Source organism: Silvanigrella aquatica, assembly GCF_001907975.1.
Lineage (GTDB): Bacteria > Bdellovibrionota_B > Oligoflexia > Silvanigrellales > Silvanigrellaceae > Silvanigrella > Silvanigrella aquatica.
Map to the genome: position 1 here is coordinate 1,757,338 of NZ_CP017834.1, position 115,343 is coordinate 1,872,680.

At 34.5% G+C, this 115,343-nt stretch carries 80 protein-coding genes (1 of these 80 running past the window's edge); 35 read left to right on the forward strand and 45 right to left on the reverse strand.

Annotated elements, in window-relative coordinates:
* The coding region (locus AXG55_RS14845) for a helix-turn-helix domain-containing protein (protein ID WP_233231061.1) at nucleotides 1–316 on the reverse strand (316 nt) is incomplete at its 3' end.
* 185 nt (nucleotides 317–501) lie between these two features.
* Here AXG55_RS14845 and AXG55_RS07335 point away from each other — a divergent pair.
* Entirely contained in the window at nucleotides 502–1,020 is a 519-nt protein-coding gene (locus AXG55_RS07335; RefSeq protein WP_148697475.1) for a hypothetical protein, read from the forward strand.
* An 807-nt stretch (nucleotides 1,021–1,827) separates the two neighbouring features.
* On the opposite strand, the gene AXG55_RS07340 is transcribed toward AXG55_RS07335, so the two are convergent.
* From AXG55_RS07340 to kdpA, 9 genes are all read right to left on the reverse strand, one after another.
* Nucleotides 1,828–2,811, reverse strand: coding sequence for a ribonucleotide-diphosphate reductase subunit beta (locus AXG55_RS07340; protein ID WP_148697476.1), 984 nt, complete (start codon nucleotides 2,809–2,811; stop codon nucleotides 1,828–1,830).
* 27 nt (nucleotides 2,812–2,838) lie between these two features.
* Nucleotides 2,839–5,223: a ribonucleoside-diphosphate reductase subunit alpha gene (locus tag AXG55_RS07345; protein ID WP_148697477.1), complete on the reverse strand. Its 2,385-nt coding sequence runs from the start codon at nucleotides 5,221–5,223 to the stop codon at nucleotides 2,839–2,841.
* 377 nt (nucleotides 5,224–5,600) lie between these two features.
* Nucleotides 5,601–6,710 carry a hypothetical protein gene (locus tag AXG55_RS07350; RefSeq protein ID WP_148697478.1) on the reverse strand — a complete coding sequence of 370 codons (1,110 nt, stop codon included), beginning with the start codon at nucleotides 6,708–6,710 and terminating at the stop codon, nucleotides 5,601–5,603.
* 69 nt (nucleotides 6,711–6,779) lie between these two features.
* Nucleotides 6,780–7,001, reverse strand: a complete 222-nt coding sequence (locus AXG55_RS07355) for a hypothetical protein (protein ID WP_148697479.1) — start codon at nucleotides 6,999–7,001, stop codon at nucleotides 6,780–6,782.
* A 72-nt stretch (nucleotides 7,002–7,073) separates the two neighbouring features.
* Nucleotides 7,074–8,198: a PAS domain S-box protein gene (locus tag AXG55_RS07360; RefSeq protein ID WP_148697480.1), complete on the reverse strand. Its 1,125-nt coding sequence runs from the start codon at nucleotides 8,196–8,198 to the stop codon at nucleotides 7,074–7,076.
* A gap of 11 nt (nucleotides 8,199–8,209) precedes the next feature.
* Nucleotides 8,210–9,316 carry a kinase gene (locus tag AXG55_RS07365; RefSeq protein ID WP_148697481.1) on the reverse strand — a complete coding sequence of 369 codons (1,107 nt, stop codon included), beginning with the start codon at nucleotides 9,314–9,316 and terminating at the stop codon, nucleotides 8,210–8,212.
* Between the two features lies 1 nt (nucleotide 9,317).
* On the reverse strand, nucleotides 9,318–9,908 hold the full coding sequence (gene kdpC, locus AXG55_RS07370; protein ID WP_148697482.1) for a potassium-transporting ATPase subunit KdpC: 591 nt from the start codon (nucleotides 9,906–9,908) through the stop codon (nucleotides 9,318–9,320).
* Nucleotides 9,909–9,923: 15 nt separating this feature from the next.
* Nucleotides 9,924–11,966 (reverse strand): potassium-transporting ATPase subunit KdpB, encoded by a 2,043-nt coding sequence (gene kdpB, locus AXG55_RS07375; protein WP_148697483.1) that lies wholly within the window; start codon nucleotides 11,964–11,966, stop codon nucleotides 9,924–9,926.
* Nucleotides 11,956–13,677 (reverse strand): potassium-transporting ATPase subunit KdpA, encoded by a 1,722-nt coding sequence (gene kdpA / locus AXG55_RS07380; RefSeq protein WP_148697484.1) that lies wholly within the window; start codon nucleotides 13,675–13,677, stop codon nucleotides 11,956–11,958. Before kdpA ends, kdpB begins: the two co-directional genes overlap by 11 nt.
* 240 nt (nucleotides 13,678–13,917) lie before the next feature.
* Between kdpA and AXG55_RS07385 the strand changes: the two genes are divergently transcribed.
* Complete coding sequence (locus AXG55_RS07385) at nucleotides 13,918–14,721, forward strand: helix-turn-helix transcriptional regulator (RefSeq protein WP_148697485.1); 804 nt, start codon at nucleotides 13,918–13,920, stop codon at nucleotides 14,719–14,721.
* Here AXG55_RS07385 and AXG55_RS07390 read toward each other — a convergent pair.
* The 3 genes from AXG55_RS07390 to AXG55_RS07400 all read right to left on the reverse strand — a co-directional run bounded on the left by AXG55_RS07390 (nucleotide 14,704) and on the right by AXG55_RS07400 (nucleotide 18,721).
* Entirely contained in the window at nucleotides 14,704–15,162 is a 459-nt protein-coding gene (locus AXG55_RS07390) for a ferritin family protein (protein WP_233231063.1), read from the reverse strand. The two genes, AXG55_RS07385 and AXG55_RS07390, sit on opposite strands and share 18 nt — an antisense overlap.
* Before the next feature lie 119 nt (nucleotides 15,163–15,281).
* Complete coding sequence (fusA, locus tag AXG55_RS07395) at nucleotides 15,282–17,384, reverse strand: elongation factor G (protein ID WP_148697487.1); 2,103 nt, start codon at nucleotides 17,382–17,384, stop codon at nucleotides 15,282–15,284.
* Between the two features lie 131 nt (nucleotides 17,385–17,515).
* Nucleotides 17,516–18,721 (reverse strand): D-alanine--D-alanine ligase family protein, encoded by a 1,206-nt coding sequence (locus AXG55_RS07400; RefSeq protein WP_148697488.1) that lies wholly within the window; start codon nucleotides 18,719–18,721, stop codon nucleotides 17,516–17,518.
* Between the two features lie 222 nt (nucleotides 18,722–18,943).
* On the opposite strand from AXG55_RS07400, the gene recA reads away from it, so the two are divergent.
* From recA to AXG55_RS07415, 3 genes are all read left to right on the forward strand, one after another.
* Nucleotides 18,944–20,089, forward strand: coding sequence for a recombinase RecA (gene recA / locus AXG55_RS07405; protein WP_148697489.1), 1,146 nt, complete (start codon nucleotides 18,944–18,946; stop codon nucleotides 20,087–20,089).
* 99 nt (nucleotides 20,090–20,188) lie between these two features.
* Nucleotides 20,189–20,881 (forward strand): substrate-binding periplasmic protein, encoded by a 693-nt coding sequence (locus AXG55_RS07410; RefSeq protein WP_148697490.1) that lies wholly within the window; start codon nucleotides 20,189–20,191, stop codon nucleotides 20,879–20,881.
* A 552-nt stretch (nucleotides 20,882–21,433) separates the two neighbouring features.
* Nucleotides 21,434–22,735 (forward strand): POTRA domain-containing protein, encoded by a 1,302-nt coding sequence (locus tag AXG55_RS07415; RefSeq protein ID WP_233231065.1) that lies wholly within the window; start codon nucleotides 21,434–21,436, stop codon nucleotides 22,733–22,735.
* A 4-nt stretch (nucleotides 22,736–22,739) separates the two neighbouring features.
* Here AXG55_RS07415 and AXG55_RS07420 read toward each other — a convergent pair whose 3' ends face one another.
* From AXG55_RS07420 to AXG55_RS07440, 5 genes are all read right to left on the reverse strand, one after another.
* Complete coding sequence (locus tag AXG55_RS07420) at nucleotides 22,740–24,209, reverse strand: methyl-accepting chemotaxis protein (RefSeq protein ID WP_148697492.1); 1,470 nt, start codon at nucleotides 24,207–24,209, stop codon at nucleotides 22,740–22,742.
* A 202-nt stretch (nucleotides 24,210–24,411) separates the two neighbouring features.
* Nucleotides 24,412–25,164 (reverse strand): substrate-binding periplasmic protein, encoded by a 753-nt coding sequence (locus AXG55_RS07425; protein ID WP_148697493.1) that lies wholly within the window; start codon nucleotides 25,162–25,164, stop codon nucleotides 24,412–24,414.
* A 106-nt stretch (nucleotides 25,165–25,270) separates the two neighbouring features.
* Entirely contained in the window at nucleotides 25,271–26,035 is a 765-nt protein-coding gene (locus AXG55_RS07430; RefSeq protein WP_148697494.1) for a substrate-binding periplasmic protein, read from the reverse strand.
* Between the two features lie 157 nt (nucleotides 26,036–26,192).
* Complete coding sequence (locus AXG55_RS07435; protein WP_233231066.1) at nucleotides 26,193–27,410, reverse strand: DUF790 family protein; 1,218 nt, start codon at nucleotides 27,408–27,410, stop codon at nucleotides 26,193–26,195.
* Nucleotides 27,385–28,767 carry a DEAD/DEAH box helicase gene (locus tag AXG55_RS07440; RefSeq protein WP_148697496.1) on the reverse strand — a complete coding sequence of 461 codons (1,383 nt, stop codon included), beginning with the start codon at nucleotides 28,765–28,767 and terminating at the stop codon, nucleotides 27,385–27,387. Before AXG55_RS07440 ends, AXG55_RS07435 begins: the two co-directional genes overlap by 26 nt.
* A 67-nt stretch (nucleotides 28,768–28,834) precedes the next feature.
* On the opposite strand from AXG55_RS07440, the gene AXG55_RS07445 reads away from it, so the two are divergent.
* The 4 genes from AXG55_RS07445 (at nucleotide 28,835) to AXG55_RS07460 (ending at nucleotide 31,898) form a co-directional block, all read left to right on the forward strand.
* Complete coding sequence (locus AXG55_RS07445; protein WP_148697497.1) at nucleotides 28,835–29,575, forward strand: amino acid ABC transporter ATP-binding protein; 741 nt, start codon at nucleotides 28,835–28,837, stop codon at nucleotides 29,573–29,575.
* A 19-nt stretch (nucleotides 29,576–29,594) separates the two neighbouring features.
* Complete coding sequence (locus tag AXG55_RS07450) at nucleotides 29,595–30,413, forward strand: ABC transporter substrate-binding protein (protein WP_233231067.1); 819 nt, start codon at nucleotides 29,595–29,597, stop codon at nucleotides 30,411–30,413.
* Nucleotides 30,414–30,481: 68 nt separating this feature from the next.
* A complete protein-coding gene (locus AXG55_RS07455) occupies nucleotides 30,482–31,195 on the forward strand; it encodes an amino acid ABC transporter permease (RefSeq protein WP_148697498.1) in 714 nt (237 codons plus the stop codon).
* Between the two features lies 1 nt (nucleotide 31,196).
* Nucleotides 31,197–31,898, forward strand: coding sequence for an amino acid ABC transporter permease (locus AXG55_RS07460; RefSeq protein ID WP_233231068.1), 702 nt, complete (start codon nucleotides 31,197–31,199; stop codon nucleotides 31,896–31,898).
* A 67-nt stretch (nucleotides 31,899–31,965) separates the two neighbouring features.
* Here AXG55_RS07460 and AXG55_RS07465 read toward each other — a convergent pair whose 3' ends face one another.
* From AXG55_RS07465 to AXG55_RS07490, 6 genes are all read right to left on the reverse strand, one after another.
* The gene (locus AXG55_RS07465) at nucleotides 31,966–32,892 is read right to left on the reverse strand and encodes a 2,3,4,5-tetrahydropyridine-2,6-dicarboxylate N-succinyltransferase (RefSeq protein ID WP_148697499.1); all 927 of its coding nucleotides are present in this window, start codon (nucleotides 32,890–32,892) and stop codon (nucleotides 31,966–31,968) included.
* The gene (locus AXG55_RS07470; RefSeq protein WP_148697500.1) at nucleotides 32,889–34,091 is read right to left on the reverse strand and encodes an aminotransferase class I/II-fold pyridoxal phosphate-dependent enzyme; all 1,203 of its coding nucleotides are present in this window, start codon (nucleotides 34,089–34,091) and stop codon (nucleotides 32,889–32,891) included. Before AXG55_RS07470 ends, AXG55_RS07465 begins: the two co-directional genes overlap by 4 nt.
* Nucleotides 34,092–34,171: 80 nt before the next feature.
* Nucleotides 34,172–34,663, reverse strand: a complete 492-nt coding sequence (locus AXG55_RS07475; protein ID WP_148697501.1) for a hypothetical protein — start codon at nucleotides 34,661–34,663, stop codon at nucleotides 34,172–34,174.
* Nucleotides 34,660–34,962 (reverse strand): hypothetical protein, encoded by a 303-nt coding sequence (locus AXG55_RS07480; RefSeq protein ID WP_148697502.1) that lies wholly within the window; start codon nucleotides 34,960–34,962, stop codon nucleotides 34,660–34,662. The genes AXG55_RS07475 and AXG55_RS07480 overlap by 4 nt, the downstream gene beginning before the upstream one ends.
* 39 nt (nucleotides 34,963–35,001) lie before the next feature.
* Complete coding sequence (locus AXG55_RS07485) at nucleotides 35,002–37,677, reverse strand: tetratricopeptide repeat protein (RefSeq protein ID WP_148697503.1); 2,676 nt, start codon at nucleotides 37,675–37,677, stop codon at nucleotides 35,002–35,004.
* A 173-nt stretch (nucleotides 37,678–37,850) separates the two neighbouring features.
* The gene (locus AXG55_RS07490) at nucleotides 37,851–38,105 is read right to left on the reverse strand and encodes a flagellar FlbD family protein (protein WP_148697504.1); all 255 of its coding nucleotides are present in this window, start codon (nucleotides 38,103–38,105) and stop codon (nucleotides 37,851–37,853) included.
* A gap of 144 nt (nucleotides 38,106–38,249) precedes the next feature.
* Between AXG55_RS07490 and AXG55_RS07495 the strand changes: the two genes are divergently transcribed.
* The 3 genes from AXG55_RS07495 (at nucleotide 38,250) to AXG55_RS14850 (ending at nucleotide 41,404) form a co-directional block, all read left to right on the forward strand.
* Nucleotides 38,250–39,542: an MFS transporter gene (locus AXG55_RS07495; RefSeq protein ID WP_148697505.1), complete on the forward strand. Its 1,293-nt coding sequence runs from the start codon at nucleotides 38,250–38,252 to the stop codon at nucleotides 39,540–39,542.
* A 48-nt stretch (nucleotides 39,543–39,590) separates the two neighbouring features.
* A complete protein-coding gene (locus AXG55_RS07500) occupies nucleotides 39,591–40,217 on the forward strand; it encodes a YceD family protein (protein ID WP_148697506.1) in 627 nt (208 codons plus the stop codon).
* A 170-nt stretch (nucleotides 40,218–40,387) separates the two neighbouring features.
* Entirely contained in the window at nucleotides 40,388–41,404 is a 1,017-nt protein-coding gene (locus AXG55_RS14850; protein ID WP_233231069.1) for a hypothetical protein, read from the forward strand.
* Between the two features lie 6 nt (nucleotides 41,405–41,410).
* Here the strand turns inward: AXG55_RS14850 and AXG55_RS07510 are convergent, their stop codons facing one another.
* Both AXG55_RS07510 and AXG55_RS07515 read right to left on the reverse strand, forming a co-directional pair.
* Nucleotides 41,411–42,052 carry a hypothetical protein gene (locus AXG55_RS07510; RefSeq protein WP_148697507.1) on the reverse strand — a complete coding sequence of 214 codons (642 nt, stop codon included), beginning with the start codon at nucleotides 42,050–42,052 and terminating at the stop codon, nucleotides 41,411–41,413.
* On the reverse strand, nucleotides 42,049–42,255 hold the full coding sequence (locus tag AXG55_RS07515) for a hypothetical protein (RefSeq protein WP_233231070.1): 207 nt from the start codon (nucleotides 42,253–42,255) through the stop codon (nucleotides 42,049–42,051). Before AXG55_RS07515 ends, AXG55_RS07510 begins: the two co-directional genes overlap by 4 nt.
* Nucleotides 42,256–42,633: 378 nt before the next feature.
* Here AXG55_RS07515 and AXG55_RS07520 point away from each other — a divergent pair, with 378 nt between their 5' ends.
* The 4 genes from AXG55_RS07520 to AXG55_RS07535 all read left to right on the forward strand — a co-directional run bounded on the left by AXG55_RS07520 (nucleotide 42,634) and on the right by AXG55_RS07535 (nucleotide 50,935).
* Nucleotides 42,634–43,509: a DNA-processing protein DprA gene (locus tag AXG55_RS07520; protein ID WP_148697509.1), complete on the forward strand. Its 876-nt coding sequence runs from the start codon at nucleotides 42,634–42,636 to the stop codon at nucleotides 43,507–43,509.
* Between the two features lie 166 nt (nucleotides 43,510–43,675).
* Nucleotides 43,676–46,486, forward strand: coding sequence for a PD-(D/E)XK nuclease family protein (locus AXG55_RS07525; protein WP_233231071.1), 2,811 nt, complete (start codon nucleotides 43,676–43,678; stop codon nucleotides 46,484–46,486).
* A gap of 38 nt (nucleotides 46,487–46,524) precedes the next feature.
* The gene (locus AXG55_RS07530) at nucleotides 46,525–49,872 is read left to right on the forward strand and encodes a UvrD-helicase domain-containing protein (protein WP_233231072.1); all 3,348 of its coding nucleotides are present in this window, start codon (nucleotides 46,525–46,527) and stop codon (nucleotides 49,870–49,872) included.
* A 91-nt stretch (nucleotides 49,873–49,963) separates the two neighbouring features.
* The gene (locus AXG55_RS07535) at nucleotides 49,964–50,935 is read left to right on the forward strand and encodes a hypothetical protein (protein WP_148697512.1); all 972 of its coding nucleotides are present in this window, start codon (nucleotides 49,964–49,966) and stop codon (nucleotides 50,933–50,935) included.
* Nucleotides 50,936–51,248: 313 nt separating this feature from the next.
* Here the strand turns inward: AXG55_RS07535 and AXG55_RS07540 are convergent, their stop codons facing one another.
* Nucleotides 51,249–51,575 (reverse strand): FmdB family zinc ribbon protein, encoded by a 327-nt coding sequence (locus tag AXG55_RS07540; protein WP_148697513.1) that lies wholly within the window; start codon nucleotides 51,573–51,575, stop codon nucleotides 51,249–51,251.
* Nucleotides 51,576–51,718: 143 nt separating this feature from the next.
* Here AXG55_RS07540 and AXG55_RS07545 point away from each other — a divergent pair, with 143 nt between their 5' ends.
* The gene (locus tag AXG55_RS07545; protein ID WP_233231073.1) at nucleotides 51,719–52,708 is read left to right on the forward strand and encodes a M14 family metallopeptidase; all 990 of its coding nucleotides are present in this window, start codon (nucleotides 51,719–51,721) and stop codon (nucleotides 52,706–52,708) included.
* Nucleotides 52,709–52,714: 6 nt separating this feature from the next.
* Here the strand turns inward: AXG55_RS07545 and AXG55_RS07550 are convergent, their stop codons facing one another.
* Together AXG55_RS07550 and AXG55_RS07555 are read right to left on the reverse strand one after the other, a co-directional pair.
* A complete protein-coding gene (locus AXG55_RS07550; RefSeq protein WP_148697515.1) occupies nucleotides 52,715–54,742 on the reverse strand; it encodes an acetoacetate--CoA ligase in 2,028 nt (675 codons plus the stop codon).
* A 3-nt stretch (nucleotides 54,743–54,745) separates the two neighbouring features.
* A complete protein-coding gene (locus AXG55_RS07555) occupies nucleotides 54,746–55,195 on the reverse strand; it encodes an acyl-CoA thioesterase (protein WP_148697516.1) in 450 nt (149 codons plus the stop codon).
* Nucleotides 55,196–55,286: 91 nt separating this feature from the next.
* Between AXG55_RS07555 and AXG55_RS07560 the strand changes: the two genes are divergently transcribed.
* Together AXG55_RS07560 and AXG55_RS07565 are read left to right on the forward strand one after the other, a co-directional pair.
* Complete coding sequence (locus AXG55_RS07560) at nucleotides 55,287–56,270, forward strand: FliG C-terminal domain-containing protein (protein WP_148697517.1); 984 nt, start codon at nucleotides 55,287–55,289, stop codon at nucleotides 56,268–56,270.
* Nucleotides 56,271–56,327: 57 nt separating this feature from the next.
* On the forward strand, nucleotides 56,328–57,299 hold the full coding sequence (locus AXG55_RS07565) for a CobW family GTP-binding protein (protein ID WP_233231074.1): 972 nt from the start codon (nucleotides 56,328–56,330) through the stop codon (nucleotides 57,297–57,299).
* A gap of 43 nt (nucleotides 57,300–57,342) precedes the next feature.
* Here the strand turns inward: AXG55_RS07565 and AXG55_RS07570 are convergent, their stop codons facing one another.
* Nucleotides 57,343–57,975 carry an EcsC family protein gene (locus tag AXG55_RS07570; protein ID WP_148697519.1) on the reverse strand — a complete coding sequence of 211 codons (633 nt, stop codon included), beginning with the start codon at nucleotides 57,973–57,975 and terminating at the stop codon, nucleotides 57,343–57,345.
* Between the two features lie 189 nt (nucleotides 57,976–58,164).
* Here AXG55_RS07570 and AXG55_RS07575 point away from each other — a divergent pair, with 189 nt between their 5' ends.
* A complete protein-coding gene (locus AXG55_RS07575; protein WP_233231075.1) occupies nucleotides 58,165–60,003 on the forward strand; it encodes a hypothetical protein in 1,839 nt (612 codons plus the stop codon).
* On the opposite strand, the gene AXG55_RS07580 is transcribed toward AXG55_RS07575, so the two are convergent.
* Complete coding sequence (locus tag AXG55_RS07580) at nucleotides 59,992–61,095, reverse strand: DsbA family protein (protein ID WP_148697521.1); 1,104 nt, start codon at nucleotides 61,093–61,095, stop codon at nucleotides 59,992–59,994. The two genes, AXG55_RS07575 and AXG55_RS07580, sit on opposite strands and share 12 nt — an antisense overlap.
* A gap of 321 nt (nucleotides 61,096–61,416) precedes the next feature.
* On the opposite strand from AXG55_RS07580, the gene AXG55_RS07585 reads away from it, so the two are divergent.
* Nucleotides 61,417–64,200 (forward strand): hypothetical protein, encoded by a 2,784-nt coding sequence (locus tag AXG55_RS07585; RefSeq protein ID WP_148697522.1) that lies wholly within the window; start codon nucleotides 61,417–61,419, stop codon nucleotides 64,198–64,200.
* Between the two features lie 7 nt (nucleotides 64,201–64,207).
* On the opposite strand, the gene AXG55_RS07590 is transcribed toward AXG55_RS07585, so the two are convergent.
* The 4 genes from AXG55_RS07590 to AXG55_RS07605 form a co-directional block, all read right to left on the reverse strand.
* Complete coding sequence (locus AXG55_RS07590) at nucleotides 64,208–65,305, reverse strand: DsbA family protein (RefSeq protein WP_148697523.1); 1,098 nt, start codon at nucleotides 65,303–65,305, stop codon at nucleotides 64,208–64,210.
* Between the two features lie 66 nt (nucleotides 65,306–65,371).
* Entirely contained in the window at nucleotides 65,372–78,217 is a 12,846-nt protein-coding gene (locus AXG55_RS07595; RefSeq protein WP_148697524.1) for a beta strand repeat-containing protein, read from the reverse strand.
* Nucleotides 78,218–78,367: 150 nt separating this feature from the next.
* Nucleotides 78,368–88,750: a fibronectin type III domain-containing protein gene (locus AXG55_RS07600; protein WP_233231076.1), complete on the reverse strand. Its 10,383-nt coding sequence runs from the start codon at nucleotides 88,748–88,750 to the stop codon at nucleotides 78,368–78,370.
* 300 nt (nucleotides 88,751–89,050) lie between these two features.
* On the reverse strand, nucleotides 89,051–89,785 hold the full coding sequence (locus AXG55_RS07605) for an MIP/aquaporin family protein (protein WP_233231077.1): 735 nt from the start codon (nucleotides 89,783–89,785) through the stop codon (nucleotides 89,051–89,053).
* Between the two features lie 301 nt (nucleotides 89,786–90,086).
* On the opposite strand from AXG55_RS07605, the gene ruvA reads away from it, so the two are divergent.
* Both ruvA and ruvB read left to right on the forward strand, forming a co-directional pair.
* Nucleotides 90,087–90,788, forward strand: coding sequence for a Holliday junction branch migration protein RuvA (gene ruvA, locus AXG55_RS07610; RefSeq protein WP_148697527.1), 702 nt, complete (start codon nucleotides 90,087–90,089; stop codon nucleotides 90,786–90,788).
* A gap of 11 nt (nucleotides 90,789–90,799) precedes the next feature.
* A complete protein-coding gene (gene ruvB, locus AXG55_RS07615) occupies nucleotides 90,800–91,813 on the forward strand; it encodes a Holliday junction branch migration DNA helicase RuvB (RefSeq protein WP_148697528.1) in 1,014 nt (337 codons plus the stop codon).
* 16 nt (nucleotides 91,814–91,829) lie between these two features.
* Here ruvB and AXG55_RS07620 read toward each other — a convergent pair whose 3' ends face one another.
* On the reverse strand, nucleotides 91,830–92,576 hold the full coding sequence (locus AXG55_RS07620) for a substrate-binding periplasmic protein (protein ID WP_148697529.1): 747 nt from the start codon (nucleotides 92,574–92,576) through the stop codon (nucleotides 91,830–91,832).
* Nucleotides 92,577–92,667: 91 nt separating this feature from the next.
* On the reverse strand, nucleotides 92,668–93,255 hold the full coding sequence (locus tag AXG55_RS07625; protein ID WP_148697530.1) for a hypothetical protein: 588 nt from the start codon (nucleotides 93,253–93,255) through the stop codon (nucleotides 92,668–92,670).
* Nucleotides 93,256–93,348: 93 nt separating this feature from the next.
* On the opposite strand from AXG55_RS07625, the gene lepA reads away from it, so the two are divergent.
* The 5 genes from lepA to AXG55_RS07650 all read left to right on the forward strand — a co-directional run bounded on the left by lepA (nucleotide 93,349) and on the right by AXG55_RS07650 (nucleotide 100,092).
* Nucleotides 93,349–95,169, forward strand: a complete 1,821-nt coding sequence (lepA, locus tag AXG55_RS07630) for a translation elongation factor 4 (protein ID WP_148697531.1) — start codon at nucleotides 93,349–93,351, stop codon at nucleotides 95,167–95,169.
* A complete protein-coding gene (locus AXG55_RS07635) occupies nucleotides 95,169–96,362 on the forward strand; it encodes an MFS transporter (RefSeq protein WP_272866923.1) in 1,194 nt (397 codons plus the stop codon). The genes lepA and AXG55_RS07635 overlap by 1 nt, the downstream gene beginning before the upstream one ends.
* A gap of 132 nt (nucleotides 96,363–96,494) precedes the next feature.
* On the forward strand, nucleotides 96,495–97,520 hold the full coding sequence (gene glsA / locus AXG55_RS07640; RefSeq protein WP_148697533.1) for a glutaminase A: 1,026 nt from the start codon (nucleotides 96,495–96,497) through the stop codon (nucleotides 97,518–97,520).
* A 51-nt stretch (nucleotides 97,521–97,571) separates the two neighbouring features.
* Nucleotides 97,572–99,056 carry a methyl-accepting chemotaxis protein gene (locus tag AXG55_RS07645; protein ID WP_148697534.1) on the forward strand — a complete coding sequence of 495 codons (1,485 nt, stop codon included), beginning with the start codon at nucleotides 97,572–97,574 and terminating at the stop codon, nucleotides 99,054–99,056.
* A gap of 55 nt (nucleotides 99,057–99,111) precedes the next feature.
* Entirely contained in the window at nucleotides 99,112–100,092 is a 981-nt protein-coding gene (locus tag AXG55_RS07650; protein WP_148697535.1) for a DUF7986 domain-containing protein, read from the forward strand.
* A 15-nt stretch (nucleotides 100,093–100,107) separates the two neighbouring features.
* Here the strand turns inward: AXG55_RS07650 and AXG55_RS07655 are convergent, their stop codons facing one another.
* Together AXG55_RS07655 and AXG55_RS07660 are read right to left on the reverse strand one after the other, a co-directional pair.
* Complete coding sequence (locus AXG55_RS07655; RefSeq protein WP_148697536.1) at nucleotides 100,108–101,292, reverse strand: metallophosphoesterase; 1,185 nt, start codon at nucleotides 101,290–101,292, stop codon at nucleotides 100,108–100,110.
* Between the two features lie 49 nt (nucleotides 101,293–101,341).
* On the reverse strand, nucleotides 101,342–102,340 hold the full coding sequence (locus tag AXG55_RS07660) for a type 2 periplasmic-binding domain-containing protein (protein WP_148697537.1): 999 nt from the start codon (nucleotides 102,338–102,340) through the stop codon (nucleotides 101,342–101,344).
* A 106-nt stretch (nucleotides 102,341–102,446) separates the two neighbouring features.
* On the opposite strand from AXG55_RS07660, the gene AXG55_RS07665 reads away from it, so the two are divergent.
* The 3 genes from AXG55_RS07665 to sppA all read left to right on the forward strand — a co-directional run bounded on the left by AXG55_RS07665 (nucleotide 102,447) and on the right by sppA (nucleotide 106,832).
* Entirely contained in the window at nucleotides 102,447–103,751 is a 1,305-nt protein-coding gene (locus AXG55_RS07665; RefSeq protein WP_148697538.1) for a 30S ribosomal protein S1, read from the forward strand.
* A 162-nt stretch (nucleotides 103,752–103,913) separates the two neighbouring features.
* The gene (locus tag AXG55_RS07670; protein WP_148697539.1) at nucleotides 103,914–105,674 is read left to right on the forward strand and encodes a 30S ribosomal protein S1; all 1,761 of its coding nucleotides are present in this window, start codon (nucleotides 103,914–103,916) and stop codon (nucleotides 105,672–105,674) included.
* A gap of 126 nt (nucleotides 105,675–105,800) precedes the next feature.
* Nucleotides 105,801–106,832, forward strand: a complete 1,032-nt coding sequence (gene sppA / locus AXG55_RS07675) for a signal peptide peptidase SppA (RefSeq protein WP_148697540.1) — start codon at nucleotides 105,801–105,803, stop codon at nucleotides 106,830–106,832.
* On the opposite strand, the gene AXG55_RS07680 is transcribed toward sppA, so the two are convergent.
* Nucleotides 106,833–107,132, reverse strand: a complete 300-nt coding sequence (locus AXG55_RS07680; protein ID WP_148697541.1) for a YggT family protein — start codon at nucleotides 107,130–107,132, stop codon at nucleotides 106,833–106,835. It lies immediately after the preceding gene.
* Nucleotides 107,133–107,317: 185 nt separating this feature from the next.
* On the opposite strand from AXG55_RS07680, the gene AXG55_RS07685 reads away from it, so the two are divergent.
* The 3 genes from AXG55_RS07685 (at nucleotide 107,318) to AXG55_RS07695 (ending at nucleotide 110,368) form a co-directional block, all read left to right on the forward strand.
* On the forward strand, nucleotides 107,318–108,328 hold the full coding sequence (locus tag AXG55_RS07685) for a Crp/Fnr family transcriptional regulator (protein WP_148697542.1): 1,011 nt from the start codon (nucleotides 107,318–107,320) through the stop codon (nucleotides 108,326–108,328).
* Nucleotides 108,329–108,401: 73 nt separating this feature from the next.
* Nucleotides 108,402–109,409, forward strand: a complete 1,008-nt coding sequence (locus AXG55_RS07690; RefSeq protein ID WP_148697543.1) for a chemotaxis protein — start codon at nucleotides 108,402–108,404, stop codon at nucleotides 109,407–109,409.
* Complete coding sequence (locus AXG55_RS07695) at nucleotides 109,406–110,368, forward strand: Crp/Fnr family transcriptional regulator (RefSeq protein WP_233231079.1); 963 nt, start codon at nucleotides 109,406–109,408, stop codon at nucleotides 110,366–110,368. Before AXG55_RS07690 ends, AXG55_RS07695 begins: the two co-directional genes overlap by 4 nt.
* A gap of 3 nt (nucleotides 110,369–110,371) precedes the next feature.
* On the opposite strand, the gene pstB is transcribed toward AXG55_RS07695, so the two are convergent.
* The 4 genes from pstB to pstS are packed head-to-tail and all read right to left on the reverse strand — an operon-like array spanning nucleotide 110,372 to nucleotide 114,171.
* On the reverse strand, nucleotides 110,372–111,232 hold the full coding sequence (pstB, locus tag AXG55_RS07700) for a phosphate ABC transporter ATP-binding protein PstB (protein ID WP_148697545.1): 861 nt from the start codon (nucleotides 111,230–111,232) through the stop codon (nucleotides 110,372–110,374).
* Nucleotides 111,229–112,077 (reverse strand): phosphate ABC transporter permease PstA, encoded by an 849-nt coding sequence (gene pstA, locus AXG55_RS07705; RefSeq protein ID WP_148697546.1) that lies wholly within the window; start codon nucleotides 112,075–112,077, stop codon nucleotides 111,229–111,231. The genes pstB and pstA overlap by 4 nt, the downstream gene beginning before the upstream one ends.
* Nucleotides 112,077–112,997: a phosphate ABC transporter permease subunit PstC gene (gene pstC, locus AXG55_RS07710; protein WP_233231080.1), complete on the reverse strand. Its 921-nt coding sequence runs from the start codon at nucleotides 112,995–112,997 to the stop codon at nucleotides 112,077–112,079. The genes pstA and pstC overlap by 1 nt, the downstream gene beginning before the upstream one ends.
* Nucleotides 112,998–113,052: 55 nt before the next feature.
* Nucleotides 113,053–114,171: a phosphate ABC transporter substrate-binding protein PstS gene (gene pstS, locus AXG55_RS07715; protein ID WP_148697547.1), complete on the reverse strand. Its 1,119-nt coding sequence runs from the start codon at nucleotides 114,169–114,171 to the stop codon at nucleotides 113,053–113,055.
* A gap of 267 nt (nucleotides 114,172–114,438) precedes the next feature.
* On the opposite strand from pstS, the gene AXG55_RS07720 reads away from it, so the two are divergent.
* Nucleotides 114,439–115,131, forward strand: a complete 693-nt coding sequence (locus tag AXG55_RS07720) for a Dph6-related ATP pyrophosphatase (RefSeq protein WP_233231081.1) — start codon at nucleotides 114,439–114,441, stop codon at nucleotides 115,129–115,131.
* A 40-nt stretch (nucleotides 115,132–115,171) separates the two neighbouring features.
* Here the strand turns inward: AXG55_RS07720 and AXG55_RS07725 are convergent, their stop codons facing one another.
* Nucleotides 115,172–115,343: the end of an ABC transporter substrate-binding protein gene (locus AXG55_RS07725; protein WP_148697549.1), read on the reverse strand. The gene runs 821 nt beyond the window's last position; the window shows 172 of its 993 coding nt (coding positions 822–993); its start codon lies beyond the right edge, outside the window — the gene reads right to left on this strand; its stop codon occupies nucleotides 115,172–115,174.

The window sequence follows — 115,343 nt, forward strand, 5'->3', positions numbered from 1 at the left end:
CTTCTTTTGAAGTTTGCGGAGGATTTTTGCGAAATTCTTCTTCAATCATTTCTCGAAAATTGTAAAGTTCACTTTTTCTTTTTACAATTTTTTTTTCAAGTAAACCTTCAATTCCGTTCTTCCTAAATTCATGAAAATAAGAACAAATTGTATTTTCACAAGAACCTAATATTTTTAAAATTTCTTTAATTGGTATGCTATGTGTATGCAAAATGAGCGCTTCTGCTTTTTTCTGAACTAATGGTCTGGGATCTTTAAATCGAACTTTTTTAAGTAAATCAACAAAGCCTTCAGCAAAGTAAACAGAAATAGTCATGACGCCCTCCATCAATCGGAAGGTCTATATACGGCTTCTTTTGTTTTTTGTCATAAAATTAATAAATTCTCACTTCTACTGCTGCGGAAGTATAGATAAAGATTTAATTAATTGATTTAATTAAAATATCATGATATAAAAAAACCTATTTTGAATTATTCAAAATAGGTTTTAAAGGTAATAAAATGTATTTTAACCCAAATAAATTGATTGATATATTATCAAAAAATAAATTATCAGAAAAAAGAATGGTAATTTATCTTTTTATTTTTATCAGTTTTGGCTTTCCATATTATTTTTTGATTCAATCTATTGAGGAAATTACAGCAAATATAGTTAAGATATGGCTTTTAGGAGAGCCTTTAAATAATAATATAATAGCATTTTTAAAATACGGGTTAGATATTATCGCATTTTTTATAATTTATAAGTATAATGGAACTAAAGATATTCTCATTCGTTATGTAACACTTTATACCACTCTAATGTTTATATCTTTTTTAGGCGCATTTGTTTTTATGATATTACCAATAGTTTTTTTAACTTTTGACGCTTATATTCTTAAAATGTACATTGCAGATTCTCCAACACTAATTCCTTTTATTAAATTTTGTTTCGAACCTTTTTTAATTGATAACATAATATTAAACTTTACTCTTATATATTACTTTAGAAAATTAAAGAAACTATCTTGCAGTTCTTGAATTTCTTTCAGCTGCACTACCAGAAGATCTCATAGGTCTATCAACAATTTTTCCGTGAGCACCAGTAGAACCACCATTTCTATTAAGATCTCTATCTTGTCCTTGTCGATTATTTGCTATAAGTTTTTCCCTTTGTTCTTCCTTACTTCTTGCATCTTGTTGTTGTCCAAACTCCCACCAGTCTTTAATTTATTGTATTTTTAGGGCTATAATTGATGCAGATTTTTTTACAATATCTAAAAATTTTTTGATTAAAGAAATAGTTCCTTTAGTTGCAATATATTTAGGAAGTGACATAAAATGGGTATTTTTATATAACATAATATGTCAACTAGCGCATACCGACAGTTTTCGCTTCTACTCCCCCAAGACCCCAATCGATTTTTTTACATTTTCAATTCCATAGTTACTTAATAATAATTTATTACCTAATGGAAAAAAATGTTGGAGAAAAAGCACCTTTTAATTTTTGCAGTAAACCTGCTACTTGAATTAAAACTGTGGCATAATTCACAAAAGTAACAGCAATTTCATTTTCTTTTAGTGTTCATTTTATATCTAAATTTATTGAATTTTCTAATTTTTCTGGCCAATTTTCAAATGAAAATGCAAACATTAACTTTACAACATCCAAAAATCCGTGCTCCGAGGATTCAACAGGATTATAAAATTTTGAGCCGTTGCAATGATCCGTTAAAGGATATTTTGAGGAGGAGGAGGAACACCCCATTATTTTTGTTAGCATTAGGAAACAAATGAGTTTAAGGTAACTTAAAACGCGAATTTATTTCACACAATCTCCTCAAATTACCATTCTAATCCAAATCCTGTTTGGTACTCTGTCACACGAGTTTCAAAGAAATTCTTTTCTTTAGGGAGATCCATAATCTCATTCATCCAAGGGAAAGGTGTTTCTTCTTCACCATAAATAGGATCGAGACCAATGCTTTCAATACGTCTATCTGCAATATAACGAATATAACGTGCAAATTGCGAACGGGACAATCCTAAAATATCGCGCGGTAAGGAATCAGCTACAAAAGCATCTTCAAGTTCAACCACATGCTCAATATTTTTAGAAACCTCGGCTTTTAATTCCGGTGTCCAAATATCTCTATTTTCTTCAATATATTGATTGATTAATTTGGTGCCAAAGCGACAATGTAAACTCTCATCGCGCACAATATATTCCAGTTGTTCCGATGTTCCCACAAGAAGATTGCGGCGTTTAAAGTTTAGTAACAAAACAAAGGCACTATAAAACTGCATTCCCTCCATGCCCACATAATAAGCACAAAGATTTTTCAAAAATAAAGCACGACCTTCTTTTGTCTTTGTTGTAAAACCTTCATTTAAAATACCTTCAAAAAACTGTGCTTGAAAGTCGTGTTTATCTTTAATTGTTCCTACTTTTTTAAACTCACCAAACACTTCTTGCTGATCCATAGAAAGCGATTCCACAATGTGGGAATAACTCCATGAGTGAATGCTTTCTTGAAATGCTTGAGCCGTTAAATACTGGCGGCACTCTGGATTTGTGATGTGCTTATAAATAGCCATAATGATATTATCGCCAACTAACACATCGGTATTCGCAAAAAAACTTAAGATTTTTTTAATAAGGTGACGCTCATCTTGCGTAAGGTAACCTTGATTTTTCCACTGTGCAATATCAGAAGCCATTGAAATTTCTTGAGGAAGCCAGTGATTTTTACATAAATTTTTAAATTCATCCCATGCCCAAGGATATTGAAAAGGCATAAGCTGCGGTCTAATTTCATTAATTAACATTTAAATTCTCCTTGTGAATTATAAATCTTATTGACAAGATTCACATTCAGGATTGTCTATAGAACATGCTTTTACTTCAGGTGGTAAAATTGTTTCTTTTCTTTTTACCGAAGATAAACTTGATTTTTCAACCCCTGTTGCGGCTCTTGTACGCAGATAATAAGTTGTTTTAAGACCACTATGCCAAGCATAACGGTACATTTCATCAATTTTCTTTCCACTGGGCGCAGACATATATAAATTTAAACTTTGTGCTTGATCAATATAAATTTGACGTAATGAAGCACAACGAATCAATTGTTCTGGTTCCATATCAAATGCTGTTTTATATAATTCTTTAATATGTTCTGGTACATCAAGGTCATCTAAAGCACCATCATAGCGCTTTAATTCACGAGATAAATCAGCACTCCAAAGACCCAATGCTTTTAAATCATCAATTAAATATTCATTGATAATAGTATAGTCACCACCCATGTTACTTTTTACATAGAGATTTTTATATGTAGGCTCAATAGATTGTGTACAATTTGAAATATTTGAAATTGTCGCTGTTGGTGCCACTGCTAAGCAAAGACTATTTCTCATTCCTTTGCCTACAAGATGCCGAACTTCATCCCAGTCTAATTTATGTTTGAAACCATCAGCAAACAATAAATCTTCACAAGGTTTTTGTTCGTTTGATAAAGTAACATACGTTGTCGGAGCTTCTGGAATACGCACATGACTTCCTAATTCGGTTATGGTGTCCTTTGGTACCTTACCTTTAGACCAAACCGAACCTTGGTAAGAAGAATAGGATCCTCTTTCGGCCGCTAATAATGCGGAAGTTTTAATGGCATGAAAGCTAATATATTCCGCAATTTTTTCTGATAACCACATAGCTTCAGGTTTAGAATAAGGAATTTTCTTCATGTATAAAACATCTTGAAAGCCCATAAATCCGAGTCCTACGGGACGGTGTCTATGATTTGCTGTCTCAGCAGATTTAATGGGATAAAAGTTTTCAGTGATAACGTTATCAAGCATACGCATTCCCACACTGACTGCGTGCGCTAATGTTTTTGCAGGATTTTCAGATTGAAATACGGCTTTTAAATTAATCGATCCCAAATTACAAACGGCAGTTTCTTCAGAATTTGTATTTAAAGTGATTTCTGTACAAAGATTACTGCTGTGTACAACCCCCGCATGACGTTGCGCACTTCTTAAATTACAAGGATCTTTAAATGTAACCCAAGGATGTCCTGTTTCAAAAATCATCGTTAAAATTTTACGCCATAATTGTACAGCGGAAACTTTTTTATAATTTTGTATTTCACCTTGTGCTGCTTTTTGTTCATAAATCTCATAAAGGCGCTTGAATTCTTCACCGTAAGATTCGTGTAAGTCTTTTGCTTCAGAAGGACAAAACAATGTCCACTCACTGTTACTTTCAACTCTTTCTAAAAACAAATCGGGAATCCAATTTGCTGTATTCATGTCGTGAGTACGACGGCGTTCATCACCGGTATTTTTTCTAAGTTCTAAAAAATCTTCAATGTCTAAGTGCCATGTTTCAAGATAAGCACACACAGCACCTTTTCTTTTTCCACCTTGATTTACAGCAATAGTAGAGGAATCTTGTACCTTAATAAAAGGAATAACGCCTTGCGAACGTCCATTTGTTCCTTTAATCCAGCTGCCGCTGCCACGAATATTTGTCCAGTCGTTACCTAAACCACCTGCATATTTAGAAAGCATTGCGTTATCAGAATACTGACGATAAATATCGAGCAAATCATCTTGTGTTGTCGTTAAAAAGCAAGACGACATTTGCGAATGATTTGTTCCCGAATTAAATAACGTAGGAGTACTTGGTACATAAAGCATTTGCGATACAACTTCATAAAATTCTGCAGCATGTTTTGTTGCTTCCACAGCGTTACCTTCTGCCAGAGCAACACCCATAGCCACGCGCATCCAGAAATGCTGAAAGGATTCGTAGCGCATGCCTTTTTTATGCAAAAGATAGCGATCATAAAGAGTATGTGAGCCCAAATAATCAAATAAATAATTGCGTTCATGTCGAATACAAGAGTTTAAATATTCTAAATCAAGCTCGCGTAAACGAGAAGACAATTGTCCTTGTGATGTGCCAAACGCCACATATTCCGAAAGTGTCGGATAGTGTTTTTCTTGCTCAGGAGCTGAAGACGGCTGCGCGCTCATTCCTATTGTATTTAAAACTTCAAGACGAAGTTGTTCTGACAATAAACTCGCTGCAATGTATGAGTATTCTCTTCCTTGTTCAATCAGAGGACGTACATCAAGAATAATATTTGGTATGGAAGAATTGAAATCTACATTAGAAAAATTCAATTCTGAAAGATTCGCTTTAGGGTGATAAGGTCTGTAAGAGGACATCGCCATGAAATTTCTCCAGATGGTGTACAAGTCGTTCCACGTCTTGACTCAAAGAAAAGAGCAGTTAATACATAGCCATACAAATGAATGGTATACAATGCCGCGGAAATTCATCGACCGCAAATCGTCCAGTTAGAGGAGTTGCGGCACTTCAAAGAGTAGGATGAAAATGCCGGCATTTGTCATATATAGTGGTAGCCCAGATTAAAAGACACTGTCAATAGTGTGGGAATAAAAATTCTGGCAGTAAAGATCTTCAAATTTAATCAGCATTAAAATTAAAAAGCGTATGAAATAAGCAGATAATCTAGCCAAAAAAGATGTGAAAAAGCTGGTATTAAAACGACAACCTTTTGACAGCAATTTATGAGCAAGGGAATAGGTCAATTGCGACTTGAGGTCAAGTCCGAGTTATAAATTTTAAAAGAGGCAAGCCTAACTGACTTTAAGAACATGATAAGGTTATCGCCCGCTTCATCTAAATCTTTTTTTGACGACAGCGAAATACGTGTTTTTTTAACAACAAGAAAACTCTTAGGATCTACCATACAGGATTCTAAGTACTTGCCGGAATGCGACCAAAAAATAAGAATGACAATAGCAGGGCGAAGCGCCTGAATTTGCTCCCGCGGCAATGCCGAAAAATGCGGCATAGAATAAAATGTATTTGGCATTTGCGGAGAAATTTTGATTGAGGTTATTTTTTCAGAAGAAAAAAACTTCGAATAAGAGCCATTCGTACAACTCGCCGATAAAACACTAGGCATTTTAAGAGGCAGCAACACAGAATCAGATTTCAATTCCTGTCCATTCACAAAAATACTGCATAAATTAGAATTTATAATTTTTACAGATTTCTGTTTCATTAAAGAGTCCGAAGTTAATAATTTTAATTGATCAATTAAATGAGAATCAATTTGTGACTCTAAGGAATCTTTTAAACTAAAAGAAGCATATTTTTCATAAATTAAAGCATAATTTTTAGCGTATTGTTTAGATGAGTTTAAATTTGCTGCTGCCGACCAAAAGGCGAGAATAGCATAGGAAAAAGAAACTGATGACGGATTTTGCGAAAGCAACTGAGCCGCCTCTTTCATAGAAGTATTAGCTAAATTACGCGCTTGCTGCATTTGACCTAATTTAATAAAGTTTTTTATTTTAATAGCAAACTGGGAGAACTTAAATTCCATATTCATATTTTCTCTTTTCCCCACGCTATTAAGCATCCATTCCTTATTTAATTCCCTATTATGCACAGTCTCATATAAGCCTTCTGAAGATATACGGCGGGTAAATGCGTTCGAAAAATAAGGGAGCCAAAGAGGGTCATCAGAAGCATAAAACACCAGTGCTTTTTGATTTTGTAGGGATTTTATAGAGGATTTATTAAGCGAAGAAGTGCAGCTATAAAAAGAAAATAACGAAATAAAAATTACTTTTATGAAATGATATAAATGAGATTTATTAGCATTAAAAAACAATTTATGTAGCATTATGACCCTCATTGATCTGCTTAAGAACACAAAAACTATTGTATTATTTAAAAAAGATCAATGAAAAAGTTACTTGCTCCTAAGGCCGCTATCTTTAATAATCTTTTGATATCTTTCTTCTTTTTTCTTTTGAAACTCATCAGCTAAGTTACAAGCTTGTTGATTTCCTTTGGCACACAACTCATCGAGTACTTCTTCGTTTGATTTCTTAGGAGGAGATTTATCATCAAGATTATAAGTACAAGCACCAAAAACCAAGCAACAGGTCATTATTATTGATATTTTTTTCACTTTAAAGATTCCCTTTCAAAATATGAAATTCATATCGTCTCAATGCCAAATGAAAACAAGATAAGCAAAGGACTATTCATATTTAGACTGAGCCTCTTGAAGCTTCAATGATAACTCAGAAAAATGTTCGGGTGAAAGGGTATTTGTAATGTCGTGTAAAATATAAATAGTACCGCATTTATTTTTATTGTTGTCGTAAATGATTTTTTTGCGGACTTGAAAAAGACACCCGACCTGATCGACAACAGCATAAAATTGTGTTTCTTCAAAACTTTCCTTGCGCAATAAATTTCGTAATTGAATATATGATAAAGAAGATAAAGATACATCATTCCATGCTTGAAAATTTAAATGATTCGCTTTTGCACCCATTACTTTAGCAAAAACTTTATTATGATGTTCAATTTTTCCAAGGTGGTCTAAAATAAAAATAGCATCTTCCATAGCATCAAATACCGCGTCAAGTTCATTTCGTTGAGCATTTAAATTCTTCATATTTGCGTTGTGTAAATCGCTTAATCTTTTCCATAAATCATTTAATTCTATCAGCAGGATTTTAATCTCAAGATTTTCAGGTTGTGGAAATTTTAACTTTTGACCAAGACTTGGTTTGTGCTGCAATATTTCTGCAATTTTTTTTATAGGCTGCGCAATCCGAGAGGAAAGTTTTTCAGAAAAATAAACCGATAAAAACAATGCAAAACAAAATAATATACATGATAATATTAATATTTTAGTAGTTAAAGACTCTCTATCAGCAATGATTTTTGCATTACTTTTTTGATTTTCTTCTACAAGCTTTTTTAATAATTCACGCATTTTAACATATTCAGAATAAATCAAGTTTTTATCGTTAAGTTTATAACTTTCAAACAAAACTTTAATTTTTTTTAGCAAATCAATTTCAATAGGATTTTCATTATATTTTTCAAGATAATCTAATGCAGATTGAAAGTCTTCCATTTCTTTTTTTTTCAATTCAATAAGATGATTTCTGGCTAAAAATAAAGAATCTAAGGAATCAGACATGACTAATATAGAGTTTATAGACTGATAGTTATTCGAAAAAACACTTTTAGGATTTTTGCCGCTTAAATAAATTGAAATAATGAGCAATAGGGAAAGAGCTCCTGATAAAAATACAATTTTTAAAATTTCAGTTAATATTTCCCTGCGCATGGGAGGTAGAGCAGTCATTTTTTACCTTTTTATTCAACACTTATAATATGTACATCAATACCAACCGCATCATGAATAAACTCTAATAAAATAGAACCACGAATTCGTTCACGAATGGGAGTTAATCTTGATTTGCCAAAAACAGCGTGGCAAATTTTATGCTCAAAAGCAAAATTGACCAGAACATCTGAAACATTTTCACCATGAAGAACACGCACCTCAGCTCCCAAGCGGGTTGCTAAATCAAAATTTGTTTGTAATTTTCGTTGTAGTTGTGAATCAATATGAGCAGGATCTTCAGCTTTTTTTTGCACATAAGTAACATAAACTCGACTAGATAATCGTGCTGCCAATTTTGTTCCTTTACGAATTAATGTGGGCGCATTGGTCGGATCGGAACTCAGAGCCACCATTACGGCTTCTTCTGCAAAAGCTTTTGACTCTCCAAAATTATTTTCTTGCATTTTTTGAAATTGATTTCCAGCAGCTTCACGCAAACAGATTTCACGTAAAAAAGAGAGATTATGATATGTAAAAAAATTAATTAGAGCATTATCCACTTTTTCTTTGTCATATATTTTGCCAAGTCTTAAACGCTCACGCAAATCGTCCATAGAAATATCTGCCATGACAATTTGATGGGCAATTTGTAAAATTTTATCGGGAATACGCTCTTGCACTGGAGCTTTTGTTGCTGCCGCTACTCTATCTGCTACGGATTCTAAATGCTGCACATTGAGTGTCGATATCACGTTAATTTCAGCATTTAAAATATCCATAACATCCATGTAACGCTTGGCATGTTTACTCCCACGGACATTAGTATGAGCAAGCTCATCTACTAAAACTATTTGTGGCTTACGTGCAATAATAGCGTCGACATCCATTTCATTAAATTGGGCATCACCTACCGCGCATTTTCTGAGTGGCACCTGTTCCAATCCTACAACAAGAACTTGGGTTTCTGGTCTTCTATGAGGTTCAACATAACCAATAACCACATCAAAACCTCTTTGTTTCAAAGCCTGTGCTTCGGAAAGCATGGAAAAAGTTTTTCCCACACCTGCAGCATATCCCATAATAATTTTTAAAGAACCACGCCTTTTACTTTCAAGAACTTCTTCAAATGTTTTCATGTTACTTCTTTAAATTTTCAGTTTCTTTATCAAGAGCTATATTTAAAAGTAAAACATTGACATTTTCGGAACCAATAAATCCGAAAGCTGGTTTTTGTATGTATTTTTCAACCAGCATCTGCAATTTATTTTCACTTATATTTCTTACCTTCGCAATACGCGGTATTTGGATTCTCGCCGCCTGTAAAAAAATATCTGGATCCAATCCACTGGCAGACATGGTAACAAGATCAACAGGAATATCATCACGTTTGACTGTAGGATTTTCCTTAAGAAATTTTTGAATAGTTTGCTCCATTCGATCAATTAAGGCTTTATTTGTTGCTGCTAAATTTGAAGCGCTTGAGTTTGTGGCATCAAAACCCTTATCACCAGCGGCAGAGGGACGCCCCCAAAAATATTTAGGCTGAGAAAAATTTTGTGCAATAAGCAGAGATCCTACTGGTTTCTCATTTTTATAAACAAGGCCACCAAGACTTTGATTTGGAAAAAAATATTTACCACAAATTGTTACAACTAAAGGATAAATACACCCTAGCAATACAAACATCACAATAGTAAGAACAATTGATCTATAAATTGATTTGCTCATAATAATTTCCAATTTCTAAACTAAATTCAAATTTGTAATAATGACATCAATTAATTTAATACCTAAAAAAGGAAGAATAACTCCACCCAAACCAAAAACAATCAAATTATAACGTAATAAATTAGATGCAGAACGAGGCCTATATTTGACACCCTTTAATGCGAGTGGAATTAGAAATATAATTATAATCGCATTAAAAATTACAGCAGATAAAATAGCGCTATTCGGACTTGCTAAATGCATAATATTAAACACACCTAGACTTGGAATTGATGTTAAAAACAAAGCAGGAATTATGGCAAAATACTTTGCCACATCATTGGCAATACTAAATGTGGTTAAAGCACCGCGTGTGATGAGAAGCTGCTTGCCAATTTCTACAATTTCAATGACTTTTGTAGGGTCAGAATCGAGATCAATCATATTTCCTGCTTCTCGCGCCGCTTGCGTCCCTGTATTCATGGCAAGACCCACATCAGCTTGTGCCAATGCCGGAGCATCGTTTGTTCCGTCGCCCGACATAGCAACCATAAGACCTTCTTGTTTAAATGATTTTATAAGCGCTAATTTATCCTCAGGTTTTGCTTCTGCCAAGTAATCATCTACGCCAGCTTCCGCTGCAATAGCAGCGGCTGTTAACTTATTATCTCCCGTAATCATGATGGTACGAATCCCCATAGCACGAATACGCTCAAAACGTGAACTGATTCCAGGCTTGACAACATCTTTTAAATAAATAACTCCTAAAGCTTGAGATCCCTTTGTAACAACTAAAGGAGTACCACCTAATTTAGAAATTTTTGTTACGTTATAAATCACCTCTGGTGGTACTTTAGAACCTAAGGATTGCACCCAAGAGGTAATTGATTCTAAGGCTCCTTTTCGAAAAGTTTCTGTTGGCGTATCAACACCACTCATTCTTGTTTCGGCAGAAAAAGGAATGGCAATGGAATTTGTAGGAAGTATAAAATGAGCGTGCATTTCATTTGACAGTTTTATAATAGAACGACCTTCTGGAGTTTGATCGAACCACGATGCGGCCAGTGAAGCACGTGCCAATTCATCTACCGTAACACCGGGACATGGAAAAAACTCTGTTGCCATACGATTGCCAACGGTGATAGTTCCTGTTTTATCAAGTAATAAAATATCAACATCTCCTGCAGCTTCAACAGCTCTTCCAGACATAGCAATAACGTTACGTTGTAAAACGCGATCCATCCCTGCAATTCCAATTGCTGAAAGGAGTCCACCAATCGTAGTCGGAATTAAGCAAACTAATAAGGCCACAAGTGCAACAATAGAGAGGGAAACATTTTGAAAAAGAGCGAACGGTTTTAATGTCACAACGGCTAAAAGAAAAATAATTGTCAATCCGCATAATAAAATATTTAAAGCAATTTCGTTTGGTGTTTTTTTTCTTTCGGCTCCTTCCACAAGACCGATCATTTTATCAAGAAATGATTTTCCGGGTTCTGCTGTTACCATAATAATAATTTTATCAGATAATACCGTCGTTCCCCCTGTAACGGCAGAGCGATCACCACCACACTCCCGAATTACCGGCGCCGATTCTCCCGTGATTGCCGATTCATCTACTGTCGCCATTCCTTCCACAACAGTGCCATCAGCAGGAATGACTTCTCCCGCAGTCGCAACAACATAATCACCTTTTACTAATTTTGAAGCAGGTATGGTGCGAATGACTTTTGTCTGCATATTGATAAGACTTGCTTGAGTATCACGACGTGTTTTACGTAAACTTTCTGCTTGTGCTTTCCCTCGTCCTTCCGCAATAGCTTCCGCAAAATTTGCAAATAAAACCGTAAACCATAGCCAAATTGATATTTGTAACGAAAATATAAAATCTTTCTGATTTCCTAAAAAGTAGTCAGAAAATAAGGCTATTGTTGTAATAATACTTCCCAATGCCACAACAAGCATAACAGGATTTTTATAAAGAATTTTAGGATGTAATTTAACAAATGAATTTTTAATTGCTGGAAATAAAAGTTCAGATGATAAAAAGTTTTTGTTATTCAATTTATTATCCTCCATCAGGATATAAAACATGAGACATTAATTGCAAATGCTCTAATACAGGCCCCAAAGAAATTGCAGGTAAATAAACTAAAGATCCTACAATAAGAATAGTACCAAGGAGAAGTATGATAAAAATCCCACCATGAACAGGGAATGAATTGTCTGATAAAGAACGAGATTTCTTTTTAAGCATATACCCTGCAATAGCAATAAGTGGAATTAAATTTAAAAAACGCCCAAAAAACATCGCAAATGAAGTGGCATAATTCCAAAAGGGTGTATTTGCATTCAAAGAACCAAAGGCACTGCCATTATTTTGAGTTGTCGATGTAAAGGCATAAAACATTTCTGAAAAGCCATGAGGCCCCGGATTACCAACAGAAATATTTGCTATTTTTGCAATACTTGCAATGGCAAGTAAACCTAAAATTAAAACAGGTATACCAATAACAGGCAACATTGTGATTTTAATTTCCCGTGATTCAATTTTTTTTCCTAGATATTCTGGCGTTCTTCCTACCATGAGTCCTGCAATAAATACCGCTAAAATAATAAATAAAATCATACCATAAAGCCCCGATCCCACACCTCCAAAAATCACTTCATTTAACAACATGTTTGTTAAAACGATCAAACCACCTAAGGGAGTTAAACTTCCGTGCGCAGCATTAACAGCTCCACAAGATGAATCTGTAGTCACTGTTGCAAATAATGTGGTGCCAAAAATACCGAAGCGATTTTCTTTGCCTTCCATATTGAAGGAAGAAGATAAATGCAATTGACTTATAAAATTTGGATTTCCTATATACTCGTAATATGTTAGAGTATAAACACCAATTACAAACAAAATAAGCATGGCAATCCAAATTGAAATGGCATGCTTCATATGACTCGCCATTTTTCCAAATGCAAAGACCAAAGCACTGGGAATTAAAAAAATACTTAAGGTTTGTATGAAATTAATCAATGCCGTGGGATTTTCATAAGGATGAGCCGCGTTAGCATTAAAAAAACCACCACCATTTGTTCCTAAAAGTTTTATAGCAATCTGTGAAGCCGCGGGACCTTGAGCAATAATCTGATCAATTCCCTCTAATGTTTTTATTTTAATATAAGGTAATAAATTTTGAATCATACCTTGAGAAATAAAAATTAAAGCTAGAAGAAACGATAAAGGTAACAAAACGTAGAGAGTTGCGCGTGTTAAATCTACCCAAAAATTTCCTAAGCCTTTTCCCTCTGAAATTGTGAATCCTCGAATGATAGCTATACATCCAGCTAACCCTGTAGCCGCTGATAAAAAATTATGAGGAGTTAAAGCCACCATTTGGGAAAAATAACTCATAGTGGATTCTCCTCCATAAGCCTGCCAATTGGTATTTGTTAAAAAACTAATTGTTGTATTAAATGCCATGTCTGTTGGAATTGCTGGAAAATTCTGAGGATTGAAAGGAAATATATTTTGGAATTTTAATAAAAAAAATGTTACAATAAATGTGAAAATATTAAATAAAAAAAGATCGATTGAATATTTTTGCCATGTTTGATTTTCATTGGGATTGACTCCCAGTAATTTATAAATAAAATTTTCAAATGGTGAAATAAAAATACTTGTAAATGTTTTTTCACCAGACATCACTTTTCGAATATACATCCCTAGTGGAAATGAAAAAATAAGCAATACTAAAATAAAAAAAATAAGATAAAGTGTATCCTGATTTTTCATATATTATAGATCCTCAGAACAAATGATCATATAAATAAGATATATAAAAACAAACACAGAAAGAACGAGCAAACTATAATTTATCAATTGAGAGCCCATATAAACCTTCCTTCAACGTTTTACTAAGGCATTAATAATAATTTTTCAAAAAAAGAGAAAACTCCTTCCTCCTTATGTGATATTGTTTCTTTGTATATATGCCTGCATTTTAAGGAATGCAACCTTTGGAGATTATTAAAAATGTCTGATAGTATTAATACCTATGAATGCTCTGATAAAAAAATGAATTTTCAAGAATTCATAAATTCTGAAGAAGTGATCGAGAGTTTCACCATTAGTGCCGAAGAAGCAGCTCAAATTCTTGGTGTAAACCGTTCTCGCTTGTCGCAATTGACAAGCAAAGGGGTATTTCCATTTGAACGAAGAAAAATAGAAACGCGCAATCGTCTTTTTTATAAGCTAAGCGATTTATTGAACCATCAAAGATCTCAAATTCAGGGCTCTTACCTAAGTCATCAGGATAAATTTGAAAATTTCAAAATGGATGAAAAATCAAAAAACTTTAATAACCCTGATGAAAATAAAATAATTTATCAAGAATTATCAAATCATATAATTCCAGAACATAAAAAAGTTATGGCCTTTAGAAAAGAAGCTTCAAGACATAAAATATTTAAATCAGCTAAAGAGCTCCAATTAAAAAGTAACCAATCAATTGAGCATAAAAAACAGAGCGAAAACATTTTATTAATTAAAGAAAAGTTAGTTAAACAGCTTGAAGAAATAACACAATTCAAACGTGACTCTATAAAAAAAGAAAATAATTTCTTAATACGTTTTAAAGAAAATGAGTATGGTATTTATAATATTCAAAATAAAATCTTATCTTTACAACTAGAAATAAAGCAAATACGGGAAATATGCCAGCAAATTTATGAAAAAAAGCAAATTGGAATTGAAAAAAGCAATGAGTCTAAAACCACAAAAGTAAATTGGAAATTGAAAAAAGCCAAATTCACTCCTAAATTAACAACGAGTCGCTAAATAAAATTGAGTCCCCATTTGACGAACAAGTTCCAATTGCTGCGCCATGAAAGTGGCATAAGAACCTTGTAATAAGGTCATTTCTTCTAAAAGGTGCCGAATTTCTATATTTTGTGTAGATATGGCCGACAATCGTACCGCTAAATCACAGCATGATTCCGCCATAATCCGATCGCTGACAAAAATCTCTTCCACAGTTTGACCAATATTGAGTTTATTTAAATTTTGTAAATCAAAATTAACTTCAGCGCGGAGCATCATCATCATCAATTTATCTGTGTGATGACAAACTAAATTGTAATGATTTAAAATTAAATTTGTGAGTTTTTCATAACCCCAAAGTTGACAAATATTTTTATGGACACGCAGTTGCTGTAAAATAGTGCCATGCGCTTGCACCAGCGCGAAAAGTCCAGTTGACATTTCACCCAAAATTTTCATGACTACTCCTTTTCCATTTTGTGTTACCTTATTTTTATAAATTAGCATAAAAAAAAGCCGTATGAGTTTTATTATTGACTCATACGGCTTTTAAATTCATTTTTGAAAAATGCAAAAACTTATTTGTTTTCAGCAGCTCTCTTTGCTTTATACTTGGCAACCATGTCTTCTTGAACGTTGCGTGGCACGGAAGCGTATTTTGCAAATTCCATAGAGAATTCGCCTTTACCTTGTGTACCAGAACGAAGATCAGTGGAGAAACCAAACATTTCTGTCAAAGGAACTTCGGCTTCAATTTGGCAGTAGCCACCGTTACCCGCAGTACCCATGATCACACCACGACGCTGGTTAATAAGACCCATCATAGTTCCTTGGAACTCTTCAGGCCCTTCAATACCAACCTTCATGATAGGTTCAAGAATAACTGGTTTTGCATTCATGTAGGATTCACGGAAACCTGTCATCGCACATGTTTTGAACGCCATTTCGTTTGAGTCAACGGGGTGGTGTAAACCGTCATTAACGATAAGTTTCACACCCACAACTTGAGCACCAATTAAAAGGCCTGTCTTCATTTGCTCTACGAAGCCTTTTTCGCATGCAGGGATAAACTGTCTTGGAATGGATCCACCAACGGTGTCGTCAGAAAATTCATAAATTTTATCGCCAGCATCAACTAAAGGTTCCATGTATCCTACGATACGCGCAAACTGACCAGAACCACCGGATTGTTTTTTATGTGTGTAGTTAATTTCAGCACGTTGTGTAAGAGCTTCGCGGAAGTTCACTTGCGGTTTACCAACAATGGTTTCGCAGTTAAATTCGCGTTTCATACGCTCAACATAAATTTCAAGGTGAAGTTCACCCATTCCGGCAATAATAGTTTCACCAGATTCTTCATCACGAGAAACGCGGAAGGTTGGGTCTTCTTTTGTAAATTTATTTAATGCTTTAGAGAAATTTGTTTGTGCCGCTTTGTCTTTAGGAGCAACAGCCAAAGAAATTACGGCATTTGGAACATACATAGAAGCCATAGTTACGTTAATTTTACCGTCTGTGAATGTATCACCAGAAGCACAATCAACACCAAATAAAGCAACGATGTCGCCCGCAGAAGCCTCTTCAATATCTTCCATTTCGTCAGAGTGGAGACGCACGATGCGTGGCACTTTTACACGTTTTTCAGAAGCCATATTTATAAGCATATCGCCTTTTCTTGCAGTCCCTTGATAAATACGCATGAACGTAAGCTGTCCATAACGTGTTTCATCGAGCTTGAACGCAAGCATAACGAGCGGAAGGTTTGGCTCAGACTTAAGTGGAACAGGCTGTTCGTTGTTGTCTTGGTCGAGAGCTTCGTTTGAAACTTCATTTGGAGCTGGTAAATAAGAGCCCACAGCATCAAGAAGAAGTTGCACACCTTTATTTTTAAATGCAGAACCGCAAAATACAGGAGTAAATTGCAAGCTAATAACTGCTTTACGCATAACTTTTGCTGCTTCTTCAGCAGAAACATATTCGTCAGCAAGAAACTTTTCAGCAAGATTATCATCGAAATCAGCAAGTGCACCAATAAGATCGGAGCGACGTGTTTTTGCTTCTTCGATCATATCAACAGGAATTTCTTCTTCACGAACATTTTCACCATTAGCGCCATCAAAGTAGAAAGCTTTCATAGTAAGGAGGTCAACAACACCTTGGAAACGGTCTTCCGCTCCAATTGCCATTTGAGCCATCCATGCGTTGTGATTTAATTTTTCACGAAGTTGTTGACAAACGCGGTAAGGGTTTGCACCCGCACGATCCATTTTGTTCACAAAAGCAATGCGAGGAACGCGGTAGCGACGCATTTGGCGGTCAACTGTAATGGACTGAGACTGAACGCCTGCCACAGAACAGAGAACAAGAATGGCGCCGTCTAATACGCGAAGAGAACGCTCCACTTCCACTGTAAAGTCAACGTGGCCAGGAGTGTCAATAAGGTTTACCCAAAGATCTTTCCACTGGCAGAATGTTGCAGCGGACTGAATTGTAATGCCTTTTTCACGCTCAAGATCCATACTATCCATTGTTGCGCCAACACCAGATTTGCCTTTTACTTCCTCAATTTTGTGGATTTTTCCAGTATAAAAGAGAATGCGTTCGGAAAGAGTAGTCTTTCCGGAGTCGATATGGGCAGAAATACCAATATTTCTTACACGGGAGAGGTCTTTGATTGTCATGATTAATCCAACTCAACATAAAAATGGTTATAACTTCAGTCCAAACCAGCGGACGGGAAACACGCTCTGTGCTATCTGATTTTTCATAGGATTTCAATAGCCATTTTTATGCTTTTGAGAGAACAAGGGGGCTAGATTGAGGCTTTAATCCCATATTGGCATTTATCCATACGTTTTTTACGCAGATAAGCACCTTCTATAGTTTCTTCAATCCATTGCGCTCCCATAACACCTTCCTGCTCCCAAAGCTTAGGAAACATGCTAATTGAGGTAAGACCGGGCAAGGTATTTATTTCATTAAATATAAATTGATTTGAATTCTTACAGTTCCAAAAGTCAATACGACAAAGTCCCGAAATCCCTGTAATTGTAGCCACTTTTCTGGCCATTTCACAAAGTTCCTTCATACGCTCTGGCGAAAGCCTTGCTGGAATGAACTGCTCTGCTTCCGAAGCACTGGCATACTTTTCCTCATAAGAGTAAAAATCCTTCGTCGCAATTTCTCCTGCTACTGTAATGCGCGGGGCGTATGCTGTCCCCAAAAAGGCACATTCCACTTCAGTACCCACCATAGGTTCTTCAACAAGAGCTTTTTGATCAAAGGAAAGGGCTTCTTTTAATAGTTTTTCGAGCTCACCCCGACTTTTGGCACGTCCCGTCCCCACGGCAGAACCTAAAGCGTTAGGCTTAATAAAACAGGGATATCCTATATTTTTTTCGATGCAGTCCAATGTATTTTGCAAATTGGTTTCAAACGCTTCAATATCAACCACTTCATACTTTGCAACACCCACCCCCGCTTCCCTTGCCAAGCGCTTTTGAAGGTCTTTATCGATTCCCACAACGCTCGAGCGAATATCGCATCCGACATAGGCTACTTCTGCCAGTTCAAAAAGTCCCTGCAAACGCCCATCCTCTCCATTTTGCCCATGAAGAACGGGAAAAAAGCAGGACGCATCCAAGTTTAAAATACGGTATTTTTCTTGGTTTGATGATGAGGAATAAGTGAAATGAGGAGAATCATTTTGAATTTCCGAGGCAATATAAGGTAACAAAAGGCTTTTTAAATTACGCTTCCCTGAAAAATTTTTAGGAACTTTTCCTGCTATTATAATAGCAAGATCTTCAACTGTAGATTCAGAAAAATCCTTTGATTTAAAAAATCCTTCTAAGCTAAAATACATTCCACTTCTATTTATTCCAACAGGAATAATTTGATATTTTTCGGGAATGTTTTTTAAAATAAAAAGAGCAGAACGCAGTGAAATTTCATGTTCACTGGATCGCCCTCCAAATAACACAGCCACTTTTTTCTCAATATTTCCAACATTCACCATCACGATTCTCCATTCAAAACAGGAATAGAATCACTCCACTTAGAAAATACACCTGCCCCACTTGAATTGAAACTGAACAAGCGTTATGAAAAGGTGAACAATACAAATGTATGGTATCCTTCCTTCCCGAAGAATCTTACATACGTCACTGGTTGCACGTTATCAAATACGCCTTTATACCTAAGCACGTGCAATTTATCTTTGCAATATAAGGAGAATCCCATGTCTGCGAATGAAACCAATGCCAATAAGTTTAAAGCACTTGAAACCCTCTTCCAATCTGTAGAAAAGCAGTTTGGCAAAGGGACTATTATGCGTCTCTCGGACGAATCTAAAATAGCTCAGGAAATACAGGTTATTCCAACAGGCTCCTTAAGCCTTGATATTGCACTCGGCGTAGGCGGTATTCCCAAAGGACGTATTGTTGAAATTTACGGAACAGAATCCAGCGGAAAGACCACACTCACACTTCATGCCATTGCTGAATGCCAGAAGAAGGGCGGTATTGCCGCCTTCATTGACGCCGAGCATGCTCTTGATGTCAGCTATGCACGCAAAATTGGGGTAAACACCTCAGATCTTTTGGTTTCACAGCCCGACAATGGCGAACAAGCACTTGAAATCGTGGACATGCTTGTCCGCAGTGGCGCTGTCGATCTCATCGTTGTGGACTCTGTTGCCGCACTCACGCCACGCGCTGAAATTGAAGGGGAAATGGGAGATAGCCATATGGGCCTTCAAGCGCGCCTGATGAGTCAAGCTCTTCGCAAACTCACAGGAAGTATTTCAAAAACCAATTGCAGTGTCGTTTTTATCAACCAAGTGCGCATGAAAATTGGAGTGGTATTTGGCAACCCCGAAACCACAACAGGCGGCCAAGCTCTCAAGTTTTATTCTTCCGTACGCCTCGAAGTGCGCCGCGCTGCCGCTATTAAAAACGGCAACGACACCACAGGACACCGTACTAAAGTCAAAGTGGTTAAAAACAAAGTGGCAGCACCTTTTAAAGAAGTTGAATTTGACATTATGTTTGGTCAAGGTATCAGCAAAGAAGGCGACGTTCTCGATATCGCTTCAGCACCTGACACAGAAATCATTCAAAAAAGCGGGACATGGTTTACATACAATGGCGAGCGCCTAGGTCAGGGACGCGAGAATGCAAAAGAATATTTGCGTGAACATCCCGAAACAATGGCAAAAATTGAAGCCGCCATCCGCGCGCGCGCCAATATCCTCAAAACAGGTTCTTCTGCCGAAAATGATGCCAGTGAAGACTCTGTTAAATCTCTTCCGGGTACTTCCCAAGCACTTCCTTCAGCAACCAAGTCGGGTCGTCGCGGAGCAGGAGCTACGGCAACTGCAGAATAAACGGTTATGGTAATCTTAATAATTACCATGTCACATTTATGACTTTCAAAGTGAAAATTATTTAAATAAAATAAATTAAAATAAATTTTGAGGTCATAAATGAGAATTTTAATAGTGATTTTAATATCCTTGATCAATTTTAAGATCCATGCACAAAGCTTTGATGAACTTCAAATATATACAGAAAATAACCCCCCCTATGTCACTCTCGATTCTAATAAAAAATTAGGGGGAGATATTGGAAATCAAGTTCTTAAAATACTTCAAAAACTAAAAATCAATCCAAATAGAGTCAATGTGTTTCCTTGGGCAAGATCCTATGTAGAGGCGGCAAAAGGCAAAAATACGATGATATTCCCACTAGTAAAAACAAAAGAACGTATGAAAATATTTCAATATCCTATTTTAGCATTTAAACAAACTTTTAATTTTTACAAACTCAAAGCAACAAAAATAAGAATAAATAGTGTAGAAGATGCCAAAAAATATTCAACATGTGTTGTAAGACACGACGCCAGACATGATTATTTACTCGGATATCATTTTAAAAACTTAGAAGAAACAACGGAACAAACAACAAATGTACAAAAATTTTTGAAACATAGATGCGATCTTATCATTGAAACAGACGAAGGAATCGCAGCAAAACTAAAAGAGCTAAAAGCCGATCCTAGCATTGTTGAGGTAGCAACAGAAGCAAAACAATTCGATGGAAATCTGTATATTGCATTTCATATCAACGCCGATCCTCACATCGTAGAAGCCTTCAAAAAAGCGGCAAAATCTAATTAATTCATGAGATTACGTGTAGCCCAAATTCACTAAGCACCTACAATAACAGAAGTATTTAAAAAAAATCATAAATAACGTTAAGTTAACAAATCCTTGTTAACTTATTGAATTTTAACTTAACGTATACAATAAAACATAATGTATAAGATACTGTATTATATATACTATTTATATAATAATATTAAATTAACAAATAACTGTTGATTTAATAAAAAATATTAATTAGAATGTAAAAACCTTTCGTGAATACACAATTATTAAGGAGTTTCATATGGTTAAATATTACATATTTCTTTTATTAGGAATCGCTATTCTTGGCTCAACAATTGCCTAACAAAAAGCCCTACAAAGTTTATTAGCTTTGTAGGGCTTTTTTTAAGCATTGAGCACTAAAAAATATGATTTAACCTTGTTACTTTTAGAACTGAAAAAACTAAATTTCCCTCACAACTCGTTTCTCTTGAAAATCTAACCCCAAAAAATTGATTAAATATAAAAAAAGTGATAAAAACATAAAATATTTATCCATTTTCAAGCATAAAGGATTTTATTTTGAAAATTATAAGGAATTTGATATTAATTATAGCGCTTATAACCTCGTTACAAAACGTTTTTGCAGAAAATTTACAAATTGGCAAAATCGAATTTTCAGATGAATTTGATATTTCTAGAGATCTCCTGCTATCCATAGCTGAACTCAAAACAGGTGAAGATTATACAGAACAAAAAATACAAAAAGCTGTTCAACATTTAAAAAACACCACGGTCTTTAATCCTGTTACAGCGGAAACCCAAAAAGATAAAGACACAAATAAAATAGATGTATTGTTTAAAATGGAGAAGAAATGGACTCTTATTCCATATATTATGGTGGGTTCAGGAGGAGGTTCTTCTTATTATGCAATTGGTTTATTTGATAGCAATTTTTTAAATAATCTTTACACAACAAATATTATATATAAAATGGAAAATAATGAACCTAATTTATCACTAACATTTATAAATAAATACACATTAAATTTACCTTTATTAACAGGAATATCAGCTCAAATAGAAAATAAAAAAGAAATATATTACAATCCCAATAATCAAATAAATGGATATTTATCTTATCAACAAAATATTTTTAATATTTATGAAAAATGGCAATTCAATGATTATTTTCAATTAGGTGGAGGAATATTATTCCAAAATTATCATAGTATAAATGCTGATCTAAATTCATCTGAATTAAGTATAAACCAGCAAAATAATATTATTGCTCCAAACAACTTTGAAACATTTGCATTGCAAATCAGATTAAGTTTAGGTGTCATTAATTATGACGATCTTGCAGAAGATGGTATTTTATTATCTTCTGTTTTAAACACTACAGCGAATTTATATCAGGGAAATAATAATGGTGACGATTTCACTGATATCAAAAATATTCTCATTGGATTTTATAAAATTGATTCTCTTAAAAATTCTTATTTTGCTTTCCGTCTTGGCAATTTAATGACAACTTCAAATAATAATTATAGGAAATATTTTATTGGAGGACTCGATATAATTAGAGGATTTAATTATAGTCAATTTTTTGGAAAATATGTTATTTTTAGCAATTCAGAATTTCGATACACAGTATGGGAAAATAATTACATTGGATTGCAATTGGTTCCCTTTTTTGATGCGGGTACTATTACAAATGATATAAACGATATATTAACTCAAAAATTGGTGAGCAGCTATGGCTTTGGTATTCGCTTACCATTAAAAAAAGTGAATAAAATTGCTATAAGATTAGATTATGCTGAAACAATATCGCCATTTCATACAAACGGATTGAGTTTTGGTTTACTTCAATTTTTTTAAAAAATTATTTTTCGACTTTATTACCAATAATAATTAGGTTCATTAATTCCATAACTCGCTTTAAATTATCGCTTTGCTTACTCAATTCATTTGCATATTCAGATAAATCTTTCATTTCAGTAAAAGTATCCAAATTTAACTTACCAGAATCGTTTACAGAAATCATAACATTATTTATAGTTTCATTTTGAGAATTTGAAGAAGTATAAATATCTTTCGTATTTTCTAATATATTTACCACCTCACTCGATATCTCTTTAAAAGAATTAGACACATTTAGAGCATTGCTTTTAATAGCATTGACACTCTCATTCATTTCTATAATCACGCTTTGAGAAACCTTTTGACTTTCGATTATTAATCCCTCAATTTCTTTCGCTGCTTTGCCACTCATCTGAGCTAAGTTGCCCACTTCTTCAGCCACCACAGAAAATCCCTTACCTAAGGCACCGGCACGAGCGGATTCAATTGATGCATTTAATGATAATAATTCTGTTTTCATTACAATTTTATTTATTACCGCTGCTTTTATTGAAATATCATCAATTATTTTTGATATGCTATTTAAATTTTCACTTGACTTTGCAATCATATCTACTGAATTCTTCATAATTGATATAATGTTATTACCTTCATGAGTCTTCTTATTTAATGTCTCAACAATAGTATTACAATCTTCAGCATTTTTCTTAGTTTTTAGGACAGATTCGATCATTTGATTCATCTGCATTTGGATTTTATCCATAGATTCTTTTTGTGAATTAGACAAATCTGAGACTTTCTTAAATGATTTAATTAGTTTTATGTTTGTCGCATAAACATCTTCCGATTCTTTTCCAATATCATAAGCAAGATGCTCAAGTGGTTTTGATATTTTTTTATTTAAAATAATAAATAATAAAATAATTATTGAAAATATACAAAATGATAAACCTAAAAATGCGCTAAAAATTAATTTCAAAATATGATAATTTAAATTTTTTAAATCAGCCTGAATGATAATAACACCATCAACTCTTGAGGATTCCTTATCAGTTATTGCGGATATATATATTCGCGAATTATTCATATTATAAACTTCAAATCCTACTAAACTTTTTAAATCTTGATTTTTAGTAAAATCAATTAGTTTTAAATCGCCCGTTAAATCGGACAAACTCCCATCTTCCTTTTTATTTACTCCAAGAAAATATACTTTTTTTTCTGAAAAAATCATCACTTTAGAAATATCACTATTAATATACAAACCTTTTATAGAATTTAATAGATTCTGCTTTTCTAAATTATATATGTTTGCAGATAAAGCAGGTTTTAATATTGTCACAGAATTAATAATTGCTTTATCAAAATCCTCTTGAAATTTTTGTTTGTTGCTAAATAGCTGATATGCGAAATACAAACTCATTGTAATAAATACAATAGGTATTGTTGCAAGAATAATTTTAGCACTCAATGATTTCAGATTAATATTCAAGATTGCCTCAAAATATAAAATTAATTATGATATTTAAACTTTAAAATTCTAAATTTAAAGTCATAACTACAGAACTTATTATCGGAGGTTTATTTGTTTTATTTATTAAAATAAGTTGTGTTTGAAGTAGAAATGGAAATTGTTTTCTATCTATTTGTTTTTATTGAGAAATTATTCTTATAATATTGGATTACTAGATTTTCTATTTTCCAGAATATTTCTTAATAATTTCTTTATATTGAGCTGTCTTTTTAAATGCATCTATAGCACTCTTTACTTTTGCGACTAAGTCAGCAGGTGTGCTCTTAGCTGTGGCAAGATAATTTTCTTCTCTATCAATTTTTTTACCAATACCAAATTTAGCAATACTCATTTTTTCAGCATTTATCACAGCAATACCACCAATGACGCCCGTATACCAGCCTGCGATTTTTCCAGCTTCCAATTTTCGCGCATTGGTCGCGTCATTAGGAACAGCCTCAATTTCCGCTTTATTTAGTCCATTTTTAGGATCAACAATAGTTCCTTCATAGGAAGAACCTGATAAAACACCAATTTTTTTTCCTTTTGCTTCAGCAAAAGAATTTATTTTCTTACTACCTTCATAGGAAATAAAAGAGGTATCTGCATCATATAACTTTGCAACCCAGGTGTAATTTGCTTCTCTTTCTTTATTACGTGTCAACGGAATAATAAATGTTTTTTTATCTGTATTGTCTTGAGTTTCCTGTTGGGATCTTTTCCAAGGAAGCCAATTCATTTTATAAGTAATATTTTTAGCTTCTAAAGCTTTTGTAATGATTTCTCCTGCAATACCACCTACTTTATTTTCTTCAATTTTATCAGTCTCTGAAGGAAAATTTTCAGTCACAATTGTGATTTCTTCTGCTTTTGCGGCAAAAGAAAAAAGTGAGCATAATATTGAAACTTTAAAAATCCACTTTACATTTTTCATAAATAAAATCCTCCTGTACGTTTTTGAAATTAATGTAAAATAGTATCATTTTTATTAATTAAATATCATTATTTTTTGTCAAAAAATTGACGCTAAATTATTAAGATTAATAATTTTTTCCATAGTATTTTTTAACTAATGCTTTAAATTCAGGTGTTTTTTTAAATTTTTCTACGGCTTTCTGGACTTTATTAGTAATTTCTTTTGAAGTTTTTTTAGAAGTAGCTAAATAATTTGCTTCTTTATCTATAGTTTTACCATGAAAAAAATGCTTTGAATTTAATTTTTCATCATGTATTATAATAGCAGCGCCCATAATACCTGTATACCAAGCATCAATAGCACCAGATTCTAATTTTTTAATAAGTAAAGAATCTTTTGGGTAGGAAATAATATTTTCTCTTTTAAATCCATTCTTAGGATCTAATATTGTTAATTCATATGAAGATGCGAGTAAAACTCCAATTTTTTTCCCTTGGGCATCAGACATATCATTTATGGGCTTATTTTTTTTCAATGTATAAAATGCAGTTTCATTATCATAAATTTTTACAACCCAATTATATTTTGATTCACGAGTTTTATTCCTTGTTAAGGGTAAAATAAAGGCGTTTTTTTCTGAATTTTCAAGTACTGCATCTTGTGCGCGTTTCCAAGGCATCCAATTAATTTTAAATTTCAATTTCGCGGCGGCAAAAGCTTTTGTGACAATTTCACCACCTAAACCACCCATTTGATCATCCGCCCATCTATCCGTCTGACCATGAAATTCTTGGGTGACTAAAGTAAAATCTTGTGCACTCACAGAATGTGAAAAAAATGATATTGATAATATAGAATATATCATTAATAATTTACGCTTAATTAACATAATGAACAATTCTCCTATAGCGCAAGAAAATTCCAATTATCAATCAATTCATTTCCTAAAAGTAGAAACCATTTAAAAAATTCTTGAATTATTAACATTTTATATAATCTATAAATATTTGGTATAACATTAAAGTCAATTTGTTGTCATAAAAATGTCAAAATAAGGACAGCTTTTGCAAAACTTGAGTCACTGTTGGCAATTCTCTAAAAATAAAAACTTTACTATCTATATTTAAATTCGCATCTAATAAATTTTTAATTTCAGGATCTTTTAATAAATTTTTTGCAACCCCAATTATCAGTAAAATTGAATTATTTTTATTCATATTTACTAACCTTATTTTTAAATTATGCTTATGCCATGAATGAAATAATTCTAAATAAACAATTTTCTTATTCTCCAATAAAAACTTATAATCTGGAAAAAAATAATTTACCCCATCAAACAAAATATCATCAAATTCTGAAGATATTTTCCAATCATTACTTTTTTCAATAAAATTGTTTTCAAATAATAAAAAATCTTCGGGGATGTAGGATGAATAAGTTTTATAATATGATATAAGAGCAGCATCTTGATTTAAATTTAAGATCCCTTTTTTTCTAGAGGATTTTCCTAATTCAATTTGAGCAGTAAGTTCCCATTTACTTAACAAGATAAGAGCAGGAAAAAAAGAGGCTAAATTCATGCCGTATTTATGAGTATTTAAAAACATAGACATAGGGCCATCTAAACTAATTTCAATAAAATTATTATTCATCGTTATTTGAGAAGAAAGTTGGTAAAATTTTATTTGTTTTAGAAGATATCTTAAATCTGATTTTAAAACATTCTGATTAGGAATTTTAATTTGTATTGATTCACAGAAAAAAAGAAAACCTTTAATTAAATAGATATTGTACCGATTTAATAACTCAGTTGCTTCAACTATTTTAAATTTTGAAGCCTTATTTAATTCAGGAAGATCTGAATATAGTATGTTTTCTAAATTATCTTTATTAATGTCTAAAATTTTACATATTTTATCTTTATAAATTTCATAAGAATTTTCTTCAATTTCAGATATTTTTTGACTTGATAAAATAAAAACCTTATTCCTCAATTCCGAAATATCTCCTTCAAATGAAGATTCAAAATAAAATCGATCAAATATAATACTGATTAACCCTTTTTTTATAATATCATCAATATGAAATAAATTTGCAGCACTATTCAACTCAATATCAATTTCTGCTTTTGTCAAACCAATTGAATTTGATCCTATTTTAATTAAACTATTTGCAAATTCAAGCAAATTGGGATCATTGGCATTTATAAAATTCGGAATTATTTTTCCTTTAGTAATTTTATAATTCAGAAGTTCCTTTTTCATAGGCGCTGTGCATTCTCCTTCTTTGATTGACAAAATATTCACCAGTTCCTGCAGAAATTAACTCATATAAAACTGCTTTTTTACCTTCTTTAGCCCTTAAAATACGTCCTAAACGTTGTACATGTTCCCTGACTGTGCCACTTCCCGAAACAACGATTGCAACATTAGCATCAGGTACATCCACACCTTCATTTAAAACCTTTGAAGTAACTAATATTTTATAACTTCCTTCACGAAATGAATTTAAAAATAACTCACGTTCCTTCGTTTTTGTATGATGAGAAATTACCGGAAGTAAAAATTTCCTTCCAATATGATACGCGCTTTCATTGTCCTGTGTAAAAATAATAATACGATCATTTTTATGTTTACAAATAAGATCCCAGACATATAAAAACTTGTTTTCTGAAGATTGAGATAATTTTTTTTGTTTTAAATAAGATAAAAAAGCTTCCCTGCCATTCGTTTTTTTACTTGCAAGCCATAAAAATCTATGCCAAGCTCCTTTTTGATTAAAATTAATGTTATTTTCCTTTAAAAAGCTCAAATATATTTTTCTAGATTCTTCATACTGAGTTTTTTCTATTTGACTCATTTCAACTTCAATCGTGACGACATCATATGGCGATAACGTAAACCCTTCTAACTCTTTAATGCCCACTTCATAACAAAGAGAACCGCATAATTCGTAAAGTCTTTTTTCTTTTCCATCGGATCGTTCAGGAGTAGCTGTAAGCCCTAAGCGAAAAGGAGCTAAAGAACTTATTGCGGTGTATTGCATTTGATCGCTTGGCAAATGATGACATTCATCAAAAATAATAAAACCAAATTTGTTACCTTGATTCGATACATGAATTAAAGCAGAATCATATGTGGCAACTGTAATTGATTCTTCTATAAAAATTCCGCCACCAATTTGTCCAATTGGTCTTTGAAAAAATTTTTCTAAAATCTGTCGCCATTGATTCATTAAATCTAAAGTGGGAACATGAATTAATGTGGGTCGTTGAATTTGAGAGATAGCAAGAACCGCAAGAATGGTTTTCCCGGCACCGGTTGGCAGCACAATAACTCCTCGAGAACCCTTTGCAATCCATGAAGATATAGCTTCATTTTGATAAATTCTAGGAGTAATAGGAACTGAAATTGGAAATTCACTTGGTAAAAAACTTTTGGCCTTGTCAATATAAGGAATTTTCTTCTCTCGCAAGGATAAAACAAATTCTCTGTAAAAAATAGCAGGCGCTCGATACGATTGAATACGTTCGTCCCACTTGAAAAAAGCAAAATATTTGTTAAATTCACAATTGTAATGTTGCGCAACAAGAGTACCTTTGTCAAAAAAAATTTCAAGCATAACATCTCCTTAAAACAAGATGTGATAGCATGGATATTGTTAATAAAACTTTAGAAAAGGCGAATCTATGATCGAGTTCAAAGACATTCATAAGTGGTATAATAAAAAACTCCATGTTTTAAATGACATCAACTTATTTGTTAAAAAAGGAGAAGTCGTTGTCGTTTGCGGTCCTTCAGGTTCAGGAAAATCCACTTTAATAAGAACTGTAAATGGGCTCGAATCTATAAGCTCCGGCACACTCACAGTTGATGGCTATAATGTTTCAGACTCAAAAACAAACATCAACCAATTACGTAGTGAAGTTGGCTTTGTTTTTCAACAATTTAATCTGTATCCACATCTTTCTGTTTTAAATAATATTACTCTTGCCCCAATAAAAGTTAAAAAAATGAAAAAAAAGGAGGCCGAAGATATTGCTATCGAACTCCTGACTAAGGTGGGTCTAGAAAATAAAAAAGACGCCTTTCCTGCTCAACTTTCTGGTGGCCAACAACAGCGCGTAGCCATTGCGCGCGGCCTCGCCATGCAGCCCAAAATAATGCTTTTTGATGAACCCACATCGGCGCTCGATCCCGAAATGATTGGCGAAGTTTTAAAAGTGATGAAAGATCTCGCTAAAGGCGACATCACGATGATGGTCGTAACACATGAAATGGGTTTTGCCCGTGAAGTTGCCGATCGCGTCGTCTTCATCGATTTTGGGAAAATAGTTGAAGAAGCGCCACCAAATGAATTTTTTAATAACCCCCAATCACAGCGTGCTCAACAATTTTTGAAACAAGTGTTAACCCCCATGCAATCATAATTTTACAAGGAGTCATTTTATGAAGTTAATGAGTAGACGTCTTATTTTAGCTACAATTTCTGCACTTCCTTTTTTATCTCTTCTTTCTGCAGCTCACGCAGATGTGGAAGAAATTAAGAAGAAAAATACTTTAGTTGTTGGTGTTAAAGATTCCCTATATCCTTTCGGATATGTAAATGAAAAATCACGCACACTCGAAGGCTATGATATAGACTTTGCAAAAGAAGTCGCAAATAAACTCGGCGTAAAAATAGAATTAAAACCTGTTACTTCAGCAAATCGAATTCCTTTATTAACAGAAGAAAACGTAGATCTACTAGCTTGCACTATGACAATAACAGAAGAAAGAGCGAAACAAATTAATTTTAGTTACCCCTATTTTGTTTCAAAACAAAAATTTATAACAAAAAAAGGAACAGTAAAATCATTAGCTGACTTAGAAGGTAAAAAGATTGGAACTACTAAAGGTTCCACTTCTGAACTCAATGTAGCTAAAGCAATACCAAGTGCAAAAGTACTATCTTTTGATGATTATCCTCAAGCCTTTCTTGCACTCCAACAAGGAAAAGTTTTTGCCATTACGACCGATGAATCCATCCTAGCCGGCATTTTATCAAAAGCAACAAAGAAACAAGATTTTGAAATTCCTGCCTTTGACATATCTAAAGAACCTTATGGCATTGGTGTCAATAAAAAGAATCCGGAATTACTTAAAATTGTCAATAGCACTCTCATTGAAATGGAAAATAATAAAAAAGCAGAACAAATTTTTTCAAAATGGTTTGGACCTAAATCTTCCGTCCCTTTGAAGAAAGATTTTAAAATTTCAGCAAATTAGATACAATAAAGTAACGATTTTTCTTAACAAATAGATTGTATGAGCTCTTTCAAGCAGGATTCTGTTCAATGAATTTATCTCACTTTGATTTTTCGATTATCCTGCATGGAAAATTTGCAGAGATGCTTTGGAGTGGTTTTATTACAACAATTCAACTCTCAAGTATTTCGTGCATCCTTGCATTTTTTTTAGGTTTAAATATCGCGGTAATGCGCATGATGCCGTTTGCACCTGTGCGTTTTTTTGCACAGTGTTATCTGGAATTTCTAAGAAACACTCCTCTTATCGTTCAACTCTTTTTTTGGTATTTTGGCTCATATCAAGTTTTGCCCTCATTTGTTAATAACTGGCTAAATGAAATGAGTTTTGAATTTGCCGCGGCTGTTATTGCGCTTACTTTTTATACATCAGCATTTATTGCAGAAGATATTCGATCAGGAATTCTTGCTATACCTAAAGAGCAAATGGAAGCTTCACGTAGCAGTGGATTTACATATATACGATCTATGCATTATATTATCTTACCGCAAGCTGTCCGCTTGACTATTCCTCCGCTTATAAATCAATTTTTAAATTTAGCAAAAAACTCTTCAATGGCAATGGTCATCGGTGTGGGTGAATTAACTTACCAAGCACGCCAAATTGAAAGCCAATCTTTTAAAAGTTTTGAAGCCTTTTTTGCAGCTACTTTTATTTATATTTGTATTTCATTTGCAATTACAGGAATGGTAAACATATATGATAAAAAAGTCCTGAATCCTATGGGCAAAGGAAGTCATTAAAATGGACAGTATTATCGATTTTTCAGTCATAACAAATAATTTTCTTCAATTTATGATTGGCCGTTACCCCAATGGCCCGCTGGGCGGATTGGCCTTAACTTTAATTCTCGCATTTATATCTGTGCTACTATCCATTGTAGGTGGTCTCATATTAGGTCTTATGTGTATTTCAAGAAATAAATTTATAAGCATTCCAGTTAGTATGTTTGTAAATTTAATACGTGCCATGCCTCTTTTAATGGTCATTTTCTGGATGTTTTTTATATTGCCCGCAATGACAGGTGGAAAATTCCCCGAAAACGGCACTGTTATTTGTGCTTTAACAATATTTACTTCTTGTTACATTTCTCAAATTGTAAAGGCAGGTATTGCGAGTATTCCCCGAGGGCAATCGGAAGCTTGTATGTCAAGTGGATTAACATATTGGCAAAGCATGCGTTACGTTATTCTCCCACAAGGTCTTAGAAATATGATTCCTTCCTTTGTAAATCAATTTGTATCCTTAATTAAGGATACATCTCTTGGATATATTGTTGGGGTATCAGAAATAACACAAGTAGCACAGCAAATTAACAATCGCACCCAAAATTATGCTGCAGAAATATTTATATTTCTCGCCATAATATATTTCATAATTTGCTTCGCTTTTACGAGTTTAAGCAGATGGCTTGAGCAAAAATTATCTTGGCGAAAATCAATTTAAAAAATAGATTTCAATAAATATGTAAAAAATACAAGTCTTTTTATTTTAAAAAACTTGTATTTTTATATTAAACAGCAATTCCTGTTTCCCTAAGGACATCGTTTAAACTGACTTTAGAATCAGTTTTTTCACTGCGATAAGCAATAATATAAGCACATTGTAAAGGCACTTCTCCGCCTGGAAATGTTTTCATACGTGTTCCCGCAACGACGACGGCATTTGCCGGAACGAAGCCACGATATTCTTTACGCTCTGTGTTCGTAACATCATAAATAGGTGTAGAAGAGGTTAAAGAAACATTAGCACCCAAAACAGCTCCCTCACCAACTATAGTTCCTTCGACGACAATGACACGGCTGCCTAAGAAGGCGTTGTCACCAATGAGCACAGGACGCGCATTTTCGGGCTCTAAAACCCCTCCAATACCAACACCACCAGCAACATGAACGTTTTTACCAATTTGCGCACAACTGCCCGCTGTGGCCCAAGTGTCGATCATAGTTCCCGAACCTATCCACGCACCAATATTTACAAAGCTAGGCATTAAAATAACACCCTTTGAAATAAAAGCGCCTTCACGAACTATGGAACCATAAACGGAACGAACGGAGGCTTTGGCAAGATCATTTCTCACATCAAATTTATCGTGGTAAGTTAACAAACCACCATGGGAACGGCCTTGCATTGTATTATTAATTTCACTTTTTAATTCCCAAGAAAATGTTTCCGCTGTGCGCATTTTCATTGCTAATAATATGGATTGTTTTACCCAGGGATGTACTATCCAGTGCTGCAAATGATTCATTTCCACTTCACCGCAGTTGGCCTCCATCCCATGAGGTGATGCTACCCGTAAAGTCCCTGATTCAAGGTAACGCAAGCATTGAACAATAGCATTTTGTGTTTCTTTATTTTTAAGCTGTTCAGAATCAGAATAAGCATTGTGAACATGTGTTTGTAGATGAGTTAATTCTTGAACAGATAGCGATTTCATAATTTAAATTCTCCGGAATCAATTTTATTTTGCCATTTATTAAAACATTCTTTAATTTTTTCAATAGTAGGAACCAAAGCCAATCTAAAATTTCGCGAACAGGACTCTCCAAAAACAGAACCTGGAGTCGCCATAATTCCTGTTGCGAGTAATAAAGCATTGGTAAATTCTTTATCTGAGTCATAGTTTTCAGGGATATCTCCCCAGACATAAAAAGTAGCATTGCTGGGTAAAACGTGTATATTATTTTTTGCAAAAAATTTATCTACAACTTTTCTTTTATTTGCGAATATAAGACTTCTTTCTCGCACATGTTCATTATCTTCCCATGCCACCATAGCTGCTTTTTGAACAAAATCAGCTGTCCCTAAGCCTACATTTAATCGGTATTTTGCAAATAAAGAAATAATTTCATTATCTCCTGCAACGAAACCAGAACGATATCCTGTCATACCACTCCGTTTACTTAGTGAAAAAAAGCAAACAACATTTTTATAATTATTTTTTTGTGATATTTCTAAAAATGACACAGGAACAATTTTATTTTCATAATACATATCTAAGTAACATTCGTCTGAAAGAAGAACAATATTATATTTTAAAGCCCACTCGTATATTTTTTCCATTTCAGTTTGAGAAATGACAGCACCTGTTGGATTATGCGGATAACATAACCAAATTGCAGACACTTTTTTTGCAATTTCATGAGGAATTTCTGAGGGATCAAAAATATATTTTTTTTCTTTCCGCAAAGGATTCGCGTAAGGAATACCGCCCGATAAGATTGTTCCTGCATTATAAACGGGATAACCTGGTTCTGGAAATATAACAATTCTCTTTGCCGATGCCGCATTTAAAAGAACCTGATGAATATGAAAAATAGCCTCTTTACTTCCATTTGATGAAATAATTTGCGACTCGGGATTTAACTCAACGGAGAGTCTTCGTTTTGCCCAGTTTGCACATACTTTACGAAATTGCGACATACCCACATTTGTTGGGTATTGACTAACATTATCGATATTATTTTTTAATGCTTCAATTATAAAGGAAGGAGTTGGTTCTTTGGGATCACCAAGAGTGAAATCATAAACTTCAATATTTTGTGATTCCAATTTATTTTTAATTTCTTCATTTTTTGTTAATCCAAAAGGATTTAAGGAAAGCAACCAGGAATTATATTCATTTAAATTTGCCATAAATACCTCGCAATCAAAATCACATTGACTATGAGATATATATTGCAACCAAAATAACGGCAAGCAAATATATTAAAATATTATTTTTTCTTATTATGTAAATTGCTTAAAAAAAAGAGATAACTATCGGGATTGTGATCAAACTCCATTTTACTTTTGCAATTAGGGCACAAACGATCGGGACCATCGAGATATTTGCTGAGACCTGCTTCAATATCATAGCCAACAACAAGAGTGACAACTTGAGAAGTATTGCAATTCTCACAAACGTAACGCGCATCAAATGATTCTACATGGCTTTTTTTTGTTAAAAACTCAGGCACCATAGAAAGTTGTTCGACAACGGAAAAGGAACAATTAATATAATGAAGCTCTACATCACGAAGTTTTTCTAAAGCAATAACCCAACGTCTAACACCACTGCTATTTATACGATTGACATTTTTTAAATCTAAAAATAATTTTTCTAGATTTTTATTAAATAAGGGACTAAAATCTGCATGTTCATCAACCATACCACTTATAGCAACATAATCTTCTTTTTTCCAATCAAACAATAGAGCATCTGTCATGCAGGTTCACCTGTAATACAATTTGAATTCATTCTCTCAATAATATTGCAGCAAAACTTTGATAAATCAATTGGCTTTTCACAACAAGAAATTAACGTACCAAGTCTGTGCGCCAAAATGGCTGCGATTTCATCAGGAGGCAATGAATCATCTAAGACCCCCTTTTTGATAAGATCATCAATTTCCATAGAAAGTCGCCATAATCTTATAGTTTGAGCATCGGGCTGTTTCTTTTTTGCATGAAGTTTTTTTTGATCGCGTTCTTGTTTTTTTTGGGATAGATGCACAATATTGCCCATGAACACCTCTCTTTTTGGTAAAATATATTTACATTCATCTTACCATAAGAGTTTATCGGCTTCTTCTGGCAGATTCTTTTTGATCCACATCCCCGCCGCTTCTTTGACAAGAGGTTCCTTCCCTTCTTTCAATAGCTTACGATAGATGTCCTGAACTTCTTTATCTTGATAACCCCTTTCTTTTTCAATTCTTTGCACATAGTGGAGCCAGTCCTCAGAGCCCACTGCAAAACCCCTATTCTCCAAATAAGGTAACAATATATTTTGATCTAAGTACGGTGTAGGTCGCGTTAAAGCAACATTAAACAACGCCTTAGCAAAGGAAGATTCACAAGGTGATGCTTTTTGTTCCTTTAAATTTGTATTTAATAACAACCATATAGATTTATCTTTAGTTTGTGCAATAGATTCCCAACGGTTATTTGAAAATTGGTGTGAAGCACGCAACATCCAAAAACAAAAGGTATTAGAAGAATAAATGAGTTTGGGATCTTTAAAAAAATCTTGAGAAACAGCATTATTAAACAAATTTTCTGATGATTTTGACATGAGCAAATCAAACTTCATAAGCTCACGTAAGGTCAGCATTTCCCAAAAATCATCGGCTTTTGTGACTTCAAAACTAGATTTTTCAATTTTTTTAATTTTTGAAACCCAAGATTTACTTGATTTTTTTAAGGTAAGATAAGTAGTTAAGGCTACTTCCACGGAAGGTCTAATGGATAAATTATAGAAATAACTTTGCAGAGGTTCACCATCTTGCCCAATTTCGGATTTTCTCAATTCATTCCATAAACTTATATTACCGATAAAGGCGCTGCAACGTAACAATTTTAAGCGATCTTCTGAGTCCCATTTTAGCCCATTCACATATTTGTGATTACTTTTTGCTAATTTATTTAAAGACTTTCGGTTTTTCGAATAAAAATCAATGAGTTTATTGCAAGAGTTTTTTGAGGTTAAGAAAGTTCCTTCTGCAAGCTCAAGCTCTTTAAGTCGATCTGTAAAAAGAACAAGAAACTCACTGTCAGGAAATTCTTTTGCATAGGATTGAATCGCTTTTTTTTGCATTTCAGATTTTTGAATAACATTTAATTTGCTATCTTTAAAGCTATCATCTTGCATATTTGTAAGATCGGCTCTAAGCATACAAGTTTTTGCTTGTTTCTTTAAAACATCCCGGGCATTTTTAATTTTTTCCATAACTTTTTCATATTCAACTCTTTTGGTATTTTTAGTTAACTTTTTTTCGTAAAGACAAAATAAACGGACTTGAGCGTCATTTGAGACCTCATGAGTATAAAATTTACGTAAAATTTGCTCATAAATAACCTTCGCTCTTTCATTTTCTCCTTTTCGTTCCGCAATTTCGGCTAAACGCAAATTTGCCCAAGGTGCATATTTGGGATCACCAATGAGCTTAATAAATCGTTCGTAACCATTTTTGGCAACATCATAATTTCCTGACCAATACGCACTTTCTGCTCCATAAAGTAAAGAACTTGGTACTTTACTTGCAAAACTTTTGGAATAAAGTTCCGCCCAGGAATAAGACCTTCTTGCCCAACGTAACAAATCCAAATCAAAATAAGCATTTGCTGAAATATCAAAGAGAAGAGCTGAAATTTCAGGATGTGCCTTTCTAAATATTCCAGCAGAAACATATTCTAAGGCTTTTCCGGGATCACGAGCAATAATCATCGCATTGGCACGAAATAAATCGGCAGCAGCAACGAGATCGGTATTATTTTTGGGAGCAATATAAATTTCACTTTCTGTATTTATATGTTTATTTACAACGAGTGGAGACTCTTCAGGCATTTGAGGGTAATTAAAATATTGGAAATAATTTTCAATTTTATAGGCCGAAGTAAAGGCACGATCCCAAATCATGATTCCTTGATTCATTGTCATAGCGTTTGCATACACAATAGGCATGACGGTCTGAATCCACTTTAATGTATCTATGGGATCCTTTAATAAGGTAACTGAGGTCTTTTTATTTGAAATTTTATTTGAAAGCTTAAAGTAAACAGGGGAATTTAATATCTCTTTATAGATTGGCTCAATCACATCTACTTTTTCTTTTGGCATAAAGACAGAATCATCTACTTTAGTTGCTATATAGGAAAACAAAACGCGCGCCATTGAATAATGATCGCCCTCCGTATACGCTTGCGTTGAAGGAGGAACTGTTTTTGCATTCCAAACTAAAAGCTGACTTTCTTCATTTGTCGCCAAATATAAAAAGAAAAATGCGTGTAAAATATTGACCTGTAACCTTACTAAAGAAGAAATGGCCACACCATCTTTAGCTAAATCCATTTGCAAAAAGAAGAAGCAATCATAGGCCATTTGTAAACGATTTTGCTGCCAAAATCCTTGGCAAATATTTAACCTAGAGACATAGGGATCTTCTGAAGTAAAATAGGCAAGTCTTGTTAAATTGTATGAGGGAAAATGAATTTTTAAAGGTTGTCGTTTTAAATCGGGAGGAAATCCTGTCCAAAGGGAATTTTCGGGATTTTTTCTTGAATCAAACCAACCTTTAGGTACTTCTTCCTTTGTGCTACTAAAGAAATCAACAATGAAATAATAGGAGTTGAAAATTTTTTCTCTAATTTTATCTTCAGACATTTTTGATAAATCTTTTTGGGTTAACTTTTCAATCTCTTTTAAATCATTTTTATTTTGTGGAATGATATCTTCATTCATAAATAAGGTAGGCCAATTTTGCGGATAACAATTCGAACTCTTACAAAGTAACAGTATGAAAATGCAATATAAAATTTTATATTTCAAAATTTTCGATGTGTTATGATCCACAGATGACCTCCCAAGGGGTCATATCGGATGATTTATTTACAAACTATTACCAGCAAAATTAGTTATAAATTTTCTGGCAAAGAAGAAAATTTTTCCTGATAATTTGCCATTGGCAACTCATCTCCCGTTTGGCAAATTTTATTTTCATATTGAATCCGATCATCAATTTTCTTTAAAACCTCATCTAATTTTTCCCTAACAATAATTCGAGCTCCACTTAAAATGGTTATGGTGGTATCAGGCATGGCTTCGATCCATTGAATGTTCGATTTATTAATAAAAACCTCATTCCCATCAATCCTGGTTAATTTAATCATTTTGTCCTCTCTCTTGACTCAATGTGAGATTATTGCCAATTTTTAACACCTTTGAAATGGGTGTGACAGTTTCTAGATCAAATTGTAGCAGCCTCTGCAAAATGCAGAAAGAATTTCAAATTTGCTTCAGATGAGGACTCTAAGTTGCAACCTAATAAAATTCAAAAGAATATTTTGATTTCTATATTTTTTACCATTTTCTTAGATTTAATTGGCTACGGCATGTTTATGCCTATTCTCCCCCTTTTAGCGCGTTCTTTTAGAGCATCGGATTCCCAAATTGCCATGCTGGGAACATGGTTTGCTTTCGCAACTCTCGTTTCAGGGGTATTTTTGGGATATTTTTCAGATATTATCGGTAGAAAGAAAGTTCTTATTGCTTCCATAGCCTTATCGTGTATGGCACAAATCCTCACAGGATTCGCAAATTCCTATATATTTCTTGTGGTTACAAAAATTTTAGCAGGATTTGCCGCAGGAAACATTGCAACCGCCCAAGCATGTATCTCAGACATCACTTCTTCCCAGGATCGAGGACGTCATATGGTAACTATTGGGCTGGCATTTGGAGGAGGTTTTACAGTTGGTCCTTTATTAGGAACTGGTATCATTTTATCCATTGATAAATTACAATTATTACAAGGGAATTACATACTAGGCATAGCTTTTTGTGCTGCCATTTTAAATATAGGGAACTTAATTTTTGTTGTTTTTAAACTACCAGAAACTCATATTAAGTTTGCAAATGTAGTTATAAAAGGGATGATTGAAAAGAATAAAGTGGGTGATTTATCAGAATCAAAAAAGGAGCAAACTAAATCTACGTTTTCAAAAGCCTTAAAATTAGCTATTCAAAATAAAAGTTATTGTATACTTTGCACAGTCCTTTTTTTACTCATGATTTCATTTTCAGGCATCGAAACTCTAATGCCTCTGATTTTAAAGGATGCCTACTTTTTTTCTGAAATTAATGTGTATAAAAGCTATATTTTTATTGGAGTTTTATCACTTATAGCTAATTTTTTTATTGTAAGAAATTTGATAAAAAGAGTGGGGGAAGCTCTTTCGCTTAAAATTGGACTCTCACTTTTGGTTATGAGCTTCTTTGCTATCCCCATTTGCGCTCCCCATCCTCATTTTTTCTTTTTGAGCATGTCGGCAATGTGCTTAGGAATTGCCATAGCAAACCCTTCCTTAAATGCCTTAATCAGCTTATCCATTTCATCAAAATGGCAAGGATTTGGCTTTGGAATGGCACAAACCATTGTTTCTTTCGCAAAGATTTTAGGACCCGCTCTCATCGGTTTTGCTTATCAACACGGTTTGGGTCTTGATGCTTTTCTCAAGGAAAAATCCCTTTACTTATCCGGTATAATTCTTTTAATTGGTCTTATCCTAAGCACGGGGTGGATAAAATCTGCTCGAAAGAGTATTTAGCCCCTAGCTTACAAATAACACATTGAAATTTATAGGTAAAAAAACACAATGAAACCTCATCTTGCCATTCCTCTATCCAAAATCGGCTCAAAAATTCATGTTACTTTTGGTAAGACAATGGAAAACACCCCAAATTCATTTCATTTAGATTCCATATTAAGTGAATGGACTTCCTCTTTTTTACAAGAATGCAGTCTCAATTCCCCTGAAGATCTTGAAAAAGTATCAGGATATTTAAATATCATAAAGGAACAAAATATTTTTCGAGCAGAGGGCGTGCTTGAATTTGAACCACAGCTGGAATGCGTTCGTTCGTTAACTCTCTACAGAGAAAAACTAAAAGTAGAGTTAAATGGATTTTTTGTTCCCTATAATTCCCAAAAGTACCTTCAATCAGGACTTTCTAAACTCTCACAACAACAAAATTCGGATGAAATTGAATTAACAGAATCTGATTTGGAATCCTATTCTTTTAAAGGAAATGCCATTCAATTGGATGAATTTCTATTGGATTCCATGTTCTGCGCCTTGCCCGAACTTCCTTTATGTCGAGAAGATTGCAAAGGACTTTGCCCAGAATGCGGAATCGATTTAAATGAAAAAGATTTACAGGGGAACTATCAAATTCTTGAGCATAAAAAATCTTGCTTCCATTACAAACCATTAAAATCATAACTAAAAAAAATTCCATTTGAGAGTTACAAAAAAATCTAATTTAAATTTTTTTAATCTAAAATTTAAATACCTAATTTTACTAAATTATTATTTTTATATTCATAAAATATTAAATAACTTCCGATTAAAAATTATGTTTTCCCCAAATGTAATTGCGCGGGAGTTATTTAATGGTTTTAAAAAACCAAAATACAACAAAAAATATCTTAGTAACCTTAGCCTTAACTATGGTAACTTTATTTGCAAATAACTCTTTCGCAAATGAAAATTACATTGAATATAAAGTTCAAAAAAACGACACTATTACAACCATTCTAAAAACTCATTCTTTAAGACCTATTTATGGAAAAGATGGCTCACTCGAAGAAGTCCTAAAAATCAATCCACATACCAAGGAAACTAATGGAGATTTGATTTATGTAGGAGAAATTCTTCGTCTCCCTAACGATTTTAATAAACCGGGTGATAAGCCTCAACAAGCAAATGTTAAAAGAGAAAAACAAAAAATTGATCTGACTCCCAAAAACAATCCCTCAGTTCAAATGCCTTCACCAAAGCAGACTCAAAAATCACCTATCCAAAAACCTGAACCTAAGAAACAACCTGAACCTGCTTTCAAACCAGAACCTAAGAAACAACCTGAACCTGCTTTCAAACCAGAACCTAAGAAACAACCTGAACCTGCTTTCAAACCAGAACCTAAGAAACAACCTGAACCTGCTTTCAAACCAGAACCTAAGAAAGAAATAGTTAAAACGGATTTGAAGCAAGAACAAAAGGCTGTCATTCCAAAAGTAGAGCCTCAACCTACATATAAAGACAATAAGATTGAAAATGCCAAAAATGAAAATAAGAGTGGCACTGAAGATGTATTCTCACCAAATAAATCTGATGTTACTTTTAAACCTAAGCAAGATTCAAGCAAATCAAAAGTTGATAATGAATTTTTAACTTATTCTAAAACTCAATTACCCAGTCTGCCACTTAAGACAATAAATCCAAATTCAGACAATGATGCGGAAAAATTCCACTATGAAATCATGAGTAAAGAATATGATTTTAATTTAGAAAAAGATAATTATTGTAACCCTGCCCCTAGTTGCAGAATTTGGTTATGGGAACCAGAAAGCAGATGCTGCAAACCAAACAAAAAATACTTCTTAATTTATGAGAAAAACTCACTTTAATCTAAGTTAACGTAACCTCTGAAAAACAAAGTTAATCCAACCTCTGAGTTGTTCCCACATGGTTAATGAGTTTTCTTGAGAAGTGATATGCAAACCTATGTAAATTGCCAATAAAATCAAACACCAAAATAAAATAAAATTAAAATATTTTTTTAAAAGAGTTATAATGAATCTTTTACGTACTTTTTTAAATTCAATTTCTAAACAATTTTGTGCATTAGGCCAAGTTGCCACATATTCTTCAAACATCTTCTTTTCAAGACTTGTAAAATAAAATTGAGAACTTTTAGAATCAAGACCTGATAAATCCGATGCATCACATTGACTTAAAAGCCATTGAGAACGTCGATTTTTTATTTCCAACAACGCAGAAACTATGAATTTTTTACTAAAATAGGGGAATGATAATAAAGAAACAAGCCTATAAGGAGAAATCTTTGAAATTTCATTTAAAGAGTTCTTAAGTACCAAAAGAAAGGCATCGGAAATATCTTCAGAACCTGCTGCGATTCCTGTAAAAAGTGCGACTTTAAACAAAGCATTTGTCCCAATGTCATAGGACTCAATTTCACTTCCGATGGCGTCATTGAGGTTAAAAAACCGCCCATTACGCCCCTTTTTGCTATAGATACTGGAAGTTGTGCTCACAAGAGATCAATCTCACTAAAATTGCTTAAACCACTCACTTCAGGCAAATACTCTATATCGTTCTTCGGGACAAGTACTTGTCTCTCCGCACCACGAACATGAGCCATAAAGCGAGAACACTCTTTGTGTGAATTTTCTTTAAAAGGCGCAAAAGGACAAACGGCACCGCATGCTGATTTTACCCCACAGACATCGCTGAGCACCAATTTCCCTTCCGCATCAACTAATCCCTGCTTGACATGATATGGGCAGCGGCTTTCCTTCATAATCACCTCATGGTTATATTTTCGTAACAAATGTCAATGCGCAATGAATTACGCATGAATTTATTTGACACATTTTTAAGCTTGTATTGCTTTAAACTGAGTAAAGCATATAGAAAAATAGTAGTCAAATTTTTTCCTACCCAATTTAAGACGCTAAACTTAATATTCTATGTCATTTTTTTGATTAAGATAAAAATATGTTCAGAACTTAAAAAAACTTGGACAAAAGTTTTTTCTCTCTAACTTAGATCAATTTTCTTTTAAAACAAGAATATATTCCTCTTTAAATGAGGTCATCGAAAGGAAAAATGAAAAATGAAAAGTAACTACGAAAATATTCAATTAAATAATACAGATTTTTGGAATTTACAAACTAATTTATCAATTTGTGAATTAAGAAAAGTAACAACATTAATTCAAGAAAGAAGAGAAGATTATAAATTTAAAGTCAATGAAATATTAAAAAATTTAACAAAAAACAAAAAAAATGACTTCTACAATTGTAAAAACGAAACAACTCAGCAATTTAAAAATATTCTGACGCGTTGTAAAATAGAATCGATTTTGCAAAAAGAATTAAGACATCCCGCCTTTCTTGCTTTCCAATATCTTGGCAACCCAGATATTCTTAAAAAACCACTTATCGCCATCATTGGCTCGAGAAAACCAACATATTATGGTAGACAACAAGCTTATCGCTTTGCCTCCGCATTAGCTCAAGCAGGTTACACGATATTATCTGGGGGAGCTATTGGTATAGATGCCATTGCCAATGCTGTGGGTCTGAATCATGGCTCCTCCTGTGCAGTTATAGGGAGCGGACTAAAAAAACTCTATCCTGCATCGAATGTAAAACTCTTTCAGGATTTAGCACAATCTCCACAAGGATTACTACTCAGTGAATTTCAGAGCTATGAACCTCCACAAAAATGGAATTTTCCGCGGCGCAATTTATCCATTGCGGCATTGGCAGACTTTGTCCTTGTTATTGAAGCGGGCGCCACAAGTGGGAGTCTTTTAACAGCACAAGCCGCTGCCGATTTAGGAATAGATGTGGGAGCTATTCCTGGAGAAGTTGAAAATACAAATAGCCATGGTACAAATAATCTTATTACAAATGGTGCGTTTTGCATTCAATCGCCACTTGATATTGTAGAAATAATCAAATTAAACAATAAATTTAAAAAATAATTAATTATTCATAAAAAATAAAAAAATAGTATTTTTTTTTAATAAAAGATAGTTAAAAATAAAATATTCCTATATATAAGACAAGTTTAATTGGGATGGAGCAAACTTGATAGCTTCAATACTTAACAGCTTTGTGTGCTTCAATAAAATTTAAATGAGGGAAATTGTGGAACTAGAGTTTTTTGAAAAATCCTTATTTTTATGTGAATACAAGTCCATTAAAGAGTTTGCAAAAATTTTTAACGAATGTTTCAAATCAAATTACACGACACAATGGTCTATTGTTTGTGAAAGAAAAGAAGACCTTATCACAGTTAGAAATCAAGTGCTTTTTGAAATTGAACAATTGCAAGAGAAAAATCCACATAATTCAGAAGGATTATTTGGAATTTCTATGTATACATTAGACAATCTCGCTCGTAATTTTTGCGCTACTATTGCTGCAACAACAAATAAAAACATAATAAATGAAATTCCTAAATTCATAACAAAACCCTATCTTGATGTTATTAATCAAGAACATTTTATTAAAAATGTGTTAAATTTTTACGGGTATTTAGGCAATGATTCTCTGCCTCTTGCAAAACAAATATTATCGCTCCTGGATATTTCTTGGCCTGAAGATGCCAGTTTTGCAAAGCTTCTTATTAGCACTCAAGACTTAGAAAATATTTCTGCCATTCAAGAAATAAATGAAAAAGTTTTAAAACAAATTTTAGCAACATATCAATTCACAAAATTAGAATTTGAAAAATACAGCAGATTACAAAGTTTAGTAAAAGAATATCTACAAGAAAAATTTAGTGATCATATTCAAGAAAATGACACTAACTTAATTTTACCACTTAAATTTTTAAATGGCCATATTTTATGGATTTCTGCTCCTGAATACATAAATTCTCATAGCAAAGAAATCCCAAATGATATTGAAAAATTTTCGGGATCCACAATAAAACCTGGAAATTTTCAAAGTTATTTTGTAGATGAATTTAAAAAATCAATTTTAACAGCAAGAAAAATATTAAATGTAAAATCAACTTCTTTTCTAACCTCAAGAACAGTTATTTTTGATTCACACAATGACGTGCAAATTGATCAATCTCATATTCACTATTACGTATCCGAAAATAGACACTGTTACTCAGAAAATATTGAAAGTGTATTAATAAATCAAGAAAATACAATATGCCTTCTTGCCGACTTTGATCCTGGAAAATTTCGTGAGACACGCCCCGATGCCGCAGGTCGTTATCCTATGAGTTCACAATTTATTGCCGAATGGAATAAAAACAATTTAAAATTTTTAGATGCGGAAGAAATTTATCCTCAAATTGATTCCCATTTTGACAACTTTCTTGAACAATTATCACTTATAGATAATGAATCAAAATTCGATTCTATTGGAAAAAAATATTCTCTCGAAATAAAAAAGAGGGATGAAAACTTTATCAGTCATCTTTTTCTTAAAAATATGGAATCAGAATATGTGCAAATTGGACAACAACATCCTGTGCTAAATTGTCCTAAAGCATTATCCTATTTTGCATCGCCTGATATACCAAAAAAAATAATTGCTATAGGAAGAGCCCATGCTCCTACAGGCTCAAGTTTTCACGTTAAAGTTCTTAATAATGCTATTTCCATATTACGTAAACAAGGTGTTTCTATTGACCTGCCTGCCAGTGAATTGATGTACCGTGGTTTTTGGAAAAATATTTCTAATTTAAAAATTCCATTGGAATTTTGGCTAGAAAATTCAGAAGAATTGCAACAATTTCCAAATTACCTGCTTCCAAAAGAAAATATTTTTAAATTTGGCAAAGCATTGCCGCCTTCAGCACACAGCCATTTGATAAATCGATTTTCTTATAGTTCCAACGATAAAAAAATTCTTATTCCCAATTGGAAAAGCGAATTATTTGATATCAATAAAAATATCTCTATAACAAGTTTTGAGAAATATATTCAATGCCCTTTGCAGTTCTTTTTATCAGAAGTATTAAATATTAAAAAAGAAGAACAAGAAGAATTATCCATTGATAATAAAGAAATTGGCAGCCGTATGCATGTCGTAGCGGAACAATTTATGACAAGACTTGTTACATTATTAGGTAACTATAATTATGAAAAAATAATGCCATCTATTTATAAAAATATCCTCAATTCTCTTAAAATTGAAGAGAATTTTCTAAGTTCAAATAAAGACCAATGGAAAAAAATTATAAATAATTGTATTATTAAAGAAAGTACCGAATTTAAAAAAGAAATTCAAATCACATTTGAAGAAGCTATTGATAATATTTGGGACGTTTTTAAAAATGAAAATAAAATGAATTTCACTCTGATACAGGAGAGAGAAATTTTAAAACGCACGTTTTTCCGCTTCCTCAATATTGAATATTTTTCAATTGAAAACCACCCCAATCGACTCACAGGCATTGAAAGAGAGCGACCCATATCTTTGGAATTAGAGGAAATGACATTCACAGGAAAAATAGATCGTATTGATGCTCATGAAAATGGCTTAAGCATTATTGATTATAAAACATCAAACATTCCTAAAACAGAAAAAAAAATTTCCCTATTTCCTTCTGAGCTCAAAGAAGTTAAAGGAAGCAAACTAAGTGCACAAGGCGGTTTATATTGTCTAGCTTGGGCACAAAAAAAACTGCTTGAAGAAGAGGAAAATCACAGCAGAAGTCAAATCATTTCCTTTTCACTTTATCATTTAAAAAATCTTGATGAGAAGTCAAACCCAATTATATCTTATGAATTTAGTTCCCTGCTTAAAAAAAATAATGAAACATATGAAAAACTAAGAAAAGAATATTCTCAATTTGCTTTGCGATTAAAGCAAGGCGATTTTTATCCTAATCCTATTAAGAAAGACACATGTAATTTTTGTGATTTTAAAGTATTATGTCCGACGCGCGTGGGGCTTAATACTGAAGAAATTGAGTCATTTGATGAGGATTGAATATTTTATCGCCCTTGATTTTAATGAAAGCTAAATTTATGAATCACTATACAATAGAACAACAAAAATGCATTCAATTTTTTCCCCACACTCACGATGTCAAGCAGCATTTGCTCATAGAGGCAGGTGCTGGTGCTGGAAAAACGGCTGTTTTAACCGAAAGAATAAAATGGTTGCTAATAAACAAGCCAAAAAACATCAATCCTTCAAAATTGTTTATTGTTACATTTTCTAATGATGCTACTAAACAAATTCAAGAAAAAATTGAAAAAGAAATTTCTAAAGATTTGAATATTTCAGATGCTCTTTCTTTAATTCACATTTCAACTATTGACAGTTTTTTTGCAGAATTAGTACAATGTATTTATCCTACTTGGTGGGAATCAAAACAAAAAAATACATTTCAAATGCCTCCTCGATTGCAACTGATTGAAGAAGATATTGTTTGTCAGGAGCTTAAAAATTCTATACATCATTTTTTTATTCAACATCATTTTAACGATATAGAATTAGCTTATACCATTGATTTTATTTTATCTGGTGCCATAAAAAAAAGTTTTATTGATAGCCAAGGAACTTTAGAAACAATATTAAAAACACTGTGCAATGAGACCTTTCTAGCTAGTTCACCAGAGCATTTAAGAATTGCGGCTAAAGAAATTCATCCTTCAACACCTTATTTAATTCATGAATTTCATAAATTAGCACGAAATGAGTATGAAAAAAGAATCATAAAAGGTGAGTTTACTTATTCCGATCGCGCCTTATTTTTAAAAGAAAACCTTAAAAATAATATTCCAATTCAGTTGCAAGAACTTATTGTAGATGAATATCAAGATACTAATCATATTCAACATGAAATATTATTTCGAATGGTAACAGAATGTAAGGCTCGTATGATTGTTGTAGGCGATCCCAAACAAAGTATTTATGGATTTCGCAATGCCAGCGTAGATGTCTTCCAGAATCTAAAAATTCAAAATAACTGGGAACATATTGAGCTTAAAAAAAACTTTCGATCACAACCCAACTTATTAAATGAAATGAATTTATTATCGCATTTTGCCTTCAGCTGGGAAAATCCGAATTTTTCGGCGGAGTTTAAAAATTCCTACTTTTATAGTGAAGCTAAAAAGAAATTTACTCCTGAAAATGCTCTTGAAGCAGGAATTAAAATAGACATTACAAAAGAAGAACCCTGTGTACATTTGGTAACAACATCTTTGAATAAAGAGCGTTTTTTTTCAGATATTGATAAAGAATTTATCAGTCAAAATAATATCAAATTGGAACAATACTCCTTAGCCGTTTATGCAAATTATATAAAAGAATATCAAAAAAAATATAATACTCAATGGAACGAAATGGTTATTTTATGTGAAGAAAATAAAGATGCTGAAAAAATATCACAAGCATTAAAAAATATTCACGTCCCCGTTCTCAATGGAAGTCAAAAAAATAAAGATACAGAGTCCTCTCTTGAATACCAAGTTGCCCTTTCTTTATCAAGATGTCTTGCAGGTGAAAACGATTTATTTGACTTATATCAAATTATGCAAAGTCCCCTTTCACATATGACACATCACGATATTGAAAAATATTTTTATTTTAAAAAATGTGATCAATTTTTAGAAAATAAAATTATAAATATTATTGAAGAGCATAAAATAATAGCAAAAGATAATTTTTTTAAAGCTTGGCAATTATTGCGCTGGAAACTTGTAAATCTTCATAATGATTTCATTAAAAAGTCGAATGCAAGTTTATTTTGCGCTAAAATGGATCAATTTTCATTTGCTTTATCAGCAAAACTTGACTCGCCTCACTTTAGAGAAACATTAGAAAATAGTATTGCAGACAAAATAAACGATAAAATAAATTTGAAAAATAAGAATATTCTACCCTATCCACTTCGACAATGGAATGTGAAATCCTCATCTCATATTGATTTTGAAAACAGCAATTCCCTTGAAATAAAAACGGTTCATAAAGCAAAAGGATTGCAATGGAAGCACGTATTTTTTTATCCTAAGTATGGAAAGTTAAAATCCATGGGTAAATTTGTTTCTTCTTTATCAGACTCTTTTTTAGATATTACTTGGCTGCAAGATGATGTTGAAAATATGTCTGTATTAAAAAGAATTCGCAATGAAAAGTTTACAGAAAATGATATGAATATAGAATATAAGCCAAATGGTGAAATTAAAAAATCATATTATTTTCCAAATTTAAGAAAACAAGCTGAACAAGATTTTGAACGCCAGCGGGTTTTTTATACTGCTTTCACAAGGGCACAAGAAAATCTTATTCTTCTCCAACCTAAAAGATTAAAAAAGGATGGCTTTCGTGATGAAATTGGAAAAATAACCGAATGTGAATCCTTAGATTTTCAAAATTATTTAGAAGAAGAAGTATTTATTAAATATTTGGATTTGCATTTTAAGTTAAGAGGTTTTCCAAAAACAAAAGGAAAATCTGCAAAAAATTCTGAAAAAAAATTACCCCCTGAACCCTGGCTACAACAGGATCAGGAACTTTCTCCAAAAAATATTTTAAATGAAAATAAAAAAATCAGCTACCAAGAATATGGCCCTTATTTTATAAAAAAATTCCTTGAAAAAAAGGCAGAAAATTCAAATTCTGAAGATATTAAATACGAATCTGCATTTTCATTTAATTTTTTTAAAGAAAAGTATTTTAAATTAGATAATGACTTTATTCTTGAAAAATCAAATCATGAACAAATAGAAAAAGATGAAAGTATAAGTAAAAATAATAAATTTCAAAACATAAATTATAAAATAGATCACTTTAAAAAAAATAGAGAGCGTATTTCTAAAGGTATTCTTTATCATGCTGCTGCTGAAAATAGAAAAGCGACATTAAACTCATTACAATATTTAATTGAAAAAATTTCAATTGCAGCATTTCATGAATTTGAAGTATGGATTAAAACAAGCAATAAAAATAACTTTTTGAATACATCCAGACACATAGTTGATTTTTTAGGGATTTTAAATCCGAAGGATTTACTTAATCTTCCCTTTAATGAAATTTATAATTTATCTCATAAAGAAATTGAGAATATCAAAAATAAAATCCAGCATATACCTATAAATACAAAAATTTTGTTTATCATTGACTATAAAACAGGCAATCATGCCTTATCGCATATTGATCAAATTAAAAATTATATGAAAATATTTTCCTCCATAAATGGTTTCCCCGAGGTTAAACTCGACGATCATGAAAACTCTCAGTTTATTCCATTGGGGTGTCTTTGCTATAACAATAAATTACAAAGTTCAAATATATTAACATTAGATGGGCAAAATTTGCCTTTCTACAATCTTATGAATGGAGAAAGCATATACCTTTTTATATAAAAATTATTCCTACTAGAAAACCGACATCCTCCTTTGACCAAATTGCAGAAACAGGCGAAAATTTCTTAAAATCATCATATTAAGGATAATGATGTCATCACTTTGTTTTTACATAACAGAATACTTAGGAAAAAATATCAAGCAACCTCAGCTTGATGCCATTACAACAGCATGCCAAGAAGCCTCCTATGACTTAAAAACCAATATTTCAAATCAGGAAATCCTAAATTCTGTAGCAAATGAAAATGATTTTTTTATACTTTCGAGCGGCACCGATTTTCAATTTTTTGTAACTAATGCAAAGGAACATTTAAAACATAATTTTATATTGTTTCCGTCAGATAAAGAATTATCATTATTTGAAAAACATAAAGAAGAGATGAAAGAAATTCGATTTTTAATTGGTTTGTTACATAATCAAAACCTAAAAATAATCATTAAACATATTTTAACATTTTATAAATCATCTAATGAAACCTATATTTTTAATAATTACAACCTTGAAAATGTTCCGAGTTTTATGCATGTACTTTCAAATTCCTCAGAACGCGCAACAATCCAAACCAAGGTAACTGAGTTTTTTTCAGAAGAAATGCAAAAAAACAACTCCCATCTTGTGGCTGGAACCAGTTCCTATCCTAAAATTTTTGGAGATGTTGTCGATGAATTTTTAATGAATGCCATATGGGATGCTTGCCCGACTCGAAATACCATTGATAGAACTCAACCTGTAGCTTTGCCAGAAAATGAAAGAATTGATCTTAATTGCCTATTTGATGGTCTAAATCTTGTCCTCACCGTCTCAGATAAATTTGGCACATTTCAAAGTAAGGGAATCACAAAATACATTCGCCATGCTTTAGGATTTAAAGAAAACGAAGCCGTGAAAGAAGGAACACCTGGCGCAGGTCTTGGTCTCTTTATGATTCTTCAAAAAATAGGCATTCTTATTTTTGAAGTTTACCAAGGAAAAATCACGCGCGCGACCATCATTGCACGAGGGGATCACTCAATTCGAGAAGTTCAAAAGAAACCAAAAACTGTTTTGTTTTTTGAGAAATAAAAATTTCTAATAAAAATAAATTTAAATAATTAAAAAAACGAATACTTAAAAATTTCAACTATAAATTCATTATATTTTAATCATATCGTAACAAACTCAAAAAAAATCAATACAAGAGCATTTTCCATTTATACCTGTCGACAAAAAATATCGCATTCATTTTTTGGCTTTTATAATTCAAACTTCCAATGCAGTTACGAATATAAGACGCAATCAAGTAATGAAAATTATGGGTTTACATTAACAAGAAAATATTAGAATTTTATTTATGCAATGTTGCTTAGAAGCTTAAAAAAAATAATAAATTTTCGATTTAATGTCTGCAACCACTGCGACATATATGACGCATTGCTAATTGAGCAGCTCTTGCCGCAGGAGAATTATTTTTTTTATCCAATGCTTGATAGGAATCAGATGCATTTGCATTGCTATCAAATTTATTCGCGATGCTAAAAGATGTCACAGCACGATGGATGTCATGCCCGCAAGTTGGACATTGCTTTAAGGGCAGCTCTTTAAAAGATTGTAAAACTTCAAAATAACAGCAAGGAGAATCCTGTTCATTCTCAGACCAAATTGTCGGTTCATAAAGATAAATGGGCAAAAGAAACCTCACTAAAAATGAATCTCTAAAAGACATAGCGACTCTATGAAGCTATGTCAACAATGAATTTTTCATAATACATTTGATTTATTTTAAATACAAAATTAAATTGTTAATTTGAAGAGCTGAGAACTTCATTTGCATATACTCAGATCATTTTAACAAAAAGGAATGTTGTTTTGGAAGACTATCTATTTAAATTAAAACCTTATTTAAATGAATTTCAGAAACTTGAAAAAAAATTTGAAAATGGTGTACCTCATAGCATTTCATTAGATTATAAAAAACACCTGGGACATATTGTTTTTTCGGGGCTAATTCATGGAAATGAGGTAGGCTCCCTACCCGCTCTATTAAAAAGCATTGATGATCTTCTGTCAAATAAACTAAAATATGGCGGCAAAGTTACATTTTTTTTGGGCAATATCGATGCTGCTCTCAAGAATGTGCGCTATTTAGAAGCCGATTTAAACCGCAGTTTTGGAAATAAAAACTCCATGCAGAAGTCCATGGAAAGAAAAAGAGCGCTTGAAATTATGCCGCTCCTCAATAGGGCAGATGTTTATTTTGATTTTCATCAAACGATCATGCCTTGTTTAAAGCCTTTTTATATTTTTGAAATGAATGAACAAAGTTACTATTGGGCGCGTGCTGCAGGAGTTGCTCAAACTTTTGTCACAAGAAAAAAAGGATCTTCTTTTTCTGCCGCAGGAATGTGTAGCGATGAATATGTTCGATCTCTTGGTAAAGTCGGTGTTACTATAGAACTCAGCGAAAAAGGTTTCTCACAAGAATCGGAAAATATTTGCTACAATATAATTAAAAGATCTTTATTTTTAATGGATAAAGTTTATGGAAATAAATTTTCAATTAAAAAATTATCCCATAAAAATGGGGATTTCGAATTTTTTTCTGTCATTCATAGAGAACCTTTTAGCAGTCCCGCTACAAAATTAAAAGAAGGTCTTGCCAATTTTAATAAAGTAACTAAAGGAATGGATTTAGGATGGAAAGACTCTCAAAAAACAATGATATCTCCCAAAAATGGTTACATCTTATTTCCAAAATATCCAACACGTAACTCGGAAGGGAATGCGATCCCACCGCTTCCAGGTGAAATATTCGTTTTAGCTGACAAGATAAAGGAACATCCTCTTTTGTGGGAATAGTTAAAATCAATCACAACTGAGTTCGGCTAAATTTTTAAAAAAGGACAACGATTCTGGATTTGCCATTGATTCTTTATTTTTAACATCTTGATTATTCACAATATTTCGCACAGCTAATTCTACAATTTTTCCCGATTTTGTACGCGGAATATCTGGAACAGCAACAATTTTAGCGGGGACATGCCTTGGCGAACAATTTACTTTTAATTTTTGTTTAATATTAGTACTAAGATTATCATTCAAAACAATATCTTTTTTTAATTTTAAAAATAAAATAATACGTGAATCATTACCCCATTTTTGATCGATAGCAATACACTCTTCCACTTCATCAAATTGTTCCACTTGTCTGTAAATTTCGGCAGTTCCAATACGCACCCCTCCTGGATTTAAAGTAGCATCGGAGCGACCATAAATAACAATCCCCCCTTGTTTTTTAATTTCCATCCAGTCTCCATGATGCCAAACATTATCAAATTTTTCGAAATAACTAGCATAAAATTTTTTATTTTGGGGATCATTCCAAAAATATAAGGGCTGACAGGGAAAAGGTAACGTGCAGACGAGTTCCCCTTTTTCATCGATAATGCTTTTTCCTTCTTCATTAAAAACTTCGACTTTCATGCCTAAACCACGGGTTTGAATTTCACCACGATAAACCTTCCCCATGGGATTTCCCAAAACAAAACAGGATATAATATCGGTTCCACCTGATAAGGAAGACAAGCAAACCTCTTTTTTAATATTATGATATACAAAGTCAAAACTTTCTGCGACTAAGGGAGATCCCGTCGATCCTATGATTTCTAAATTTTTAAATGAATATTTTTCTTTAGGAATAAAACTGGATTTTCTTACAGCATCAATAAATTTGGCTGAAGTTCCAAAAAATTTAACATTTTCTTGATCAATGAATTCAAATAAAGCTTCACTACCTGGGTAAAAAGGGGAGCCATCATAAAGTAACACGGTACATTCTGAAGCCAAACTGCTTACTAACCATTGCCACATCATCCATCCACAGGTCGTATAATAAAATACTTTGTCACCAGATTTAAAATTACAGTGCAACTTATGTTCTTTTAAATGTTGAATTAATGTTCCACCTGCCCCATGAACAATACATTTTGGAATCCCTGTGGTACCTGAAGAATACATAATATAAAGAGGATGAGAAAAAGGCAGAGGTTCAAAATAAATTTTTTTTAACTTATATTTTTCTAATATTGATTCATATTGTGAAATATTCAATTCCTTATTTAAGATATCTAAATTAGAGTGATTATTATCTTTGAAATAAGAAATCTGAATTGCGTATTTAACCACAGATAATTTATTTAATATTTCTTGAACCTTTTCCAAATTTGAAATAGTTTTACCGTTATATAAATACTTATCCGAAAAAACAAATAAAGTAGGCTTTACCTGACTAAAACGGTCGAGAACACCTTGTACACCAAAATCGGGGGAGCAAAATGTACAAATTAAGCCTAAACTTGCTGCCGCAAGTAAAATAACAATAGTCTCAGGAATATTGGGAATAAAAAATGCAACCCTATCGCCTTTTTTAAGGTTACATTGTTGCATAAATTGCTGCACTTTTGAAACTTCATTATGAAGACATGCCCAGGATAATTTTCTGTATATTTTATTTTCACCTTTGAATATAATAGCATCGGAGTTATCATTTTTCCGTAAAATATTTTCGGAGAAATTTAATTTTGCTTCGGGAAACCATTGTGCTAATTTAAATTGATTTAAATTCTCTACAATAATATTTCCTTTATTTTTTGATTTTATTTCAGAAAAATCCCAAATAGCAGACCAAAAACAGGCAACACCCTGATTGTCTTCATGGGAATCAATTGACCAATTGTATAATTCAGAAAAATTTTTAATTTGCAAAGAATATTTTTGATTTATAAAATTTATAAAATGATGTAGTTGCGAAGAATTTATATGGTTTAAGGAAGGCTCCCAGAGGCATTCGGACGAATGATCAAAAAAAAACGAGGAGCTTCTTTTATGAAACATAGTTTAACTTTCCTCCAAAACAAATTGATGATGTGCAGGACGTCCAAATTTATCGATTTTTACAAATACAAAATCACAATTTAAGATAGTACGGAGTCTATCTTCCCTGTCAATCTGTTTTGCTCTTGTTACACATTCAACAGTAATAGAAGTCATACCTACGGCTTTTACGCGACACAAAAACTCCAACACATCTCCCAATTTTGCAGGTTCGTTAAATAAAACTTCGGATATTTTCTTTGTAACTACATGATGTGTTTTTAATACTTCCATGACAAATATCCCGGCACATTCGTCAGCCCATTGAACCAGGAGACCTCCAAAAAGATTACTCGCCGCATTTAAATGCGCACTCAAAACAAGATGGGAAGTTACACGTTGATAAACATTATTGTTTATTTCAGTCTCACTTGGATTTACGTGTTTAATTTGATTATGATTATGTGTTGACATTAAATTTCCTCAATACCTTGGTTGAATGAACCTAAAATGCTAAAATAATATTTAGCATATCAAAAATCAAATTATTAAGGAAAAAATAAACATGACACCTGGTCAAAAAGCGGCAGCAATTCTTGCCCTCGCAGGTGAAGAAGCTGCAAGTAAATTAATTCAAAATATTCCAGAATATGAAGTTAAAAAAATATTAAGATCATTTAGTAGATTACCAAGATTGAGCGATCAAGATATTGATAACATAGCACAAGAGTTTCTTGAAATCATCAAAAAATTGAATTCAGAAAATAATAAATTTTCAATTGAAAGTGCAAAAAAAATATTAATAACAGCTAATAAATCCATAAAAGATGAAAAATGGATTGAAACCATATCGGATTCTTTTTTAATCGATGAGATCCGAAATATCACAAATGAAATTGATGATAAAACAATAAGCCAATGGATGAAGAGTGAATTACCACAGACAATGTCACTGTTAATTTCCATATGTCTACCCGAAAAAGCCTCTGCTCTTTTTAAATATCTCCAAGAAAATGTGCGAGGTGAAATTATTCTTCGCATAAGCCAAATGAACCATGTCGACACACCCGAATTAGAAAATATGTATGAAGAGCTTGAAAAGCTTAGAAAAAATAGACATACCATCATCACAAGTCCTGGTGGATTTGAAAAAATATTAAGTATGCTACAAGCTTCCTCTCCTGAACAAAGACAAAAGCACCTTGAAGGGATTGAATTGAGAGATCCCGATCTGGCGCAAAAACTCCTCTATGCCCTGGTTTCTGTACGGCGCCTTTCCGAATTAGACAGCAATCATTTGTCTATTTTATGTGCAAGCTTATCCGATAACATCATTTCCCTGGGATTAAGACAGGAACCCGATGAAATTAAAGAAAAATATTTGTCTGCCTTGTCGAAAAAAAGACGGCATATTATTCAAGATGACATGGGTCATAGCAAACAACCTAAAAAAGATGCCGACATCGCCGCCGCACTCATTGTGAAAAAAGCCTTAGAACTCAAAGATGCCGGAAAAATTTTATTTCCATGGGAAGGGACTTTGGTATAAACATGAAATTTAGATTAGGGCACTAGGCCGCACTTCTTTTCATGGAGAATCCTTAGTATGAGTCATAAAGAATACCCCGTTACGGTTGTTACTGGTTTTTTAGGTTCGGGAAAAACAACCCTTTTAAATCGTATGTTACAAGAAAATCATGGTAAAAAAATTGCTGTGATTTTAAATGAAATTGGCGATGTGAATCTTGATTCTGAATTGGTTGTGCAAAGTATTGGCGAAGAACTTAAAATCATGAATAATGGCTGTGTTTGCTGTACTGTTCGTGGTGATCTCACTAAAATTTGTCTCGATCTGATTAAAAAGAAAATCGATTTTGACCACGTCGTTATTGAAACCACAGGCATGGCAGATCCAAGTCCCGTAGCACAAACCTTTTTTATGGATGAAAATTTAAGAAAATATTTTTTTCTTGATGCCGTTGTTACTGTAGTTGATGCAAAATATATCGATCAAAATTTAGCTGAAATTAAAGAAACACAAGATCAAATTGGTTTTGCCGATGTTATTCTTTTGAACAAAATTGATACTATTTCTGACGAGCGCGTTAAAGAAGTTGAAGCAAAAGTAAAATCCATTAACTCCATTGCTAAAATTTTTAAAACAGTCAATTCAAATGTTCAAATTGGCGAAGTTCTTGGTATTAATGCTTTTGATCTTCAAGCAAGAACTGAAATTGATCCTGAAATTACCAAAGAATATCATGAACACAGTCATGACGACGCGATTCAAAGTATTTATTTAGAAGAAACGAGAGCTCTTGATATGGAGCGTCTCAATCGCTTTATGCAATTGGTCATGAGCGAACTGGGCAATCAGGTGTTACGTTATAAAGGCATTCTCAATGTTAAGGGGGAATCGAAACGTATTGTATTTCAAGGAGTTCATACCACCATGGGAAGCAATGAAGATCGCAATTGGAATGAAAATGAAGAACGCAAAACACGCATTGTCTTTATTGGTCGCCATTTGCCTAAAGATGTCTTAGAAGAAGGTCTTGCTCTTTGCGTTGCAAAATAGTGAAATAAAAAAATATGAGACATAAATAATGTTTATTTATGTCTCATATTTTTTTAAAAAATGCTTTTTTTGCAACTTTTCCTATGACATTTGTAGTAAATCCATCAAAAGTACCTCCAATTACGGCACCCAATAAAGGAACAGCTTTGCCAATATTAATAGCCCCTAGTCCTCCAAATCGAGATAATAAGCGAAGAGCAACGGCATTATTGATTTTTTGAATAGTTTCCTGACTTAATTTTTGAAGAACATTTTGAAACAGCTTTGTTCCGATTTCAATACCCACATTTTTTAAAATTTCACTTCCTGCAGAACCACACATACAGGCAAAAATCATTGTTTTTACGCGATCGTCTTTCACATCATAACCATTCATAATCGCAATGGCTGCGATCATTCTCACCTGAACAAATAAAACACTAGCGACATTGGCAGGTATGGCAATAGGAATTGTCAAAACACCTCCCAGCCCCATGGTAAAACCAAAGGCGGCAGACTTTGCATTTTGCCATTTAATAAGTGAATCTATTTGCTCATCCAATGAACCTTCCTGTTTTGAATACTCTTCAGCTAAAGTGAAAGAACTTTCAATGCCTGGTAAAGAGTGAGAAATTGCTTTTTCATACGCCCAATCAAGAGCTTTCATTATTAAAGTCTCATTTAATTTATTAGACATATTTTAAATAATCCCGTACACATGCAAAATTTTCTCATAGGAAAATATTCCTCAATAACTAGGAAAATATATTTAATTTAGCAAAATTTTGTAAACCATTCAGGTACAAAATTAAGAAAATTCAATATCTTCCGAACACTTGCCTGTATAACATAATTCTTATGAAAGACATAAAAATTGCAAAAAAAAATGCGTTTATATACAACTCAATATTTACTCTACTTGAGCTTAATTTTAGCAAATAATTTAAGCAATGCTAGTGATTCACTACCAAATGAACAAAATTGCATAAAATATACAGTGACACAAGGAGAATCATTAATTCAAATATTAAGAAAACATTCTTTATATCCTATTTTTGGAAAAGAAGGTTCTTTGAATAAGACATATAAATTAAATAACAAAGAAGAAACAAAAAGAAAAGAACTTATTTATAAGGGTGATTTATTGTGCCTACCTAAGGTAAAGCAAAATACAATTCTAAGTTCTAATGAAAAAGAAAAAATGATAACAGAAGATAAAAAGAAAATTGATGAGAAAAGCGCAGAATATAAAAAAATACCGCCTGTAGCAGCACAGCCTAAGAATGATGAGTTAATTTATGAATCTACAAAAAGTAAAACAAATATTGATGATGAATATGCAAAATTAACATGCAATAAATATGTTGTTAAAAATGGTGATACTATTATTGGAATTTTGAGAAGCCAATCTCTTTATCCTGTATTTGGAAAAACAGGAAGTCTTTCCGTAGCACTGGCATTAAACAAGCGCGAACACAAAAATGGATATTTGATTTACAAAAATAATATTATTTGTCTTCCCATTAAAACCGAGCTTCAAAAACTTCAATTAACCGCAAAAAATGATAAAATTAAAGACGGAGAAATTATTGAACAAGATAAAGATTTTACCGATAAAGAAAATATTGAAATAAATATGATATCTAAAGAAAAATCAGATTTAAATAATGAAAATAATTTAAAAAATTTTATAAGTAAAAAACCATATGAAAACAATGAAACCTCAAAAAAAACTCAAAAAATATTGACAAAAAGAAATTATAATAATGATGTAAATAATTTACAAATGCAAAAAAACAATAGTATTGCTAAAAATAAGCTAGGATTTAAAAATAAAATTCAAGCCACAAAATGCAATATTTACAAAGCAGAAGAAGGTGAAAAATTAATTGAAATATTACGCAAAAAATCACTTTTACCTATTTATGGAGAAGAGGGCTCTTTTAAAAAGACTTTAGAAGCAAATCCCAATATTCCTGTAAACAATCCCGAATTTCATGAAGGCCAAACTATTTGCTTGGCCGAAGAAAATATAAATAAGTCAGATGTAAATAAAACAAAGACTCCTTCTCGCAATAATCAAATGTTTTATATAGAAGGGGGAGGTCGTTATCTTAGACTTGATGATACTGACTCAAGCACGGGAACATCGGCATCTTTACTTTCTAGAATGATTGTAAGTATGGATGCGGGACTTATTCAAAAATGGACTCCTGATCTTCAAACTTATATAGGCATTAATTACGCTGTCTCACAAATTATGGAATCGGACACATCCGTTGTTATTGGAGGGAGCATCATCCGGCTGACAAATTTTATTTTTGGGGCAAAATATCAATTTGATCCTAGGATATATGGACAAATGGAGCTTGGCTATGGAGATGAACTTTTATTTAGAGCAGTCACAGTGAACACAATTCAAGTCGAAAAAATGTCCACAGCTAAATTAAAAACTTTAGCTGGATATACGCTTTACACAGATGGAAATTTTGGATTTCATGGAGAACTTGGTTTTTTAATAAACACGCCCTTCAATAACGAAATTTATCGTGCAAATTTAGGTACAGGCTTTGAAGCTGCTTTAGCTGGATCATACCAAGGAGAAGACTGGGATTTTAAAGCCCGTGTTTACTATACAAAACATCAAACAAATATTCCCCCCGTTTTATTTACGTATTATGAAACAGGAATATTAATGAGGCTTTCTGTTGATTTACCGCAGTGACTTTAAAGTAGTATCTATTTCATTTAGTGTAATCGAAAGTGGTCTTTGATTCACATAAAATGACGGTACCTCATGAAAACCCCGCACAGAATTCAATTTATTTCTTAAATTTTGCACATAATTAACAGAATCTGGAGAATGTAAACACTTCACAAATTGTTCCTCATTCATATTTAGCTCTTTAACAATATTTATCAAAATTTTTTCTGATTTTTCATAGGAAAGTTTATTTTTATAATTTTCAATAGAATCAAAGACACGATCATGATAATTCCAAAATTGATTTTCATCAATTTTTTTAGTGCAAAACTCTCCTCTTGAAAAGAGAGATCCATTGAGATCATTTACAAGAGGATAATTTACACTAATTAATTTTATTTGATTTGAATTATTTTTAATATAATTTTTTAATTTCTTTTCAACCTCAATACTTTTTGAGTCATTATAATCGTAAATATTCACAAATGTAATATATGAATTTTTATTTCCTCTTGAAGGATATAATGCAAAGTTAAAATCAGTAGGCGGACCTTTAAATGGGGGAAGTAAAAATTTTATCTTATTAGATAAAATATATTCTTGAAGTTTTTTTTCTGCAATATCAGTTCTTTTTTGATTATTTAACTGAAATCTCAATTGCTCTTTAATCTTATCGAAGCTTTGTCCATAAAAAACGATAGGACCATCTTTTTTGAGGTGAAAATCATAGTATTTTTTTAACTCAATTTCTGAAATAGGCTCTATTTTTATAAGTTCATTTAAAGAAGGAATACCCTTCGAAAAATCAGTAACACCATTTTCATTCGCAAGAGCAATTCGAAGTCCTATTTGAGAAGCAAATTCTTTCTCAGCATGATCAATATTTCCTTCTAGATTATAATAATCTATTAAAGCTTCGTTAGGAAGTGCTTCTCCATACCAAATTTTACCATTAACTTCGATTAATTTTTTCCCTAAAAATTGATCTTTCAAGTTTTTATTACTAAAAATATTATAAATATAAAATATAAATATAGATAGAATAATTCCAATAAAAACTCCTGATATTAAATTTTTAAATTTTTTCATGTATTTTACTTCGAAAATAGTCATTTTTTATTTTCCTTTTTTAATATATTTAATATCATAATCATAATGCAAATTTTTGCAAATCAAGACAAATTATTGGCATTTATATAGCAATTTTTTTTACTATGCAATGAAAATTTTACCTAATTTTATGAAAGGTAAAACAGAATACAAAAAAAAATATAAATTATTATTACAATTTGATTAAAATTAACCCTTAAATGGAAGAATTTTCCCTTGTCATTTAAACTAAATTCTATAAAGAAAGAAAAATAAAAGTAAATTTTTAAAAGCCGATAAATTTAAAAGATATAATTTTGTAAGTTTTGATAGGAAATTTGAATTTTGCTTAAACAGAATTATAAAAATTTATTTAATGATATTGCAAAAATGTTTTTAATAGCATTTATGACCATCATTCATAATTTTTGTTTTTCAAATGATGGAGAATATATAAAATATAAAGTTGAAAAATATGATATTTTAGAAAATATTTTATACTACCATGAACTTGTACCTATCTATGGGAAAAATGGTTCACTTGAAAAATTTTTAAAACTAAATCCAACAAAACATTTAGGAAAAGGAAACCTCATTTACCCTGGAGAAATCATAACATTACCAAAATCACTAAAGAAAAGTAACAATTATGAAAGAAAAAATTATGAATTTAGCTCATCATTTATCAATTATCAAAATAAAGAGTTAAATGAAGACCTAGTTTATATCATTTATAAAGTCCAAAAAAATGATATGATTAGTATGCTTTTACAAGCCTTTAAATCATCTCCTATCTATGGAAAATATGGAAAGTTATCAAAAACATTAGATTTAAATCCAAAAAAACGAAAAACTCATGGAGATCTCATTTATCCAAATGAATTCATAATTTTACCTATTAAAATTAATGTACTCCTCAGTCTCTCTGACAGTCAAAAGAACAACATTAAGATTATTAAAAGGGGTACAAATATAAACGAAATAAATAATATTGATAATCAAATAACATTTGATGAGTTGCAAAAAAAATCTGAACTTGATTTAACAAAAAAGAAAGAAGAAATTGAAATTGAAAGATTTTCTCGAGAAAAAGAAGAAAATGATAAAAAATTAAAACTAAGTATGATTCAAAAATTTTCAGCACATTTAGAAAAAGGAAATGTTGTTTTAAAATGGGATGGATACGAATCAAAAAATAAATTTAGCTATGAAATAAAACGCTCATTAGAAAGCAAAAATAAATATTTTTCAATTGCCAAAAATTTAACAAAGAATAGTTATATTGATCAAAATGTAATGCCAAATACAAAGTATTACTATACTCTTGTAATACATGAATTTCCAAATAAAGTAACTCGTTCTGAGGAAATTTCCATTACTTCAGGATTCAATACCATAAAACTATCTGCAAAATTGGTTAAAAATTATGCATTATTAGAGTGGAGCACTTTTAAAGATCCTAAAAATAAAGGCGGCTTAAAATTTACAGTAATGAGATCAGACTCATGTGGCAAAGATTACACAAAAATTGCTGAAAACATATCAATTACGAAATTTAAAGATCAAGAAATTCAAAAAGGAAGCGTTTATTGCTATCAAATTATAGCATTTAATTCATCTGGAGAATCAGAATTATCAAATGAAGCTTTTATTAATACTCCTTTATTGAATACAAATCTTAAAATTAAATTCGAAGATAATATTTTGACTTTATTCTGGGATAAATCTAAGGGAAATATTCCTATTAAATATGAAATATTTAGATCACTCGCAAATAAAGAAAATTTTGAATCATTAGATAAAAATATCAATGAAAATGAATATATTGATTTTTCAGCACAAAAAGGATTTAAATATTTTTATAAGTTAAGAACACATTACGAATCTTCAGGATTTACCGATTCAAACATCGTCTCAATTATAATGAATCCTGAAAAACCCCATAGTATTTTTGCTAAGTTAACATTTAATAATGAAGTCATTATTGAATGGAAAAAATCAATTAATGAATCTGATACGACATATGAAATCATGACTTCTTTTGAAAATGATAAAAATTTCAAAAAAGCAGGAGAAACTTATAGGAAAAATTCGTTTGTCGATACCAATGCTAAACCAGGAATGAAAATTTATTACTATGTGACAGCAATAAATAATGCAGGAAAAAAATCTGACTCTGAAGTTGTTTCTATAATAACAGCACCTAATGCTCCCAAAAATCTTAGGGGAGTCTTAGATAAAAACCAAATTATTTTAAATTGGGATGATGTTCCTTCAAATACTGATATTAAATATGAAGTCAGACGTTCTCAAATTAGTTGTGGAGAATATGAAACTATAGAATCGGAAATTACTACTAGTGAATATGCCGACCTAAATATAAATCCTGAAGAAAAATATTATTATGTTGTTATTGCTAAAACAAAAGGAGGGAAATCTCATAATTCAAATGAAATTTCGATTCAAAGTCACTTAGGAGAACATTTACCAAGTAGTTTGAGGACAACACTTGGTGTGAGATATTTGACATTAAAAGAAACCAATTTACAACGAAATTCTACTTATGCTCTTAATTCGGTAGCAAGCCCAAGCATATTAGTCGATCATATTCATAATTGGCAAGATAATTTTATTACATTTATCGGTGGTGGTGTATTGTATTTAGATATGATGCAATCGCCAATTTATATCATGCCAAATAGACAATTTTATTTATTTGAAGGCCATTTTGGAGCAGAATATCAGACACCAATGAATATTTATTTACGCGCTGAAATGTCTTTAGATCAAGAAATTGTTTATCAATCTGTAGGATATAATACAATGCAAGATCAATCAGTATATATTTCAGATCTAAAATTTTTAGTTGGTTACACATTTTTTACAGAAAAAAACTTAAAAGCACAGGCGGAAGGTGCATTTATTTTATCCTCCCCCTTAAGTTATCAAATTAATAATTTTGGACTAGGATATGAAGGTGCTATAAAAGTTTCACAACAAAATTCTGCTTTTGATATAGGAGGCAGGCTCTACTATTCAAACAGAAATATCATCGCACCAAATGTAAAATCAAATATTATTGAATATGGTATTATGGGTCAAATTTCAATTGAACTTGGAAATCAATAGAATTTTATCATTTAACTTCATCTTTCAGAGTATTTTCTAATTCTTGTAAAGAAACACGGACTGAGCGTTTATTTATATAAAAGCTGGGAGCTCCTTTAAATTCACCCGATGCATATAATTTATTCTGAACATTTTGAAGCTCAATCCTTATATTATTTGAATTTAAACATGAACTAAATTTATCAATGTCTAAATGTGCTGACTTGGCAACTTGGATCACTTCTGCATTCATCTTAGCCGAGTCATTCAATATACGCTGTTCATCAGCACTTGGAAGTGATTTTTTGAATGATAAATTATTAAAATTCCAAAATTGTTCCTGTCCTTGTTCTTTCGCACAATAGGCACCTTTTGCAAAAAAACCATTTATACTATTCTGGAACTGGGAATATGGGATATTTATAAAATTTATTTTTGATGAAAATTTTTTATATAATTCTTCAATTTTTGGTTCTATTTCTCTACTTTTTGGATCCATATAATCCACAACACTTACAAATGTGATGTTATTATTTTCATTACCTCTTTTTGGAAAAATCGATGTATCAAGACTAATGGGGGCACCAAGGGGAGCACTTAAAAGAACTTTAAATTTACCTGAATTTGTAAGCTCACCAATTTTATTTTTAGACATTTCGTTTATTTTTTCATGAGTCAGTTGGTAGGCTATTTGCGGTTTTAATTTTTCAAAACTTTGCCCTGCAAAGACATTAGCTCCCATTTTATGGATCATGTCATCATAATATTTCCTGATTTCTGAATCATTTACTTTTGAATTGACAAAAAGATCAGATAGTTTAGGAATGTTTTCTTTATTTGCGATTTTTCCCTTTTCAGATGCTAATTCAATTCTTAATCCCAATTGTTCAGCAAAATATTTTTGTGAATTGTATATGCTATTTTCAATATTATAGTATTCCACTAGAAGATCATCTGGTAAATCGGCCGTAGTCCATACTTTGCCATTTACAGAAACTAAATTTTTAATAATTAATTTATTTGGTAAATTATTATCATAGCTATGAATAAATAATGTCAATGAAACACCTAAGGAAACACCAGATGAAATTAATAAAACAGATTTAATAAAATTTTTCCTATTCATAAATCCCCCTTTTTCTAATTATAGAGAGAACTTTTTAATTGAATATAGTCAAATTTATGTCTGAATTTAATAAATAGAAATACCGTAACCACTTCCAAATCCTGAAGCACTTAAACAACCCGATGCATTTGGTATGGTTCCATTTGAAGCAATTGCGCAGGTATAAACAGTTCCTGATGAATTAATAATATACACATTATTATTATTTGGATTGCTTGTAATTGCCCAAATTGTTCCAAATCCTGTCGTTTTGGAGCAAGATGTACTGTTTGGAAAGGTACTAGAACTCAAAGAGCAAGCAAAAACATATCCATTGTTATAATCACCCACATAAGCAAATCCTCTATTGTAAGCTAATCCCCAGGCATTTGTAAAGGTGAATGATTTCGGACAAGAACCTGCATTTGGAACAATCGTACCACCCGTCAAAGGGCATGAATACACACTTCCAGAGGCTGCATATCCATCGAAATAAATATAACCATTGCTCACAAATCCTGCATAGGGTCCTGAAAAACCAGTGGCTAGGGAGCATCCACCTGGCCCAGGCACAACACCATTGCTCAACGGACAAGAATAAATTTTATTATTGCTATATAAAACAACATAAACATAATTGTTCGCTGTAAAAATTGTAGGATAGCTATCACCAAAACCACCTATTGAATTGCATCCCGCAGATGTTGTAGGTATTTTATTGTTTGTAATCGGACACGAATACACAGTCCCACTTGAATTCACAGCATATAAATAAGTACTCGATGAAGTAATGCTGACACCACTGCCAAAACCCGAAGATTGCGTACAACTTCCCGCACTAGGAAAGGAATTATTACTATTTAGAGTACAGGTATAAATTGTGCCTGTGACACTTGCCGTAAATGCTAAAGGAACAGGAGTGGGAAAGTTGCTTGTATATGCGGTTCGTATGGTTTCAAGTTGCGCAAAAGTCAATGCTTGCGAAGTCCATGCCGCTGCAAAAGGTAGATATCCATTTAAAGTTTTATTTGTTTGTGTAGAATTTTGTGGATAATTTCCTAAAATAAAATTTCCGCTACCGAATGCTGTTGTATTCGCCGTAGGAGTTCCAATATTACCATTAATATCATATGTTATATTAGATCCACTTAAAGAACGTCCTACAAAATTATATCCCGTATTGGAGTTTGAAATTGTCGTAAGTCCAATATCATCAAAAATAGTCGTATTCGAACCTATATTGTAACCAATTCCATGAAATGATCGGGAAGAGGTATTTGAACTATAGCCTATTATCCCATTATATGAAGTACTTGAGCTAGGAGTTTGTGCATAAGCAACCATGGTAGAAGGTTGGTTATTGAAAAAAATTGAATTATTTGAAATCGCAATTCCATAATTAGGGGCAGTTGCTAATGCAGAATTCCCTAAAACTCCATTTTTATCCCAAGTGTAAGCCGAATTTGTGATTGAGGCATTATGAGCATTACAATATAAATCATAAATCGTCGTATTATTTGAACTTCCATATCCTGCGTTTTGACTATTTTGAATAGCATAAAAAATATCAGGAAAACTCTGATTATTTGTGATTAAATTATCTAAAAATGATTTGATTTGATTTTGACCCGCTGTTGTTAAAGAGTTTCCTGCTACAGAGCTCACGCGCGTTGCATATGCACTCAAAATATTTGCCGTCACAATTCCATTGGTACTAGAAGAAACACCATTATTGCATGCTGTATTTGATCCCACAGGATTTGTACAAGTCACACAATAGGAAATAACGCGACAAGCATCACTGGACTGTGTGGTATACGCCGAAGTTGTTACATTTGTTAATAAATTATTGGCATACCATTTATTGACACAATTTGACGTATCACTCCATGTGCCATGCGAACCTGTTAAAACTGTCCCTGAATTCGCAATAATTCCTGAGGAAGTTCCATTTGTAAAGGTAACTTGATCGGAAGATGATTTTATGGGCGCGCTAAAAAATAAGCTCGCTTCATTTGAATTCCCCGTTGCTACTGGATAAGCATTTTTCGCCGTTACAACATAATAATACGTTGAACCAACAGAAGGACTTAAATCAGAACAGGTCACTGTTGAAGAAATACCTGTAGAGCAAGTACCTTGAGTTATATTTCCATAATTTGATCCTGTAGTTGTTGAACGCTGTGCAGTATAAGTAATAGGTGCATTTCCAGGACTGGCATTCCAGGTTAAAGTAACAGAACTTGCACCGGATATTGTTGCAACCAACCCTGTAGGAGCTGTGGTTTGTGTTGTCGTATTAGCTATATTTGAATTGGCTGTAGGACTCAAAATGGCGGCGCCATTGGAAGCCTGAACAATATAATAATATAAATTCCCTGCTGTCACGCTGGTATCTGTACATGTAGTTGTAGAAACACTGGTATTACAAGTGCCTGAAGAAATAGCGCTATAAGTGCCATTACTATTAGAAGAACGCAAAACATTATAAGTGATAGATGAATTACCAGGACTTGCTGTCCAGGAAAGATTTACATTCGTACTGCTAGTGGCTGTGGCAACTAATCCTGAAGGAGCTATAGTAGGAACAATAACAGATGCTTGAGTTGAGTTTCCTGAAGCAACCGTACCCGTCTGCGCCGTAACTACATAATAATAAATTACACCTGGAGAAATATTCGTATCTTCACAACTTAACGTTGAAGTTATGGGCGAACTACAAACACCAGTTGCAATAGCCACATAATTTGTACCGCTGGTTGTAGATCTTAACACGTTATAAGTCACAGTGGCAGAACCAGGACTCGCCGTCCAACTTACCGTAACAGCTGATGTGCTATTGGCAGTAGCTGTTACGGTCGTGGGCGCTGTGGTCGTTGTCGTCCCATTAGCTTCTGTTGAATTTGCAGATGTTGTACTGCTGGCCGCTTGAGCTGTCACCACATAGTAATAAGTTGTGCCCGCAGCAACACTTGTATCCGTACAAGTCGTAGTAGAAGTTACCAGAGACGCGCACGTTCCAGATGTAATTGGAGAATAAGGACCTTTTGTCACTAAAGAGCGACTGACAACATAAGTCATTGTTGAGGAGCCAGGGCTCGCCGTCCAAGAGAGATTCATTTGCGAGGTTGTTGTCGCTGTTGCCACTAAGTTTGTCGGAGCTGCCGTCGGCGTTGTTGTTGAAACAGCAGTAGAAGGTGGCGTTGTATTTCCTCCCACAGTCGCAGTAATTACATAATAATAAGTATTTCCAGCCGTTACGCTTTCATCGGTACATGTGATTATGGGAGAAACCACTGCGGCATTACAACTTCCTGTTGCTATAGCAGAAAAAGGTCCTGCTATAGCGTTTGCCCGCTTAACAGTATATGTAATTGCCGCTGTTCCAGGACTTTTTGTCCATGAAATAACAACTTCTGTAGAGGAGCTCGCTGTCGCAGCTAAATTTGTAGGTGTGGTGGTTTTTGTTGTTGCTGAAGTTTCTGTAGATTGATTCAAACTTGCCGCTGCCGGGCTCACCTGAATCACATAATAATATTTAATTCCTGCGGTGACATTTGTATCTTGGCAAGTAGACGTGGGAGAGGTGATCGTACCCGAACACCCTCCCGATGTAATGACGCTGTATCCTGTACCCTGCGTTATAGAACGAAGAACTGTATAAGTAATTGTGGCTGTGCCCGGACTTGACGTCCATGAAACATTAATTTGTGAATTACTTACAACTGATGCCAAGGGGGACGTTGGCGGAGTGGTAAATGTAGTCAAGGCAAATTCTGTTGACTTTACAGAGGAACCCGTTGAATTATTAGCAATAATTATATAATAATATGTTGTACCCGCAGTCACATTGTTATCCGCACAAGTGAGACTTGTAATAGCAGTACATCCCGTCACAGGATCATAAGGACCGCCCAAAGTTAAAGAACTTTTTAAAGAATATGTTGTTCCTAAAGCATTTCCTGTTATTGCTGACCAACTGAGTTGATTTTGTGTTGCACTATTAGAAACCCCCGTTAAATTCGTAGGAGCACTCGGATAAGTCGTAACAGCTAATTCATTTGAATTGCCCGTTGGGGTTGTCGAATTAGAAGCAGTGACAACGTAATAATAAGTATTTCCTGATGAAACACTTGTATCAGAACAAGAAGTAGCTACTAAATTACCACTACATCCGCCCGTCGTAAGTGCAACATAATTTGATCCTTGAGTTGTAGATCGCGAAACAACATAGGTAATGCCAGAATTACCAGGACTTGCGGTCCATGTTAAATTTGCAGCTGAAGTGCTCACAGAGCTTAAAGTTAACCCTGTGGGAGCCGTTGTAGGTAGAGTGACTTGTTTTTCTGAATTAGACGAAATATTTCCCGAAGCGTTCACTGCTTTAACTCTAATATAATATAAATTACCAGGAGATAATCCTGTTAATACAGCAGATGTTGTCGTAATAGAGCCCTGACTACCCGTATAGGTATTTGAAGCCAAGCCATACTGAATCGTATAACTGCTTGCCCCAGAAGATGCTCCCCAAGAAATATTAGCTGAAGTTGTACTTGCTGCCGTTGCAGTAGTAATATCGAATGTTCCTATTGGAGTGGCACTCACTTCTGAACTTTGAACAGTTCCGCCGGTAGATAAATTTGCAATTAAAGCAAAATAATAAAGAGTTCCATTAGTTAATCCCGTTGCAGTACAAGTTAAAATACCAGAAGAAAGTGAACTGCATCCTGTAGCAGCAGTACCCGATGCCGCACTTCCCGAAACTGTAGAATATTTAATGTTATAGTTTGTTGTATTTGTAATGCTACTCCAACTAAAAGACACTTGAGCAGAGGCAATTCCTGTTACATTTAAGGAACTGGAAAAAGGCGTTCCGGATGATTCCGCCGTATTTGCTGTTGCCGTTGAATTTATTCCTGTATTATTTGCAAATACTGTAAAATAATAAGTCGTACCGTTTACTAATCCTGTTACGGTACAAGTTGTCGTAGCAATAGCAATACAACCTGTTACGTTAGAACCTGTACCAGAACCCCCTGATGAAGTGGATTGTTTCACTGTATAATTTGCAGCTCCCGTAGCGGTTCCCCAATTTACAATCAGTTGATTTGCAGAAGAACTGATACTTGTGATTGAAAAAGAGGCAATAGGCGTTACTGAAATTTCAGAGGAAGGGAGTGAATTTCCTCCTGAAGTCTTTGACAAAACTGTATAATAATAAGGTGTACCTGCGGTAACAGACGAATCACTATATGCTGTTGTGCTAATGCCTGAGGAGATTGTGGAATAGGAAGAACCTGAGACAGTGGAACGATTTAAAGTATAAGTTATCAGTGAAGATGTCCCTGAAGTAGCTGTCCAATTTAAATTAACAGTACTTCCATTTGCTGTCGCTGAAAATCCTGAAGGAACTGTAGACAACGTAACAGCAGAAAGTTCACTAGAATTTGTTGAAGCCCCCGCTGAGTTTGCCGCACTCACGACATAATAATAGGCCGTACCTGCTGTTACGTTAGAATCAGTACAAGTCAGGGCGCTAATAGTCACGCAGCTTGTTACATTAGAGTAAGGTCCACCACTCACGCTCGAACGCATTAATGTGTAAGTATTACTTAAACTCCCAGGACTTGCGGACCAAGCTAAAACAAGAGAGGTCGTTCCTACAACATTTACAGTTAAACCTGTTGGAGCTGCTGTTTTAGTAGATGCATTCGCTTCACTGGAAGAACCCGATGGGCCTGCTGTATTATTCGCAATAACAACATAGAAGTACTGCGTACCCGGATTTGCAGTTGAGTCGGAACAACTGCTTCCCGAAACCAAGCCACCACATCCTCCGGTTGTGAGAGCAGCATAACCTGTTCCTGTCGTAACAGAACGCTGAACAGTGTATGTCACAGCGCCAATAGGAGCTGTCCAAGATAAATTAATAGAAGTGGTTGTTGCGGCTGTTGCCGTTAAACCTGTCGGTGCTGTGGTAAAAGTTGTAGCAGAGGCTTCATTAGAACTCCCCGAAGTGCCTCCTGCATTAGAAGCTTTCAAAATATAATAATAAGTAACACCTGAAGATGCTGTCATATCAGAACAGGAGCTTGTCGAAGAAGTCAGTGTTCCTGAACAACTTCCGCTTGCAATAGGAAGATAGCCTGACCCAATCGTAGTGGAACGCGTGACAACATAGGAAATGTTCGAATTCCCCGTGCTTTGTGTCCATGACAAATTAATTGTTGAATTATTTATCGCGCTTGCCGTTAAACCCGTGGGTGCGCTGGGAATCACAGATGCGTTTACTTCAGCAGAACTACCAGTGGAAACCCCCGCACTTTGCGCATTCACAACATAATAATAGATATTGCCAGATATGACACTCGTATCCGTGCATGTGGTTGCACTGACGGCAGAACTACATGTTCCTGCGGTTATGGGAATGTATCCAGTTCCACTGTTCGAAGATCTTAAAACCGTGTAAGTTACTGAGGCTCCTGGACTTGCAGTCCAAGTTAGTGTCACTGTGGCACTAGTTACTGATGCCGCCAAACCCGTAGGAATTGTCGTAAAAGTAGTAGCATTCGCTGCTGTAGAAGGAGCTGACGATCCCCCAGCTGTATTCGCACTCACAACGTAATAATAAGTGGTTCCAGGACTTGCTGTTTGATCTGAACAGGAGGTACTCGATATTGAGCTACTGCATGTGCCTGAAGAAATAACATTATATCCAGTTCCTAAAGTAAGTGAACGCTTTACAGTATAGGTAACACCTGATGGATCACCTGGGCTAGCTGTCCAAGTTAAATTTATTGTTGTACTTGATTGAGCGGTTGCTACAAGATTTGTTGGGGCCGACGTATAAGTTGTGGCAAATGCTTCGTTAGAAGTTCCTAGAGATCCTGCAGCGGTAACAGCTGTTACGATATAGTAATATTTAACGCCAGGGGTGCCACTGGTATCTGAACAAGTAGCTGTAGGAGAGACTACGGCAGTGCTGCAAGTACCACTGGAAATAGTTCCATACCCAGAACCAGATGTTAAGGAGCGCGTTATAACATAAGTAATTGATGCCGTACCAGGACTGATCGTCCATGACAAATTAATTGTCGAAGTATTTGCAGCTGTAGCTACAAGATTTGTCGGCGGGGTGGTAAATGTTGTGGCCGTTGCTTGGCTTGAATTGAGCGTTGATAACCCTGATACCGTTGCTTTCACAACGTAATAATAAGTCATACCTGGAGCAGCACTGTCATCGCTGCAAGTAAGTGCACTCACAGAACTGCTACAGGTTCCCGCTAAAATGGCAACATAACCACTTCCATTTGTTGTTGAACGCGTGACAGTATATGTGATTGAAGCCTGACCACTACTGGCACTCCATGTGATTGTGACATTAGTTGGACTTTGGGCAGTCGCCGTAACACCGGTTGGAATTGTGGAGTAAGTCGTTGCACTGGCTTCATTCGAAGCCCCCGAGATTCCCCCATTAGTAGAAGCTTTTACAATATAATAATAAGTTGTCCCAGGATTGGCACTCGTATCCGTACAACTTGTTGCAGGAGATGACACACCGCTGCTGCATGTCCCACTTGAAATAGGGACATATCCAGAACCCGACATTGTGGAACGAGTCACTATATAACTAATAGAAGCTGTTCCCGAACTCCCCGTCCAAGAAATATTGATCGTTGTAGAATTTGATGCTACGGCGGTTAAATTCGTTGGAGCCGCAGCCTGACCTGTTAATGAAGCCTCAGTTGAGGGCAGAGTAGATCCTGCTGAATTCTTTGCAGTAACTACATAGTAGTAAACATTACCAGATGAAACATTTGTATCTGTGCACGACAATGCAGAAATATTAATACAACCAACAACATTCGTATAAGGACCTCCCGTAACTGAAGAACGACCCACAGTATAGGTTATGGGCTCAGAGCCTGGGCTTGCCGCCCAAGAAAGTGAAGCAGTCGTAGCACCGCTCGAGCCGGCACTTAAATTCGTAGGAGATGTCGTTGGTGTAACAACATTAGCTTCAATAGAATTTAAAGTTGTCATTCCCGCAATAGCAGCTGTGACGACATAATAATATTTTACACCTGGTAATACACTGGTATCGTTGCAAGTGAATGTTGGGGAACTTATAGCAGAGCTACATGTTCCTGTATTTATTGGTAAATAGTCCGACCCTGAAACAACTGATCTTGATACATTATAAGTGATTAAAGCATTACCAGGACTTGCATTCCAAGTAATATCGACCAAGGAACTGCTAGCTGCTGATGCGGATAAATTTGTCGGAGGCGATGTTTTTGTTGTAACGGAGTATTCTGAATTAGAAGTTACACTACCCTGTCCGTTTTCCGCTGTCATTCGAACATAATAAGTTGTACCAGCTGAAAGTCCCGATATTGTAGCTGGAGAGCTGCTAAAAGGCCCATTTGTAAAAGTATAACTATTCGAAGATATTCCATATTTTACATTGTATTGCGTCGCCCCCAAAGCAGTACTCCAAGAGACTTGAGCAGAAGACGAGCTCAATGCTGTTAAAGATGAAATATCAAATATGCCGATAGGAGTGGCAAAAACTTCTCCACTTGTAAAAGTGCCTCCTGAGGATAAATTTGCAACTAAGGCAAAATAATATTTTGTACCATTGGTGAGTCCCGTAGCCGTACACGTGAGTCCTGTTACAGAATTACATCCCGTAGCAATCGTATTTCCTGCAACTGCATTTCCTGAAGTGGATGAAACATAAATAGTATAGTTGGTTGCATTTGTTACAGCGGTCCAATTTAAGTTTACTTGACTCGTTCCTGCTAAAATATTTGTAAAGGGCGAAGCAAAAGGAGTATTTGCAATCTCACTTGTGGAATTGGAAGCAGTTGAACTTACTCCTGTATTATTAGCAAAAACGGTATAATAATAAGTCGTATTATTCGTTAAACTGGTTATGGTGCAAGAAGTTGTTGCAATAGAAGTGCAGCTTGCCACAGAGGTGCCATTGGAAGATCCTCCCAAAGTTGTTGATTGTTTCACAGTATAATTTGTAGCTCCGGTGGCAGCAGACCAGGTTAAACTTATTTGAGTGGGAGATGCGGAGTTTGTCAAAACGGAAAAAGAATTTATAGGCGTTACCGAAATTTCACTTGAATTTCCTGAATTTCCTGCACTCGTAACGGATTGAATGACATAATAATAAATAACGCCATTAGAGACTGAAGTGTCTGTATAACTCGTCGTTGTTAAATTTGATTCAATAACCGAATATGGACCTCCAGAAGTTTGGGATCGATTTAGAATATAAGTAATTCCGGCAGTTCCTGAACTGGCGTTCCAAGTAAGAGAAACTTTTCCACCACCCACCGATGTGGCAGCCAGTCCTGAGGGCGCCCCGGCAAAGGTTGAAGCCGCTATTTCTGTCGAAAAAGAAGATGTTCCCCCACCTAATGTCGTAGCTGTAATAACATAATAATAAGGGGTTCCAGCGGCAGCACTTGTGTCCGTACAAGTTGCTGTAGGTGAAGTCATCACAGAGCTGCAAGTTCCAGAAGAAATGCCCACATAACCAGAGCCACTCGTTGTGCTTCTTAAAACCTGATATGTGATAACTGCCGTCCCAGGACTTAAAGCCCACGTCAATGTTATTTGTGTGCTGCTTGATGCTATTGCGCTTAAGGGATTGGGGGCTGTCGTAAAAGTTGTTGCATTCGCTTCATTAGAAGGTGCTGAATTTCCACCTGACGAAGTACTTGCTTTCACAATATAATAATATTTTGTACCTGGAGATCCGCTTGTGTCGGTACAAGTTGCAGTTGGAGATACAATACCCAAACTGCATGTACCAGAGCTAATAGCATTATAGCCAGACCCTGAAGTTACTGATCTCATTACAGTATATGTAATATTTGCACTTCCCGAACTTGCTACCCAAGTCAAATTTATTGTTGCCGTATCAGTTGAAGATGCCGTCAATCCTGTAGGAGGAACGGCAAATGTGGTAGCACTGACTTCGGTTGAATTTGTTGAAATTCCTCCCGCCGTAGTTGCATTCACAATATAATAATAAGTTGAAGCTGGGGAAGCGCTGGTATCGGTACATGTCACTGTGAGAGAGGAAATAGGACTACTGCAAGTTCCTGTTGAAATGGGAGCATAGTTACTTCCCATTGTTGATGAACGCATTACATTATAGGTGAAAGACGCATTACCTGGACTTGCAGACCAGGTTATTGATATCGATGTGGAACTCAAAGCGGTTGCAGAGACACTTTCAGGAGGATTTGTTTTTGTTGTCCCTATTGCTTGCGTTGAAATGGAAGACATTCCCCCTGCTGTTGATGCTGTGACGACATAATAATAGTTTGTTCCAGGTAAAGCGCTTGTATCTGTGCAAGTGAATGTAGGTGAAGTAATTGGAATACTACAACTTCCATTGGTTATGGCAGTGTATCCGGAGCCAGATGTATTGGATCGCGTCACTATGTAGGTAATAGGAGCTGTCCCTGGACTTGCGGTCCAACTCAAAGTTAAAGAAGAGGTTGTAGCCAAAGATGTAGATAATCCTGTAGGAGCGGTTGTATAGGTTGTCGCATTGGCTTCCAAAGAAGGTGAAGAAACTCCGCCCGATGTTGTTGCCTTAACAACATAATAATAAGTGACACCGGGGGAGGCGCTTGTATCGGTACAAGTGGTCAAAGAAGATGTCACCACTGCACTACAAGTACCCGAAGTTATTGCCACATATCCCGATCCACTCGTTATGGAACGCGTCACTGTATAGGTAATAGAAACATTTCCAGGACTGGCATTCCAACTTAAATTGATAGTCGAAGTCGATAAAGAGGCCGTCGAAGCCACTAAATTTGTGGGAGCTGTTGTGTAGGTTGTCGCATTGGCTTCATTCGAATTTGCTGTCGTAGTGCCGCCAGCTGTAGCTGTAACAACATAATAATATTTAGTTCCTGGAGATACTGTAGAATCAACACAGGAAGTCACCCCAGTTAAATTACTACACACTCCTGAAAAAGATGCATAATCACTTCCCGGAGTATTTGACCGCAAAACATTATATGTAATTAGAGATGCTGTTCCTGTGCTTGCCGTCCAACTTAAATTTATGGAAGAGGAACTTGCTGCGGTTGCCGTTAATCCACTGGGAGATCCGACGGGCGTAACAACTCCAGCTTCATTCGAATTTCCAGAAGTCACCCCTCCTGCCGTAGCTGTTACGACATAATAATATTGAATCCCTGCTGTCGTGCTGGTATCGGTGCAGCTTGTTCCCGAAACACTGCTGCTACAAGTTCCGCTTGAAATTAAAGCATAACCCGTTCCACTGGTAATTGATCGTTTTACTACATAGGTTACAGCGACATTGGCAGAGCTGGCTTGCCAATTTAAAGTAACAAAATTAGATGCTGTTGCCGTTGCAGTCAAAGACGCGGGAGGAGTGGCTAAGGTTGTCACCATTCCTTCACTTGATTTAGGTGAAGTACCACCAGAAGTTGTTGCTGTAACAATATAATAATATTGAGTGGCTGCCGTTAAGCTCGAGTCAGAACATGTGTTTGTTGTTAATCCTGTACAACCTGCAACAAGGGAATAATTTCCACCTGACAGCGTGGTTCGACTGACCTCATATGTAATTAAACCTGCTGTTCCACTGCTTCCCGTCCAAGTAAGATTTAAGGAACTGGAAGTAACTGAAGAAAAGGCAAGCGCTGTCGGTTTGGCAGGAGGTGTGATGACAGAAAGCTCACTGGAAATTCCAGAACTTGCGGTAGAATTATTCGCAACAAGAACATAGTAATATTGAGTGGCTGCTGCGACGGTAGTATCTGTGCAATTTAGAACGCCTACTAAAGAACAACCAGTGACATTGGAATAGGGTCCTCCAGAAACAGAACCCCTCTTTAAAGTATATGTGATTGTTGAATTTCCTGCATTTTGCAGCCAATTAAAGTTTACAGAACTTATCGTTAAATTCGATGCCGTAAGTCCCATCGGAGGACTGGGCGGCGTTGTGGCCGATACTTCTGATGAATTAGGAGAAATCCCTGCATTATTGCTTGCTACAACAACATAATAATATTTTGTTCCAGATAATGCCGTAGTATCAGAATAAGTTAATGAGCTTAGTCCTGAGTCAATCACACCATAAGGTCCCCCTGAAACCAAAGAACGATTCACTTGATAAGTTATCGTTCCTACGCCTACAGCGGCATTCCAACTTAAATTTATTTGTGATGAAGAAAAAGCCGTAGCAATAACACCTGTAGGTGCGTTGGGAGGAGTTGTGGGAGTGCCTAAGGCTTGGTTGCTTATGACTGTCCCAATGCTATTTGTTGCAGTAATCAAAAATTGATAAGTTGTTCCGTTCACAAGATTCGGAATTACGGCGTAATTATTTGTTACTCCTGTAATTGTGTTGGTATAAGGTCCGGGATAAACCCCATAGCTAATGGTGTAAGAATTTACGACATCAACACCAGTCCAAGACAAATAAATTTCTTTATTTCCTGCAAGTGCAACCAATGAATTAAATGCCCCTGGTGTTGCAGCTACTTCATTTAAAGAATTCACAGTTCCATACAAATTTTCGGCCATTACTTTAATATAATATCTTGTTCCGTTATTTAAATTTGGAATCACACATACTGTTAATGCAGTGCAATTTGAAAGTGAATTTGAATAATTTCTAGAAGAAGTTCCATACATAACTGTATAAAAATCAGCTTTATCAGCAGCCCCCCAAATTAATGATATCTGACCGGAAGTTGCTAAAGTATCGGTAATTGTAAAACTGTTTGGAGTTGACAAAAAAGGGGCATTCTCATTATCAACGTGCGAATTTTTTCCTCCTAAAGGATTAAAATTACAACCTGTTAATAAAAGAATTATTAAAAAAATAAAATAATATTTTCTTAAAACACAAGTGTTTACCAACGTTTCCTTCCTACACACAAGTATTCTCTAATTTTATTTTTACATTCATTGCTTATTTTTTATATATTTTTAAAATGCAAATTGTTTCTATTATTTAAAAAAAATGACTTTATTTATACTCATGATCGACTTTGTATTTTTGGCTCAATTTTAATAGTTTTGTATAAATAATGATTCAGGAAAATCAAACCCTGCAGAAGAGCCATTAGTAACACTACACGTTCCAATATTACCATTTGAAGCCGTAATAGGACAAACCGATATTGTATTTGCTGACCTATTAGCTACGTAAAGATTAATATTGCCATTTGTGCTAATATAAATTGCAATACCTCTCGCATTATTAAATCCAGTTTGCGCCGTTGCACATAGTGTAAAATAGCCACTGCTATTTACAGTACATTTAATTACCGTATTTGTAGTAGAATCTGAAATATAACCATAATTTGTTCCGTTTAAATTAATAATATAAATACTTCGAGAATTTGATAAAGTAACATAATTTCCTCCGGTACCTGTAGCATCAGTCGTTCCTGTTCTTGTGCAAGTGCTTAAAGTACCATTTGCCGCAATAGGACAGTCCCAAACAATACCTCCTGATGTCACATTATAAAGATAATTAGTAGACCCTGTTGGATAAATAAAAGAACCTTGTAATCCATTATTTGCTATAGTAATTGAATTACAAGTTCCAAATGCGCCCGTAGTTGAATTCAAAGGACATTGATACATTTTAACAGGACCATTATAGCCCATTACATAAGCATTTCCATTAAAAATACTGAGCCCATGTGGGTTTGTAATAGAGGGTGAAGATACAGCTGTTGTGCAGGTTCCTATTGAACCATTTGTAAGATCCACAGGACATTTAACTATATTACTGCTAACAAAGTTTGCAATATACATTGTGTAGCTATTATTTGTAGTGTTATAATTAATAATTGCAGTAGAAGGGCTATTCAGTCCACTTAAAGACATTTGTTTACATATTCCTAAAGCCCCTGTTACAGTGTCAATAACACATCGTTGTAGGGTACTTCTATCCCAACTCGCTGAATATAAATAAGTTTGAAGACCTTGACCTAAAGTCGGATAATATGCTTGCTTTACTTGATTTAATTGAGTTTGCGTTAAAGCTGTTGATGTCCACGCAGCGGCAAAAGCCATATATTCATTTAAACCATCACTATTTGTTCCTGAATATTTGCCAATATTCCAGTTACCATTTAAAGTTGTATTACTACTATTTGATGTGTTACATGAATTTAATAAATAATTAAATGAATTACTCCCTAATGAAACTCCCCAAAAATCATTCATTCCAGCAACTAAGGAACAAGAGAGAACGTTCGGAGTGACATTAATATAACTGGGATTTAAGTAAACAGAATTTGCCGAATTATTATATCCAAAATAATTTGAAACACCATTAAGTGAGGAATTTGTTGCCGGAGTTCTTGTAATTGCAACAATTGAAGATGGATTTCCCGAAGTAAATACAGAAGAAACCGAAGCGATAGGAGATGTTGTAATTGGATTTTTAATACCTCTCGCATCCGAAAAAGCGAAATTGACACCAGCCGCATTATGTTCAGAACAATATAAGTCATACAATGCGGTTCCTGAAGTTGCGTTTTGTGTATTGCGCATCGCATACATATAATCTGGTAAAGGAATTCCATTATTAAGAAGTGAATTTAAAAAACCAAGAAATTGTGTAGACCAATTTGTATTTACATATGATCCAACCCTACCATAATAATTAGAAAATATTGCATTTGTATCAACCCCATTTATGACATTTGTAGAGGCTGGTTTATTAAATACTGTTGTGCCACTGAGAGTTGGAGATAATAAATTTTTACACGTCACACTGAAAGATATAATTTGACAAGAATTTGTTGTTACGTAAGTGGGAGGTATTGAACTTGATGTTATTGTTCCACTGGCAGCAGTTATTGGATTATTATTAGAATAAAACTGATAAGTACAATTACTAGAATCATTCCAATTTCCTAGCGTTCCCGTATAAGTAACAGAAGTTCCCACTGCTCCCCCCGTATTTGTGAGAGTTGGATTTCCCGTTGGAGAATTAATTATTTGAGGATAATTAAATAAAAACGACATTGAATTACTTGTTAAAGAAACGCCTGTGCTTGCCGCAGTATCTCCCGATTGATTTGTTGCAACCACAATAAAATTATATGTATTACCCAATGTAAGCGAAATTCCACCCGAAGAGGGACCTGCGCATGAAGTTTTAAGACTGACTGCTGTAGAAGTTACAGTACAAAATAAAGAGGAAGATGTTGTCGGTATAGTTGGAGATAAAGCGGCATATACATTAAATATAATATTTTTATTATCTCCATAAGAATAACTATTCCAAGAAATTGTCAAAGAGGTTGTCGTAGCTAGAGTTATCGATGAAATTATAGGTGCTGTAATCGGATTTGTTATTAAACTAGCCGTCGCAGAGGTTATATTAGAATTATTTAAATTAGTTGCTGTTACCGTATAATTAAAATTTGAATTTTCAGTTAATCCATTAATAATACAAATAACTGTTGTTGTTGGAGGAACTCCTGTCGTGAGCGCAGTTGATGAATTACATGAAGGAGTGATAATCGTATTATTTTGAGTTATACTATAAATAATATTTGCAGATCCATAATTTGCACTAAATGTTAATGTCACTTGCGGCCCAGAAGACACTACAGTCTGTAATGTAACATTGTTACCAGAATTAAAGTTTGTCGTAAAAGAAACGGGTGAATATGTAAGCGTTGATGGCGCTGTATTAGAGGCGCTTATTGTAAAAGAATAAGTTGTATTTTGAGTGAGTCCAGTTACTGTACAACTTAAAGCAGTCGTAGGTGATGTAGTTGATAAACCACTACAACCATTCACAGGAGAATTTGAGCCTGTAAAATTTACTGAAAAAGTAACTGGTGCATTTCCTATATAATTTCCCCCAATTGCAAAACTCCAACTCAAAGTTATAGCAGTATCCGTAATTTTTGTAGCTGATATAGAACTTAATAAACCACTTGTTGCCGCTGTAAATTGAGTAGTTGGATTGACTGTATTAGAATAAGAATATGAAGAAACAGCAATCGTATTTGCTTTAATCTGAAAGCTATATTTTGTATTTTGAGTTAAACTATTTATCGTACAGGTTTGAGTTACCAATGAAGGAGCCGCATCACTTAAAGAACAATCTCCTCCTAATTGTGATATATTTACAGGATTAATCCCTTGCATAATAGTAAAATTGACATTTTGATTCCCAATATTAAATTGCCAAGATAATTTTACAGATGTGTCACTTATAGAAGAAATTGACACTGTAAATGCAGGTTTTATCAATGTCAGTTGCGTAGTAACAGAGATATTATCTAAAGTAACAGATACCGAATCTGAAGGAGCATTATTTGTTGCTACTATTGCAAAATAATAAATTGAATTTTGCGATAAACCAGATACATTACAAACATTTGTTGTTGAAGGGGAAGAAGGAAATGTTGTTGAACCCGTTCCACAAGTAATTATTTTTCCAGATGTGATTGGATTTGTAGAGGTAGACTGATACACCACATAATTTAAATTCTCTGTACCCACATCATAAGTCCAAGTTATATCAGCAGTTGTATCTGTTGAATTTATACTTTGAAGAGTTATCGTATCGCTCGGGTTTAATGCGGACGTAAATGAATAAACAGCCGATGGAGCAGAAGACAATGAACCACTTGATGTTGCTAAACCTGAATTTATTGTAACATTATTTAGCATAGTAACAATTCTATAATAATATAGTGTATTCTCTGTTAGAGAACTGCTGTCACTGCTATTTGAACTATTGTCTATACAAGAAAGAATTGTAAGTGATGTAGAGGAAGAAGATGCATTACATGCCTGAACCGTTGAAGAAGAAATTGTAAAATTATTTGTAGTTGAACGATAAACAACATAGGTTAAATTCACATTATTATAGTTATTTTGCCAATTTAATGTTGCTGAGTTATAATTAACCCCTGATGCATTTAATGACTTTGGCGCAACGGGATATGTCACATTCGAAAAAACAGCATTTGCAGCTAACGTACCATTCGCATTTTTAGCAGTCACTTTAATATAATATAAGGTACCAGGAGCTAGTAAACTTATCGAACTGGTTTGAGTTGAAGATCCAGTTATAGCAGTGACTTCAGTATTTCCTAAATTAATGCTTGTAGATGTTGTTCCATAAGCAATCACATAAGTTGTCGCCCCTAATGTTGTATTCCATTTCACATCTAATACAGTTGTATTATTTACTGCATTTTGAAGCACTGAAAAAAGTGAAAAACTTTGAATGGGAATGCCTGTATATTCAGTACTCTGTAAATTGCCTCCACTACTACGTGTTGCCACTAAAGCAAAATAATATGTTGTACCACTTGTTAGGTTTTGAATAGCGCATGATGTTACAAGTAAACAGTCTTTAAATACACCCCCACTTAGGGCTTGACCTTGTGTCGTTGAATAATAAATTTTATAATCCGTCGCATTTGCAATGACGGACCAATTCACAGTTAATTCTTGAGAGTTTGTTACCGTAACACTTAATACAGGCGCAGGAATGGGAGTCACTGAAAACTCTTGTGAAAAAGAAGTTGCATTGGATCCATTTGACGCAATAATTGTAAAATATGTCGTTGTATTTAAAGCACCAATAGGACTATTACCTACTGTTAAGGAACAACCGCTCGACGTGCACGTTGTCGCTGTACCCGTTGCAGATCCCATTTGAGTTGTAGATGCTTTTACAACATAAGATGATGCTCCCGTAGTATTTGTCCAAGATATATTTATTGCCGTTGCTGTACTTGATGCATTAATTGAAGAAATATCTACAGGCAAAATAGGCTTTACACTAGCAGCCGCACTTGCGACTCCCATGGCACCATTCGCCATTGCCGTTATTGTGTAATAATATGTCGTCACTCCATCCACTACTGTAACAACATCCGAGCAGGTTAATGTAGAACCTGTTCCTGATACTGAAGCACAAGTCCCGACAGTTTCATAACCCGTTCCAATTGTCGTCGATCTTTGCACTAAGTAACTAAAGGCGGCTGTACCTGTATTTTGATTCCAAGTTATTGCCACAGCTCCGCCTACTGCCGAAACATTGGGAGTATTTGCCTGGGCTGGTAAGGTAACAATCGAGAGTGGAAGTGAGGTTAATGTGTTTTTTGAATTATTTATTGTAACTACATAATAATAATTGCTACCAGCTGTTAAAGCAGAATCGGTATAAGTGTTTTGACTTGGATCCGTGGTTGTATGAATGAATGCTCCCGCCGTACTGACTGGTAAGGAAGTACTACGATAAACTTTATAAGTCACTGTCTGATTTCCATTAGCAGCGCTCCACGTAAGCGTAGCACTTGTTGCCGTAACTGGACTTATCGAACTTAAATTCAAAATTGGAACAGTTGCTAATAAAGTTGTTACATTATTTGTTGCAACGAGTGTTGTTGCTCCCCCATTATTAGCTGTTACTTTATAAAAATATTGTGTATTTTCAATTAAACCAGCTAAATCTGTACAAGTATAAATATTCGTATTTGTACAATTAGAGACAGGAAGCCATGTATTGACGGCACCGGTAGTCGATCGATACACATTATACGTAACGGTACTGCCACCCACTCCAGGCGCAGGATTCGGCGCCCAATTTAAAACAACAGAATTTGCTGTTACAGTTCCAAAAGTTAAATTGAAGGTGGGCGTCAAAGACAAATCTGTGGTTACTGATAAAGGAGTTGAGGATACATAATTAATATTATCATTAGTCGCACGCACCTGAAAAGAATAAATTGTATTTTGCGTTAATGTATTTACAGTTAATGTTGTTGCTGCTGTAGGAGTTGTATTTACAATATTCCAAGTATAAGGCGCTGCATTGCCCTCAGCATAATAAAGGGTATATTTAATATTTGATAAATTACTTCCCCAACTCGCAGGTGGATTCCATGACAATTTTATAGTACTTTCTGTAACATCTGTAGAAGTATTTAGAGTTGAAAAAGTAGGGCTTGTGTTTAATTGAGTTGTTGCACTTGTGAATGAAGTTAAATTTGCTTTATTTCCATTATTAGAAACTAATTTATAAAAATAAATAGTATTTTCTGACAAACCCGTATCTTGATAAGTAACAGGACTGCTAGTAGAATTTGTAATAGTTGTAATTGCCGAAGTCCAACTTCCATCTGCTCCTGTTAGAGATCTATATAAAGAATAATTAACCGCTCCAGCCCCCCATAATGCGGATCGCACCCAAGATAAGTTAATAGTTGAATGACTTCCAACAGTTGCTGCCAATGTGGGTGGTGTTACAATATCCGTCGTAGCAGAAAAGGCTAAAGAATTATTTGCCGTAGTAACTGTTGATGGAGATAAATTACTTGCACTTAAATAATAATAATAAATCGTATTTTCACTTAAATTTTTATGGGAATAACTGTATTGCACCGTAGGTGAAATATTTAAATTAGTAAATGAACTGCTTCCTAAAGGAAGACTCGTCGCATAATAGAGTGAATAATTGACAGTGCCATTTCCAGAAGATTGCGGCCAATTAATATCAATGGAGTTTGAAGTCACATTTGCAGCACTTAAAGTAGGAACTGTAGCCAATTGAGTCACAGCCATTTTTGAGGCAGAACACGTTGATAACTTTCCATTTGCATTCGCAGCAGCAGCAACATAATAATAATTTGTATTTTCGAGTAAACTATTCACAGCACAGCTCGAATTAGGAGAAGCCGTTGAAAGCACGGAACAAATGGGTACTAATGACGTATTCGTATCGCATGCAGTTAAATTATCTTGAGTTGAACTATATAAATTATATGTTGCCGTTGGGTTTCCTGTAATAATATTCCATGATAAAAGCATCGAACTTGATGTGATATTTGATACTGCTAAACCCGTTGGAGCTCCAATATACATTACCAATAATTGTTCACTATTTGCATTTACGCTACTAGCCGCGCTCAATGCTGTAACCATAAAGTAGTAGGTTGCCCCTGCTGACAAGCCCGTGATGGTATATGGAAATGTCGTAGTTGCAGGAATGGTAATTGTCTTTGTTGTATAATTATTTGAACTGGAACCATAAGCAATATTTAAAGTAACAGCACCTAAAGGTGGTATTAAAGAAAGAGTAGCACTTTGAGTATCAACTGGACTCACTGAAAAATCAAAACTGCCAATGGGTGTTGCAGTAACATCAGTTCCTATAAAATTCCCCCCTACAGATTTTGTAATAAAAATATCAAAATAATACTGCGTGCCATTTGTTAATCCTGAAATAATACAAGAATAAGTTGTGGGATCTGGATTTATAGGCGAAACTGTACACCCAACACTTCCTGTGGAAAAGGGATTTGGAGATGTACCAAAATAAATAGAATAAGAAGTTGCATTTACTACAGGAAGCCAACTTAAAGTAACACGACCTGTGCCCGCTGTGGCGGTGATTAAATCGGTAACAGGATGAAAAACACCTAAAAATTCATATGAAGTTGTTTTTGCAATTCCTGTTAAATTATTATTAGCTTGCATTGTAAAATAATAGTTATTTCCTAGTACACCCGTAAAGCTACAAGTTGTTGTTACGTTAGAACATGCAACACTCTTGCCACTTACAGGCGCTCCTTGAGTTTGAGAATAATAAACATTAATCGTTGTTCCTACAGCTGCTGTTGTTCCCCCTGTCCAAGTTATTGTTGCAGTTGTTCCTGATATCAATGTACTAATATTGGAAATAGGAATAATAGGAGTTATGGAGACGGCTGTACTCGGCGTGACAACTTGCCCGACCTGTGTGGATGCAGAAACTGTGTAATAATACGGAAAACCATCAACGGCAACTCCGCTATCTATACAAATTCCTCCATTATTATCGCTGATATTATCGCAATTGCTCACGGTAGTGTAAATTCCACCTATCGTGCGCGACCGACTGACGACATATTTAATTAACGAAGCGTTTCCTGGAGATGCACTTTGTGGCCAAATAATTGTTACGTTTCCGTCCACTGCTGTTACCGTAGGTACAGATGGAATATTTGGTAAAGTAACTACAGAAATACTTAAAGAAACAACTGTATTTACTGAATTTTTTGCTGTAACAATATAATAATAAGTTTGACTTGCACTAACTGAATTTGTATCTAAACACGAATTTACTGACGAAACTAAGTTTGTACAAATCACTGTACTCGATGAACTCACATTAGATGCTAAAGAACGATAAACATTATAAGAAACAGAAGCATTTCCAATGGATTTATTCCACTGTAAGTTAACTGAATTCGTGGAAACAGAATCTATTACTAATGTGGGAGCAGTCACAATTTGCGTGGTAAACATTTGAGCTGCCGAAATTATTAAGGGCTGCCCCTTAACTCCATTGTAGGAATAAACCTTGTAATAATAATTTGAATTTTCTGTAAGACCCGAATCCGTATAACTTGTTGTCGTTATAATAGAATTATTAATCTGTGTATAAGAAACACCATCTGTGGAACGAAAAATTGCATAATAAACACCAGCGGTATTATTTAATGCAGCAGACCAACTAAAAGTCATTGAGTTAGAAGTAACAGTTGTCGCCGTTGTCGTTATAGTTGATGCTGTATTAATAAATGTTGTTGCACTTATGGAACTTGAACTTAGTGTTGATACTAAAATATTTGCTGGCGTATAATTATTTGCTTTAATTATATACCAGTATGTCGTATTTTCTGATAAACCCGTATCTGTTAATGAGGTTGAAGTTAATGGTAAAGTGTTTATTTTTGTTGTAAATGTACCTGTATTTCCCGAAGTTGAACGGTATACATCGTAAGTTACTGTTCCATTACCATTAACCGCTGTCCAATTTAAAGAAATGGAACTTGATGATAATGTACTTGCGGAATATAATTGAGGAGCATAAAAAAGTGCCGTTGTTGCTGAATAAGTAATTGACTGCACTGAAACGGCATTAGGTCTTTGATTGATTGCTTCGACCATATAATAATAATTTGTATTTTCTGATAAACCGGAATCGACAAAAGGATTGCTACAATTCGAACAAACAGGATCATTCCAAGTTGTTATTGCACTATTTGATCTATAAACATTAAAAGTCACAGGCGCTGAACCTGCGGGCGCAAAAGTCCAACCTAATGATAATCCATTTGATGAAATTGATGAAGCATTTAAACTTGATGGCACAGTAGATAATGCAGAAATAATATTTACGGTATCAGAATTTACAGATGTTCCACTTAAATTACTTGCAGTTACTGTATAATAGTAATTTGTATTTTCAATAAAAGAACTGCTATCGGTATAATTAAAAAGAGGTGTTGTTGGCGTAGAAGTCACACTGCCTACAATGTTACCTGCTGCTAAGGAAACAGGAGTCAAAGTCGATCGATAAATTGTATAAGTCACATTTCCATTGCCAAGTGAAGGCTGCCAACTCAGCATGTTACTCGCAGAGGTCGCCGCTGTTACGCTCAATCCTCCCGGAACCGAGGGATAAGACAATGCGGAAGCAGGTGAAGATTGAGGCGAGTTTCCACCTTCATTTGTTGCAATAACATAATAATAATAGACTTGTCCCCCTATTAAATTTGATCGCGGATCCAAACAAGTTAACACGCTTAAATTTGCACAAGTGGGAATAGAATCAAAAGGACCCGTTTGGTTTGCACTATGATACAATGTGTATCGAATTGTTCCTGAACCCGTTGCCGCATTCCAATTTAATGTGATTCCTGACGATGCCACACCGGGAGTACCTACAAAAGTCGGCGCTTGTGGTGGGCTAATAACCAAAGCAGAAACTATGTTACTTAATGCTGTGCCCGCTGGACTGCTTGCAATAATTTGAAAATAATAGGTTAAACCATCTGTTAAACCTGTTAATAAATAAGGACTGCTGATACCAGATATAGAATTTGAAATTGTTGTGGGCGAAGTTCCATATTGCAATGTATAATTCGTACTTGCCAACCCTCCACCAATATCGGGCCACACAATTAAAGCTGTTCCTGAACTGGGTTTTACAATAATGGTAAAAATATTTGGAGTCACAGTAACTTCATTGGATGCTTGCGTAGTACCAAATAAATTTCTTGCAATGACATTAAAATAATAAGGTGTTCCATTGACTAAATTCGATATTGTACATGAATTCCCTTGGAAAGCGGCACAATTTGCAGCTGTATTCGTATAATTTCCTGATGAAGTTCCATAAACAACGGTATAATCATCCGCTTTCAAGGAGGTGTTCCAAGTTAAATAAACAACATTACTAGTTGCTAAAATTCCATTAATTAAAAAAGGTGCCGGCGTACTTAAAAAAGGAGCATTACCCTGCTCGACATGAGAGTTATTCCCTCCGAGTGGGTTGTAATTGCATCCTAATATTAATACTAAAATTGCGACTATGTGAAAAAATATCCACAATTTCGCCCTATACCACAAAAAAATCTCCTTATTATTTTTTAAGATTAATTTTCTGAATTTCATATTTCAATTAAGATTATATTATATAATAAGAATAAATAAATAATGTGATAATATTTAAACTACCAAAAATGTATACCATAATTGACAGTTCAAAATTTTAACATGAAAAAAATTGCAAACATATTTATATATTTTAAATAAAATTTTGATGAATTAAATTTCACATTATGCAATTTGAATTATATATTAATAATTAAATGAATTTTATCTTGAGCTATATTATTAATAATGATATTAATTTTTTATTACTTCTATTTAAAGAAACATTTTACACAAAAAAGCGCCTAAAACTCCACCCATAACAGGGCCTAAAACAGGAATCCAAGAATATTTCCAATCTGATTTTCCTTTACCTGCAATAGGTAACAAGGCATGTGCAATGCGAGGCCCTAAATCACGCGCAGGATTAATAGCATAACCCGTAGCACCACCAAGAGAAAGTCCAATGGCCCAGACAAGAAGACCAACTAAATAGGGACCCATGGCCGGAGAAATTTCACCATTATTAGTAGCTTTTCCAAATATAGCTCCAATTCCAAAGACTAAAATAGTTGTACCAATGACTTCCGCCATCAAATTTGAGGGAGAATGTCGAATCGCGGGGCCTGTCGAAAAAACAGCCAGCTTTAAAGAAGGATCTTCAGTTTCTTTCCAGTGAGGTAAATAAGTTAACCACACTAGAATAGCGCCAAGAAAGCATCCTGTGATTTGAGCAAACATGATAGGAAAAATTTCGGATACAGAATAAATTCCGCCTAATAAAAATTTCGCTAAAGTAACAGCAGGGTTTAAATCTGCCTGAATTGAGCCTGCTGATTTTGCAACAAACACACCACCCATGACCGCAAATCCCCAACCTGCACTAATTGCTAACCAACCTACATTATTTCCTTTGGATTTGGTTAAAAGATTATTTGCAACAACTCCACCACCAAATAAAATTAAAAAGGCACAACCTAAAAATTCGCCGAGCAAAATATCACGCATCATAATTCTCCAAATTGAGAAACGGCCTAAGTTAAATGACTTCAAAGGCAGCGAACACGAATTCTAAAATTTTGTCTAGAATACAATAAAGAATTTTTATATTGACAATTGACATTAAGCAAAATAAATAACCAAAAAAATGTTTTATATAGAAACATTTTTTCGTCATTGGTATTTATAAAACTTTTCATTTCAAATGTTAAGCGATAAAATAAAAATCAAATGCAGTTTATCCTCATTCACATTTTGTTTTGTATTTTTTAAAGTTCAAAAATGCAAAATTAAATTATAAAGGAACAAGTTTATGATGGGATCACTACGCGGAATTTTAGCTGAAAAATCGCCTGAATATATTCTTGTCGACGTCAATGGAGTTGGTTATGAAGTGGAAGTCCCCGCGACAACTCTATGCCAACTTCCTGCTTTAAAACAAGAAGTGTCTCTCAGCATCTTAACTTATGTTCGCGAAGATTCCATCCGACTCTTTGGTTTTACTTCATCATTTGATAAAAAAGTATTTCAAGAATTGACAAGTGTTTCGGGAGTTGGCCCCAAAGCCGCACTTGCGCTTCTAGGACCAGTAGATGGTTATGATTTATGTGAGATTATAACAAGTGGACAAATTGTAAAATTAACTGCTATTCCTGGTGTTGGCCCTAAAACGGCAGAACGACTTATTTTAGAACTTAAAACAAAAATGCAAAAATTAATGGCACGCAAAAAAGATGATGTAGAAATTCAAAAAACTAAAATTTCATCAAATTTAGCGGCGTCTATCATGGATAATCAAAACGTATCCCACAAAATGGAACAGAAACTGATTCGCAAACAAATTATCGAAGATTTAAAAAGCGCCTTGTCAAATTTGGGATACAAAGATAAGCAATATGGTGAAGTGGTTCACAGCTTTGAACAAAGAATGCAACTTGGTGAAAAAATATCTATCGAAATCGCATTAAAAGAATCTCTCTCAAAATTATCGGAACGCATTCTGCAAAAACATTAAGGTAACAAATTATGGAATCGAGTATTCATACTAAATTTGATAACTCAATTATCATTCCTGAATTAGCTAAGGAACCCGTAGAACCTCATATTAATTTAAGGCCACAAAATTTTGATGAATATCCCGGTCAAGAGAGGATCTGTGAAAATTTAAAAGTCTATACTCAAGCTGCAAAACTTCGTGGAAAAATGCTAGATCATTGTTTATTTCATGGACCTCCTGGCTTGGGAAAAACAACATTAGCAGGCATCATTGCAAAAACAATGGATTGCCAAATGAAAGTCACATCAGGCCCCGTTATAGAACGGGCAGCCGATTTAATGGGAATATTAGCAAGCTTAGAGTCAAAAACTATTTTATTTATTGACGAAATTCATAGATTACCTGCAAATGTAGAGGAAATTTTATATTCGGCAATGGAAGACATGCGACTCGATATTTTAATTGGCCAAGGACCTACCGCGCGCACAGTTAAATTTGATCTCCCCCCCTTTTGCATAATTGGTGCGACCACCCGTGCTGGTGCCATTTCTGCTCCCTTACGAGATCGTTTTGGTATTCAAGAACATCTTGATTATTATACTCCCGCAGCCTTATCTAAAATTTTATTGCGCAGTGCTAAAATTATGAACACACATCTTGAAGAAGATGCTGCTCTTTTATTATCTAAAAGATGCCGAGGAACACCGCGTATTGCCAATCAATTATTAAAACGTGTTCTTGATTTTGCTTTGGTCTCAAATAAAGTAACAATTGATTGCGACATAATCAATCAATCCCTTAATAGACTGGGTGTCGATTCCGAAGGACTTTCCCTGATGGACAGAGAATTTCTTAAAATTATGGAGGAACGTTATCAAGGTGGTCCTGTGGGATTAGAAGCCATTGCAGCTGCATTAAATGAAGAAAAATCCACTTTAGAAGATGTCTATGAGCCTTATTTAGTTTACCGCGGGTTTATTTTAAGAACAGCTCGGGGCCGCATGTTATCAGATTCTGGAAAAATGCATTTAAATAATATTTAAATTTAAAAGGTAACATTTAAAGCGCACTATATTTTTTAATTATTTCTTTATATTCAGCTGTCTGAATAAGCGTCTTTAAAGCATTACCAAATGCAATAGACTTATCTTTATTTTTTTTTGAGAAAGCAACGTATCTTGGAATTTTTTTAACTGAAGAAGGTAAAAATCGTACTTGTTTTGTATAATTATTTGTCCTTGCTTCAAAAGATAACGTATAAAAATCGCCAATAATAGCATCAACAAATCCTTTTGTAAGGCCAATAATAAGATCATTATTATTAGCAAATTCAACTTTAGTAAAATTTTTATAATTATCAAACTCGGTTGTATAATTATATTTTCTCACAATGCCAATTCTTTTTTTGTCAAAATCAGATAATTTATGCCAGTTTATCATAGTAGAGCTTTTTCGAACCATAAAAGCATGTAAACCATAACGAATAGGTCCCACTAAATAAAAAAGTTTTTGTCTTTCCGGAGTCGAAACAAATTGCCATGCGAAATCAACTTCTTCATCTTTTAAAAGTGCATGAACTTTGTCCCAAGAATCATTGTGCACAGAATATTTTACTCCCAGTTTTCTCATAACAAGGTTAATAATTTCATAATCCATTCCTAATTTTTTATTTTTATTAATGTAATTAAAGGGAGGATAATTTTTTTCACAAGCTCCCTTCCATTCTTCTGCAAAAGAACTTGAAACACTCATTATAAATAAAAAAATAATAAATATTCGTAAAATCTTTCTAGTAAATAATCCCATTTAGACACCCTAATTTTCTAAATTCTAAAAACTTAAGTATTATTTAAATACAAATTAAATTTTTATCTACAAATTTGTGAAGCCATTTAAATTAATATCGAATTATTTTTAAACATACTACATTCCCTTGTGAAAACCAAGGGCGTGGCGGATTTTGACTTTCTAACCCATCCGCTTCGTCATCCGATATACCTATAAATTTTAAAGGACTGACAACGCGTACAAGGGCTCTAAATTCTCCCGCCTGACATAAAGAAGGTAACAGGTTGTCATATTCTTCAGAATAAGCCACTTCCTGAAAAGGCAGAAAAATTTTCGTCTTGCGAAAGACAATGAAATCTCCCGGATTGAAAGAATAAATGAAATCTTCATGAATTTGAGGACTGTCTAAAACGATGATTTCTAAGGGCATAAAATCAAATATCCACATGGAAGACAATGATTTCATACGGTTTCCATCCTGATATTCCGTTTCTTGCGTCACAATCCGCCATTTTTTATGATCATAGTAGCTAAAAATAATACGTTTCACAGGTATAGTGACATACTCAGAAACAGGCACCTCAGGAGGAAGCGCAATGTCCTCCGAATTCATGGGAGCTTGGCAGGAAATAAAAAATGCAAGTAGCATTATACAGATAAATATTGTTAATGATAGGTAATCACATCGTAAGCGCATATCAGTCCTTGCGAATGACATACTTTGAAGTATGTTCCCTTGGGTTGCGCTATCGGCAATATCGAGACTTTATTTTAACTAAGGCAGAAAAGAATGAGCAAAACAGCAAATGCAGAACCAAATTTAATTAGAAATTTTTGTATCATTGCGCATATCGATCACGGAAAATCCACTCTCGCCGATCGCTTATTAGAACTCACCGGCGCCGTTGCCGATCGTGATAAACAAGCTCAAATACTCGATAGCATGGACTTGGAGCGCGAAAGAGGCATTACCATCAAAGCCCAAACCGCGACCGTAGATTACAAAGCAAAAGACGGCAAAATCTACACCTTAAATCTTATTGACACCCCGGGTCACGTTGACTTCACATACGAGGTGAGCCGCAGCCTAACAGCATGTGAAGGTGCCTTGCTTGTTGTCGATGCCACTCAAGGAGTAGAAGCACAAACCGTCGCCAATGTTTACTTAGCGGGAGATAACAATGTTGAAATTCTCCCTGTTATAAATAAAGCCGACCTTCCGAGTGCAGATTATGAGCGCGTTTGCTTACAAATTGAAGAAGAACTCGCCATAGATACATCGAATGCCATTAAATGCAGCGCCAAAACAGGGATGGGAGTTCCTGACATTTTAGAAGCCATTATTCAATTTATCCCGGCACCAGAAGACACGCGTCAAAAAGATCTTCGTGCCCTTATATTTGATAGCTGGTTTGACCCCTATCAAGGAGTAATTGTTCTTGTGCGCGTAGTAGATGGTATTGTAAAAATAGGCGATCAAATAAAAATGATGCACTCGGGCAAAACCTTTGAAGTGCAAAAAGTGGGAATTATGTGCGTCAAAGCTTATCCAAGAGAAAGCTTAAGCGCTGGAGAAGTGGGTTATATTGTTGCCAATGTCAAAGATGTGAAGGACTCTCGTGTTGGCGACACCATTTCCCATGCTCATTCGACTGTAGAACCTCTACCCGGATTTAAAAAAGCAAAACAAATGGTTTTTGCAGGGATTTTCCCAGTGGAAACAAACCAATTTGAAGCTTTAAAAGATGCTCTCGCCAAACTCACACTCAACGACAGTTCTTTAAGTTATGAACCCGAAACATCCGTTGCCTTGGGCTTTGGTTTTCGCTGCGGATTTTTAGGTTTATTGCACATGGAAATCATTCAGGAACGTCTAGAACGTGAATATAATATGAATGTTATTTTCACCGCTCCTACATGTGTTTACATTGTCCAAACAACAAAAGGAGAAGAATTAAGAGTTGATAACCCTGCTAATTTGCCACCTCCTGCAAACATTGCCAAATTTTTGGAACCCCTTGTCAAAGCAACCTTTCATATGCCTCAAGAACATCTTGGAAGCGTCATGGCGCTTTTAGCGGAACGACGCGGCATTCAAACAAAAATGGAATATCTCACGCAAAGCCGTGTCATGCTGCAGTATGAATTGCCCTTAAATGAGATGGTTTTTGACTTTTTTGATCGCATTAAAAGCATTTCCCGCGGTTATGCCAGCATGGATTATGAATTTCATGACTATAAAGAAAGTGATTTGGTACGACTGGATATCCTTGTCAATGGCGATCCTCTCGATGCGCTTTCCTGTATTGTGCACAGAAGCAGCTCCTACGAAAGAGGCCGTTTGCTAGTTAAAAAATTAAGAGAAGTGATTCCAAGACAACAATTTGAAGTTCCCTTACAAGCTGCTATTGGCTCCAAGGTCATTGCTCGTGAAACCTTAAGCGCCATGCGTAAAGATGTGACCGCAAAATGTTATGGCGGTGATATATCGCGTAAAAGAAAGTTGCTAGATAAACAAAAAGAAGGCAAAAAGCGGATGAAGCAAGTGGGAAGTGTCGAAATTCCTCAAGAAGCATTCATGGCGATACTAAACCTTTCCGATGTAGAATGATGAAAAAAAAACATCACCACATTTTGTTTCTTATTTTTTTAGTTCTCTTTGAGTTTGCAGTTTACTTGTCAAATGACATGATTCTGCCTGCCTTGGTTGATGTTGTTAAAGAATTTAATCATACCGATGCTCTCATTCCCTTATCACTTTCTATTTTTCTGTTTGGTTCTCTTTCAATCCAACTGCTCGTAGGCCCCCTTTCCGATCAGTATGGTCGCCGGATAACCATGTTTGCAGGGGGATTTCTTGTTTTAGTAGGAAATGTCCTTGGCATGTATGCAACTGATATGCTTGAATTTTTTATTGCTCGTATCCTTCAGGGAATGGGTCCCTGCTTTATTGGTGTAGCAGGATACGCCTGCGTTCATGAACTTTATGATGAAAAAGAAGCCATTCACGTCATATCCTGGATGGCTTCTGTTGCTTTATTTGCACCCATGTTAGGCCCCTTCCTAGGAAGTCTTGTTATTTTATTTGCAGGTTGGCGCTTTATTTTTATGAGTACATTTCTTCTTGCCTTTATTGGGCTTGTCGGATTGTGGTTTACCATGCCAGAAACTCTCACTAAAAATAAATCAGTAAAAATGAAGTTAAACCTTATTTTTCATAATTATTTAGATCTTTTAAAAAATAGAAAATTTACCTTTGGCAGCATCAGCTTTGGCTTTTCCTTCGGCGCTATTATGATTTGGATAGCCAGTTCTCCCATAATTTTAATTCATTTATTAGGGCTTAATAAGACAGAATTTGGCTTAATCCAAATTCCTGTTTTTTTATCATTTATTTTGGGAACATTTTTGTTACGTTATATTTCAAAATCGTTTTCCTCTATGAATTGTTTATTTATTGGTTTTACCATCACTTTTGTAGGATCATGCCTTTCCGTATTGTTCTCATTATTAAATCCACAAAGTTTGCTTCTTTTAATCATATCTATTTCAATTTTTAACCTCGGTTATGGTATTCTTTCGGCGCCATTTATGCGCATCATTCTAGATTCCACAAGGCAGTCTAAAGGAATCGCTTCTGCTCTTTCCGCGTTTATTTATTTTACAATTGCAATTGCAGCTTCAGCTGCTTTCGGATTGATTTATTCCGTAAGTCTTATTTCTTTTACTTTATATATCTTTGTAACCTTAATACTTTCAGGCATTTCTTTATTATTCATGAAACCATTTAAAAAATTAAAATAACTAAAATAGCAAAAAATATATTAGGAATGCAATCATTTTTTTGACGTTTTTTAAAAATTAAAAAATCCCTTAAAATAAATAAGCCATAAAACTATTTAATCATTGTTTGAAAATAAAGGGAAAGGAATTTTAATGAAAAAATCAAATTTTGTAGCGAATTTAAGTTTGGTAATTATATCTGCGACAATAAATTTTTCAATTCATGCCGCTGATGCTGCTATAGATATCAAAAAAGGAATTAGCGAAAGCTATCAAAAATTTAAAGGAATTAAAGAGGGTAAAAACGCCGATTATATTCCTGATTTAGCAAAGGTAAACCCCTCCTTATTTAGTATTGCTATTGCCACAGTAGATGGAAAAATAGAATCAATTGGCGATGCCGAAACGACATTTTCCATTCAATCCATTTCGAAGCCTCTGATTTATGGATTAGCTTTAAAAGACAATGGAGAAAAATTAAATATTAAAGTAGGACTCAATGCAACAGGGCAAAAATTTAATTCTATTCAAGCGCTTGAATCCACTCAAAATCACATACAAAACCCTATGGTGAATGCGGGAGCAATTCAAGTCACAAGCTTTGTCAAAGGAAAAGATAGCAATGAAAAATGGCAAAAGGCTTTAAATTTCGTACAACAATTAGCTGAAGGCAAAAGTGGTGAAAAAAAACCTTATTTTGGCGAAGCAGTTTACAAATCAGAATCCTCCACAAATCTGCGTAATAAAGCCATATCCGATTTACTAAATGCTTACGGTATGATGGGAGGAGATCCTCTTGATGCTCTCGATCGCTATACAAAAGCATGCTCAATCATGATCACGACAAAACAATTGGCTATGATTGGTGCTACTTTAGCAAATCAAGGTACCAATCCCATAACAAAGAAAAATATTTTACAAACAGAATACGTAAAAGATGTTGTAGCAGAAATGTCCGTTAATGGTCTTTATGAAACCAGCGGTGAATGGTGGGTAAATGTGGGCGTCGCCTCAAAAAGTGGTGTCGGTGGCGGAATTCTTGCCGTCATTCCAAACAAAATGGCAATTGCGGTCTTTTCACCACCTCTTGATGGTGCAGGAAATAGCGTAAAAGCACAAGAAGTCATCAAATATTTATCTAAAAATTGGAAATTACACTTCTTAGATCTTATCAAATAAGAAGTCTATTTAGTTTTACACAATTATTGTTCATGACATAAGGAGTTATTGATGCTGAAAAAATTTAGTATCAGAAAAAAAATGACCCTCTGGAATGTTTTAATTATAGTCATTTTTACTATTGTTCTATTTTTCTTATGTTATGACGCACTCGACCGTTCTCTTTTAGAAAAACAAAATAAAATAAAAGCTCTTACGGAATCTGCGGCTGGTATTGTTTATAAATATATTAAATTAGAAAAAAATGGTGAGTTAACTCACGCCGAAGCTGTAGAAGCGGCATCAGAAAACGTCGAAGCCCTTCGTTTTGATGATGGAAATTACATTTTTATTGATGACTATGATCAAAGACAAATTGTTAACCCCACAAGACCCGAAAACAAAAACCAAATTCAACCAACTGATCCAGAAATGCTTAAAAGACTTCATAATATTATTGATAAAAATACTCCTGGAGAGTATTTTTATTATACCGCAAAAAAACCTGGAACATCAGAATTTCTACCAAAAATATCTTATATCGCTCCTATTACTGAATGGAAGTGGACTATTGGAACAGGGGTTTATATGGATGACATTGCGGCGCAAAAAACAAGTTATATTATTGAAATATCCATAATATGTGCTTTAATTTTCATATTTCTTATGATCATTGCAACATTATTTTCAAATTCCATGACTGTTCCCTTAGCAAAATTATCGGCCTCTCTCCTAAATTCATCTAATGAGATGGAAACAAAATCTTTAAATCTATCAAAAATGAGTGAAGAAGTTGGAAATTCTTCTAAATCACAAGCCGATTCCATACAAGAAACGGCAGCTGCTATTGCCGAAGTAACAAGCATGATCGCACGCACTTCTAAGCTCACAGAGCAATCCGATGAGTTAGCACACATTATTGCTAACGGAACAAAAGAAGGAGGAGAAGCTGTAACACGAATGGTGTCAGCAATGGAGTCCATTCAAGAATCCAGCCAAAGACTTTCTGATATTGAAACCATTATCAAACAAATTGAAAGCAAAACCATGGTAATTAATGAAATTGTTTCTAAAACGGAACTATTATCATTAAATGCATCCATTGAAGCTGCCAGAGCTGGTGAATATGGCAAAGGATTTGCTGTGGTTGCTGAAGAAGTGGGAAATTTAGCAAATACCAGTGGAAAGTCTTCAAATGAAATTCGAGAACTTCTCGAAAAAAGCAGAAACAGTGTGCAAGAAATTTTACATTTGACAGTGCAACGCGTATCGGAAGGTCAGGAAAAAACAAAATCGGTTGCCACAACATTTGAAAAAATTACAGTTGATGTAAACAACATCAATACGCAAATGCAACAAATTACCGAAGCAACAAAGGAACAAGAAATTGGTGTAAAACAAATTGCTACTGCCATGGCAAGAATTGACTCCTCTGCAATTAATAACTTATCAAACGCCGAAAAATCAGTTATAGCTGCTACTGAGGTCTTTGAGATCAGTAAAGTACTGAAGTCTATTTCTAAAGAAACTGAAGAAATTATATTTGGAAAAGCGTAATTTATTCAAAAATAAATTATGTCTTTAAAGAAGATGATTGTTCAAGAGGATTGTTATGCCTGCTCATCATTGTCAAGACATATTACGTATTTTATCTGAATATTCTTTAAAACCAGAATTTAAGCTAGAAAGACAAATTGCGCGTGAACTCTTTACAATTTCAACTGGAAAAGTAAACGATGATGATCCTTTTTTTGAACAACGTATGTCCTCATTTCAAGAATTTTTTGTTTTTGAATATCGACTGTCAGAAGGATTTTCAGGATCAACCGTTTTTGAGACCTTTCTTTACAATGGCCAAAGTTGTTATTCATTAGATGAAATTGTTAAGTTTGAGCAATTTCGAAACTTTAGACATTCTTTATTTCAAGTTGAATCGCATAAAGATGATTGTCTCATTGTAAAAGATCTTATCGCAGATCGTGTCGACACAGTGTATCCTTTGCCCGATTATTCTTTTGCCGGATTCGATTTAAAGCAAATATTTGATGGCAGACTTATCAATTATGAAAGCAAAAATTATTTTACAAAATCATTTATTTTACATTCAAAACTTGTCAAGCATATTATTGAAAAAAATATAGATGAATTTTTAAAAGGTACCATTTATTGTCAAGCACAAAAAAAGATAGACTGGCGCGAAGAACTTGGCAGAAGAAATAATCTTCTTTCTTCAGTAACAAATCAAAAGCTTGAAATTCAACATGCGGGAAGAAAAAAATCTATCGATCTTCTTAACGTAACAAAAAAATTAGCTGACATGCCGCGCACTATTAGCTCAAGAAATTTAATTATGTCTCTAGGTATGAAAGAAGATGCTTCACCTTTTGTTCCCGAAACTTTATTCTACGATATTTTACCCTTATTACATGGTCTTGCTTATTGTGAAATTAGAAGTTATCGCTACAAACACATTGATCCCATTAAAATTTATGAAATGGGAACAGATAAATATCTCGACATCCCAGGAATTCCAAAAGTAACAAAACTAGATGACGAAAGCAATATTGAGAACTTAGGTATAAAGCCTGCTTAAATCCATTTTGTTACTTTATACGTTTGTAAAAAATATCTGTGTGATTTCTGAATCAGAGCCCAGTCGTGCGGGCGGCCCCCAATATCCTGTGCCACGGCTCACATAAACCCACATATTTTCATACATTGTAAGTCCTGCTCTAAAGCTTTGAATAAGATGAATAAGCCAAGTCCCTGGCCAAAATTGACCGCCGTGCGTATGTCCTGATATTTGTAGATGATAAAAACCCAGTTTTGCAGCTTCAAAAGCACTATTGGGTTGATGGGCGAGTAAAATTTTTAAATGTGCTTGAGAAGAAGCCCCCACAATGGATTTTTCCGGATCCATTTTTTGCTTAGGGTCAAAATTCTCTGCTCTTAAATCTGTCAATCCTCCAATGACAACATGAGCATCACCGACATTAAAACTTCTATTTTCATTCCCTAAATAAATGCTTCCCAAAGATTTCATATATTCAATCCAACCTAATGAATCCCAGTAATATTCATGATTTCCTGTGACGTAATAAACACCATATTTTGCTTTTAATTTGCCTAGGGGCGCAACAAAGTTTTTTATTTGATCGACAAAGCCATCGACGAGGTCACCTGTTATGACAATAACATCAGGATTTAAAGAATTAACGCGCTCAACCACCGCCTCAACATAATTCAGGCCAATTGTTTGTCCTATATGAAAATCGGTAAGCTGCACCACCTGAAATGATCTTAAATCGGGATGCAAATTTTTTAGTGGAACAAAAACTTTTTTTACATCAGGAATTTTTCTGGCATTATAAAAAGCAATTCCACTTATAATACTAGCACAACCTAGTGCTATAAATTGTAAAAAACTTCTTCTATTTATATCAATTTTTGAATTTCTATTTTTTAAATGATTTTTTCTTCTTAAAAAATAAAATATATATCTCGATAAAAATAAAACATCAGCAACAAAAAAACAAGTTAAGAGAAAAAACATAAAACCTAATAATGTATAACTTATCCATTCAATATAATAAAAATTTTCTGGAATATTACCTTGCCATCGCAAATACCGCATCCCCCAAAATCCCGCATTAACAATAATCATGAATATAAAAACACTTATGTAAATTAAATAATTTCTTTTAGGATGGAGCATTTTAATAAATGATATACATAAATAAATATAAGAAAAAATCAAAAAAGCAAACACGACAAATATTCTTAAATAATCCATTTTAAATTCCTTTTAAAAGATTAATTATTTTTCAAATGAAAATACCTAATTATTTTTTATAAAATTCATTTAATATATTTTCAATTCTTCTTGGGATTGGGATATCATCATCATAAAGCACCCAATTTTTTGTGGCAGAACCTTCAAAATTTAAAGTATTAAAATTCAAAAAGTTTTCATTAACAATTAAATTTTCTTTTCTTCTATTCAAAAACTTAACAAAGCTTTGCGCTAAAGGCTCTTGAACCGTATCTGATACAATACCAACACCCATGCGATCGTAATACGTTACTTTTGCAGGAACGACAAATTTTAAATCAGAAATCACTTTTTTTAATTTTAAATAATCTGAGCGAAATATGACCGCAGCTTCAATTTTATTTCCTAAAAAAGCAAGTTCTAAAGGATAGTCTATATTTGCACTTTGTAACTTCAAACTTTGCAGCCATTTTAAAGTTGGTTCGGGTATAAACCAGGATGAAGTCGTAATCTCTTTGCTCGTGGCGAGTAAAGCTAAAAGGAGTTGGTGTTTAGGAAAATTTGAGACAAAAACCCTTTGCCGCCAATAGGGATTTTCATCGGGATTAATAAGCCAATCCCAAGAAACTTGGCCTCTCTTTAATACAAAATTCTTTTTATTAAAGGCAATACCCATGGGATCAGCCATGAGAGTTAAATAGGAACGCCCATCCAAATTCAAGCGCGACTTACTCTGAAGAGGATAGGTCGCGTTGATGGTCCCTGAAAATATAGCTTCATCATTTAATGAACGCAATTGTCTTTGCAAGAAGAGTCTTTGTAAAACACGTTCATCGGATATGACAACATCATAATTCCTTAATCCCGCTCGCAAACGTGATTCATATTCATAACGACTTCCTACAAATTCTATGCGGACATTGGAGCGACTTTCCTCCTCAAACTGAGCAATAACCTTAGGGGAAAGTACACCGATGGGAGCCAACAAATTTAAAACAGGTTTGAAAGCAGCAGAATTTGCTGAAAAATTCAAAATTATTAAAAATACTAAAACAAAAAATTGAAGCAAGCCTCGCCTCCTTCCATAACATTTGATCTTATATCCACATTATGGCACAAAAGGCTTCTTAATGCTTGGCGCATAAGTTAAAGCAATCAACAAGGACGAACCACCCATGGCACAATTTAGGTACTTCGATAAAGAAGAAAATGCCCGCGATCCTTTCGCTGGTGCAGCAGAAGAAACAAACGAATTTGAACAACTCCTTCAGGATGATAAGAATATTCCTTCCTCTCGCCGTTATCGTATGGGCGAATCCGTTGAAGGCTCTGTCATTTCCACGAGTCCCGAGTTTGTCTTTATTGACCTGGGTGGAAAAAGTTCAGCGACCTTATCAACAGATGAATTTACCAGCTCAGGACTTTCCACTCCCAAGGTGGGAGAAAAAATATCCGCTTTTGTCCGTTCCGATAACGGATCCGAAATTTTATTGACACGCACTCTACGCCGCAATGAAGTCGATGACTCCTTACTAAGAAACGCTTATGAAGCACATATTCCTGTGGAAGCAAAAGTAGAAAAAGTGATTAAGGGCGGATTTGAAGCCACAGTAGGCTCTAAAAGATGCTTTGTACCTCTAGGACAAATGGACATCACTCATTTTGATAACCCTGAAATTTTTGTTGGAAACACCTTTAAGTTCAACATTACCGAAATGAAAGGACGCAATATCGTTCTTTCTCGTAAAGCTATTTTGCGTGAGGAAATGGACAGCAAAATTTCACAAATTCTTGAAAAACTCGAAGTGGGTCAAAGCCACGTAGCAACCATCACACGCCTTGTGGATTTTGGCGCGTTTGCCTCTATTGATGGCGTAGAAGGCCTTATTCCTCTAAGCGAACTTGCTTGGAAAAGAATTAAAAAAGCCGAAGAAATTGTACGCTTAGGTGAACAAGTAAATGTAAAAATCATAAAAATAGAACGCGCACCTAAACTTAAAATTGCTTTCACCCTAAAGGACGCTAACGAAGATCCTTGGATAGCCAACGCCACCCGCTTACATCCTGGTGCAATTTTACAAGGAACTGTGGTGCGCATGATTGACGGCGGCGCTTTTGTCAACGTAGCCGAAGGCGTCGATGGCCTTGTTCCTATTCACCAAATTACTTGGGAAAAACGCATTAGCCATCCCAAAGAAATGCTTTCCGAAGGTCAGGCCGTCAAAGTGCATGTGCTTGCAGCCGATTTAGGATCCCGTCGTTTGAGTTTATCTATTAAAGGACCTATGCCTGAAGAACTCATGAATAAATTCAAAGGCAAAAAACGCGATGATATTTCTGCTATGAGTGATGAAGACAAAAATCTCATGAAACAATGGGAAGAATATAAGTCCCATGAAGCAAAAATCTTAGTTCCTACCAATCGAGAAGAAACAAGTATTTTTGCATCGGCTTTTAAGCGTGCTCAAAAGAAGAAATAATAATTAAACTATACAAAATGATATGAATATGCTACGTTCATGCGGAATTACGCATGAACCTGCGTATCCGTATTTAACCATGCCAAATTATTGGCTTTTTCCCGTAAAACAACAACCTTAATCAAAATGTTTTGCGGCACACTAGAAAGGTATTCTGCTCATATGGCAAGTCTCCACTCCGATATCTCTAAGAAAAAAGTAAATTACAACTCCCTCGAATGGCTCGACGAAGACGTTGACTTCTTATCTCAAGAAGAAATGCCAGATGGATTTGCTGCTCTTTTCAAAGCTCAAGAAGAGTCACAAAACGTTATTAAAGAAGGTCAAGTTGTTAAAGGCCGCATCATCGAAATCAAAGATGACAGCGTTGTTATCGACATCGGCCACAAATCTGCGGGTGAAATTCCAAAAAGTGAATTCACAGGCGAAACAGGTTTATTCACCCTTAAAGTGAACGACGTGGTTGACGTTTTTGTTGACGTTTTTGAAGATGACGAAGGCGAACTTGTTCTTTCTAAAGACAAAGCAGACATGCTCAAAGCATGGGATCGCATCTCTGAAGCATTTGAAAAAGACGAACTTGTTGAAGGCAAAATCGTGGGTCGCGTAAAAGGCGGTCTTTCTGTTGATATTGGCGTGAAAGCATTCCTTCCTGGTTCTCAAGTGGACTTACGTCCCGTACGCAACCTTGAAAAACTTCTTGGCCAAGTTCTTCAATTCAAAATCATTAAGTTTAATAAAAAACGTGGCAACATCGTTCTTTCTCGCCGTGTTCTTCTCGAGCAAGATCGTGAGCGTATGCGCAGCGAAACTCTTAAGGGTCTTCAAGTTGGCTCTTCCATGCTTGGTATCGTTAAGAACATCACTGACTACGGCGCGTTTATCGATCTCGGCGGTATTGACGGACTTCTCCATATCACAGATATGTCATGGGGACGCCTCAACAGTCCTTCCGAAGTTCTCAACGTCGGCGACGAAATCAACGTCAAAGTACTCAGCTTCGATCCTTCAAGCAACCGCGTTTCTCTCGGCTTGAAACAACTTCAAAACGACCCATGGGTTTCTGTTGCTGAAAAATACGCTTCTGCACAACGCCTCCGCGGTAAAGTTGTGAGCCTTACAGACTACGGCGCTTTCGTTGAACTTGAGCCCGGCGTTGAAGGCCTTATCCACGTTACTGAAATGACTTGGAACCGCCGTATCAAACACCCAAGCAAAATTGTAAACATCGGCGACGAAGTTGAAGTTGTTGTTCTTGCTGTTGATCTCGAAAACCACCGCATTTCTCTTGGCATGAAACAAACAGAACCAAATCCTTGGGAAATCGTAACTCAAAAATACCAAGTAAATGATGTTATACGCGGTAAAATCCGTAACATCACAGACTTCGGCATTTTCGTTGGTATCGAAGAAGGTGTTGACGGTTTAATCCACGTTTCCGACATCAGCTACACAGAACGCATTAAGCATCCTCAAGACCTTTACAAAAAAGGTGATGAAGTAGAAGCTAAAGTTCTTCAAATTGATGTTGAAAATATGCGCTTTTCACTTGGCATTAAGCAATTAGGCGAAGACCCTTACGAAGTTGCTGCGAAAAAACTTCTTCCTGGTACAAAAGGAAAAGGTAAAATAACACGCATGGCTGAATTTGGTGCCTTTGTTGAAATCGCTCCGGGCGTTGAAGGTCTTGTTCACACAACAGAACTTGAAAACCCAAGCGTTGCTATCGATACTGAAATTGATTATGTTATTCTCAGCGTCGATTATGCAGAACGTCGTTTTGAGCTTTCACAAAAAGCAGCAACACGCGGCCTTGATGAAACTCACAACAAAGTCATTCAAGCAGCATTAAATAGTGACGCTCCACAAAATAGCTTTGCCGAAGCATTTGCACGCGCGAAAGCAACAAAGGATAGCAATTAATAGCAATATTAATTTAATGCCCCCGAAATATACACGCACTCTTGAAATTTTGTGTTAATCTAACAAAGTTTCAAGAGTTTATTTATTTGTAAGGTATTTAAATTCAATTTCTTTTGGAAGGATACTATGAATTCTTTATCTCACGATCAAAATCACCCCCCCGAAAAACGTTCAAACAAATTTCTCGGAACCATAAAATCTGTTTTTGCAACTATTGGTGCCCTCACCATCGCTTTTATTCTATTACTAAGCCTTATCACTGGTTTTGCCATATACTCTATTTCAAGTGGCATGAAATCTATTTCCACATCATTAAATCCCTCCATGGCGAGCAAATTATCCTTTACCTTGCCACATTTGAACAGCCCCTATATTGCAGGCATTCGACTTGAAGGCGAAATTTCTAGCGATATCGCCGAAAATGTGATTCAAAAATTAAACAACGCTCGTGATGACAAAAACGCTATTGGCATTTTATTCGAAGTAAATAGCCCAGGCGGTTCCGTTGTAGCAAGCCAAGAAATTTACGACACCATCAAAGACATCACAAAGCAAAAACCCATTGTAACTTATGTTAGAGAAGTCGCAGCAAGTGGTGCTTATTATTCCAGTGCATCTTCAAGTAAAATTGTTGCTAATCGCGGCAGTATTATTGGCAGCATTGGGGTCATCATGAATGGCTTTGAAGCGGACAAACTCATACAATTTTTAAAGGTCAATCCTGTTGTGATTAAAACAGGAGCCTTGAAAGACACAGGCTCTCCCACTCGTCCCATGACAGAAAAAGACAAGCAATATCTTCAAGAATTAATAGAAGAAACTCGCATGCAATTTGCCGACGACGTGAAACAAGCACGTAAAACAAGCGATTCCACAATGAAATTCATGTCCGATGGACGCGTTATATTAGGGCCTCAAGCACTTAATTTAAAATTAGTCGACGCTGTGGGAACAAAACAAACCGCTTTGGAGCAAGTTGCTTCACTTGCAAAATTTAAAACAGCTCCTGATTTATTTTATTATGAAGATATTCAATCTTTTTCTGATTTATTTACACAAAAATTATCAGGAAGTGCGGCACATATTTTAAGAGAATCGATTTTAGGAATCACTTCTTTTTCTCAAAGTAACAGTAGAGTGCCTAAAGCGGAATATTAATTAAACAAAAAAACCTAGATGGTTTGCAATTGTTTGCACAATTATCATCAAACATCCCACTGCCAAAATCAGAACTATGGGCGATAAATCGTAAAATCCATGCTGACTTCTCACAATAAGTTTTGGAAATTTTCTAACAACATAACGACATGGCGGAGAAGTCAAAGCATTTAAAAATCCAACTAATGGGTTGGAGGGATTTGCACCCACTAAACTTAAAATTCCAGTGATAATTAAACATAACATATAAAAATATAATAAATAATAAGTTATTTTTAAGAGAATCTCTATTAAAATCATGCCTCTCTCCTTGAGGAAAATTAAAAAATCATAAAATCTATAAACAACTTAAATATATTATACAAAATTCAAAAATGATAAAGCAAAAAAATCTTAAGTCAATTTAACTTTAATATAGATTTTAACTTAATTTCCGAAAAGTATCATGAGTCATTATCTGTTTAGTTGCTAATAAGGTAATATGAGTGAAAAACGCAAGTATTGTGCTACCACCAAAAACAATAGTCGTACAAGAAGGGGATGAAACCAAAGGAATTTACGTTATTCAAGAAGGAAAAGTGGAACTCTACAAAACTGTCGAAGGATTTGAAATTCCACTAGGAGAAATTTCCCGAGGTCAAATTATTGGACTTGCCACATCCATCAACCGAGAAAGACATGTTGTTACCGCACGCACAATTATACAAACCGTTGCCCTATTCTACCCCGTCGAAGCCATTACACCTTTTTTTAATGAAGTGAACCCCATAGTAGGAGTTTTTGTTAAAGCAGCTACAGAACGTATAAATAATATGGGTCAACAACTCGTTGATTCAAAAATGAACGAGCGAAGACTCATTAAAAGCACAGGCTCACCTCATCAGCATGCCGCTCAATTAGCTCATTTGCTTGCTGCTTTTGTAAGACAGGGCACCATTGAACACGATGATAATAAAATTTACCCTTTAAAATCATTTCTTATTAATGGTGAAATTATTCTTAATAAAAAATTTGATTATGTTGAAAAAATATTTAATTTATTTTCTTCAGGAGGACTAATAAAAGTCATATTTGATAAAAAATATGGAAATATTATTTTAAAACCTAATGTTCAACTCATTGAAGATTTCGCTGTATTTTCATCTACAATTGCAAAAAAAGGAATCGGCGGATTTATTCCTATAAAATCTCATAAATGGATTAGTGGACTCATTCGTATAAATAAACGTTACAAAGAAAGTAACGGAACATTTTTAAAACAAACCTTCGGAGGACTCATTGGAAAAGAATTGGGACGAGATGACGGTGAAGAAATTTTGATTCAACTGTTATCCCTCAAACTTCTTAGTGAAAAAGGAGCCGATCAGCAGAGTATGAAAATTATTTTAAATGCCCCCCAATTGCAAAAAAGAGTGATTTTTGAAAGTATTTGCCGCGGCGTAAATGACATCGACAAAATTAAAACCGAAGAAAAAGAAAAAAAGACACCGGAGTAACGAACTTTCCTCCAGAATCTTCTGAAATTACCGATAGGTTAACAGCTCATCATGTATTTTAGGAGACGACTTCGTGGCCATTGGCAGACCCATGTTTCAAGTGGGTAGCAACATTTTTGAACTTATCGAATTCACTGCGACTAAAACCAGTGTTGTTCCCACATCAGATAGAAAAACTCCTATTCTTTACGGCGTGAATGTTGCAAAAGTGCGCGAAGTGATTCGTTTGCCCATCATTGTTCCCTGTTTGACAAATGCTCCCGAAGTTTTGGGCGTATTTAATTTAAGGGGAGCACCCATTCCTGCCATTCATTTAGCAAAAGCTCTCGGCTACGATGATGAACCCGTCACTCCTTCCAGTCAGGTTATTGTCACTGAGTTTTCCAGCCGCAAAGCAGGATTTGTTGTTGCCGGAACCCGGCGCATCCGCCGTGTGAGCTGGGATAAGGTCTTACCACCTTCAAGCGATGCTTTTAATACCATTACGGGAATGATGCTCATTGAAAATCAAGATTTCATTTTCATTTTGGATTTTGAACGTATTTTACTTGATATTGAAAGCAGAAGTGGAGGGCAAGGCACATCGGCTTATGCCATTGAAGGAGCTTCACAAAGTGGTGCCTCTGCGCCAAACCAAGGAGGATCTCTTGGCGGCGCAAGCGCACCAGCGGCTTCAAAACGACCTCTCATTCTTGTGGTCGATGACTCTCCCACAGCGCGCCGCGCCATTTGTGAATTACTTAGAGGCATGCAATTAGATATTATCGAATATACAAATGCAGAAGCCGCTTGGAAAGATTTAAGCACCGCGGAAGAAGGTTCCGACTTAAGCAAAGTTCAACTTATTGTCAGCGACGTTGAAATGCCAAAATTAGATGGTTATTCCTTCGTAAAACGCATTCGTGGTAATGAAAAATTGAAAAAAATGCCCATTATTTTGCACTCCAGTTTAACCGGTGACGTTAATAAAGATCGTGCCAAACAAGCAGGAGCCGACGCTTATGTCGGTAAATTAAATAGAAAAGAAATTGTTGAGGCATTAAAAGCAGCGTTGCCCCCCACATGGACGGGCGCATCGTGAAACCAGAAACACTCACTTTTGCCCCCATGCAGATCATATTCAATGAAGGTGATGCCACCAACGGAATTTATCATGTCCAAGAAGGACAAATTGAAATTTATCGCGTACGTGAAAATACAGAAGTCGTTTTGGGAACTTTAAATCCGGGAGATGTTCTTGGTACTATTACACTATTTTCAAAAGAACCCCGCACAGCTTCCGCACGCGCCATTACGGGAACAACGGCTATTTTTTATCAAAGCGAAGGCTTAAGTGAAGCCTTTAAAACTCTGCCGGGTTGGTGCCAAGCGGTTATGAAAGATGCCATTGGACGCTTAAAACATGTCAATGAACTTTTAGTGACGACAAAGTTAAGTGAAAAAAATTTAATTCGCAATATAGGAACATCACATCATCATTGTGCGCAGCTTTCATATTTACTTGCGGCCTTAATTCGAAAAGGCACAATAATGAATGATAGTAATGAGCCCATTTTCCTAACAAATGATTTTTTAACTCAAGCTGAAAACATTTTAATGAAAAAATATAGTTACCTAGAAAGTATGTATAAAGCATTTGTTGATTGTGGACTTGTAAAAGAAATTAACGATAAAAAATATGGAAAAATATTAGTAAAACCAAATGCCGCTTTACTTGAAGAATATGCTGTATTTTCAATCAATATTTTTAAAAAAGGAACAACAGTATTTGTTTCTAAAAAATTTCATCCCTGGATGAGCACATTGGCGCGCATCAGTCGTAAAAATAATAATCAAAATACTTTTAAAAGAGAAGAAATTGCACTTTTATTACAAAGTGAATTAGGCAGACAAGATGGTGAAGTGATGATCGCAGATATGATTTTAAATCATATCTTGGAAGAAAAAAATAACCAAGTTACATTTATTCCAAATAAACTTCAAAAAACTGTAGTTTTTGAAAGTCTATCTCGTATTATAAAAGACATCAAACCAGTATAAAAATTAACCAAATTTCCCATGTACATAATCAAGTGATTGCTTGTCTTTTGGATTAGAAAAGAATGTTTTTGTATCACAAGCTTCTACTATTTCGCCATTACTCATAAAAACAGTATCATCGCTGGCACGCATAGCTTGCTGCATATTATGCGTTACCATAACAATAGTGAAATCTTTTTTAAGTTCCATAAGCAACTGTTCAATTTTTTGAGTAGAAATGGGATCGAGAGCGGAGCAAGGTTCATCTAAAAGTAGAATGTCAGGTTTTACGGCAATGGTACGTGCAATACAAAGACGTTGTTGCTGCCCACCGGATAAGCCTAAACCTGAAGAATGAAGGTGATCTTTTACTTCATCCCAAAGTGCAGCGGCGCGCAATGCCCATTCAACACGTTGATTAAGTTCTTTTTTAGATAATTTTTCATGCATTTTAACGGCAAAAGAAATATTTTCAAAAATAGTCATGGGAAATGGTGTTGGTTTTTGAAAAACCATACCTACTTTTGTGCGCAATTCATTTAAATCCACATTGGATTCTAAAATATTTTTACCATGAATTATGATACTGCCATATGCCTTTTGTTCAGGATAAAGACTATAAATACGATTAATGGTGCGTAATAATGTGGATTTACCTGACCCCGAAGGCCCAATGAGCGCCGTAATTTTATTTTTACGGAATGAAATATTAATATTTTTGAGGCGGTGCTTATTGCCATAATAAAAGTTGAGATCTTGAACAGAAATTTGTGAACTGTCTCTTAATACAACTAAATTGTCTAAGTTTCCCGAAGATTCAGCAGAAGGAGAAGAAGCCTGCCCTGAAAATTCAGAACGATGGAAAAATTTTGTAAAGAAGCTCATGAGCGTTTTCCCCCAGACTTAGCAAAGTAACGTGTTAAAACATTTAAAAATAAAACAACTACGGTAATAAGAAGGGCACCACCCCAAGCAAGATCTTGCCAATTTCTGTAAGGACTCATCGCGAATTGATAAATTGTTACAGGAAGGTTCGCAATGGGTTGTGAAAGATTCGTACTCCAAAATTGGTTATTTAATGAAGTAAATAAAAGCGGAGCAGTTTCGCCGGAAATACGAGCAACAGCAAGTAAAACTCCCGTTAAAATTCCTTGCTTTGATGCTCTCCAAGCAATGTGAATAATGACGCGCCATTTTGGCAGCCCAAGAGCAATAGCAGCTTCACGCAATTCGTTGGGAACGAGATTTAGCATATCCTCAGCACTGCGCGTGATAATAGGACAAGCGATCATGGCAAGGGAAATAGCGCCTGCAAATGCAGAATAATTCCCCATAGGATGGACAACAACGGTATAAACAAAGAGACCAACAATAATAGAAGGAGCGCTCAACCAAACGTCATTCACAAAACGAATGATAGAAGCAATTTTTTTGCCACGAGCGTATTCTGATAAAAATGTGGCCGCCAATATGCCTATAGGCGTCGCAACCAATACGGCTGCGGTCGTGATAATGAAACTTCCCACGATGGCATTTCTAAGACCTCCTGCAGGAGAATCGGGAGCGGGCGTATCAGATATAAAAAAGTGTAAATTTAATGCAGGAAATCCGTGAATAATAAGAGCATAAAATATAGAACTTAAAATAGTAATTCCGAATAACACAGAACTAATGCACAGCATTGAAAATATATTATTAGAAATTTTTCTTGTGACTTGCATTCGTTTCATCAGTGCGCACCTGCTTTCTTTCTATTTATACGTAACAAAAGTAACCTTGCGAACGCTAAGATTAAAAATGAAAGTACAAACAGAATCACACCGAGTTCAAGCAAGGAAGCAGGATACAAAAGCCCCGTTGCTTCGTTAAATTCATTAGCAATGGACGCTGAAATTGTTGTGCCTGGCATAAATAAAGAAGCCGTTAATTGCTTCGAATTCCCAATCACAAAGGTAACAGCCATAGTCTCACCCAGAGCTCTTCCCAAGCCCAGCATGATACTCCCAATCATTCCTTTGCGGACATAAGGAACAACGACTTTTCTTACAACTTCAAAACGTGTTGCCCCAATGCCGTAAGCGGCTTCTTTCAGGACAGGAGGAACAGAGCGAAACATATCAATTAATGTCGAAGAAATATAGGGGATAATCATAATTGCTAAGATGAGTCCCGCAGTAAAGATACCAATTCCCAAAGAAGGACCGCCAAAAAGGTCTTCCAAATATGGTATTCCCTGAGCCGCATCAGAAACAAAAGGTTGGACATGATCAGCTAAAAAAGGCGCAAGAACCAGAAGTCCCCACATACCATAAATGATACTTGGAATTCCGGCCATGAGATCGATTAAAGTGCGCACGATTTTAGAAATTTTCCCTTGTGATATTTCAGCAATAAATACAGCAATACCCAAACTCAAAGGCACTCCTAAAAGCATGGCAATAACCGAAGTCATTAATGTGCCACAAATAGCACTAAGAGCACCAAAATGACCATTGATAGGATCCCAGGAGTCACTCACTAAAAAATGAAAGCCAAACGCGTGGATTGAGGGAGCACTGGCAACACAAAGAGAAAATAAAACACACAATAGCAATAGGAATGCAAACCATGCAAAAATTCTTGTTAGGTTTGAAAAGACAAAATCTCCCAAAATCTATCTCCAATAAAATGAACTCATTCAAAAAAGTAACAAAAAGTTTTAAAAATTAAGTCTTGCTATCAGTCCATAACGGAGACTTATCTTTGTCAGACTTAATATCAACTTTCCATTTACTTTCAATTAATTTATAAGTTTTTTCAGGAATAGGAATATAATCTAAGGATTGTGCGGACTCAGCCCCTTTTGTAAAGGCATAATTAAAGAACTTTAAAACTTCACTTCCAATTTCTGGTTTGGATTGATTTTTATGAACTAAAATGAAAGTGGAAGCCGTAATGGGCCATGTGTCAGCTCCCTTCTGATTTGCGAGCAGAACATACATTCCTGGTGCTTTTTCCCATTCCGCATTTAAGGAAGCTGCTTGGAAAGACTTTCTAAAGGCCTCACTCACCTTCTGTTCATTATTTAAATCGGCTACCACAATATTAGGAACAACTTTTCCGTCCGCATTTTGCAAACGAGTCCAAGCCAGTTTATTTTGCAGTGCGTAGGCATATTCAACATAACCGATGGATCCAGAAGCGCGTTTTACCATAGAGGTCACGCCTTCATTTCCTTTACCACCCACGCCCATAATACCTTTTGGCCAAGCAACAGCAGTACCTGTACCTGCTTTCCAAACTTGGGAGCCTGCTTTTTCAAGATAATGAGTGAAGTTGAATGTGGTTCCCGAGGAGTCGGAACGGTATACGACAGTGATATTTTTACTAGGAAGTTTAAGTGTAGGATTGAGTTCGGCAATGCGTTTGTCATTCCAGTTTTTAATTTCACCGGTATAAATTTCAGCAATGAGTTTCGCATTTAATATAAGTTGTCCGTGGCTCACACCTTCGATATTGACAACAGGTACAATGCCTCCAATAATAGCAGGGAATTGCATAAGGCCTTTTTGTTCTAATTCTTCCGATTTAAGTGGCATGTCAGATGCGCCAAAATCGACTATTTTTGCTTCAATTTGTTTCAAACCTGCGCCTGAACCAATAGATTGATAATTGATTTTAATGCCTTTGTCCGCGTTGTATGCTGCCGACCATTTATAGAGCACAGGAGCTATAAAGCTGGATCCCGCGCCTGTAATTAAGTCAGATGCAAAAGAACTATAGCTTGCTGTAAGTGCTAACGAAGCCCCTAAAACTCGAGATGAAACGAACAATCTGTGCATCATAAACCTAACCTCTTAGTATAGTTGGACAAAATTAAAAACTCTAATAATTCAATACCACTTCCAACAAGTGAAGAGCTATTCCATTTTTACTAAAATTTACACTTTTATGTTGTTAAAAGAATTTGGCTATCTTGTGGCATTTCAATGAGATTGCAATAATAATGACACAAAAATGTCACAATCATGCAGGATGCACTAAAAGCTAGGGATTATTGTCAAACAAAAAATCTTTGTTATAGTTTTTAAAGCTTCTAGGGAGCAATGCCTTTGAAGAATTTATATCTAAATAAAGGAAATACTACTTTGGATCAAAAAAATATTTTTTGCGCATGGAATGGTGGACATGATTGTGGTTTAAGTCTTTATCATGCAAAAAAATCGAACCAAGTAAAGTGCCTTGTCACTCCCTTAGTCGAAATGGGATCGGCATACCGCACGAATATTTGTTCCCCGTCTCTACTGCGCGCACAAGCCGACTTGCTAAAAATACCTTTGCTTATTTTTAATACATCTTCAGAAGAATTAGAAGAAAATTATAAACAAACAATGGCCAATTTTAAAAAATATAAAATTGAGGGAGGAGTTTTTCCTTTTATCAACAACGAAACACAAAAAAATTCAATTGAAAATATTTGTCATAGCCAAGGTATTGAAGCTCATATGCCACTTTGGGAACGTAACAAAGAAGGATTGTTATCTGAATTTCTAGAACTCGGATTTAAAGCTAAAATTATTTCTGTCAATGAAAAATATTTAACCCGGGATTTTCTTTCAAAAGATCTTGATAAAGATATTATTGAAGAGTTTCGAAACAGAAAAATCGATTTATTTGGTGAAAATGGAGAGTTTCAAACCATTCTTTATGAAGCTCCCTATTTTAGCCAACGCCTTCAGTTAAAAGATGGTGATATTAATCTTAAAAATGGTTACTGGACATTAGACATCACCAATCAAAATTAAGAAAAATTTTTATTTTTATTTAAAATAAGACAAGTTAAAATTAAGGTAAAAAAGAATTATCTAAATATTCGCTTGCTTTTGGTATTTGCTGAATTAAATCTACTTTTTTCATCCAACCAGCATAGGCTTCAAATCGCGATTCGGATTGATAGCCCCATTTTGGTGCATCGGCTTGAAACATGCTGGATAGCATTTTTGTAGATGCATTTACT

Bases quoted from the DNA above. Each gene is read 5' to 3' on its own strand.
- AXG55_RS07655 (WP_148697536.1), bottom strand. From the start codon at position 101,292: ATGGATTATTTAAGAATATTTGTCGTGTTTGCTTTTTTGATTTTTTCT.
- AXG55_RS07440 (WP_148697496.1), bottom strand. From the start codon at position 28,767: ATGCTTGAAATTTTTTTTGACAAAGGTACTCTTGTTGCGCAACATTAC.
- AXG55_RS07625 (WP_148697530.1), bottom strand. From the start codon at position 93,255: ATGCGCTTACGATGTGATTACCTATCATTAACAATATTTATCTGTATA.
- AXG55_RS07450 (WP_233231067.1), top strand. From the start codon at position 29,595: ATGAAGTTAATGAGTAGACGTCTTATTTTAGCTACAATTTCTGCACTT.
- AXG55_RS07645 (WP_148697534.1), top strand. From the start codon at position 97,572: ATGCTGAAAAAATTTAGTATCAGAAAAAAAATGACCCTCTGGAATGTT.
- pstB (WP_148697545.1), bottom strand. From the start codon at position 111,232: ATGAGCTTCTTTACAAAATTTTTCCATCGTTCTGAATTTTCAGGGCAG.
- ruvB (WP_148697528.1), top strand. From the start codon at position 90,800: ATGGAATCGAGTATTCATACTAAATTTGATAACTCAATTATCATTCCT.
- pstA (WP_148697546.1), bottom strand. From the start codon at position 112,077: ATGAAACGAATGCAAGTCACAAGAAAAATTTCTAATAATATATTTTCA.
- AXG55_RS07555 (WP_148697516.1), bottom strand. From the start codon at position 55,195: ATGTCAACACATAATCATAATCAAATTAAACACGTAAATCCAAGTGAG.
- AXG55_RS07560 (WP_148697517.1), top strand. From the start codon at position 55,287: ATGACACCTGGTCAAAAAGCGGCAGCAATTCTTGCCCTCGCAGGTGAA.
- AXG55_RS07520 (WP_148697509.1), top strand. From the start codon at position 42,634: ATGAAAAGTAACTACGAAAATATTCAATTAAATAATACAGATTTTTGG.
- AXG55_RS07475 (WP_148697501.1), bottom strand. From the start codon at position 34,663: ATGACAGATGCTCTATTGTTTGATTGGAAAAAAGAAGATTATGTTGCT.
- AXG55_RS07345 (WP_148697477.1), bottom strand. From the start codon at position 5,223: ATGGCGATGTCCTCTTACAGACCTTATCACCCTAAAGCGAATCTTTCA.
- kdpA (WP_148697484.1), bottom strand. From the start codon at position 13,677: ATGAAAAATCAGGATACACTTTATCTTATTTTTTTTATTTTAGTATTG.
- AXG55_RS14850 (WP_233231069.1), top strand. From the start codon at position 40,388: ATGGTTTTAAAAAACCAAAATACAACAAAAAATATCTTAGTAACCTTA.
- AXG55_RS07580 (WP_148697521.1), bottom strand. From the start codon at position 61,095: ATGACTATTTTCGAAGTAAAATACATGAAAAAATTTAAAAATTTAATA.
- AXG55_RS07435 (WP_233231066.1), bottom strand. From the start codon at position 27,410: ATGAAAAAGGAACTTCTGAATTATAAAATTACTAAAGGAAAAATAATT.
- AXG55_RS07605 (WP_233231077.1), bottom strand. From the start codon at position 89,785: ATGATGCGTGATATTTTGCTCGGCGAATTTTTAGGTTGTGCCTTTTTA.
- AXG55_RS07540 (WP_148697513.1), bottom strand. From the start codon at position 51,575: ATGTCTTTTAGAGATTCATTTTTAGTGAGGTTTCTTTTGCCCATTTAT.
- AXG55_RS07340 (WP_148697476.1), bottom strand. From the start codon at position 2,811: ATGTTAATTAATGAAATTAGACCGCAGCTTATGCCTTTTCAATATCCT.
- sppA (WP_148697540.1), top strand. From the start codon at position 105,801: ATGAATTCTTTATCTCACGATCAAAATCACCCCCCCGAAAAACGTTCA.
- glsA (WP_148697533.1), top strand. From the start codon at position 96,495: ATGAAAAAATCAAATTTTGTAGCGAATTTAAGTTTGGTAATTATATCT.
- AXG55_RS07565 (WP_233231074.1), top strand. From the start codon at position 56,328: ATGAGTCATAAAGAATACCCCGTTACGGTTGTTACTGGTTTTTTAGGT.
- AXG55_RS07570 (WP_148697519.1), bottom strand. From the start codon at position 57,975: ATGTCTAATAAATTAAATGAGACTTTAATAATGAAAGCTCTTGATTGG.
- AXG55_RS07590 (WP_148697523.1), bottom strand. From the start codon at position 65,305: ATGAATAGGAAAAATTTTATTAAATCTGTTTTATTAATTTCATCTGGT.
- AXG55_RS07390 (WP_233231063.1), bottom strand. From the start codon at position 15,162: ATGAAAATTTTGGGTGAAATGTCAACTGGACTTTTCGCGCTGGTGCAA.
- AXG55_RS07650 (WP_148697535.1), top strand. From the start codon at position 99,112: ATGCCTGCTCATCATTGTCAAGACATATTACGTATTTTATCTGAATAT.
- AXG55_RS07410 (WP_148697490.1), top strand. From the start codon at position 20,189: ATGAGAATTTTAATAGTGATTTTAATATCCTTGATCAATTTTAAGATC.
- recA (WP_148697489.1), top strand. From the start codon at position 18,944: ATGTCTGCGAATGAAACCAATGCCAATAAGTTTAAAGCACTTGAAACC.
- AXG55_RS07455 (WP_148697498.1), top strand. From the start codon at position 30,482: ATGAATTTATCTCACTTTGATTTTTCGATTATCCTGCATGGAAAATTT.
- AXG55_RS07365 (WP_148697481.1), bottom strand. From the start codon at position 9,316: ATGAAAACATTTGAAGAAGTTCTTGAAAGTAAAAGGCGTGGTTCTTTA.
- AXG55_RS07535 (WP_148697512.1), top strand. From the start codon at position 49,964: ATGTCATCACTTTGTTTTTACATAACAGAATACTTAGGAAAAAATATC.
- AXG55_RS07480 (WP_148697502.1), bottom strand. From the start codon at position 34,962: ATGGGCAATATTGTGCATCTATCCCAAAAAAAACAAGAACGCGATCAA.
- AXG55_RS07445 (WP_148697497.1), top strand. From the start codon at position 28,835: ATGATCGAGTTCAAAGACATTCATAAGTGGTATAATAAAAAACTCCAT.
- AXG55_RS07530 (WP_233231072.1), top strand. From the start codon at position 46,525: ATGAATCACTATACAATAGAACAACAAAAATGCATTCAATTTTTTCCC.
- AXG55_RS07460 (WP_233231068.1), top strand. From the start codon at position 31,197: ATGGACAGTATTATCGATTTTTCAGTCATAACAAATAATTTTCTTCAA.
- ruvA (WP_148697527.1), top strand. From the start codon at position 90,087: ATGATGGGATCACTACGCGGAATTTTAGCTGAAAAATCGCCTGAATAT.
- kdpC (WP_148697482.1), bottom strand. From the start codon at position 9,908: ATGAGCAAATCAATTTATAGATCAATTGTTCTTACTATTGTGATGTTT.
- AXG55_RS07665 (WP_148697538.1), top strand. From the start codon at position 102,447: ATGGCACAATTTAGGTACTTCGATAAAGAAGAAAATGCCCGCGATCCT.
- AXG55_RS07465 (WP_148697499.1), bottom strand. From the start codon at position 32,892: ATGAAATCGCTATCTGTTCAAGAATTAACTCATCTACAAACACATGTT.
- AXG55_RS07490 (WP_148697504.1), bottom strand. From the start codon at position 38,105: ATGATTAAATTAACCAGGATTGATGGGAATGAGGTTTTTATTAATAAA.
- fusA (WP_148697487.1), bottom strand. From the start codon at position 17,384: ATGACAATCAAAGACCTCTCCCGTGTAAGAAATATTGGTATTTCTGCC.
- AXG55_RS07470 (WP_148697500.1), bottom strand. From the start codon at position 34,091: ATGGCAAATTTAAATGAATATAATTCCTGGTTGCTTTCCTTAAATCCT.
- AXG55_RS07575 (WP_233231075.1), top strand. From the start codon at position 58,165: ATGCGTTTATATACAACTCAATATTTACTCTACTTGAGCTTAATTTTA.
- AXG55_RS07360 (WP_148697480.1), bottom strand. From the start codon at position 8,198: ATGACTGCTCTACCTCCCATGCGCAGGGAAATATTAACTGAAATTTTA.
- AXG55_RS07350 (WP_148697478.1), bottom strand. From the start codon at position 6,710: ATGCTACATAAATTGTTTTTTAATGCTAATAAATCTCATTTATATCAT.
- AXG55_RS07620 (WP_148697529.1), bottom strand. From the start codon at position 92,576: ATGGGATTATTTACTAGAAAGATTTTACGAATATTTATTATTTTTTTA.
- AXG55_RS07385 (WP_148697485.1), top strand. From the start codon at position 13,918: ATGTCTGATAGTATTAATACCTATGAATGCTCTGATAAAAAAATGAAT.
- AXG55_RS07500 (WP_148697506.1), top strand. From the start codon at position 39,591: ATGAAACCTCATCTTGCCATTCCTCTATCCAAAATCGGCTCAAAAATT.
- AXG55_RS07635 (WP_272866923.1), top strand. From the start codon at position 95,169: ATGAAAAAAAAACATCACCACATTTTGTTTCTTATTTTTTTAGTTCTC.
- AXG55_RS07400 (WP_148697488.1), bottom strand. From the start codon at position 18,721: ATGGTGAATGTTGGAAATATTGAGAAAAAAGTGGCTGTGTTATTTGGA.
- AXG55_RS07550 (WP_148697515.1), bottom strand. From the start codon at position 54,742: ATGTTTCATAAAAGAAGCTCCTCGTTTTTTTTTGATCATTCGTCCGAA.
- AXG55_RS07430 (WP_148697494.1), bottom strand. From the start codon at position 26,035: ATGTTAATTAAGCGTAAATTATTAATGATATATTCTATATTATCAATA.
- pstS (WP_148697547.1), bottom strand. From the start codon at position 114,171: ATGATGCACAGATTGTTCGTTTCATCTCGAGTTTTAGGGGCTTCGTTA.
- AXG55_RS07680 (WP_148697541.1), bottom strand. From the start codon at position 107,132: ATGATTTTAATAGAGATTCTCTTAAAAATAACTTATTATTTATTATAT.
- kdpB (WP_148697483.1), bottom strand. From the start codon at position 11,966: ATGGAGGATAATAAATTGAATAACAAAAACTTTTTATCATCTGAACTT.
- AXG55_RS07485 (WP_148697503.1), bottom strand. From the start codon at position 37,677: ATGAATGAAGATATCATTCCACAAAATAAAAATGATTTAAAAGAGATT.
- lepA (WP_148697531.1), top strand. From the start codon at position 93,349: ATGAGCAAAACAGCAAATGCAGAACCAAATTTAATTAGAAATTTTTGT.
- AXG55_RS07425 (WP_148697493.1), bottom strand. From the start codon at position 25,164: ATGAAAAATGTAAAGTGGATTTTTAAAGTTTCAATATTATGCTCACTT.
- AXG55_RS07670 (WP_148697539.1), top strand. From the start codon at position 103,914: ATGGCAAGTCTCCACTCCGATATCTCTAAGAAAAAAGTAAATTACAAC.
- AXG55_RS07335 (WP_148697475.1), top strand. From the start codon at position 502: ATGTATTTTAACCCAAATAAATTGATTGATATATTATCAAAAAATAAA.